Below are 115,343 nucleotides of genomic sequence, written 5' to 3'. Positions count from 1 at the left end.
TGCCTCATAGATCTCCGGTAAAAAAGGAAAAAGAAAAAGGGTAAAATAACGGGGATTCATAAAGAAATTGATGCATCCGACAAAAACAAATGATAAAATTTATGCAAAACGCGCATGACAAAGGCAAAAAGCAGGGAAATCTGAGCACTATTTCCATTGACTTGCACTTGGTTTCGAGCTATCCTGTAACAGCTTAACGGGGGGGTATTTGACCGGACGTCAGCAGGAACCGACGGCAGTCAATATCTGCCCGGATTGATTTTTTTGGGAGGAGTATGTATGGAATCATATGGGATTTTTCGTGATATAGCCATTATCCTGGTCGCGGCAAAGTTCTGCGGATTAGCTGCCCGGAGGCTGAAAATGCCCAGTGTGGTGGGCAATATTGTTGCAGGTCTGCTCATTGGTCCTTGTATGTTCCATCTGGTGGAGCCCTCTGACTTCCTGACCCAGATGGCAGAGATCGGCGTAGTACTATTAATGTTCTCTGCCGGACTGGAATCTGATACCAAGGAGATCATGCGCAGCGGTCCCAAGGCGCTGGCCATTGCGGCCTCCGGTGTGCTGATTCCCCTGCTGGCAGGAACGGGACTGTTCCTGTTTTTCTACGGTGGAGCCAGCACAGAGCGGAATCTGTTCTATGAGGCCCTGTTTATTGGCTGTATCCTGACGGCCACTTCCGTCTCCATCACGGTGGAGGCTCTGCGGGAACTGGGCCATTTGAAGGAGCGAGTAGGGACCACCATCATGTCGGCGGCTATCATCGACGATGTGCTGGGCATCATTGTCCTGACTCTGATCAGCGGCCTGAAGGACCCCAGCACCTCGCTGGTGATGGTGGCCTGGAATACCCTTCTGTTTTTCGTGTTTGCCGGTGTGGTGGGATACATCATTTACCGCACCTTTGCCTGGATTGATCAGAACCATCCCCGTACCCGCCGGGTTCCCATCTTGGCTTTGGCGTTCTGCCTGGCCATGGCCTACATCGCCGAGGAGTACTTCGGCATTGCGGATATCACCGGCGCTTACCTGGCCGGTCTGGTGCTCTCCAATCTGGATGACGCCCCCTACATTGAGCGGAAAATGGATATCAACTCCTACATCATCTTTGGCCCCCTGTTTTTTGCTTCCATCGGACTGAGCACGAATGTGGGTGAAATGGACACCACTCTGCTGCTCTTTACCGTGGCCTTCCTGGTGGTGGCTCTGCTGTCCAAGGTGGTGGGCTGCGGCGGCATGGCCCGCCTGTGCGGCTTTTCCGGCAGCGATTCGCTGAAAATCGGCGTGGGTATGATGAACCGGGGCGAGGTGGCTTTGATCGTGGCCCAGAAGGGCCTTCTGCTGGGCCTTCTGAACTCCATGTTCTTCACCAGCGTGATTATTCTGATTCTGGTCTCTGCAATCGTGACCCCGATTTTGCTCAAGGTGCTCTATCACCGGGACGATATGGTAGCTCAGCCTGAGGAACAATCCGCAGCGCAAGCATAAAAGATGAAAAAAGCGGGAGCTTCTTTGGAAGCCCCCGCTTTTCTTATTCTTGTTTATCCGATACCGCCCTGAACGCAGGCACCCAGAATGAGTACCAGCAGCGTCACGCCGCAGAACAGATACTTGGCCATGGGGAAGAACCAGGCGCCCAAGGGCTTGGAACGGGCCAGGTTGACCTGCTCCAGCACATAGTCCTTGCCGCACACCCAGAAGAACATGACGGCGGCCAGCAAAGCGCCCAGCGGGCAGATGTAGATGGAGCACACGTCCATCCAGTCGGAGACAATGGGGGCGATGAGCAGGCCCACGCCAATGCCCAGAGCGCCGATGATGGCGACCGCCGCAGGCCGCTTCAGGTGGAAGAGCTCCTGGAGGGTAGCGGTGGGGGCCTCAAAGAGGTTGATGAGAGAGGTGAGGGCGGCAAAAATCACCGCCAGGAAGAAGATGATGGAGATGAGCCATCCTCCCGGGATGGAGGTCAGAACGTTGGGCAGGAAGATGAACATCAGGCCCGGACCGCTGTTGTTCAGTTGCTGACCAGCCACAGCCATGGCCGGGATGATAACCAGAGCGGCCAGCATAGCGGCGCAGGTGTCGAAGAGAGCCACCATGCGGGCGTCAGCCGGAATGTTGGAGTCACGGCTGAGGTAGGAGCCGTAAATCAGGGTGCCGTTGCCCGCCACAGACAGGGAGAAGAAGGCCTGACCCAGGGCATAGACCCAGACCATGGGGTCCAGCAGACCCTCAGGCTGCAGCACGAAGATGTACTGGTAGCCGGGAGCGGCAGCAGGCAGGGTGACCAGATAGATGGCCAGTCCGATGAACAGGACGTAGAAGAGAGGGGTCATGATCTTGTTGGCCCGCTCGATGCCCCGGCCGATGCCGAAGGCCATAATGGCGATAGTAACGGCCATGCCCACCACCTGCCATAGGGTGTTGCCCGAGGACACCGCTCCAAAGTGGTTGTTGAAGGCGTCCACACTCTGCAGGGAGGAGAGAGTGCCGGTGAGAGCGTCAGCGGTGTACTTGAAGATCCAGCCGGTGACCACGGAGTAGCCGATGGCCATGGCCAGAGAGCCCAGCACCGGAATGAGACCCAGCAGCCGCCCAGGCTTGGCGGAGCCGAAGCGCATCTTGGTGGCAGCGCCGAAGGCATCCACAGGACCGGAGCGTGTGGCCCGGCCGAAGGCCATCTCACCGATGACGCCGGTAGAGCCGATAATCACGACAAAAATGAGATAAGGGATCAGAAAGGTGGCGCCCCCATACTTGGAGACGCGGGCGGGAAAGAGCCAGATGTTGCCCATTCCCACAGCAGAACCGATGCAGGCCAGGATAAAGCCCCACTTGGAGCCCCAGGAGTCCCGCTTTGTGCTGTGTGTCACAGTAAATCCACTCCTTTACCCCGGCGGACATAGAAGCCGGGTCCTTTAATCATACCATAGCAGCAGCAAAAAGCAAGAATTTGTTTTAAGCAGGCGAAGTGAAGAGTAGGGGGTGGAAAAATCAGTAAAAAAATCCCGGAAAGGGTGGGGAAACAGAGGGGTTTATCTTGCAATAGGGCGTACTCTATTGTAAAATAAAAAGAACGCCTTTGAAGGTGTATTTTGTGTACAGGCGGTGAATCATCCATGAGCATGACGGTCATTCGGGCAGTAGAGCCCAGAAGCCCGGCCCATCGCGCAGGTGTGCGGGTGGGAGAGACACTGACCCAGATCAATGGCCACATGATTGTGGATGTGCTGGACTACAAATTTTATAGTTACGACCCCCGGCTGGAGCTGGTGCTGCGGGACCCGGAGGGGAACACCCGCACGGTGCGGCTGCGGAAGAGCGAAGGGGAGGACCTGGGGCTGGAGTTTGAGACCTACCTCATGGACCGGGCCCGCTCCTGCGCCAACAACTGCATTTTCTGCTTTGTGGACCAGATGCCCCCCGGCATGCGCCCCACCTTATATTTTAAGGATGACGACGCCCGGCTGTCCTTCCTTATGGGCAACTACCTCACCCTGACCAACCTCTCGCCCCGGGAGGTTCAGCGGATCATTGACCTGCGCATTTCGCCCATCAACGTATCCGTCCACACCACCGATCCCCAGCTGCGGGCGGAGATGCTGAAAAATCCCCGGGCGGGGGAGGGCATCGAGATCATGCGCCGCTTTGCCCAGAACCACATCACCATGAACTGCCAGATTGTCTCCTGCCCGGGCATCAACGACGGTCCGGCCCTGGACAAGACCCTGGCGGATCTGGCCGGGATGTATCCGTCGGTGAACAGCATTTCGGTGGTGCCGGTGGGGGTGACCAAGTACCGGGAGGGGCTCTATCCCCTGAAGCCCTATACCCGGGAGCAGGCGGCCGCCCTAGTGGACCAGGTGGAGGCCTTCGCCCAGAAGCATCTGGAGGAGAAGGAAACCCGGCTGGTGTGGTGTTCGGACGAATTTTACCTGCTGGCTGGACGGGAGCTGCCTGAAGAGAGTTACTTTGAGGAGTTTACCCAGCTGGACAACGGCGTGGGCATGCTCCGCCTGCTGATGAGTGAGTTCGGGCGGGGCCTTGACCTCATGGAAGAGGAGGAGATGGCGGGAGCCACCCCCTTCTCCATTGCCACCGGTGTGTCTGCCGCCCCGTTTTTGGAAAAATTAGTAGACATGGCCTGGGCCCGCTGTGGTAAAATAGAAGGGAAGGTATATCCCATTCTGAACCGCTTTTTCGGGGAGACCATCACGGTGGCCGGACTGGTCACCGGCAGGGACCTCATCGACCAGCTGCGGGGACAGCCGCTGGGTGAGCGGCTTCTGATTCCGGCCAATATGCTCCGGGCTGGGGAGCGGGTCTTTTTGGACGACGTGACCCTGGACGACGTGGAGCGGGAACTGGGGGTGCCGGTGATTCCCACCGCCCAGGACGGCTATGAGCTGCTGGACGCCATGTGCGGCATCCAGACGGCACCGCCTCCCTCCATGCCCAATCTGCCTGAGGACGAATATTACCGCTATAACCCCGGCGTACGGGGATAAACTGCCAGAAATGAGTGTGATAGGATGAAGCCATTAGTGGCCATCGTGGGACGGCCCAATGTGGGCAAGTCCATGTTGTTTAATAAGCTGTGCGGCCAGCGTCTCTCCATTGTGGAGGACACCCCCGGTGTGACCCGGGACCGGCTGTACGCCCAGTGTGAGTGGAGAAACCGGGTCTTTGACATTGTGGACACCGGCGGCATTGAGCCGGGTACCGACGATCAGATCCTCTCCTTCATGCGGGAGCAGGCGGAGATCGCCATCCAGACCGCCACCGTCATCGTCTTTGTCTGCGACGTGAAGACGGGCATGACCGCCGCCGACCAGGACGTGGCCAACATGCTCCTGCGCTCCCGGAAGCCTGTGGTGCTGGCGGTGAACAAGGTCGACCAGGTGGGCCGGGAGAACCCGGACATCTATGAGTTTTACAACTTGGGTCTTGGGGACCCCATCGCCGTCTCCGCCGTTCACGGCCACGGCACCGGGGACTTGCTGGATGCCTGCTTTGAATATTTTCCCCCTGAGGACGAGGAGGAGGAAGAGGATGACACCATCAAGGTGGCCATCATCGGCAAGCCCAACGTGGGCAAGTCCTCTCTGCTCAATAAGATCCTGGGGGAGGAGCGGGTGATTGTCTCCGACGTGGCGGGTACCACCCGGGACGCGGTGGACAGCTTCTTTGAAAATGAGAAGGGCAAGTATCGCTTTATTGACACCGCCGGCATGCGGAAAAAGTCCAAGGTGGACGACCGGGTGGAGAAGTTCTCCGTCCTGCGCTCCACCATGGCCATCGAGCGCAGCGACGTGTGTCTTATCCTCATTGACGCCCGGGAGGGGGTCACCGAGCAGGACACCAAGGTGGCCGGTCTGGCCCACGAGGCGGGCAAGGCCTGCATCATCGTGGTCAACAAGTGGGATGCCATCGAGAAGGACGGCAAGACCATGGACAAGATGCGTCAGGATGTCATGCGGGACCTGAGCTACATGACCTACGCCCCCATCGTCTTTATTTCTGCCCTGACCGGTCAGCGTGTGGACCGCCTCTTTGACCTCATCAACTACGTCAACAACCAGGCGGCCACCCGCATCTCCACCGGTATGCTCAACAATGTCCTGGCCGATGCCACCGCCCGGGTCCAGCCTCCCACCGATAAGGGCCGGCGGCTGAAGATCTACTATATGACCCAGACGGGCATCCGTCCGCCCCACTTTGTCTGCTTCTGCAACGACGCGCGGCTGTTCCATTTCTCCTACCAGCGGTATCTGGAAAATCAAATTCGGAGCACCTTTGGCCTGGAGGGCACCCCCGTGCGCATGACCATCCGGCAGAAGGGTGACAAGGAGGGGTAAGCCATGATGAATCTGGCAGCGCTCGAGGTGATAGCACCTTCATTGGTGCTACCAGCTCTGCTGACCGCGGTGATTGCCTATTTCTGCGGCTGCTTCAATGGTGCGGTCATTGTCTCCAAGTATATCCTGCGGGATGATGTGCGCAACCACGGCAGCGGCAACGCGGGCCTGACCAACTTCTTCCGCACCTTTGGCGGCCCCCTGACTTTTGTGGTTATCCTCACGGACGTGCTGAAGGCCGTTGTGGCCATTCTGGTTGGTACTATGCTCTTCCGCAATATGGTCGTGGATGATGCCATCGTGGTCACGTTGGCCAAGTACTGGGCGGGCCTCTTCTGCCTGCTGGGCCACATGTTCCCCTGTATGTTCCACTTCAAGGGCGGCAAGGGCATCCTCTCCGGCGGAGCCATTGCTATTATGATCGACTGGCGCATCGCTCTGGTGGTGTGGGGCGGCTTCCTGGTCCTGGCCATTCTCACCCGGTATGTGTCTCTGGGCTCCTGCTGGGCTGGGGCGTCCTTCCCCTTTATTACCTGGTTTGTCTACCGGAGCTCGGTCATCACCTTCCTGGGTGCCTTTATCGGCCTGTTGATTCTGTATATGCACCGGGGCAACATCCATCGGCTGCTCACCGGAACGGAGAACAAGTTCAGCCTGCATAAAAAGAAATAACTCAGCATTTCAGTAATATGCGGCCCCGTGCCGCCCATTATAAACAACAAGGAGGTCCAGACCATGAAAATCACGGTCGTGGGAAGCGGCGGCTGGGGGACGGCCCTGGCGCTGCTGCTGCTGGAAAACGGCAACGACGTTACCCTGTGGTCCTATCATGAGGCGGAGTCCAAAATTTTGCGGGAGACTCATGAAAATCCCATGCTGAAGGGAGTGCCTCTCCCTGAGGAACTGAAGTTTACCACCGATCTGGCGGCAGTAAAGGGCTGTGGTCTGGTGGTTCTGGCCACCCCCTCCTTCGCGGTGCGCAGCACGGCGGCTCAGCTGAAGAACCTGATGGATCCGGGTACCATCGTGGTCTCCGTGTCCAAGGGCATTGAGAAGGACAGCTCTCTGCGCCTGAGCCAGGTGATCGAGCAGGAGCTGGACGGCAAATGCCCCGTGGTGGTCCTCTCCGGCCCCTCCCATGCCGAGGAGGTGGGACGGCACATTCCCACCGGTGTGGTGGCTGCGGCCGACGATCTGGCGGTGGCCCAGAAGGTGCAGGACACGTTTATGAACAAACGTTTCCGTGTCTATACCAGCGACGACAAAGTGGGCACCGAGATTTGTGCCGCTTTGAAGAATATCATCGCCCTGTGCGCCGGCTGCTGCGACGGCATGGGCTATGGAGACAACACCAAGGCCCTGCTCATGACCCGCGGCCTGGCGGAGATGGCCCGGCTGGGCGTGGCACTGGGCGGCAAGAAGGAGACCTTTACAGGCCTTGCCGGTGTGGGTGATTTGATCGTCACCTGCTGCTCCATGCACTCCCGCAACCGCCGCTGCGGCATCCTCATCGGACAGGGTATGCCGGTGGAGGAGGCTGTGAAGGAGATCGGCGCGGTGGTGGAGGGCTACTATGCCGCTGCCAACGCCCGCACCCTGGCCCAGAAGGCGGGGGTGGAGATGCCTATTGCCCAGGCTGCCTACGAGGTGCTCTACGAGGGCCGGGACGTACATGGTGTGGTGGCCGACCTGATGACCCGTGCCAAGCGCTCCGAGCATGACGAGAGCTGGGAGCCTCTGGCCCAGTAAAATAAAAGAAATGCGAAAGCACCGTCTGCCGAGCGGCAGGCGGTGCTTTTTTGTCTTTGGAGCAAGGAGAGGGGCAGGGGCATAGGATGGGGCGGAAACTAAGGCGGGAACTTCCCGCTTCTCAGGAGGAACGGACTATGACAAGCATAGGAAATCTGAGGGTAAGGGTATATACCTCTCAGGCGGAGCTCCCCTTGGAGGGAGCCACCGTGGTGGTGACGCAGCAGAACCGGGACGGCAAGTATCGGCTGCTCAGCGTGCAGGCCACGGACAGCAGCGGACTCATTGAGCCGGTGGAGATTCCCACGCCGGCGCTGGGGGAGAGCACCCACCCCGTCCCGGAGGGGGAACCAGCCTTTGCAGTGTGCAGTGTGTGGGCGGAGCAGCCGGGTTATGTGATGCTCCAGGTCAACGGAGTTCAGGTGTTCCCGGGGGTGGAGACCCTGCAGGAGATGGAACTGATCCCCCTGGCGGAGGGCGAGAGCAGCCTGCAGCAGCGGGATGTGCGGGACATCACCTCTCAAAGTCTGTGAGGTGAGCCATGCCTGCCATCCTTCCTTATGTGCCCCGGACCATTACCGTACACATGGGTGCGCCGGACCAGTGGGCGGAAAATGTGACGGTCAACTTCCCGGACTATGTGAAAAACGTGGCTTCCAGTGAGATTTACCCCACCTGGGAGCCGGCGGCCATCCGGGCCAACGTCCTGGCCATCATCTCTTTTGCCCTTAACCGGGTCTATACGGAGTTCTATCCCAGCCGGGGCTATGACTTCCAGATCACAGCCTCCACGGCCTACGATCAAAAATTCATCCGGGGCCGCAATATTTTTGAGAATATCAGCCAGATTGTGGATGAGATTTTCAACGACTACATCCGGCGCCAGGGATTCGTGGAGCCTCTGTCCGCCAAGTTCTGCAACGGCACCACCACCACCTGCGACGGCCTGTCCCAGTGGGGCAGCCAGAGTCTGGCCCAGGAGGGCTACGACGACATGGAGATCCTGCGCTACTACTATGGGGACAACATTGAACTGGTGGTGGAGGCCCCCATTCAGGACATTCAGAGCTCCTACCCGGGCACACCCCTTCGGCTGGGCTCGGTGGGGCAGGAGGTGGTCATTGTCCAGACCATGCTCAACCGGATTTCTCAGAATTACCCCGCCATTCCCAAGATCCGTCCGGTCATCGGAGCCTTTGATGAAAATACGGAGGCGGCGGTGAAGGAGTTTCAGCGGATTTTCAATCTCACCCCCGACGGGATTGTGGGCAAGGCCACCTGGTATAAAATGGTTTACCTTTACGTGGGAGTCACCCGGCTCTCCGAGCTGGTAAGCCAGGGACAGACCTTCTTTGCCGTCCAGTTCCAGTTTCCGGGCATCTTGAGGGAGGGCAGCTCCGGGACAGAAGTGGAGGTGCTGCAATATATGCTGGCTCTTCTGGCGGAGTTTGACAATTCCCTGTCTCCCCTTCAGATGGATGGAGTGTTCGGCCCCAACACAACCCGGGCAGTGCGCAGCTACCAGCAGATGGCCGGACTGGCGGTGGACGGCGTGGTAGGACCGGCCACCTGGAACTCCATCTACCGCCACTTCATCCAGGCCGATCTGTACCTGCGCCGGGACATGAGCCAGTTTCCCAGAAATGCCACCCAAGCGGTTCCGGCCTCCGTCTCGGAGGTGGGGTCCGCGGGTGAGGGGTATGAAAACACGCCCCGCCTGGGGCAGTATCCGGGGTATGAGCTCAAGCTGGGGCAGACAGATGGACGGGAGGCGGTGATGGTATGATACGGGAGGATATGGAACGGGAACTGCTGGCCCAGCCGGTGCGGGGCCTTCAGTACATGCTGCGCCGGTTGGCTCAGCGGTATCCGAAGCTGCCGGAACTGGCAGTGGACGGCGTCTTTGGAGAAAAGACCCTGGAGGCGGTGATGCGTCTGCAGCGGGAGCTGAAATTGCCGGTGACCGGTGTGGTGGACCGGGGGACCTGGAACGCCATCCGGGACGGCTGGCTGGCCCTGGAGGGGGAGCAAACGGTGCCCCGTCCCCTTCGAGCCTTTCCGGGGGAGCGAAGCAGCGTAAAACCGGGGGAGGAGCAGGACTTTCTGGGGGTGCCCCAAGCCATGTTCCAGATGCTGGCCCGATACTTTACCGGCATCACGCTCCATACTGTGGACGCAGTCCATGGAACGGAGTCGGTGGACAATGTGCGCTGGCTGCAGCGGGCCTCCGGGCGGCCGGAGACCGGAGTGCTGGACCGACAGACCTGGGATATGCTCAGCCGTCTGTATGAGGCCTTTGTGGTCAAAAGCCTGGCAGAGGCCAGAACAAATTTTTTGGGCGGCTGGGGATGAGTGGGCCCGGAAGAGAGACCGCTGATTTTGCCAGACTCGACAAATAGGAATTTTTTTGATATAATCAGGGCAATACTGAAAAGGTAACAAGGAGGCCTGGTTATGTCCCGAATTAAGGTCAAGCGGAGCGAGGAAATGGATGCACTGTTTCAGGCAATTCTGACTCTGAAGGATCTGGATGAGTGCTATGCATTCTTCAGCGATCTGCTTACCGTGCAGGAAGTGAGCGCCATCGCCCAGCGCATGCAGGTGGCACGGCTGCTGGCGGAGGGGAACACCTACGAGAGTATCCGCCGTCAGGTGCCGGTGAGCAGCTCCACCATTACCCGCATCAACACGGAACTGCGCTATGGCTCCGGTGGGTACCAGATGGTATTGGAACGGATCTACCCGAACCAGACACCTTCCCAGCCTTCAGAATAAGAAACGAGAAACAGAACAGCGGCCCGTTTTTACGGGCCGCTGTTTTTATGCCCGGCCGGGCAGAAGGTCCGGAGGCAGGGCGCGGGACGGAGGGGAGGACTCCTCCTGCTGAAACTCCGTCATGGTCCCCCAATAGCGCTTGGGCATGTGGGTCATGCGGCAGCGGGGGTTATACCGCGCCTCAATGGCGATGGTGTCGTAGAAGGAGCGCCACAGGCGGCGGTAGAGGGCCTCCTCCTCTCCTGGACGGCCCATCTGGAAGTCCTCCAGAGGGACAATGGCCCAGCGCCCGCCCTGGTGGAGCAGACCCTCCCGGTGGGTGCGGTCGTAGAGGAGAAAGGCCTCCTGGGGATAGCGGGAGCAGAAGTGGGGCCGGAGCAGGGGCAGCACCCGGTTCTTGGGCTCAATTTCTCCCACCAGCACCCCGTCCAGCAGGGAGAAGCGGACAAAGCCCTTGAAGAGGTGGGCCTCCTGCTCCAAATGGCGGACGGCCTTCTGTACCTGGTGGACCACTGGGTGGGTGAGATCCCGGGTGACGACGGGCCCCCGGCGGTAGCCCAACAGAATGAGCTGCCATAGCCACACCTCCCGGTTCTCCAGGCAGGTGAGAAAGCCCCGGGTCACCAGCCTCTGCCCCGCCGGGCCGAACTTGGCCGCCAGGGAGCGGTACACCCGTTCTGCCCGGTCCCGCCGGGTGGGAATGACCCGCTCAGGGTAGAGGGACAGGCGCTCGTCCTCCTGGGTGTAGAACTCCACCGGCTCCTCTTTGTTGACATAACACTCGAATACGCAGGAGAGAAAGCCGGCGAAGGTGCCGTCATAGCGGCAGCAGACTTGGGTTTGAACCATGGATGGGTACCTCCTAAGAGCCGGGGACGAACAGGGACAGCTGCTCCGGCACCGCGGTCGCCAGAGCGGGGGCCTCCAGGGCCAGCAGGTGGCGCAGCAGGCCGTCCTCATTGACCCGCAGGCCGGCCATCACCCGCCCGGAGCAGGTGAGGAAGTACTGGGCCCGCTTCAGCACCACTCCCAGCCGCTTGAGCCCCTCAAAGGTGAGAGGACCCACCCGCCGGGCGGTGAGAATCCGCCGGGCGCTTTTCACCCCGATGCCGGGCACCCGCAGCAGGGCCTCGTAGTCCGCACGGTTCACCTCCACCGGGAAGAAGTCCAGATGGCGCAGGGCCCAGGTGCACTTGGGGTCCAGCCGGGGGTCCAGATTGGGCTGGCTCTCGTCCAGAATCTCCTCCGCCCGGAAGTGGTAGTACCGCAGCAGCCAGTCGGCCTGATAGAGCCGGTGCTCCCGCAGCAGGGGCGGCTGAAAGCCATGGGGGGCGGGGAGGAGAGGGCTGGAGGAGACGGGAATGTAGGCGGAGTAAAAGACCCGCTTGAGCTGAAACTTCTGATAGAGGCTCTGGGTCAGGGTGAGAATCTGACGGTCGCTCTCCTGGGTGGCCCCCACAATCATCTGGGTGGACTGCCCCGCGGGGGCAAAGCGGGGGGCGTGGCGGTAGAGCCTCAGTTCCTGCCGGGAGACAGAGATGCCGTCCCGAATCTGAGTCATGGGGGCCAGAATGGCCTCCTTTTTCTTGTCCGGGGCCAGCAGGGAGAGGCTTTTGGAGCTGGGCAGCTCAATGTTGACGCTCATCCGATCGGCCAGAAGCCCCAACCTCTGGGTGAGCAGAGGGTCGGCGCCGGGAATGGCCTTGGCGTGGATGTAGCCGCCGAAGCGGTACTCCTCCCGGAGAATCCGAAGGGTCTCAATCATCTGCTCGGTGGTGTGGTCGGGATTGCCCGCCACGGCGGAGGAGAGAAACAGCCCCTCGATATAATTGCGGCGGTAGAAGCCCATGGTGAGCTCACACAGCTCCCTGGGGGTAAAGGCGGCCCGGGGCACATCGTTGGACCGGCGGTTCACGCAGTACTGACAGTCGTAGACGCACACGTTGGTGAGCAGCACCTTCAAAAGGGAGATGCACCGGCCATCGGCGGAGAAGGAGTGGCAGCAGCCGCACTGCATGGTGCTGCCGATGGTGCCCGGCCGCCCCGCCCGGTCCAGGCCGCTGGAGGTGCAGGCGGCATCGTACTTGGCGGCGTCGGCCAGAATATTCAGCTTGTCCAGCAGCTCCAAGGGACTCCCTCCTTCGATAGAACGTTTGTATCATAATTATAGAACAAATGTTTCTTCTGTCAAGAGAAAATTAATGGGGTAGAGTCCCAAAACAGGGTCGGAGCGCCGAAAAAGGGCGGAGATGGGCCGAATTCCTCTGTGAGAACAGACAAACCTGGAGGGGCCGACAAAATTTGCCTTGACTTTTTGGGAAAAGCCCATATAATAACATCAAGCATTTTAGCTAAAATATTTTAACTAAAATGATTGAATTATTTTGAGAGGAAGATTTAATTTATGGATATCAATTTTGAGAATGTACGTGACATCATTGTCAACACCCTGAGCTGCGACGCCGACCAGGTCACCCTGGAGACCAACCTCTTCGAGGATCTGGACGCCGACTCCCTGGAGGCCGTGGAGCTGTCCCTGGCTCTGGAGGAGGCCTTTGGCGTGGGCATTGCCGACGAGGACATGGGCAAGATCCAGACTGTTCAGGACATCCTGACCTACATCGAGAGCAAGAAGCAGTAAGAAATCCGCAGGGGAGAAGGAGGCATTCCAATGGAACTGCAGGAATTATACAGCCTGATGGAGCGCTTTGCCGCCTCCGGGCTGACGGAGCTGGAGTGGCAGAAGAAGGATGAGCGGGTGGCCCTGCGCCGGGAGAATCCGGCGGTGGTCATGCAGGCGGCCCCGGTGGTCCAGACAACAGCCGCTGCCGCTCCCGCTCAGGCGGAGCCCGCTGCCTCCGCTCCCCAGGTTCGGGATGAGGACCTGGTGAAGGCCCCCCTGGTGGGCGTCTTCTACGCCGCCCCCGCCCCCGGAGAGGCTCCCTTTGCCGCCCCGGGCAAACAGGTGAAGAAGGGGGAGACCCTGTGCCTCATCGAGGCCATGAAGATGATGAGTGAGGTCCCCGCCCCCGCCGACTGCGTGGTGGAGGAGGTTCTGGGCCGGGACGGCGAGGCCGTGGGCTTCGGCCAGCCCCTGTTCCGGATTCGGAGGGTGTAACCATGCTCAAGCGCGTACTTATCGCCAACCGGGGGGAGATTGCCCTGCGGATCATCCGGGCCTGCCGGGAGCTGGACATCGAGACGGTGGCGGTCTACTCTACCGCCGACGAGAGTGCCCTCCACGCCCAGCTGGCCACTCGGTCCCTGTGCATCGGCCCGGCCCGGGCGGCGGACAGCTACTTAAACCAGGACGCCCTGCTGTCGGCGGCTAAGGCCACCGGCTGTGACGCCCTCCACCCGGGCTACGGCTTTCTGTCGGAGAACCCGGACTTCGCCGACCGCTGCATCAAGGCGGGTCTCAAGTACATCGGTCCCTCCGGGGACGTCATCCGCCGCATGGGCAGCAAGGCGGCCGCCCGCACCCTGGCCCAGCAGGCGGGGGTGCCGGTGGTGCCCGGCTCCGACGGCCCTCTGAAGGGGGTCAAGCAGGCCAAGCAGCTGGCTGAGCAGGTGGGCTACCCCGTCCTCCTCAAGGCCTCCGCCGGCGGCGGAGGCCGGGGCATGCGCCAGGTGGACGCCCCCGAGGAGCTGGAGGGGGCCTACAAGGCCGCCCAGGCCGAGGCCATCGCCTGCTTCGGTAACGGGGAGATGTACCTGGAAAAGCTGGTCCTCAACCCCCGGCACATTGAGTTTCAGATTATGGCGGACACCCAGGGCCATGTGGTCCACCTGGGGGAGCGGGACTGCTCCATCCAGCGCCGCCGACAGAAGCTGGTGGAGGAGTCCCCCTCCAAGGCCCTGAACCCCGAGCTGCGGGCGAAGATGGGAGCGGCCGCCGTGGCCGCCGCCCAGGCCGCGGGCTATGTGGGAGCGGGCACGGTGGAGTTTGTGCTCTCTCCCCAGGGAGAGTTCTACTTCATTGAGATGAACACCCGCATCCAGGTGGAGCACCCGGTCACCGAGCTGGTCACCGGAGTGGACCTGGTGAAGGAGCAGCTGCGGGTGGCCGCGGGCCTGCCCCTGTCCTTCACCCAGGAGGACATCCATGTGACCGGCCACGCCATCGAGTGCCGCATCAACGCCGAGGACCCGGAGCAGGACTTCCGGCCCTGCCCCGGCAAGACGGAGTTCCTCCATCTGCCTGGGGGACCCGGCGTCCGGGTGGACACCGCCCTCTACGGAGGCTACGAGGTGCCCCCCTACTACGACTCTCTGGTGGCCAAGGTGCTGGTCCATGCCCCCACCCGGCTGGAGGCCATCCGTCGGATGCGCCGCAGCCTGGAGGAGCTGGTCATTGAGGGCTATCCCACCAACGCCTCTCTGGCCCACCTGATCATGCACGACAGCGAGTTTGTCAAGGGAAGCTACGACACCGGCTTCATGGACAGCAATCTGGAGAAGCTGCTGGAGCTGTCCAAGACCTGTGACAAACTCTCCGGAGGAAAGGAGCAGCTGTGAATCAGTTTTTCACCCAGCGCCGGGATCGGCTGCTGACCTACCAGGCCATGCGGGAGGGGCGGATCACCTCCACCCGCCGCAAGGCCTGCCCCGGCTGCGGGGCGGAGAGCTCCGCCCTGGACTGGAGCCGGAATAAGCAGGTGTGCCCCCGGTGTGGTTATCACAGCCCCATCGGGGCTTATTATCGCCTGTCCATGATTTTGGACCCTGGCTCCTTCCAGGAGCTGGAGGAGAAGCTGGAGCCCGCCGACCCCCTGGACTTCCCCGGCTACGCCGACAAGCTCCAGGGTCTGGAGCGGGACACCGGCCTGAAGGACGCGGCGGTGGCCGCTCTGGGCCAGGTGCAGCGCCACAAGGCGGTGTTCGTGGTGCTGGACGGCCGCTTCCTCATGGGCAGCATGGGCACCGCAGTGGGGGAGAAGGTGACAAGGGCGGCGGAGTACGCCCAGCGTCACAAGCTGCCCCTCATCATCTTTGCCGCCAGCGGCGGCGCCCGGATGCAGGAGGGTATCTTCTCCCTCATGCAGATGGCCAAGACTGCCGCTGCCATCACCCGATTCCAGGAGAAGGGCGGGCTCTACATCTCCTGCCTCACCCACCCCACCACCGGCGGGGTGACGGCCAGCTTTGCCTCCCTGGGAGATATTATGCTCTCGGAGCCCGGGGCCCTCATCGGCTTTGCCGGTCCCCGGGTCATTGAGCAGACCATAGGAGAGAAGCTGCCCGAGGGCTTCCAGCGGGCCGAGTACCTGCTGGACCACGGCTTCCTGGACCAGATTGTGCCCCGGGACCAGTGGCGGCACGTGCTGAGCCAGCTGCTGGCGCTCCATGAGAAGGGGGGACGGGCATGAGCCGATACACACCGGAAGAAAAGGTGAAAATCGCCCGCAATCCCGGCCGCCCCGGGACGGCGGACTTTATCCAGGCCCTGTTCACCGATTTCTTTGAGCAGCGGGGAGACCGGCAGTGCCGGGAGGACGGCAGCATCCTGGGCGGCATCGCCCGGTTCCACGGCCGCCCCGTCACCGTTCTGGGCCACCGGAAGGGCAAGAGCCTGGAGGAAAACCTCCACTGCAACTTCGGCATGCCCGGGCCCGAGGGCTACCGGAAGGCCCAGCGCCTGATGAAACAGGCGGAGAAGTTCGGCCGGCCCATCATCACCTTCGTGGACACCCCCGGGGCCTACCCCGGGAAAGAGGCGGAGGAGCGGGGTCAGGGCGAGGCCATCGCCCAGTGCCTGGCCCTTATGAGTACCCTCACCGTCCCTGTCATCGCCATCGTCACCGGCGAGGGCGGCAGCGGCGGTGCCCTGGCTCTGGCCGTGGGCAACCGGGTGCTGATGCTGGAGCACGCGGTCTACTCCGTTCTGTCTCCCGAGGGCTTTGCCTCCATTTTGTGGAAGGACTCCTCTCGCAGCGGGGAGGCCTGCGGGGTGATGAAGCTCACCGCCCAGGACCTGCGCCGGGGCGGGATTGTCCAGGGTGTCCTGAAAGAGCCCGAGGGCGGCGCCCACACCGACTGGGAGGCCACCTTCCGCACGGTGGACGCCGCGCTGAAGAAGGAGCTGGCCGCCCTTGACAAGCTCAGCGGGCCTGCGCTGGCCCGCCAGCGCTATCAAATGTTCCGCGCCATGGGACAGGGTCTGTCCCAGGCGGGGAAGGAGGAGTCATGAGCGCACCCAAAATCCTGTCCACCGGCCGGTGTCTGCCCCGGCGGATTGTCACCAACCAGGAGCTGAGCCGGCAGGTGGACACCAACGACGAGTGGGTATATAGCCGCACCGGCATCCACCAGCGCCACTTCTGTGAGGGCGAGAGCGGCCTCGACCTGGCCCTGGGCGCCGCCCGGAAGGCCCTGGAGCGGGCGGGGCTGAAGGGGGAGGACATCGGGGTGTGCCTGGTGGCCACCTTCACCCCCGACTACGCCAGCCCCTCCATGGCCTGCATGCTCCAGAAGGAGCTGGGCATGAAGGAGGACACCGTCTGCTTTGACCTGAACGCCGCCTGCGCCGGCTTCCTCTACGGGCTGAAGACGGCCCACGCCCTGCTCTCCGACGCCCCCAGGCCCTACGCCCTGCTGGTGGGCTGCGAGGTCATCAGCCGGGTGCTGGACATGACCGACCGCAACACCTGCGTCCTCTTCGGGGACGGCGCGGGAGCCGCGGTGCTCCGCCGGGACGAGGAGGCCAGCTGGCACACCGTCTTCGGCTCCCGGGGCGACCCGGAGAGCATCTGGGTCCAGGGCCCCGGCCCTGAGCCCTCTGCGGTACATATGGAGGGCAAGGCCGTCTTCCGCTTTGCGGTGGAGGTGGTGGAGCAGTCCATCCGCCAGATGCTGGCGGAGGAGGGCTGTGACATCAACGACCTGGACCTGGTGGTCTGCCATCAGGCCAACGCCCGCATCATCGATCACGTGGCCAAGAAGCTGAAGGCCCGGGAGGGGCTCTTCTATAAGAATATGGACCGCTACGGCAATACCTCGGCGGCCAGCATCCCCATGGCTCTGGACGAGCTGGTGAAGCAGGGCGTTTTGAAGAGCGGCATGCGGGTGCTCACCGTCGGCTTTGGCGGCGGCCTCACCTGGGCCGGAGCTCTGCTGCGTTGGTAAAGAGAGAACGTTCGTCGGCCGGTTGGCCGCTTGCTTGAAGGAGAGAAGTTGCATGAAACTCAATGAATTGCTGGGGACTGAGTTCCCCCTGATCCAGGGCGGCATGGCCAACATCGCCACCGGCGAGTTTGCCGCCGCCGTGTCCAACGCCGGGGCCCTGGGCCTCATTGGTGCGGGCGGCATGAATGCCGACACCCTGCGGGAGAACATCCGCCGCTGTAAGGCCCTCACCGATAAGCCCTTCGGCGTGAACATCATGCTCATGAACCCCGCTGCTCCCGAGATGGCCAAGGTGGTGGTGGAGGAGGGCGTGAAGGTGGTCACCACCGGCGCCGGCGTCCCCAGCCAGTATGTCCCCGTCTGGAAAGAGGCGGGCATCAAGGTGTTCCCCGTGGTGGCCGCCACCGCTCTGGTGCGCCGGCTGGCCCCTCTGGGTGTGGACGGTTTTATCGCGGAGGGCACCGAGTCCGGCGGCCACGTGGGCGAGCTGACCACCATGGCCCTGGTCCCCCAGGTGAAGGCCATGACCGACCTGCCCGTCATTGCCGCCGGCGGTGTGGCCAGCGGACGGCAGCTGGCCGCTGCCTTTGCCCTGGGCGCCTGCGGCGCCCAGATCGGCACTTGCCTGCTGGTGAGCCAGGAGTGCCCCATCCACGAGAACTACAAGCAGGCCCTGCTGAAGGCCAAGGACAGCGACACCACCGTCACCGGCCGCTCCGTGGGCGCCCCGGTGCGCATCCTGAAAAACCAGATGGCCCGGGAGTACCTGGCCAAGGAGCGGGAGGGCGCCGACAAGATGGAGCTGGAGAAGTACACTCTGGGCTCCCTGCGCCGGGCCGTCTTTGACGGAGATACCAAGACCGGCTCCCTCATGGCCGGCCAGGTGGCGGGCATGCTCCACGAGATTCGTCCCCTGCGGATTATTCTGGAGGAGCTGTGGCATGACTGCCAGACCGAGGCCAAGAATCTGGCTGCGGAGGTGGGCGCATGAAGCTGGCCATTGTCTACGCCGGTCAGGGCAGCCAGAAGGTGGGCATGGGCCGGGACTTCTACGAGCAGTACCCCTCCTTCCGCGCCCTGCTGGACGGGGCAGATGCGGGCTTTGATGTGAAGGAGATGTGCTTTGAGGGGCCGGAGGAGCGGCTCTCTCAGACCCGCTACACCCAGCCCTGCATGGTGGCCTTCGCCATGGGTGTCACCGACCTGCTCTTTGAGGCGGGCATCCGCCCCCAGGCGGCGGCCGGCCTCTCCCTGGGCGAGTACTCCGCCCTCTACTGTGCCGGAGTGTTTGATAAGGAAACCGTCCTCCAGACCGTAGCCCTCCGGGGCCGGGCCATGGAGGAGGCCGCTAAGGGACTGGAGTGCGGCATGACCGCCGTGCTGGGCCTGGACCGGGAGAAGCTGCAGCAGGCCTGCCAGGAGGCTTCCCAGCTGGGCACCGTCCAGATCTGCAACTACAACTGCCCCGGTCAGCTGGTCATCAGCGGCGAGAAGGCCGCGGTGGACAAGGCTGGGGAGCTGGCCCGCGAGCTGGGCGCCAAGCGCTGTATGCCCCTGAAGGTGAGCGGCCCCTTCCACACCGGGCTCATGAAGCCCGCCGGGGACGTGCTGGCCGAGCACTTCACAAAAATCTGCTTTGGCAAGATGTCTCTGCCCGTCTACTTCAACTGCAAGGGCGCGCCCATGGGGGAGGGGGACACCATTCCCGCCCTGCTGGAGCGCCAGGTCCAGTCCTCCGTCTACTGGGAGGACACCATCCGCGCCATGGAGGCGGACGGCATTGACACCATCGTGGAGATCGGGCCGGGCAAGACCCTCTCTTCCTTTGTGAAGAAGACCGCCCCCTCCATTAAGACCTACAACATTGATACCGCCGAGAACTTTGTCAAGGTGACGGCGGCGCTGAAAGGAGAAGCCCTATGACCATGAAGGAATCTGTGGCCCTGGTGACCGGCGGAAGCCGGGGCATCGGTCGGGCCATCTGCCTGGAGCTGGCCCGACAGGGAGCCAGCGTGGCCGTGAACTACGCCGGAAACGAGCAGGCCGCTCTGGAGACGGTGGAGGCCTGCCGGGCTCTGGGCGTGGAGGCCGAGGCCTTCCAGGCCGACGTGGCCGATCCCGCCGCCTGTGAGGAGCTAGTTAAGGCGGTGAAGGATCGCTTCGGACACCTGGATATCCTGGTCAACAACGCGGGCATTACCCGGGACGGCCTGCTGATGACCGCCAAGGCGGAGGACTTTGACAAGGTGCTGGACACCAACCTGAAGGGGGCCTACTTCTGCATGAAGGCCGCCTCCAAGGTGATGATGCGCCAGCGCTACGGCCGCATCATCAGCATGAGCAGCGTGGTGGGCCTGCGGGGCAACGCCGGCCAGACCAGCTATTCGGCCAGCAAGGCGGGCATCCTGGGCCTCACCAAGTCGGCCGCCAAGGAGCTGGCCACCCGTGGCGTCACCGTCAATGCGGTGGCCCCCGGCTTCATCGACACGGATATGACCTCCGTGTTGCCCGAGAACGCCAAAAACGCCATGCTCACCACTATCCCCATGGGGAAACCCGGCGCGCCCGAGGATGTGGCCCGGGCGGTGGTTTTCTTTGCCCGGCCCGAATCTGCCTACATCACCGGCCAGGTGCTGTGTGTGGACGGCGGCATGGCGGTTTGAGAGGTGAACGATATGGAAAAACGCAGAGTGGTTATTACCGGCATGGGCACCGTCAACCCCATCGGCAACTCGGTGGCGGAGAGCTGGCAGGCCGCCAAGGACGGCGTGTGCGGCATCGGTCCCATCACCCGCTATGACATCTCCAACATGAAGGTGAAGCTGGCTGGTGAGGTAAAAAATCTGGACGCCGAGGGCATCCTGGGCAAGCGGGAGTGTAAGCGGATGGACCGCTTCAGCCAGCTGGCCCTGGTGGCCGCTGAGGAGGCCATGCAGGACAGCGGACTGGAAAGAGAGAAGCTGGACCTGGATCGCTGCGGCGTCATCTGCTCCAGCGGCATCGGCGGCTTCGAGACGGTGGGCGACGCCTATGAGCGGGGCCTGGCCCGGGGCTTTGACTCCGTGTCTCCCTTTGTCATCCCCATGATCATCTCTAACATGGCGGCAGGCCACATGGCCATCCGCTATGGCTTCAAGGGCATGTGCACCTGCGTGGTCACGGCCTGCGCCGGCGGTACCAATGCGGTGGGCGACGCCTTCCGCCACATCCGGGACGGCTATGCCGAAGTGATGCTCTGCGGCGGCGCCGAGGCTGCCATCGCTCCCCTGGCCATGGGTGGCTTCACCTCCATGAAGGCCCTGTCTGAGAGCCAGGACCCCAAGCGGGCCTCCATCCCCTTTGACGCGGAGCGCTCCGGCTTTGTTATGGGCGAGGGCGCCGGCATCCTGGTGCTGGAGGAGTATGAGCACGCCAAGGCCCGGAACGCCAAGATCTACGCCGAGGTCATCGGCTACGGCGCCAACTGTGACGCCCACCACATCACCGCTCCCGCCCCCGGCGGCGCAGGCGGTGCGGCCTGCATGGCCCTGGCTCTGGCCGACGCCGGCATTGCCCCCGATGCGGTGGACTATATCAACGCCCACGGCACCTCCACCTCCATGAACGACTCCTGTGAGACTGCCGCCATCCACACCACCTTCGGCGATCACGCCGGTAAGATGATGGTCAGCTCTACCAAGTCCATGACCGGCCACCTGCTGGGAGCCGCCGGCGCGGTGGAGGCCATCTTCACCGCCATGACCCTGAAGGACGGCTTTGTCCCCGCCACCATCGGCTATCAGGTGCCCGACCCCGCCTGTGATCTGGACGTGGTGCCCAATGAGGGCCGCAAGGCGGATGTGCGGGTGGCCCTGTCCAACTCTCTGGGCTTTGGTGGCCACAACGCTGCCATTGTGCTGAAGAAGTGGGAGGAGTAAACGATGGAGCTGAATATTGACCAGATTGAGCAGCTGCTGCCCCACCGCTATCCCTTCCTGCTGGTGGATAAGATCGTGGAGTGCACCCCCGGCCAGAGTGCCAAGGGCATTAAGTGCGTCACCGCCAACGAGCCCTTCTTCCAGGGCCACTTTCCCGGCTTCAAGGTGATGCCCGGTGTCCTCATCATCGAGGCTCTGGCCCAGGTGGGTGCGGTGGCTATTCTCACCGAAGAGGAGAACAAGGGCAAGCTGGCCCTCTTCGGGGGCATCAAGAATGCCCGCTTCAAGCAGCAGGTGCGTCCCGGGGACGTGCTGGAACTGGAGTGCGAGCTGACCACCCGCTGGGGCCCGGTGGGCTTCGGGACGGCCACGGCCAAGGTAAACGGAAAGACGGCCTGTAAGGCGGAGCTGACCTTCGCCCTGACCGACAGACCAAGTGCCTCTTGCTGAGCTGGTTCGAGTTTGTTATACTGGAAAGGCGAGAGGAGGAATCGCAATGCTGGAGGAGAGCTTTTCTCAGGTGTACACCAAATTTAAACTGCATTTTTACCAGGAGATCTTTTCTCGGTTCCAGAACCGGGAGGCCAGCCTGACGGCGGTGGAGACCTTCTGTATGGAGATTATTCTGGCCCTGAAGGAGCCGACCATCAATGAATTTGCCTCCTTTGTCCACATCTCCTCGCCCAATGCCGCCTATAAGGTAAACAACCTCATTCAAAAGGGGTATGTGGAGAAGGTACAGTCCTCCCATGACCGGCGGGAATATCACCTGCGTCCTACCAAGAAGTATATGGAATATTACAACATCAGCAGCAACTACCTGAAAGAGGTTATGGATCGGGTCAAGACTCGTTTCACCCAGGAAGAGGCAGTGGAGCTGGACCGTATGCTCCAGGTGGTAGGCCAGGAGCTGATGCCGGAAGTGGAGCTGAAGTAAACCGATTTGAATCCGTGCAGGGCGCGCCGCGAGGATGCAGGCGCGCCCTGTTTCATGCAAGGAATCTTCGGCGAAAAGGATCGGAAAATTGCATTGACCGTTGGGGAAAAAACGAGTACAATAAAGCATTGTGTGCGGCGCGGCGAAAGCGGCGCCGGGAAAGGAAGTGTTTTGTTTTATGGAAAAACGGGAGAGCTTTTCCTCGCGGTTGGGCTTCCTGCTCATCTCTGCGGGGTGTGCCATCGGCTTGGGCAACGTGTGGCGCTTCCCCTATATTACAGGACAGTACGGCGGCGCGGCCTTCGTGCTGATCTATCTGCTGTTTCTGGTGATCATGGGCCTTCCGGTCATGGTCATGGAGTTTTCCGTGGGCCGTGCCAGCCAGAAGAGCATTGCCCTGTCCTTCCATGCTCTTGAGCCCAAGGGGACCAAGTGGCATATTTACAGCTGGTTCGGCATTGCAGGCAATTATCTGCTCATGATGTACTACACCACCATCGCCGGATGGCTGCTGCTGTACTTCTTCAAGATGGCCAAGGGCGACTTTGTGGGTCTGGACACCGCCGGTGTGGGCAATGAGTTCAGCGCTCTTATGGGCCAGCCCGGCCTGATGGCCGTCTTTATGGTCATCGTGGTGGTGCTGTGCATGCTCATCTGCTCCCAGGGCCTGCAGAACGGCGTGGAGAAGGTCACCAAGGTGATGATGCTCTGCCTGCTGGCCCTGATGGTGGTGCTGGCGGTCAACTCCATTTTGCTGGAGGGGGCCGGCGAGGGTCTGAAGTTCTACCTCATGCCCAACTTCCACAACCTGACCTATGATGCCGAGGGCAACTTCATCCTGGGCGAGGCGGTGTATGCCGCCATGGGACAGGCCTTCTTCACCCTGTCTCTGGGCATCGGTGCCTTGGCCATCTTCGGCAGCTACATTGGCAAGGAGCACTCCCTGGCTGGTGAGGCCGTTCGGGTGGGTGTGCTGGACACCTTTGTGGCCTTTACCGCGGGTCTCATTATTTTCCCTGCCTGCTTTGCCTTTGACGTGTCCCCTGACTCCGGCCCCAACCTCATCTTCATCACCCTGCCCAATGTCTTCAACGCCATGCCTATGGGCCGAGTGTGGGGTGCTTTGTTCTTTGTGTTTATGTCCTTTGCCGCCCTGTCCACCGTCATTGCTGTATTCGAGAACATCCTCTCCTTCTGCATTGACAAGTGGGGCTGGAGCCGCAAAAAGGCGGTGGCCATCAACACGGTGGCCATTATTATCCTGTCCTTGCCCTGCCTGCTGGGCTTCAATGTGCTCTCTGGATTCCAGCCCTTCGGTGCGAACAGCGGCGTGATGGACCTGGAGGACTTCATCGTCAGCAACAATCTGTTGCCCCTGGGCTCTCTGGTCTATCTGCTCTTCTGCGTCAGCCGCCGCGGCTGGGGCTGGGAAAGCTTCCTGGCGGAGGCCAACACGGGTTCCGGTCTGAAGTTCCCCCGGTGGGTGCGGTTCTATGTGACCTATATCCTGCCCATCATCATGCTCATCATTTTTGTCTTTGGCTACAACGACAAGTTCAAAATTTGGCAGCAGCTGAGCGCTCTGTTTGGAGCATAAGATTAAGAAGAAAAAAGTCACCGCCGAATCCTTCGACGGTGGCTTTTTTAGTTGACAAACAGAGGCACAGACCGTAAAATGAACCGAACCAGACTGGAAAAGTGGAGGAATGGAAGCAATGGAAGAATTGCTGGACAAGCTGTTGGAGGAGTGCCGTCCCTTTACCACTCAGGGAAAGGTGGCTACTTATATTCCGGAGCTGGCGAAATCGAATCCGGCGGATCTGGGAATCTGTGTGCTCAGCAGTGACGGGCGGTGCTACCAATCGGGGGATGCCCAAAAGCGCTTTACCATTCAGAGCGTGGTAAAGCCTATCCTGCTGCTGCAGGCCCTTATGGACAATGGGGAGGAGTATGTCCACGCCCGGGTAGGGGTGGAGGCCACAGGCAAGCCCTTTGACGCCATCAATGTGACGGACCAGACCCTGCACAGCGACCACCTGAACCCCATGGTGAACATGGGAGCCATCGCTATGTGTACCCTGATCCGGGGAGAGACCTATGAGGAGAAGTTCCGGCGGGTGCTGGAACTGACCCGAAAGCTGGCCGGAGATCCGGAGATCCAGGTGGACGAGGCGGTCTATCACTCGGAGAAGCGTACGGGGAGCAAAAACCGGGCCCTGGCCTACCTGCTCAAGAGCAACGGCATGATCGAGGATGACGTGGAGGAAGTTCTGGACTGCTACTTCAAGGCCTGTTCCATGTCGGTGAACAGCCGGGACCTGGCCCGCATCGCCTTTGTGCTGGCCAATCGGGGCAAGCTGCCTCAGACGGAGGAACGGATATTCTCTGCCCGGTATGCCCACTATGTGAATGCGGTCCTTATGACCTGCGGTATGTACGACGGGTCGGGCAACTTCGCCGTGGATGTGGGGGTTCCCGCTAAAAGCGGAGTGGGCGGAGGCATCATGGCTGTGGTGCCCACCCGGATGGGCATTGGCATTTATGCCCCAGCTTTGGATGAAAAGGGAAACAGTCTGGCTGGTATCCAGCTGCTGAAACAATTGTCTGAACGGATGTATCTGAGCATCTTTTGAGAGAAGGATTTTCTGTTTGGCAGATAAAAAACCGGTCCGTGCATATTTGGCACGGACCGGTTTTTATTCAGCTTACCACAAAGCCGGCAGGCAGCTTCCAGGAGGAATTTGCGTAGTAGAAGGTCACGCTGGGCATCAGATACTCCCCGTCGTAGTACATGCAGGAGGAGCTGCCTCCGTCCAGATTGGCGGCATTCACTGCGCCGAACTGCTGCATCACAGAAATCAGGTCGCCGCTGGAGGCGCCAAGGTGTCCGGACTTGCCCCGGCCGTCGGTGACGAACAGCAGCACGGCGCCGTCTGCCCGCTGGCCGATGGCAGTGCGGGGGTTGAGACCGCTGCCCTGGCCCTTCATATCCCGGGCCTCGTTGTTGATGATGAGCTGGACAAAGTGGTTGTTGGTGTCGCTGGCCTCCTCCTGGAAGGTGACTGCGTCCCGAATCTTTTCCTTCTTGACCAGCTCCTCCACCTGGGCGGCGCTCATGCCGTCGATGTCGATGATCTGCAGCAGGTGGTCCTCCGTAAACCCTACCAGCACCAGTCCGGGGTACTGGTGGGGCTTGTTGAACTGAATCTCCCCGTGGGAGACGATGACGCCCAGAGGCCGTCCCCCGGTGTTGTTGGTGGAGTTATAAAGGCCGCCGTTGATGCCGGCGATGGCCCCGCTGTCCTTTACCAGCTGGTCCAGGGTAACGCCCTCGTCCCGCCAGGGGTATATGGTGGCAAGGCTCACCCGGGAGGGGTCCTTGACGATCATCATGGTGCCGGTATAGGTGGCTCCTGCCACCTCCACCACTTCAATATCCTGCTCCGCTGTCCCGGTACCGCCGGTGTCCACCTGGCCGCTGCCGCCGATGTGGATCAGGGTGGAGTCCACCTGGGCGTCCAGAGCCTGCATGGAGTTCTGGTCCACAATAGCCTGGATCTCCTCCGGGCTTAAAAACCAGGAGGCCAGAAACTTCATCTGGCCGGTTTCCAAAATGGTGGTCACAAACATCTGCTGGGCGGTGGGGAAGGCGTCGGAGCAGATCATGCGCAGGCTGAGCAGTACCGTGATCACCAGCGCGCCTGCCAGAGTCAGCACGCAGGCCAGGGCCCGCAGGGCGATCTTCCCAATTTTACGCCAAAGTTCGCCCCCGGGCTGAACCCGTTTTCCACCACGGGACGGGCTGCCGACGGGTTCTATGTTCTGTTCATTCATCTGCATGATTCAGAATCTCCTTCATGCTCACCAGTTTCCAGGTGGGATTGTCCACGTCATCTGCCGTGTCGTCGTACCGGACAAAGTAGAACCGGTCGTTCATGGGGTCGTCCACCGGGGTGCCGTACCACAGGCGCATGTGCTTCACAAAGCGGATGTCCACCGAGAAGCAGTCCTCGGTAATCCAGTGGAAATTGGTCACCGCGCTGTCGGTAAAGGCGGGATTCATCAGGGTGTGACGGCTGGTAAAGGTGATGTCCTCACCGTTGGCGTACTTCAGTGCCACCTCGTACTGGTAGGAGGAGGAAATGAGATAGCCCTTGATCTTGGAGAAGGCCAAGTCGTTGGTCATAAAAAGACTCCAGTCCTGAGCCACCTTCAGTACATCCACCTGCTTGCTCACCTCTGCGGGCACCTCGTCCAGGCCGCCGCTGGGGGAGGTGAAGTCGTAAGTGGTGGTGCCCTCCTCCAGGGCTACGGGATTGCCCTGCCCGTCCGTCACGGTGACCTGGGCATCCTCCCGGAGGACTGCCACCGAGTAGACGCACACCTGCGGCAGATTGTCCACATAGTCGGCAAAGTGCTGATAGTCCGGGTTGGGGGAAAGGGTGACGGCCTCCTGGGGAACCGGCGTCCCGTCCACCTGGACGGAGTAGCGCTCGTCGGCGGTAATGGTGTAACTGGTGAGGGGAAGCTTGTTTCCGCCCTCGTAGCTCATCTCGTTGCCGTAGCAGTCGGAGATGGTGACCGTGGGCTTGTCCAGCATGGTGATGACATAGCGCACCCGGTCCGTTCCCTGAGATTCTCCGGACCAAGTCTCGCCGTTGACCTGAACGGTGAGGGAGGAGGGGAGGGTGAGGGTATAGTTAAAGTACTCGGCCAGCACTTTCCCGTCCCGGATGGTGTACCGGGCGGGGGTGCCTGCCTCGTCGGTGATGGAGAAATCGGGGGGCAGATACAGACCGGAGGCGGTGTAAGTGCTCTCTCCGTTGTCGCCCTCGGTGCCGGTGAGCGGCGTTCCGTTCAGGGTCACGGAGAAGGAGGTGGGGACGGTGAGGGTGTAGTCGCGGGCCTCCAGCTCGGGGCGGACCCAGTCCACGGCCCAGTCCCGCATGCTGAACACGGCCAGCTTGGTGACGGCGGGCCCCTCCGCTTTCAGCCCTACCCGGGCCAGCACCACGCCGCCGCTCTCAATCTGGTACTCCAAGGTGTCTCCCTGGGAGACGCCGTTGGCCCGGACGACGCTGAGGTGTTCCCGGTCTCCGTAGAGGGCCAGGTACTCCTTCTGCAGGTCGCGGCCCTTCTCAAAGGAGCCGGGAGTGGCCTTAGGCAGGTCGTAGAGACTTAAAAAGGTGCCGTCAGCGGCCTGAACGGCCAGCTGGTCCACCGCCTTCCAGACCTGCTGCTCCGGCTGGGAGGCCTCGTACTGGCGCAGCAGGGTGTACACATAGCCCAGTGCTGCTCCAGCCAGCAGGACCAGCACAGCCAGATAGATGAGGTAGACGCGCTTGAAGGTCAGCTTGCTTTTGTTCATGGTTCGTCCTTTCCCGGCTCCGGGCCGCCCTCATTCCAACGGAACACCCATCTGTGCTGCACGCGGAAGCTGATAAAAAACAGAATGGTGTCCACCACAATTTTGACCAGGGTGACCAGAGCCGGTGATGTAATGGAAAGTGTATGCTCGGCCAGATAGACCAGGCCGGCGGAGGCCGCAATCTGACAGGTGGCCAGAGTGTAATAGCGGGCCAGGGAGCCGGCGTTCACCCGTCCGCCGAAGACCAGACGGGCGTTGACCAGGAAGTTCAGCAGGGAGGAGATGACCCGGGCCAGAAGGGCGGCCGTAAAGGTGGTAGGGATGGGCAGAAAGGAAAAGACGCCGAAGAGTTTTAACAGGAAAAAGGCCAGCTCATCCACCACACAGGCGCCCAGGGAGCTGAACAGATACTTTAAAATCAAGGCGTAAATGCGTAAACTGTCCCGTACCACCCGGAAGTGGGAGGAGCGGTTGTCCTCCAGGTAGACGGAGGCGATGCGCACCTCCCGGAAGGGGAGACGGCACCGGTTCATGAGAAAGAGCATGTTGGTCTCATACTCATACCGATCGCCCTTTGCCTCTGCCAGCAGGGACAGCTGCTGCCTGGGAATGGCCCGCAAGCCGGTCTGAGTATCGCTGATTTTCATGCCCAGAAACAGTCGGAATACCCCGATGGTGATGCGGTTGCCCGCCCGGCTCCGCCAGGGGACGGAGGGGTCGGAGAAATCCCGCACCCCCAGCACCACCTGGCCGCTGTCCAGCATGGCCCGGGCCACAGCAGCAATGTCTCCTGGCAGATGCTGCCCGTCGGCATCGGCCGTGACCACGCCGGCCTGCTCCGGGCGGTGCTCCGAAAAGTAGGCCATAGCGGTTTTCAGAGCCGCTCCCTTGCCCCGGTTGACCGGGTGGCGCAGCAGGGTGCACCCCGGCAGCCCCTGAACCTGCTGAAAGATGGGGGCAAACTCCGGGCCGCTGCCGTCATCCACCACCAGAAGATCGGTAAACCCGGCCTCACGCAGGCCCTCCAGAGTCCCGATCAGCTTTTCATCCGGTCGGTACGCGGGAATAATCACCGTAACCGTATGCATACCAATACGCTCTCCCTTATCCCATCGGTTTCCCTCAGCGCTTTCTGCGCCGGAGAACCTGACGTACAATTAAAATCATCACACACACCCAGACAACCAGCACGCCTGCCTTGACCATCGTCCGCAGCCGTTGCTGGGCTTCCAGCGCCTCCTGGAGCTGCTGCTGGGCCTGGCGCTCGGCCTCGGCCTGTTCCTGGGCCAGTTGTGCCTGGCGTTCCGCCTCGGCCTGTTCCTGAGCCAGCCGCTCCGCCTCCGCCTGGGCCCGCTGGGCGTAGGAGGGCATGTTCTCAAAAAAGTCGCCGCCCACCACATCCGGTCCCACCTTGGTGTCATACAGACCGTAAAGGCAGGGGGAATAGCTGGTGATGTCCGCCGCCTTTTGAATGGGCCTGGAGGAGGTGCCATAAATCCAGCGGTAGAACCAGGTCCAGTGCTGGCTCTTGTGGCAGGCAAAGCCCTCCTGGGTCATTTGAAAGGGTGTTTTCCCGCCCAGACTCTCCAGCGGAGTGTCCCAGTCCATGGTAATCTGCTGCTCCGGGTAGAGGTGCAGATAGGTCTTTTCCACCTGCCAGGGATCATAGGCCTCGTCGGTGGCCAGAAGGTAGGTGGGGTCCGCCGCCCGGGTCAGGGCGGTTCCCAGAGCGTCGGCACACAGTACATGGGTCCCGTGGCCGTACTCCCCGTCCTGGTCGTGGGACACCACAACCAGGGGCTGGAAACGGCGGATGCACCAGGTCAGATAGTTTACAAAGTCCTCGTAGGTGTAGCCCGCCCGCTCATAGACAGACAGGGCCTGGGACAGGGCTGCCTCCCGGTTTGAGGACTCGGCGTAGAGGTCGGGGAATTGGGACATAACCGGGTAGTGGCGCACCCCAACGGTCCACAGGCCGTCCAGCTGCTCGTGGGGGCGAGTGTGGTCGGCGGCGCCGTTGGCCTCGAAGTGCTGCACCACGTAGGCCACCTGTACGTTCAGCTCCCGTTCCAGAGTGTAATAGGGCAGTATTCCGGCAAAAAACAGCTGCTCGTCATCGGAGTGGGAGGAGATGAGCAGCAGATCGGCCTGTTCACAGGGGAGCTCCCACCGCTGCACCCAGTCCGGAAGTTCTCCTTCTGAAAAGACGTAGATCTCTCCAATGGACGCGCCCTGGTCAAATTCCAGGACGACCTGTGTGGGCAGAGCGTCCCCCAAATCTGCCATGTCCACATATTCATGGAGAAAGCCGTTGGTCCCGCAGGACAGGCTCTCGCCTGTTTCAGGGGCGGTGAGAGTCCAGGACTGGGGGATTCGATCAAATTCGACATATAGACCGGCAATGCCGCCTTCCCGGGTAACAGTCACCGTGGCGGGGCCGTCGGCAGAGGCGTAGTTGGTTCGGCTGCCGTCGTACAGATTGCCGGAGCGGGAAAAGCCCTCGGCCTCCATCAACGCATCCCCGTATTGTGCCTCCGCGGCCAGGGCAGGGAGGGTGCAGCAGGCCAGCAGGATGGACAGTATTGCGATCCGTCGGACGATCCAGCGCATACCCGTTGCCTCCTTTTACTTGCTTATCCCGCTTATTTGATAACCGGAAAATTTCCTATCATTATGTTTATGCCACAAACTGTCGAAAAAAACAATAGCTTAAATTAAATTTAAAATGTTCTGCGGTAAAGTATATGGAGCGGCAGGAGTGACTGGTATAAAAAATTCCCTCTGCTTCCATTTGTCGGTTCCAGAAACGGGAGCAGAGGAGAAGGCTGGGAGCCTTATTATAGAAGGGAAGAAAAGGTCCGGAAGCGGCAGATATTCTGAGGCGGGAACATCTGAAATGATGTTCCCGCCTGGTTTGTTGATGCGGCCGACGTTTTCTTTGCGTCAATCCCGCAAACATGTGTGTGCCAATTGAAAAATTTGTTTTTATGCCCCCGTTCAATCAAACATAACCGCATCCGCTAAGTTCTGATTGGCTTTTGATCGTTCAGGGTCTACAACAGACACCGGAGCATTACGCTTCACAATTTCGGCTCCTGTGAAATTCCAGCCGCCGTTTGCAGTGGCTTCATTTGTGTTCACCATTACTTCCATACCATGATATGTAAATCTTAACCAACCTTCTCCACTAATTACCTCTTCTCCTACCAAGTACTCATAGTCGTCTACACCGATCAAAGAGAAGAACTCTTCAAAGGACATTTCCTCTTCCATATCCGGAAAAAGTATGCTTGCTGTGGTAAGAAAACCGGCACATGTCAGCTGGTCTTCCAGCTCGTTCATGGCCTTTTCCGCGTTACCGCTCTGGGTTTCGAAAAAGTAGTGGCTATATTCCGCCTCCGGTTCTCCAAAACAGATCGCAGCACTGCCTGGGAGACCGTCTGGCCTCACAATCAGTTCACCCTCAGGATGCTCCTCTTTTAATTCGCTCAGCGTCTTTCCGATGTCTTCTTCCTGCAAAGAGCCAAGGTCATTTTTCTCCGTTCGGAATTGAGGATTGGAGGACAGGCAGGCCGTCAATCCAACGCATACAACCACTGCCAACACGACCATCATAATGGTTGGTTTTTTGTACTTCATGATGTTCTCAATCCTTTCCTTTGTATCTCCCTCCCCAAAGGCAAGGGGCGTGCCAAGGATCACTCTTTTCCCGGTGGAGAATTGCAGCAAAGAGGAGGAATAGTCCGCTCTGATATCTCGACCCATCTGCTTCATCACTGCCTCGTCGCAGGACATTTCCATATCTTTGCTGGACAGAGCAAAGGCCAGCCAAACAAGCGGATTGAACCAGTGCATGCATACGGCCGCAAAAGCGAGCAGCTTTACAATATGGTCGCATCTGCGAATGTGATGCTTTTCGTGCTGAATGATATAGGATTGCTCGGCATCGGACATTGCGGAAGGCAAATAGATTTTGGGGTGGATCAGGCCCATCACAAAGGGGGTGGGAATGTAATCTGCAAGGTAAATATTGTCCTGTAAAGGGATGGAGACGACTAATTTGCGGCGGAATTGTATCAGTTGAAGGAGGTGAAACGTCACCATTGCCCCGACACCGCAAATCCAGACAATGCTCGCAATCGATACCAGAACATCAACAGAGCCAGCTGCTCGGGCCTCCGACGGTTCCACACGGCTGCCTGCGTTTTGATCAAGATCGGAGGCGGGGACATCCACTTTGCCTGCCGGCCCTTCTGCGTTGGACTCCAGCAAAGAAACATATTCAATTCTGCCTGTGTCTGTGGTTGGTGCTTGAAAGAGCCCCATCAGAGAGAACTCCGCTGTCAGCGATACCGGACAAAGCAAACGGAACAGTACAACGGCCCATAGTGCATAGGAAAAAATTTTAGGTGCCCGTTTCAGCATCATTCTTGCCAACAATATGACAAGAATGGCAATGCTTGCGGTGATTGACATATTGAGTACGGCAGAAAAAACGGTACGCAACGGCATACGCTCACCTCATTTCATCGATCAACTTTTGCAGTTCATTGATTTCGGCATCCGATAGCTTTTTGCGCGTCGAAAAGGCGGCCAAAAACCGCGGTAAAGACCCCTCAAATGTGTCTGCAACAAACTTCTCGCTTTGCATGGCATAAAACTCATCTTTGGAGATCAGCGAAGTGACCGTGCCTTTGTCGTTTGAGAAAATGCCTCGCTCACACAATCTGCGCAGAATTGTATAGGTAGTTGATTTTTTCCAGCTCAGCTTTTCTTCACAGAGTTTCACCAATTCGCCGGAAGATATGGGCTCATTTTCCCATATCAAATCAGCAAAACGGGTTTCTACCGCACCCAATCTCATATCAGCCATATTTATTTCCTCCATCATATACAGCGTGAGTCTACTACGTGTAAACCTTCTGATTAAAGTTTACATTCAGTAAACCAATTTGTCAATTGCTTCTTGAACGATTTTTGCGGCAAAGCGAGAAATGACCTCGAGTTTTAGCCTTATTGATTGCACTTTCCGGAACCAATTGGGGATTTCAACGTGGTTCCCATGGGGGGGCGAGACTTGTTCGTCGTTTCTTCGTTGACTTTTACTATAAAATATAGTATTATATTTTATAGCAAAGGAGGATGATGTTTGTGTCGTCCATTGACCTGGTGATTCTTGGGATGGTATTGGAAAAGCCTCAAAGTGCCTATGACATTCAAAAGGATATTGAATACCACAATTTTTCCCGTTGGACAAAAATCAGCGTTCCATCAGTCTACAAAAAAGTGCTCCAGCTGAAGGAGAAGGGCTATCTTGCGAGCGATATAGTAAAAGGAGAGCGATTTGCGGAAAAGGCAATTTATTCGATTACCGATGCCGGAAAAGCCTACTTTGAAACGTTGATGGACACCATCGCTGGGCAGAACGTGTCGCTTACCTTTGATTTCGATGTGGTGATTACAAACCTCAACAAAATGGATCGGTCCCATGCCCAAGCGCTTGTTCATAAGCTGCGGGACAGTATTCTGACCTCCATGGAGAAAAACGAGGGATATGCGCAGCAATACGCGGACATTCCCCTGGTGGGCCGGACGATCTTTGATCAGCAGCGTCTTCTGTATCAGGCGCTGTTAGAATGGCTGGATTCTTTTTCGGCCCAGTTTTCCGAAGAGGGGAACGCCCAGTAATGATGCGGAGTACCTTAACGGTATTCTTTGAACATCCATTTTGGATTGGGGTCTATGAGCGCATAGACTCCAATCAATATGAGGTTTGTAAAATTACATTTGGGGCGGAGCCTAAGGACTATGAGGTGTGGGATTTTCTGCTCAAAAACTGGAGCAAGTTGAAATTCAGTTCTCCCATAAAAGCGAAAGACGTTGAGGAACCAAAAATCAATCCCAAACGGATGCAGCGGGAGATCCGCAGCAGCCTGCAGGAGCGCGGGATGGGGACAAAGGCGCAACAGGCTCTGAAATTGCAGCACGAACAGAACAAATTGGAGCGGAAAGCCGTAAGCCGTGAACAGCGGGAAGCAGAAAAAGAACGGCAATATGAACTGCGCCAGCAGAAAAAGCGGGACAAGCATCGGGGTCACTGAACGGGAGAACAATGCAGAAAACGACCAGATGCGCAGACACAAAACGCTCTTGCAAAGACACGAACGGATGCACAGTCCGCTGTGCTTCAATCACCGGAGGGGAGGGCAGAGGCCTCTGGGCGGCAGAATCAAAAATAAAAGGACATCCCTTTCGGATGTCCTTTTTTCTCTAAATGATTGGATTTGAAGCTGCAGATGGACTGGTGTTCCGCTTTCCTGTCCAGCGGCGCCAATTTTCGCGCGTCCTCGGCGCCAAGAGGCTGCTGGTTTCCGGCATGCAGGAAAAAGAAAAAGTCCGTACTCCTTGCGGAATACGGACTTTTGGTCCGAGTGACTGGATTCGAACCAGCGGCCTCTTGAACCCCATTCAAGCGCGATACCAAACTTCGCCACACCCGGAAATCTTTTGTTTTTGTCGCTGTATCTCAGACAGCTTTAACATAATAGCATAGGTCAAAAGAAAAAGCAAGGGTTTTTTCAAAAAAATTTTATTTTTTTGTCAGCTGAAAAAATAGTTGGAAAAATCGGAGGAAAAGGACAAAAATACCATTAAAAACAGAATAAATTGGAAGCGTTGTTTCCGGCAATGTTCCGTGTGAGCACATCTGCAGCTCCAGAATTCGGCTTAGAACTTGTTGAGATAGACGGTGGTCCAGTTCAAGTGTCCTGTCAGTATCCCAAAAGCAGCTGCATTTTACGGCCCAACAGAAGTCGGGGGCAATCACACTCCCATCCGACGGTAGGCCGTGCTCCGGCATATAGGTAGCGATGATGAAGCGCGAGCGCGTTGTTTGAATCTCGCCCGCTTGGAGTGGACGCTCCAGATATAACTGCCTGAAGGGATGATGCTAAACTGGGAGAAGGCGATATAAAGGAGTACAGTCGGAGCATGAGAAAAGGGGAGGCCTATTTCTTGGGCAGCAAAATGGTCATGATGCAGCCGCCTTTCATTTAATAGGAGGGTGGGAGAACAAGTACGAATCCATCAGCCTATTATATAGGCCACGCATTGTTTCCTAAGGTCATATACAAAGACACTGTGTAAAATGTCAATGAAATGGTAAAATCCCTCTTGAAATTTTTGCAATTTTTTGAGATGATGGCAAGGAAGGGATTCACAACAGACTGGGCGGTTTTATCCCGCAAGTGGATGGGAGGGTTCGCTTAACGAAATAAAGCTGAGATTTGAAAACGGAAAACAGAAGTCATTTACGAATCCGGGGGGCCGGAGTACAATAATGCCATAGAAAAGCCCAATCGGTCTCCCGACCGAAAGAAGAGCACAATGTTACATCCACATATTTTAGAGGAGGCGTCATTTATGAGTTTCAAGACCGACATTGAGATCGCCCAGGAATCCACTATGCTGCCTATCGTTGAGGTTGCCAAGTCCATCGGCATTTCCGAGGACCAGCTGGAGAACTACGGCAAGTACAAGGCCAAGGTGGACATCCACGCCCTGAAGGACCTGCCCCGCAAGTCCAAGCTGGTGCTGGTGACCGCTATCAGCCCCACTCCCGCCGGCGAGGGCAAGACCACTACCTCCGTGGGTCTGGCCGACGCCCTGAACAAGCTTGGTAAGAAGACCATCGTCTGCCTGCGTGAGCCCTCTCTGGGCCCCGTGTTCGGCGTCAAGGGCGGCGCTGCTGGCGGCGGCTACGCTCAGGTTGTTCCCATGGAGGACATCAACCTGCACTTCACCGGCGACTTCAATGCCATCGGCATCGCCAACAACCTGCTCTCCGCCCTCATTGACAACCACATTCAGCAGGGCAACGCTCTGGACATCGACACCCGCCAGATCACCTGGAAGCGCGTGGTGGACATGAACGACCGTCAGCTGCGTCACATCGTCTGCGGTCTGGGCGGCAAGGCCAGCGGCGTGCCCCGTGAGGACGGCTTCGACATCGTGGTTGCCTCCGAGATCATGGCCGTTCTGTGCCTGTCCACCGGCCTGGCCGACATGAAGCAGCGTCTGGCCAAGATGGTTGTGGCTTACAGCCGCGCCGGCAAGCCCATCACTGCTCATGACCTGAAGGCTGAGGGCGCCATGGCTGCCGTTCTGAAGGACGCCATCAAGCCCAACCTGGTCCAGACTCTGGAGCACACTCCCGCCTTCATCCACGGCGGCCCCTTCGCCAACATCGCTCACGGCTGTAACTCCATCCAGGCCACCGAGACTGCCATGAAGCTGGCCGATTACACCGTCACCGAGGCCGGCTTCGCTGCTGACCTGGGCGCTGAGAAGTTCCTGGACATCAAGTGCCGTGCCGGCGGCTTCCATCCCGATGCCGTGGTTATCGTTGCCACCGTCCGCGCCCTGAAGTATCACGGCGGCGTGCCCAAGGCTGAGCTGAACAACGAGAACCTGGAGGCTCTGGAGAAGGGTCTGCCCAACCTGCTGCAGCACGTGGACAACGTGAAGAACGTCTATGGCCTGCCCTGCGTGGTTGCCATCAACGCCTTCCCCACCGACACCGAGGCCGAGCTGAAGATGGTCGAGGAGAAGTGCAAGGAGCAGGGCGTCAACGTTCGTCTGTCCGAGGTTTGGGCCAAGGGCGGCGAGGGCGGCAAGGCCCTGGCTGAGGAGGTTATCCGCCTGGCTGAGGATACCACCAACGATCACTTCCAGTTCGTCTATGACGCTGAGGACACCATTGAGAACAAGCTCAACGCCATTGCCACCAAGGTTTACCGCGCTGACGGCGTCGTGATCACTGCCGCTGCCAAGAAGCAGATCCAGCAGCTGACCGACCTGGGCTTCGACAAGATGCCCATCTGCATGGCCAAGACTCAGTTCTCCTTCTCCGATGACCAGACCAAGCTGGGCGCTCCCCGCGGCTTCAAGATCACCATCCGTGAGGTCAAGGTCAACGCCGGCGCTGGCTTCCTGGTTGCCAAGACTGGCGACATCATGACCATGCCCGGTCTGCCCAAGGTGCCCGCTTCCGAGCGCATCGACATCGACGAGAACGGCAAGATCACCGGCCTGTTCTAAGAAAACCAATCATATCAGGATTTTACTCTTCGACCCCCTCTAATAGAAAAACCCCGTATGGCCGTTGGCCATACGGGGTTTTCTTGTTTGCCGGTTAGGGAAAGAAGAGGGGCTAGAAAGAAAGGACCCGCCTGCTGGCGGGTCCTTAAAAATCCATTCCATCCAGAAATGCTGCTGCGGAGAAGTTAGTCGGGCAGGGGAATTTCCTTGGTCTCGAAGTAGGTCTTGAGTTCCACCGAGGTCTGGGAATCTCCGTACCGCTTGATGGAGGAGAGAAGCTCATCCAGCTCGCGGGTGCCCCGTACCGCAAAACGCAGCAGGGCGTTAAATACTCCGATCACATGATAGTGGCTGACGATGGCGGGGGTCTTTTGACAGAAGTCGCAGAACGTGCTGTACTTTTCCGGCTCCACCGCCACAAAGATAAAGCCGGTCATGCTGCAGTCCAGGCGTTCCCGGTCTACTTCGATCCGGAAATTCCGGATGACGCCCTTTTCCTCCATCCGGCGCACCCGTTCGGAGACCGCGGGGGCAGTGAGACCCACCTGATCGCCGATGTGCTTCAGGGTGGTCCGGCAATCCATCTGGAGTATATTGAGGATCTGATAATCGGTCCGGTCCATGCCGGTTCCCTCCCTTACTGGGGACGGCGTTAGATCAGCTCGCCCCGCTTAATGACAGTTTTGGCCAGGTTGCTGCCCACACGGTAGCAGATGTAGTCCAGGTCGGGGGCATCCCAGATGACCAGGTCGCCCTGCTTGCCAACCTCCACGGAGCCCACCTTGTCGGCCATATCGATGGCAGCGGCGGCGTTGAGGGTAACAGCGGTCAGCACTTCCTCGGGGGTGAGCTTGTACTTCAGGCAGCCCAGATTGATGACAAACTGCAGGTTCAGGCAGGGGCAGGAGCCGGGGTTGAAGTCAGTGGCCATAGCCACGGGCACACCGGCGTTGACCATGTCACGGGCAGGAGCAAACACAGCGCCCAGATTGAAGCTGGTGGCGGGCAGGAGGCAGGCAATGACGCCGCCCTTGGCCATGCTCTCGATGCCCTCGGGGGGGCAGACGATGAGGTGCTCGGCAGAAATGGCGCCGATCTCACCGGCCAGCTGAGAGCCGCCGATGGCCTCGATCTCGTCGGCGTGGATCTTGGGACGCAGGCCGTACTTGAGGCCGGCCTCCAGCACCTGACGGGACTCCTCCACGGTGAAGGTGTCCGCCTCACAGAACACGTCGCAGAACTTGGCAATGCCCTGCTCCTTCACGGCGGGCATCATCTCTTCGCACACCAGACGGATGTACTCCTCACGGTTCTGCTTGTACTCAGCAGGAACCAGGTGAGCACCCATAAAGGTGGGGACGATGTCCATGGGGTGGCGGTCGTTCAGATTCTTGATGACCTGAAGGGCCTTCAGCTCATGCTCGGTGGCCAGACCGTAGCCGCTCTTGGCCTCACAAGTGGTGACGCCGAAGCCCATCATCTCGTCCAGTGCCTTGGCAGCCTTCTCGGTCAGCTCCTCAGCGGAGGCCTTGCGGGTGGCGTTGGTGGTGGACTGGATGCCGCCGCCGGCGTTCTGAATCTCCAGATAGGTCTTGCCGTGGAGCTTCATGCCCAGCTCGTTCTGGCGCCAGCCGCCGAAAATGAGATGGGTGTGAGCATCCACCAGGCCGGGGGTGACCAGATTGCCGCCGGCATCCACTACCTTGGCGTCAGCCACGGCAGGAGCAGCACCGGTGCCCACCTGGGCAATGACGCCATCTTCCACCAGGACCCAGGCGTCCTTGAGGATCTGGATCGCGCCCTGCTCAGGGCCCTTCTTGGCCGCGCTGCCCTGGGGGGTAGCCAGCATGCCGATGTTGGTCAGCAGTAATTTACTCATGCGATCGTATCCTTTCCAAAGGAGGGGGCGTGATGGCACGCCCCCTCCTTTTTTCGTTATTTGGTTTGGGTGAATTAGCCCTTCATGGTCTTGACAGCAGCCTCAACAACGGCGTCGTCAGCGATGTAGGGCAGGGTGATGTGGTCCTGACCCTCGTAGAGCTTGTTGTACTCAGCAACGGTGGTCAGAGCGTTCTCGTTGCGGGCCCAAGCGCGGCGGGAAACACCGACCATGGTGTCCCAAGGCATGGCCATCTTCAGGATGGTGTCCACGCGCTCGGAGCCGTCCAGCACCATGCCGAAGCCGCCGTTGATGGAGTTGCCGATACCGGTGCCGCCGCCGTTGTGCAGAGCGATGTAGCTCATGCCGCGGGCCGCGTTGCCGGCGTAGCACTGGGTGGCCATCTCAGCCATGATGTTGGAGCCGTCCTTGATGTTGGAGGTCTCACGGAAGGGAGCGTCGGTTCCGCCGGTATCGTGGTGGTCACGGCCAAGGATGACGGGGCCGATCTCGCCGTTGCGGACCATCTCGTTGAACTTCAGAGCCAGGTTCATGCGGCCCAGAGCATCCTGATACAGGATGCGGCACTGGGTGCCAACAACCAGCTTGTTCTTCTTAGCGTCGCGGACCCAGACATAGTTGTCGTAGTCCTGATAACGACGGTTGTGAGCCTTGATGTACTCGGCGGCAGCGGCGTCGGTCTTGTCCAGATCCTCGGGGTTCCGGGACAGGCAGCACCAACGGAAGGGACCGTAGCCGAAGTCGAACAGGCAGGGACCGAGGATGTCTTCCACGTAGGAGGGGAAGATAAAGCCGTCCAGGTCGTTCTCGCCGTTCTTGCAGATGCTCTTGATGCCGGTGTCGTACACGGCCTTCAGGAAGCTGTTGCCGTAGTCGAAGAAGTAGGTGCCCCGGTCATGCAGCTTGCAGATCATCTCATAGTGATGCTGCAGGGTCTTGTTAACCAGCTTGGCGAAGCCCTCGGGATCCTTGTCCAGCATCTCGGTGCGCTGCTCGAAGGTCAGGCCCTGGGGGCAGTAGCCGCCGTCATAAGGCACGTGGCAGGAAGTCTGGTCGGACAGCAGGTCGACATGGATGTTGTTGTCGTACAGGTACTCCAGCAGGTCCACAACGTTGCCGTGGTAGGCGACAGCGCAGGGCTCCTTGGCGTCCATGTGCTCCTTGGCGATCTTCCAGGCCTCTTCCAGGCTGTCGGTGCGGTGGCTGACCCAGCCCTGGGTGTAACGGGTCTCGATACGGGAGTCGTCCACCTCGGCGATGATGGAGGCAGCGCCGGCGATCTCAGCGGCCTTGCCCTGAGCACCAGACATGCCGCCCAGACCGGCGGAGACGAACAGACGACCGGCCAGGTTGCCGTCCTGGGGGATGCCCAGCTTCAGACGGCCGGCGTTCAGCAGGGTGTTGAAGGTGCCGTGCACGATGCCCTGAGGACCGATGTACATCCAGCCGCCGGCGGTCATCTGGCCGTAGTTGGCAACGCCCAGAGCAGCAGCACGGTTGAAGTTCTTCTGATCATCGAAGGTGCCGACCATCAGGCCGTTGGAGATGATGCAGCGGGGGGCCATCTTGTGGCTGTGGAACAGGCCCAGGGGGTGACCGGACATAACCACCAGGGTCTGCTCGTCGGTCATAACCTCCAGGTACTTCTTGATGAGGCGATACTGCATCCAGTTCTGGCACACCTGACCGGTCTCACCGTAGGTAACCAGCTCATAGGGATACAGAGCGACGTCAAAGTCCAGGTTGTTGTCGATCATAACCTGGATGGCGCGGCCCTCAATGCACACGCCCTTGTACTCGTCGATGGGCTTGCCGTACAGCTTGCCGACAGGACGGAAGCGGTAGCCGTAAATACGGCCGTGCTCCTCCAGCTCCTGAGCAAACTCCTTGGCCATCTGCTCGTGATGGTCGGGATGGATGTAACGCAGAGCGTTCTTGATGGCCAGAGCCTTGTCGGCCTCACTCAGGTGAGACTCACGACGGGGAGCGCGGCGGTACTGAGGGTCAAACTCAGGGTACTCGGGCAGCTCGTAGTCCAGCTTGATGGTCATCGCGTCGTTAACGTTGCCAATCATGGTACTTCCCCCTAAAAAATATTTTTTTGTGAGAAACGTGATTTGTGGGGCAAATCCGCTCTCCTTATGATTGTATTTTAACCGAAATATGCTATAATGAAAAGTACTTGTATTATATATTAGATATACTGAAAAGGTATGGCAAAACATGAACTTCAAACAGTTAGAGTATTTTTCCGCAGTGGCTGAGGCCAAAAGCATTTCCCGGGCCGCCCGGATCCTCCATGTGGCCCAGCCGCCCATCAGCCGGCAGATCGCCCTGCTGGAGGACGAGCTGGGGGTGTGCCTGTTTCTGCGCAATAATAAGGGTGTGGAACTGACCGAGGCAGGGCGCAGCCTTTATCAGCAGAGCCAGCACATGTTCCAGAATTTCCAGATGATGATTGACAGCGTCCGGGACGTAAACGAGGGCTTCCGGGGCCTTTTAAAGATCGGAATCATCTATTCCAACATCCCGGTGGTGATGGGCTATCTGCGGGAGTACCACGAAAAATACCCCCATGTGGAGCTGTATGTCCGTCTGGGATCGCCCAAGGACCTGCTGGACGATCTGAACAAAGGAAACCTTCACGTGCTGTTTCTCCGCAATCCCACGGAGGAGATCTCTCAGCTCCACGAAAAGATTCTGGGCGAGGACCCTCTGGAGCTGGTGATGTCCCGGGAGCTGGATCCGGCACCGGAGCTGGACACCATTCCCATCGAGGCGCTGGAGGGAGTGCCCATGTGTCTTCTGCGCAGCGATGATATGTGGGGTTACAGTTCCCACTTAATCAATGAATGTCAGCGCAGGGGGTTTACGCCCAACACGGTCTGCCAGTGCTACGATACCCCCATGGCCATGCAGATGGTTCAGGCCGGTTTCGGCATCAGCTATCTGCCCCGGTCCATCGTGGAGACCCAGCCCAATTCAAATCTCTATACCAAGCAGCTGAAGGGGGTAACGGCCCGTTCCTACCCCATGCTGGTATGGAGCGGCAACATCTATTATGCCAACTGTGTCATGCAGTTCATTTCCATGTTCCAAGACCAAAAAGAGCCCGGAAAGGAGGGGTAGGCGGCAGGAACGAAAAAACTGCCTTTCCTTCGTTAAGTGAAAAACTGGCATCCACTTAACGAAACAAAGCCCGGGAAGAAAAATGGGTAATAGAAGTCATTTACGAAAGGGCAGGCTTGGACTAAAATGGAGCTATAAAGAGCGACTGTGACATTTCGCCTTCGCGGCGAAAGGACAGCAGCTTTTCTGTGAACACCTGGGAGCATCCCAGAAAAAACAATAAATTATGGAGGAATCAGACATGGCTAAGCTCGTAGAGTGCATCCCTAACTTTAGCTGCAGCAAGGAGAAGGACGAGGCTACCTATAACGCCCTGGTGGAGGCTGCCAACAGCGTGCCCGGCTGCACCCTGTTCGATGCCCAGACCGACGGCAACCACAACCGCTGCGTGTTCACCCTCATCGGCGAACTCAGCGCCATTGAGGAAGTGGCTTTCCGCCTGACCAAGGTGGCCACTGAGCGCATCGACATGAACAAGCACAAGGGTGAGCACAAGCGCATGGGCGCCACCGACGTGATCCCCTTCGTTCCCCAGTCCAAGGACGTCACCGTGGAGGAGTGCGTGGAGCTGTCCAAGCGCGTGGCCCAGCGCATCTGGGACGAGCTGAAGGTTCCCTCCTTCCTGTATGAGGATTCCGCTACCCGTCCCGAGCGCCGCAACCTGGCTACTTGCCGCAAGGGCGAGTTCGAGGGCATGCCCGAGAAGCTGCTGCAGCCCGACTGGGCTCCCGACTACGGCGAGCGGAAGATTCACCCCACTGCCGGTATCACTGCCATCGGCGCTCGTATGCCCCTGGTTGCCTTCAACATCAACCTGGCCACTTCCGACGTCGAGGTCGCCAAGAAGATCGCCAAGGTCATCCGTGGTTCCTCCGGCGGCTTCCGCAGCTGCAAGGCCATGGGCTTCATGATGGAGGACCGCGGCATCGCCCAGGTTTCCATGAACATGGTCAACTATGAGGACACCCCCCTGTACGTTGTCTATGAGATGGTCAAGTCCCTGGCTGAGCGCTACGGCACCTACATCATCGACAGCGAGATCGTGGGTCTGACTCCTGCTAAGGCCATGATCGACTGCGCTGAGTTCTATCTGAAGGCCAAGGACTTCGATTGCCACAACCAGATCATGGAGTATCACCTCCTGGACATGAAGTAAGAATAAAACGGAACGAAAAGGAGAAGAACGACATGAAGAAATTAGCCGAGCTGCAGACTGCTGAGTTTGTTGACCTGCTGGCCTCCGACGCTCCCGCCCCTGGCGGCGGCTCCGCCGCTGCTCTGGAGGGTGCCCTGGGCGCCGCCCTCACCGCCATGGTGTGCGGCCTGACCACTGTGGGCAAGAGCAAGGAGAAGTATGCCGAGTATCAGGAGTTCGTCATTGAGAGCCAGAAGAAGGCCACCGACCTGAAGGTCCGCTTTGTGGACGTGATGGACCGCGACACCGAGGCCTTCAACGTGGTTTCCGCCGCCTTCGGTATGCCCAAGGCTACCGACGAGGAGAAGGCTGCCCGCTCCGCCGCCATCCAGAAGGGCCTGGAGGGCTGCACCGCCACTCCCTTTGAGATGATGGAGCTGGCCACCGAGACCCTGGAGCTGACCGCTTCCCTGCTGGGCAAGACCAACGACAGCGCCGCCAGCGACCTGGGCGTGTCCGCTCTGTCCCTGCGCGCCGCCATCCAGGGCGCCTGGCTGAACGTCCTCATCAACATCGGCTCCCTGAAGAACAAGGAGCTGGCCGAGGACTACCGCAAGAAGGGCGAGGCCATGCTGGCCAAGGCTCTGCCCCTGGCTGATCAGATTTATCAGAACGTTCTGGAGCAGATGTAATTTTTCCGGGGTGAGCGCCGGCAGGTCGCCTGCCGGCGCCGCCCCCTTTTTCATTTGAATAAGCATTGACAGAGTAGGTACAGTGCGTTAAGTGCCATCGGATGGGAGGTTGCCGGTGGACGAAGGGACGAGAAGCCCGCGTTGCTGTGTCGCGTCCGCTGCCATGGGGAGCTTGCTCCTTTCATGGCAACACGCCATGAAAGGAGTATTTTTTATGAAAAAACTGAATATCAAGGTCCTGTGTCAGATGGCCATTCTGACCGCTGTGTATGTGCTGCTGAGCATGACGCTGGTCATCCACTTGGCAAACTGGAAGCTGACCTTTGTGGCTCTGCCCGTGGTGGTGGCTGTTTTGCTGCTGGGTACCGAGAGAGCCTTTGTGGTGGCCCTGGTGGGCGAATTTCTCAGCCAGCTGCTCACCATGGGTCTGATGCACACCACCATTATCTGGATCTGGCCCCCCGTGGGCTGGGCCCTGGTGGTGGGGATCGTCGCGGGCCGCGTGAAGCGTCAGGGCGGACATCTGGAGGACAAAATCGGCCTTTGCTATGGCGCGTGCATTGGAGGCGCGCTGGTCAGCGGGTGCATGAATACCCTGGCTCTGTGGCTGGACAGCCTCATCAACCACTACTATACCTTTGCCATGGTCTTCGGGAGTGTGGTGTTCCGCCTGCCCAAGGATATTGTGGTTGCCCTGATTGTAGCCGCCCTCGCCATCCCCCTGATGAAGGTGCTGCGCCGCAATGGATTGGCCGTGAACTAAACGCTGAGGGAAGGAAGTCTTACTATGGAATGGACCCTGCTTACCAAAGAGGACTATGTGACCACAAATTGGTCGGGCGGTACCACCACCCAGCTGGCCATCGCGCCGGAGAGAGCGGTGTATGCCGACCGGGATTTCCTGTGGCGCTTCAGCTCTGCCGGTGTGGAGCTGGAGCACTCGGATTTCACCCCTCTGCCCGACTATAACCGTCTCATCGCCACCCTGAAGGGCGGCCTGGATATGAAGGTGGGGGAGGGAGAGCGCTTCTCTCTGGTCCCCTATCAGGTGTACTCCTTCGACGGGGGCGTGCCCGTGGAGTCCTGGGGACAGTGCACCGATTTTAACCTGATGCTGCGCAAGGGCCAGTGCGAGGGCGCCCTCCAGGCGCTGACGCTGGCGGCGGGAGCGGCCCTCAGCTGGACGGCTCCGGTTTCCGCGCCTCAGAGCTTTCAGAACCGCACCCTTGCCATCTACTGCGGCGAGGGCGAGGTGAACCTGCCCGAGGATGGAAAGACCGTAAAGGCCGGCCAGTTCCTGCTGTGCCGCCAGGCGGAGGACAAGCCCATCCGGCTGGAGAGCGCACAGGGCGCTCAGCTGATGATGGCTGTAATCTATACCCGCTGAAGAAGCGAGACAGGGAAAGGAGCGGAAAGCCCATGGCGAAGCTGCTGTCCGGCGTGCCGGTGAGTGAAGATCTCTGCAGACGGATTGCTCGGGGGGTGGCCCTGCTGCGGGAGCAGGAGGTGACGCCCACCCTGGGGATCGTTCGGGTAGGTGCCCGGCCTGCGGATGTGAGCTATGAGCGGGGCGCCACCAAGCGGGCCCAGTCCCTGGGAGTGGCGGTGTCCAGAACGCTGCTCCCTGAGAATGTAAGCGCCCGGGAGCTGACTGGGGTGTTGGAGGAGATCAACGGAAACAGCCGCATTCACGGCTGCCTTCTCTTCCGTCCGCTGCCTGCCCATTTGAACACTCCGGAGGTACTGGGCGTTCTGGCCACGGAGAAGGACATTGACGCCATGACAGGGACCTCCATGGGCGGCCTGGTCTTTCAGGGTATGGCGGGCTTTCCGCCCTGCACTGCCTCCGCCTGTCTGGAGCTTCTGCGCCATTACCAGGTGAAGCTGAAGGGGAAAAACGTGGTCATTGTGGGCACCGGCGTTACCGTGGGTATGCCCACTGCCATCTTGTTGATGAATCAGGGGGCCACCGTGTCCGCCTGCAACATCTACACCGACCCTGCGCGGCTGCGTGAGCTGTGCCAGGGAGCGGATATTATCATCTCGGCGGCAGGTAAGGCCGGCCTCATCGGCCGTGCCCATGTACATCCCGGCCAGGTAGTGGTGGACGTGGGTGTCAGCCCGGGTGCCGACGGAAAGCTCCACGGAGATGTGGATTTTGAATCGGTGGAGCCCATTGTGGACGCCATTACCCCCGTGCCCGGAGGCGTGGGCGCCGTAACCTCCACGGTGCTCTCTGCCCACACGGTGGAGGCTGCCCTGCGGGCCCAGGGGATTACTGAGACGCTGCTGTAACAGGAGCGCGAAGGAAGGAGTAAATTGTATGACAGGTCAGCAAGCGGTTGATCTTATTCACGAGCGGGCATGGACCGGGCGCAAGCCGGGATTGAGCCGCACCTTTGCGCTGCTGGAACGGCTGGGCAATCCCCAGGAGCGGCTGAAGTTTGTCCACATCACCGGCACCAACGGCAAGGGGTCCACGGCGGCCATGGTGTCCTCCGTCCTCACCCAGGCCGGGCTGCGGACCGGACTTTATACCTCGCCCCACCTCTGGACCTTCCACGAGCGGTTCCAGGTGGACGGCGTGCCCATCTCCGACGAGCTGCTGGGCGAGCTGGGAGAACTAGTCCTGAAGGCCGGCGAGGGCATGGAGGATCCTCCCACCGAGTTTGAGCTGATGACCGCGCTGGGCATGGAGTTTTTCCTGCGGGCGGGCTGTGACATTGTGGTGCTGGAGGTGGGTCTGGGCGGCCGCCTGGACTCCACCAACGTGATTCCCGCCCCTGAGGTGGCTGTGATCACCAACATCGGCCTGGAGCACACCCAGGAGCTGGGCAACACCTGTGCCCTTATTGCCCATGAGAAGTCCGGCATCATCAAGCCGGGCAGCTCTGCGGTTCTCTATCACCAGAGCCGTGAGGTGGAGGAAGTGGTGGAGGGGGCCTGCAAAGCGGCAGGCTGTCCTCTGACCATCACCGCTCCCGACACCCTGGAGGTGCTGGAAACCGGCCGGGACGGCCATACCTTCCGTTACCGCGGAAAGGGCCCCTACCACATCTCTCTGCTGGGCCGTCACCAGCTCTATAACGCCACTGTGGCCCTGGATACGGTGTGGGCCATGGAGGCCCGGGGCTGGAAGATTGACGACCAGGCAGTGACGCTGGGCCTTCAGAAGGCGGTGTGGCCCGCCCGTATGGAGCTTGCCCGCCGAAGCCCGGACGTGCTGCTGGACGGCGGACACAATCCCCAGTGCATGGCGGCCCTGCATACCGCTCTGGAGGAGCTGTATCCCGGGAAGAAGATCATTTTTCTCACCGGCGTGCTGGGGGACAAGGACTATCCGGACATGGTGGGGGAGATGCTGCCCCTGGCCAAGTCCTTTGTCACCATTACCCCGGACAGCCCCCGGGCCCTCACCGCGCAGGAGCTGGCGGACTATCTGAAAAGCCTGGGCGCCCAGGCCCAGCCCTGTGAGACTACGGCCCAGGGTCTGGAACAGGCGCTGGCGCTGGCGGGGCCGGAGGACGTGGTGTGTGCCTGCGGTTCCCTCTATATGATTGGCGAGGTGCGCCATCTGCTGGGCCTCTGCTGAGCCTGAAATATTTGAATTAAAAAATAAAAAAGCCTCCGGCCAACAGGCCGGAGGCTTTTTTCAGGCGTTTTCCATGCGCTGGGAGCGAAACATCAGACCAAAGGCAGTGAGCAAGGGGATGCAGGCCAGCAGTACAGCCCGGCCCTTCAGCCAGGGGGAGATGAGGCCGCAGAGAATTGCGCCGCAGACAAAGGAGAGAATGAGTCCATAATAGAGCATCGCCTTGGGAGCGGACTGGCTCTCCGGTACGGTGAGGTGGCGGAACAGATGCTCTGTGCCGCTGCGCAGGTTGCCGGTGCACATGGTGGTGGCACAGGCGCAGCCGTGGAATTTTCGGAAGCTCTCGATCTGTACCGCGCTGGTGAAGGAAATGAGCATGTTGGCCACAGGATCCAAGCCGCCCTGGGGCAGGAAGGAGACCAGCACCAGAACCGCGCACTCCGTGAGCAGAATTGGCTGCCGCCAATGGAAGTGCCCCGCGTTGGGCCCCAACTGCCGGCGGAGCAGCTCGGTGGCCAGGACACCGGCGGCGAAGGCCAGAATGGGCAGCAGATAGTGGAGTACCTGCTGCCAGTTCCCCTGGGATAGGTTGATGCCCAGCAGCACCAGGTTGCCCGTCTCCGCAGTGGCGAAGACCTGCCCGCGGTTTAGGTAGCTGTAGGAATCCAGAATGCCTCCGGCCAGGGCCAGCAGCAGGCCCACAGGCAGGGACTCCGAGGTCTGATATTTTCTCATGTGGTCTGTCCCCTCTCACGCAAAAATCAGGGCGCCGCGCTGCGGCGCCCTGATTTCGTTTTATACAGGACCGATTACTCGGCCTTGGGGCCGGCGGCGACCAGAGCCTTGCCGGCGTCGTTGGTGGTGTACTTGGCGAAGTTCTTCACGAAGCGGGAAGCCAGATCCTTGGCCTTGGTGTCCCACTCGGTGGGATCGGCATAGGTGTTGCGAGGATCCAGAATGTTGGTGTCCACACCGGGCAGAGCGGTGGGAACCTCGAAGTTGAAGTAGGGGATGGTCTTGGTCTCGGCCTTCAGGATGGAGCCATCCAGAATGGCGTCAATGATGCCGCGGGTGTCCTTGATGGAGATGCGCTTGCCGGTGCCGTTCCAGCCGGTGTTGACCAGGTAAGCCTTTGCGCCGCTCTTCTGCATCTTCTTCACCAGCTCCTCACCGTACTTGGTGGGGTGCAGCTCCAGGAAGGCCTGACCGAAGCAGGCGGAGAAGGTGGGGGTGGGCTCGGTGATGCCGCGCTCGGTGCCGGCCAGCTTGGAGGTGAAGCCGGACAGGAAGTAGTACTGGGTCTGCTCCGGGGTAAGGATGGACACGGGGGGCAGCACGCCGAAGGCGTCGGCGGACAGGAAGATGACGTTCTTGGCGTCGGGGCCGGCAGACACGGGACGGACAATCTTCTCGATGTGGTCGATGGGGTAGGAGACACGGGTGTTCTCGGTGACAGAGCCGTCGTTGAAGTCGCAGTGGCCCTCAGCGTCCACGGTGACGTTCTCCAGCAGGGCGTTGCGCTTGATGGCGTTGTAGATGTCGGGCTCAGACTCCTTGTCCAGGTTGATGACCTTGGCGTAGCAGCCGCCCTCGAAGTTGAAGACGCCGTTGTCGTCCCAGCCGTGCTCGTCATCGCCGATGAGCAGACGCTTGGGATCGGTGGACAGGGTGGTCTTGCCGGTGCCGCTGAGACCGAAGAACAGGGCGGTGTTCTCGCCGTTCATGTCAGTGTTGGCGGAGCAGTGCATGGAGGCCATGCCCTTCAGGGGCAGGTAGTAGTTCATCATGGAGAACATGCCCTTCTTCATCTCGCCGCCGTACCAGGTGTTCAGGATGACCTGCTCACGGGAGGTGAGGTTGAAGACAACGGCAGTCTCGGAGTTGAGGCCCAGCTCCTTGAAGTTCTCCACCTTGGCCTTGGAGGCGTTGTAGGAGATAAAGTCGGGCTCGAAGTTGGCCAGCTCTTCAGCGGTGGGCTCGATGAACATGTTCTTCACGAAGTGGGCCTGCCATGCCACCTCCATGATGAAGCGGATGGCCATGCGGGAATCGTGGTTGGCGCCGCAGAACACGTCCATGACGTACAGCTTCTTGTTGGACAGCTCCTTGATGGCCAGGTCCTTGCAGGCGGCCCAAGCCTCGGGAGAAGCGGGCTTGTTGTCGTTCTTGAACTCGTCGGAGGTCCACCACACAGTATCCTTGGAGGTGTCATCCAGAACGATGAACTTATCCTTGGGGGAGCGGCCGGTATAGATGCCGGTCATAACATTGACGGCGCCCAGGTCGGTGACCTGTCCCTTGTCAAAGCCCTCCAGCTCGGGCTTGGTCTCCTCCTCAAACAGGGTCTCGTAGGAGGGGTTGTAGACAATCTCGGTAGCACCGGTAATACCGTACTTGCTCAAATCGATGGTTGCCATTTTGCATGACCTCTTTTCTAAAAGATAATCTTCCAGCCACAGGCGGCAGCCTGCACAGCAACGGGAAGTCCAAAAACATGACGTAACTATAATACACGGAGGCAGAAATAAAGTCAATTGCTGGAATCACTGGAATTTTGTTATGGAATGTATTGCTTTTTTGCTATTAAACTGAAGTGTTATTCCACGGGAGTGGAGTGTAAACCTTCTGCTCGGCGCAGCTCCCGGGACAGGGCGGCGAAGTCGGACAGGGACAACCGCTCTCCACGGACGCCCTCCGGAAGACCGCAGGCGGCAATGGCTCCGGCCAGCTCCTCCTTGCCAAGAGAGCTACCCAGAGCGGAGCTGAGGCTGTTCACCAGGGTCTTTCGGCGCAGGGCAAAGGCGGCCCGCACCACCCGGAAGAAGTGCTGGGGATCGTCTACCTCCGCCGGAGCGGGACGGAGAGTGAGGCGTACCACAGAGGAGGTCACCTTGGGCGCGGGGATGAAGCACTCCGGTTCCACGTCAAAGAGAAGCTCTGTCTTGGCATAATATTGACACAGAACGGAGAAGGCACCGTAATCTGCCGAGCCCGGCTGGGCGCAGATTCTCCGGGCCACCTCCCGCTGAATCATTACGGTGACGGCGGAGAAACACCCTGCCTCCAGAAAGGCAGTGATCACCGGGGTGGTGATGTTGTAAGGTAGGTTGGCGCACACCATAGGGCGAAGACCGGGCAGCTTCTCCGCCACCAGAGCGGGGAGATCCAGCTTCATCACGTCTCCGGGTACAATTTCTACGTTGTCCCGGTCGGCCAGAGTCTCGGCCAGAATGGGCAGCAGGGAACGGTCCAGCTCGATGGATACGACTTTGTCCGCCAGCAGAGACAGCTCCCGGGTGAGAGGACCGATGCCCGGGCCGATCTCCAGTACCCCAACGCCGGGCCCAGCCCCGGATGCGTGGGCAATTTCCCGGGGCACCCAGGACTGAATCAGAAAATTTTGCCCCATCGACTTGGAAAAATGAAAGCCGTGTCGGGCCAGCAGCGCTTTGATGTCATTGATGTTGCACAGATCCATGGTCGGTCCCCCGTTTGTCAGTGATATCCCATACACTATACAGGGAAAAGGGGAAGTGCGTCAATAGAAGCGGGGAAAATAAGGGGGAACGGAGCAGGAGGGGTGGCGGAACGGAGAGCGCTGTTGCGGGAGACACGGTTGTTGTGATAAAATAAACACAATATCTCCTCATAGAGGAAAAACGGCCCCATAGTATGGGCCCCAGAGAAAGAAAGGACGGCGGCAGAGATGAATGAACAGGAGCGCAGCGTACAGTTTCACATTCAGTGTGCCCAGGGAGAGGTAGGAAAGTACTGTATTCTTCCCGGAGATCCCGGCCGCTGTAAAGCGATTGCCCAGTACTTCAACAATCCGGTTTATGTGCGGACCAACCGGGAGTATGAGATCTGGAACGGTACCCTGCTGGATGAGCCAGTGAGCGTGGTGTCCACGGGCATCGGGGGACCTTCGGCGGCCATCGCCATGGAGGAACTGGCCAACCTGGGCGCCCACACCTTTGTGCGGGTTGGGACCTGCGGGGGCATTGCGTTAAAGGTGTGCAGCGACGATGTGGTGGTGGCCACGGGAGCGGTGCGTATGGAAGGAACCAGCCGGGAGTATGCTCCTCTGGAGTGGCCGGCTGTCCCGGATTTTCAGGTGGCCTGTGCTCTGACACGGGCGGCGGAAAATCTGGGGAAACGGTGGCATGCGGGCGTTGTACAGTGTAAGGATTCCTTCTACGGCCAGCATTCTCCAGGGCGGATGCCCGTCTCCTATGAGCTGGAGCAGAAGTGGGAGGCCTGGAAGCGGCTGGGCGTGCTGGCCTCTGAGATGGAGTCGGCGGCGCTGTTTGCAGTGGCCGCCTCCAGAGGTGTGCGGTGCGGATCGGTGTTCCATGTGATCTGGAATCAGGAGCGGGAAGCCGCCGGTTTAGACCAGAAGGAGTCCCATGACACCAGCGCAGCCATCCAGGTGGGCGTGGAGGCGCTGAAGCTGTTGATTGCAGAGGACCGAAAAGGGTAATAAAAAAACAGCCGCACATGCGGCTGTTTTTTTATTAGAAAATTTGGGCGGAGGCTCACAGAGAATTGGAGGCGGGCAGCGCGTACTTCTCCCGGTCCAGCTGAAACAGGGTGTTGAACTCGGAGGAATTGCCCTGATGCAGACTGTGGAGGTAGGAGTGGATGTCCTCCCGCACCAAGGTATCCCGCTGGGCATATTGGTGGAGAATGCGGACCGCGGCGTTGGAGCAGTGGTCGGAGATCCGTTCCAGGTTAATCAGAAGTTCCAGGAACTGGGTGCCCACCTCCACGGTGCAGGCCCCCGTTTTCAAGCGCTCCACATGGCGGTCCCGCAGAGAGGCGGTGAGCAGATCCACCACTTCCTCCAGGGGCTCCACTTGGAACGCAGCGTGGACGTCGTGGAAGCGGTAGGCAGTCATGGTCAGGTCCAGGGCTTCGCCGATGGCAGAGCACACGGTCTCCAGCTCCTTCTCTGCCACAGGTGAGAATGTAAGGCCCTTTTCCTGTACAATGGTAGCCGATTCCGAGAGATTGACGGCATAATCGCCGATGCGCTCGAAGTCTGACAGGGCGTGGAGCAGGTCAGAGACCAGATCGCTGTCTTTTTCATCCAGAGAGTGGCGGGAGAGCTGCACCAGGTATTGATCCAGCGCTCCCTCCATGTGATCGATCATATTCTCCTGCTCGTTGAGCTTTTCCAGCTGCCGCTCGTCATAGTGGGACAGCAGCCCCACAGCCAGTCGGTAATTGTCCCGGGCCAGCTCCCCCATTTTGATTGCCATAGTCCGGGCGCGCTCCAACGCCACCGAGGGAGTGGACAGAAAGCGGGGGTCCAGAACGGTGGTGACGGAATCCGAGCCAGAGTCGGGAATGGTCAGCTCCACCAGACGCACCAGCTGGCGGTTGAAGGGGAGGAGGAGCAGGGTGCAGACGATGTTGAATAGGGAGTGGAGATTGGCAATGGAGCCGTAGTCCATAGTGGCGTCCCAGAAGGGGAGAGGATAGATGGAATTGACGCCGTACAGAACTACCAGAAAGACCAGGGTACCGATGACATTGAAGTAAAGGTGGACGGCGGCGGTGCGCTTGGCGTTTTTGGTGGCGCCGATGCTGGAGAGAATGGCGGTGACGCAGGTGCCGATGTTCTGGCCCATGATGATGGGCATGGCAGTGGCAAAGGTGACTACACCGGAGGCGGAAAGGGCCTGGAGAATGGCCACTGAGGCGGTGGAACTCTGAATGAGGGCCGTGATAGCAGCTCCCACGGCGATCCCCAGAACGGGGTTGGAGAAGCGCAGGAACAGCTGCTGGAAGGCCTCCAGCTCGGTAAGGGGAGCCAGGGCATTTTCCATGGACTTGATGCCGATAAACAAAAGACCGAGGCCGATGAGAATCTGGCCCACCGTTTTTTTCGTGCCCTTATTGAAGAAGGAGAAGAAGAGAATGCCCAAAAAGGCCAGGATGGGACCCAGCATCTCCGGCTTGAGCAGGGAGAGCAGGAGATTTTCGTCGGACAATCCGCCCAGCCGCAGAATCTGGGCAGTGATGGTGGTGCCGATGTTGGCGCCCATGATCACACCCACGGCCTGGCGCAGCTTTAAAATACCGGCGTTGACGAAGCCGATACACATGACAGTGGTGGCAGCAGAGGAGTGAACCATGCCTGCTACCACCGCACCCAACAGAACTCCTTTTAAAATGTTGTCCGTCAATCGCTCCAGCATGGAGGCCAGCTTTCCGCTGGTCAGCTTTTCCAGACCGGAGGTCATGGTGGACATTCCGAATAAGAAGGTAGCCAGCGCACCCAACAGGGTGATGACGTCCTGAATGTTCAAAACAGCTTCCTCCCTTTGGCACTCACACCAAACGTCTTAACAAAATCTTAATGTGTTAAGTAAATTATATAATGAAATAGGGGGGAGGAAAAGCCCTGGAAACCGGTTTTGTAAAATTTTTTTGAAAAAGGGAGTTTCTTCCTGGAAAAGAGAAAAAGAGGGGGAAAAGAAAGAAATAAAATTTGTGCAGAAAGTGTTGAAATATTGCATATTTGTCACCGGGAGTACAATGCTGCGTGGGAAAATGGGGATAGAGAAGTACAGAGAAGAGAGAGCCTGAAAAGGGAAAGGAATTGACAAATGCCGCCCAATCCGATATACTGTTTCTCGACATGTGATATGAGTTTTGTACAGAGTATCCATGCAAATATTTCTTCTGACCACCCAATCATGGGTTAAGGCCATACGGACAGCCGGGTCAACTGCCGAAGGCAACTGAGATGTTGCCATTATTGATTGAGTTAAAAGCTCAATTTTATAAGTTGGTTCTTTACACTGTGGGCGAAGCGCCTGTAGAACCATGCATCAACTTGTAAAACGGTCAATAAAGAGTAGTAAAAGTAAGTATTTGCTATATAGACTCTGTATAAAAGCGAAAGAGCGCAGAACGGCTGCGGCCCGATTGTGCCGATGGGGGAGAGGTGTCTTCCGCCTGCGGACAAGTGGGACCGGGCGGTTATTGGCGGCTTTCCAAGAGACGGTTTACAGGTAATGTGTGGTTTGCACATTACCTGTTTTTTGTTGGCAGACGGAGGAGACTCCGGGCCGCTGGGAGGAATGGTGGAAATGGGAGACAAACTAAGACTGTACGGCTTCAACAACCTGACCAAGGCACTGAGCTTCAACATTTACGACGTATGCTACGCCAAGTCTGCCCGGGAGCAGAGGGACTACATCGCCTATATTGACGAGCAGTATAACTCCGAGCGTCTGACCAGCATCCTTACCAACCTCACCGACATGATTGGGGCCAAGGTGCTGAACATTGCCAAGCAGGACTACGAGCCCCAGGGGGCCTCTGTGACCATTCTCATCGCCGAGGGCTCTATGATCCCGGCGGGGAAGACCCAGCTGGCTCACCTGGACAAGAGCCATGTGACGGTGCACACCTACCCGGAGTACCATCCGGAGACCAGCCTGGCCACCTTCCGGGTGGACATCGATGTGGCCACCTGCGGGGAGATTACCCCCCTGTCCACCCTGGACTACCTCATCGGGTCCTTTGACTCGGACATCATCACCATGGACTACCGGGTGCGGGGCTTTACCCGGGACCTGAGCGGCAAAAAGCTGTTCATGGACCACACCGTCACCTCTATCCAGGACTATATCAACCCCGAGACCCTGCGCCGCTACGACGCGGTGGACATCAACGTCTATGGGGCCAACCTGTTTCACACCAAGATGATGGTCAAGGACATTGACCTTCAGAACTATCTCTTTAAGACCGACGTGTACGAGCTCCCGCCTCAGACCCGGCTGGAGATCATGAACAACCTGCGCCGGGAGATGATTGAGATTTTCAGCGGCCGCAATATCTACTGAGGAGAGGACCAAACATGAAGGAGCTGGACCAGACCAGGGCGCCCATCTATGAGGCTCTGGAGGAGTTTCGAAGAATGCGGGTGGTGCCCTTTGACGTCCCCGGTCACAAGCGGGGACGGGGCAATCCGGAGCTTGCCCGCCTGCTGGGGGAGACCTGCGTCAGCATGGATGTAAACTCCATGAAGCCGCTGGACAACCTGTGCCACCCGGTGTCGGTCATCCGGGAGGCGGAGGAATTGGCCGCCGAGGCCTTCGGGGCCGCCCACGCCTTCCTCATGGTGGGGGGCACCACCAGCGCCGTGCAGAGCATGGTGCTGTCGGTGGTGAAGCGGGGGGAGAAGATCATCCTGCCCCGCAACGTCCACCGCAGCGTCATGGGAGCACTGGTGCTGTGCGGAGCCATTCCGGTCTATGTAAACCCGGAGTGCGACGACCGGCTGGGCATCCCCCTGGGCATGCGCCTGGAGGAGGTGGAGCGAGCCATCCGGGAGAATCCCGAGGCCAAGGCCGTGCTGGTGAATAACCCCACCTACTACGGCATCTGCTCCGACCTGCGGGGCATTGTGGAGCTGGCCCATCGGCACGGTATGCTGTGTCTGGCCGACGAGGCCCACGGCACCCACTTCTACTTCCACGAGGACCTGCCTGTCTCCGCCATGGAGGCGGGGGCGGATATGGCTGCGGTGTCCATGCACAAGTCAGGGGGCAGCCTCACCCAGAGCAGCCTCTTGCTCACCGGGCCCGGCGTCCATCCGGGTTACGTCCACCAGATCATCAACCTGACCCAGACTACCAGCGCCTCTTATCTGCTGCTCAGCAGCCTGGATATTGCCCGGCGCAACCTGGCCCTCCGGGGCCGGACGGAGTTTGGCCGGGTCATGGACATGGCCCGGTACGCCCGGGCGGAGATCAACGCCATCGGCGGCTATTATGCCTTCGGCCGGGAACTCATCAACGGGGGCAGCGTCTACGACTTTGACGAGACCAAGCTGTCGGTGAACACCCTGGATGTGGGCCTGGCCGGCATCGAGGTCTATGACCTCCTCCGGGACGAGTACGACATTCAGATTGAGTTCGGCGATCTGGGCAATATTCTGGCCTACCTGTCCATCGGAGACCGGCCCCGGGAGATCGAGCGGCTGGTGTCCGCCCTCAGCGAGGTGCGCCGCCGCTTCGGCAAGAGCAAGGCGGGCCTCATGCGCCAGGAGTACATCGAGCCCCAGGTGGATGTCTCCCCCCAGGACGCCTTCTACGCCGACAAGGAGTCCCTGCCCATCGACGAGACGGAGGGCCGGGTGTGCAGTGAGTTTGTCATGTGCTATCCCCCGGGCATCCCCATTCTGGCTCCCGGCGAGCGGATTACCCGGCAGATTCTGGACTACATCCACTACGCCAAGGCCAAGGGCTGTTCCATGACCGGGCCGGAGGACGCAGACATCCTCCGCCTGAACGTATTGAAAGGAGCGATTTGACCCACTATGGATCTCTGGTTTTCCGAGGCCCACTCCCCCGACGTGAAGCTGTCCATCCGGGTGGACAAGCAGCTTTACAGCGGGCAGAGTGAGTTTCAGCGCATTGACGTGTTCCACTCCCCGGAGTTTGGCCGCTTCCTTACCCTGGACGGCTATATGATGCTCACCGAGAAGGACGAGTTCATCTACCACGAGATGATCACCCACCCCGCCATGGCGGTCCACCCCCATGTGCGGGACGTGCTGGTCATCGGAGCGGGAGACGGGGGCGTCATCCGGGAGCTGTGCCGCTATGACGACGTGGAGCACATCGACATGGTGGAGATCGACCCTCAGGTGGTGGAGGTGTGCCGGGAGTACCTGCCCAAGACCACCTGCTCCCTGGACGATCCCCGGGTCTCCATCCACTACGAGGATGGGCTGAAGTTCATCCGCCGGAAGGTGGACTGCTACGACCTCATTATCGTGGACTCCACCGACCCCTTCGGCCCCGGCGAGGGCCTCTTCACCCGGGAATTCTACGGCAACTGCTCCAAGGCCCTGCGGGAGGACGGCATCATGGTCAATCAGCATGAGAGCCCCTTCTACGACGAGGACGCGGTGGCCTGCCAGCGGGCTCACAAGCGGATTGTGGAGTCTTTCCCCATCGCCAAGGTGTACCAGGCTCACATCCCCACCTATCCCTCCGGCCACTGGCTCTTCGGCTTTGCCAGCAAGAAGTACCACCCCCTGCGGGATCTGGATGAGAAGCGGTGGAACGAGCGGAAGCTGCCCTGCTGGTACTACACCACCACCCTGCACAAGGGCGCCTTTTATATTCCCGCCTATGTAGAGGAGTTATTGAGACATGTTGAAGCCGCAGATTGATGTTTATATGGGCTGCGATGCCCCCTGGGAGGAGGCGAAGACGGTGCTCTTCGGAGCGCCCTTTGACTCCACCACCTCCAACCGCCCCGGCACCCGCTTCGGCCCCTCCGCCCTGCGGCGGGAGTCCTACGGACTGGAGCTTTACAGTCCCTACCAGGACAAGGACCTCTCCGACTGCGCCGTGCTGGACAGCGGAGACCTGGAGCTCCCCATGGGCAGCTCGGTCCTGGCTCTGGAGGAGATTGAGGCCCGGGCGGCGGAGATCCTCTCCGCTGGCAAGCGGCCCTTCCTGCTGGGCGGGGAACATCTGGTGACTCTGGGTGCCTTCCGGGCCGTGTTCAAGCAGTACCCCGACGTGCACATCATCCACTTTGACGCCCACGCCGACCTGCGCCAGGAGTACTTGGGGGTGGAGCTCTCCCACGCCTGCGTGCTGCGCCGGTGCTGGGACCTCACCGGGGACGGGCGCATTTTCCAGTTCGGCATCCGCTCCGGGGACCGCTCCGAGTGGCAGTGGGGACGGGACCATGTGACCACCCATCCCTTCGATTTGGAGGGCTTGGAGGAGCGGGTGAACGCCCTTGGTGACAAGTCTGTTTACTTCACGGTGGATTTGGACGTGCTGGACCCCTCGGTCTTCCCGGGCACTGGTACGCCGGAGCCCGGCGGGGTGTCCTTTGAGGCGCTGCGGCGGGCGGTAACCCTGGTTTGCAGCCGCTGTAACGTGGTTGGCTGCGATGTCAACGAGCTTTCGCCCCCCTATGACCCCAGCGGCGTGTCCAACGCCGTGGCGGCCAAGATCGTGCGGGAAATGCTGTTAGCCTTGGATACAAGTAAAAATACTTCACACTAAAATATGGGAGGAATTGGAAAATGGCAAAGGTTTTAATCATTGGCTGCGGCGGTGTGGCCGGGGTGGCCATCCACAAGTGCTGCCAGAACAGCGAGGTTTTTGAGGAAATCTGCATCGCCAGCCGTACGGTGAGCAAGTGCGAGGCTGTGAAGGCTCAGCTGGAGGGCAAGACCAAGACCAAAATCACCACTGCACAGGTGGACGCCGACAAGGTGGAGGAAGTGGTGGCTCTCATCAAGAAGGTGCAGCCCGACCTGGTGATGAACATCGCCCTGCCCTACCAGGACCTGACCATCATGGACGCCTGCCTGGAGTGCGGCGTCAACTATATGGACACTGCCAACTACGAGCCCGAGGACATCGACGACCCGGAGTGGCGCGCCGTCTATGAGAAGCGGTGCAAGGAGGAGGGCTTCTCCGCCTACTTCGACTACTCCTGGCAGTGGGCCTACAAGGAGAAGTTTGAGAAGGCCGGCCTCACTGCCCTCCTGGGCTCCGGCTTCGACCCGGGCGTCACCCAGGCCTACTGCGCCTACGCCCAGAAGCACCTCTTCGACCAGATCGACACCATCGACATTCTGGACTGCAACGGCGGCGACCACGGCTATCCCTTCGCCACCAACTTCAACCCCGAGATTAACCTCCGTGAGGTATCCGCCCCCGGCTCCTATTGGGAGAACGGCCACTGGGTGGAGATCCCCGCCATGTCCATCAAGCGGGAGTACAACTTCGACCAGGTGGGGGAGAAGGACATGTACCTTCTGCACCACGAGGAGATCGAGTCCCTGGCCAAGAATATCCCCGGCGTTCAGCGCATCCGCTTCTTCATGACCTTCGGCCAGAGCTACCTCACCCACATGAAGTGCCTGGAGAATGTGGGCATGCTGTCCACCACTCCCATTGACTACGAGGGTCACCAGATTGTGCCCATCCAGTTCCTGAAGGCCCTGCTGCCCGACCCTGCCTCTCTGGGCCCCCGCACCGTGGGCAAGACCAACATCGGCTGCATCTTCACCGGCAAGAAGGACGGCAAGGAGAAGAAGGCCTATATCTACAACGTCTGTGACCACCAGGAGTGCTACAAGGAAGTGGGTTCCCAGGCCATCAGCTACACCACCGGCGTGCCCGCCATGATCGGCGCCATGATGCTGGTGACCGGCCAGTGGAACAAGCCCGGCGTCTACACTGTGGAGGAGTTTGATCCCGATCCTTACATGGAGGCCCTCAATAAGTGGGGTCTGCCCTGGCAGATCGAGGACAACCCGGTGCTGGTGGACTGAGGCATGGAGCAGCTGCGCACCCCCTATTTTCTGGTGGATGAGGCTCTGCTCCGCCGGAATCTGGAGATTTTGAAGGACGTGCAGGAGCGGGCGGGTTGTAAAATCCTTCTGGCTCAGAAGGCCTTCTCCATGTTCGCCTGCTACCCCCTGATTTCGGAGTATCTCTCCGGCACCACCGCCAGCGGCCTCTACGAGGCCCGGCTGGGGCGGGAGCACTTCCCAGGCGAGGTCCATGTGTACTCCCCCGCCTACCGGGAGGAGGAATTCGGGGAGCTTCTCCAGTACGCCGACCACTTTGTATTCAATTCTCCCCGGCAGTTGGAGAAGTACGCCGCCCGCGCCCGGGCGGCGGGCAAGCAGATGGGCCTGCGGATAAACCCGGAGTGCTCCACTCAGGAGGGCCACGCCATCTACGACCCCTGTGCCCCCGGCTCCCGACTGGGGACCACCCTGGAGAATTTCCGGCCCGAGCAGCTCTGCCTGCTGGATGGCCTTCACTTCCACACCCTGTGTGAGCAGAATTCCGATGACCTGGAGACGACCCTCCGGGCCTTTGAGGAGAAGTTCGGCCCCTACCTCAAGGGGCTTAAATGGCTCAACCTGGGGGGCGGCCACCACATTACCCGGGCGGACTACGACCGGGAGAAGCTCATCTCCCTGGTAAAGGGCCTGCGGGAGCGGTACGGGATGGAGGTCTACCTGGAGCCCGGGGAGGCAGTGGTCCTGAACGCCGGCTTCCTGGTCACCTCCGTGCTGGAGACCCTCCACAACGGCATGGATATCGCCATTCTGGACACCTCCGCCGCCTGCCACATGCCCGACGTGCTGGAGATGCCCTACCGCCCGCCGCTTAAAGACAGCGGGCAGCCGGGGGAGAAGGCCTGTACCTACCGCTTGGGGGGCCCCACCTGCCTGGCGGGGGATATTATTGGGGACTACTCCTTCGACCGTCCCCTTCAGGAGGGAGACACCCTGGTCTTTGAGGATATGGCCCTCTACACCATGGTGAAAACCAATACCTTCAACGGCATGCCTCTGCCCGCCATTGTCTGGCGCAATACGGCAGGGGAACTGAGCGTTGTCCGGCAGTTTGGCTACCAGGACTTTAAGGAACGTCTGTCCTGAACGATTCTTAATAAAGCATAAAACGGTGGATCTTCCATGGGGAAGGTCCACCGTTTTTTACAAAACAGAATTGTGAAGTGAACTTCATATTTTTCTTGAAGTGAGGAAGGCACCGTGATAACATGAAGCTAACTTCATAAGAAGTTTACTTCACATATTGAGAGGTGGTGGGCTATGAAAACCAGGGTAAAAGAATTGCGTACCGCGGCAAAGCTGACCCAGCAGCAGTTGGCGGAGCTGGTTCATGTCTCTGCCCGGACCATTATTTCCATTGAAAAGGAACAGTGCAGTCCCTCCCTGATGCTGGCCTACCGCATAGCCCAGGTCTTCGGCGTGACCGTAGAGGAACTGTGCTGTCTGAAAGAGAACAAGGAACTGGAGGATCAACAGTATGAAAATTTATAATCGCAAAGGATTTGCGTGGGGGCTGTTGTGGACGGCCTTGAGCGGCTGGCTGCTGATCCACTCGGTCCTGGCGCCGGAACCGGAGCCGGAAGAGCAAATCAAGAACATCGTGGTGGGGATTATCCTGCTGCTGGTGGGATTGAACGGGCTAAGCCGGGCGTTCTCTCGAAAGGCGTCCCGGGAGGACTACATTGAAGAGAAGGATGAGCGCAACCAGCTCCTGGCCCTGAAGATAAAGGCCAGAACCCTGGATGTGATGATGGCGGCCATCTGCGTTCTGGCGGCGGCAGGCCTGGGGGGCTATATCCTTACAGGAGAACTGGCGTGGGGGTGTCTGTTCTTTGGCCCTTTTCTGCTGACGGGTGTCTATTGGATTTCAGGGATGATTATCGCCGTGCATTATGAACGTCACAGCTGAACAGAACGCATCCAGTCTTATAACAGATAAATTGCGCCGGGAACCAAGCTGGTTCCCGGCGCAGTTTGTTGTTTATGAATGTACGTTTTGTTCCTCTTGTTCCTCAATACGGGAAGAGGCCTTCCGACGGCGGTAAATCAGCCAAGCAAATGCCAGCAAAACCACAAGTCCTGCCCCGCCCAGCACAAAGACCAGGGGGGAAAGTCCACCCTTATCCAGCAGGACCACCTGCCCCTGAACCGGGGCCTCCAGCACCAGATAGCTTCCGTCCAGTGTGCTCTCGGCCCGGACCCAGGAACCGTCCTGATAGAGGGCGGCCGCAGGATGTTCTGCTCCATCGGTGCGCAGACGGAGGGTAACCGTGTCCGACTGGCTTCCGGTGACGGTGTAGTTCCAGGCGGATACCGGCTGGGCGTCCACAGCGTCCCGGCCGGGGAGCTCAGCCTGGGTGACGGTCAGGGCTGCGTCCGGGGCGAAGGTCCCCTCCACCAGTAGCTGGGCCACGCCTTCCCGGTCGGCCAGGGTGGAAGTTGGGGAGGCAAACTGCGCCTCGATGACCCGGGAGCGACGGAGATTCGTTGTGGAAAACTGGGGCCACTGGCCAAATTCTCCGTTTCGCTCCGGGGCCTGGGGCACCTTTGTGAGGTCCAGGTCGGCCCCATAGGCAAAGGGCACCTCGGCCACGATCCTGCCATCCACTTTGAACTGATAGGAGAAGGTGAGAAAATCCTCCGGAATACCGGACAGCTGGGAGAAGGCATCAAAGTCCAGTCCCTGGGCCAGTCCGGCCCGGTCTACGCTGTCCAGCCCGGCCAAATCCTCGAAGAGATAGAAGTTGTCGCTCAGCTCGCCCTCTGCCTGACCGGCGATGGCGCCCAGGTATTCGCCCTGGCTGTCCGCCTGCACCATGCTTCGGCAGGCACTGATGTCCTGTCCCAATCCGGCGATTCCGCCCAGCCAGCTCTCACCGGTGAGGTCCACCAGAGCGGCGCACCGAAGGATTTTGCCCCGGGTCCGTCCGGCAATGCCGGCGCAGTAGTCGCCGGTTACCTCCACACTACCCCGGGCGGCGCAGTCCAGAATGGCACCTACCTCGCAGCGCCCGGCCACGCCGCCGCCGCACTCGTTCTTGACTGTCACACTGCCGTTAAAGCGGCAGTCCCGGACCACACAGCGCAATGTGGCGTACACATCGCTCAGCAGCTCCAGGTCTCCGAAGTCAAAGGTGGCCTCTGGGTCGTCTCCCAGCTCAGGGGCGGCGGTGCCGATGATGCCGCCCACATTGGTGTCACCGTTGACCTGGGCGGTGCAGGTGCACTCGGCAATGAGGCCGGGCCCCTCCTCCACCTGGTCGGTGAGGTCGGTGATGGTGAGCTCCGGCTCCTTTCCCAGATCGGCGATGGCCTGGCGGACCCCCTCCAGATGGTCCAGCATGGCCTGACTGGAGCTGTGGATGGCTTGGCGGTCCTCCTTGGCCCATTGGGTCATCTGGTTGGCCTGGTTCTGGATGATGGTGAGCTGAGCGTCAATCTCATCCGCGGCATCCTGCACCTGATCCCCCAGTGTATCCGTATAGTCTTTCAGCAGGTCCCGTATTTTAGCGGAGTCCCCGCTGATGGCATCCACATCCTTCTGGATGTCGGAAGAGACGCTGGACCACAGCTCCAGCAGGGAATCCAGTGCATCGTAGAGCTGATCTAAACTCTCATCAATCTCTTTGCCGGTGTCTTTCATGGAACTGGAGAGGCGCTTATAAATATCGGCCCACTGTCCCGGCAGCTTTGCCACCAGCTGAGCGATCTCATGGTTGGCCGAGGAAATGGCGCTGAGGTGTTCTCCCAGCTTCAGGGTGGGGAAGGGGAGCTGAAGGGCTTCTTCAAATCGGCCCTCCGCCACCAGAGCGGCAATCTGGGCAATGTACTCATTCAGCTGGTCAATCTCCTGCCCCATGGCCTGCCTTTGAGTGCGGATGACCTGAAGCTGGGCACGGATGCCGGATACGGTGCGCTCCATCGCGGAGATGGAGTCCCGGATTCCGGCGTCCGCTTGAGAGAGCAGCGTCTGCAAATCGTCCAGCAGTTGGTCGGACTGGTCCAGAACGGTCTGGAGTTCTTTCTCTGCGTCCTGATTGAACCGGTCCAGGTGGTTGCGGAGCTGAGTCAGATTGTCGTGAATGGAGGTCGTATAGCCATAAAGCTCGTCGGACATGGCTTGAAAGTCAGCGTGGCCCTGGCTGCCGGTGGAGTGGGTTTTGTCCTGAATGGCGGAGAGGGCGTCGTGGATGACCTGGGCATCCTCGATGCCCCGGACGGCCATGGCATCCAGTGTCTCAGTGAGAGTGCTCAGTTCATCCAGCAGACCGCCCAGACTGTCACTGAGCGCCTGGACGGGAGAGTCGCTGTAGGTGAGGGTGGTGCTGGGCTCGAACTGTCCCACGATGCCGCCCACATCCTTTCGGCCCTGAATCCGGCCGGTGTTGGAGCAGCGGAGGATTTCCCCTGACTGCATCCCGGCAATGCCTCCCATGTTGTAGCCCAGATGGGGATAGCCCACCGCGCCGGAGTTGGAGCAGCCCTGGATGGTACCTCTGGAAAGCCCGACGATGCCGCCCACGTTGGTGGGGATCTCCTGGTTGGCCTGGGGATTGATGGATCCAGAATTGGAGCAGGTATCTAGGGTGCCCAGGTTCTGCCCGGCAATTCCGCCGGCGTTGGTGACACCAGTGACCTGAGTGTTGCTGGAGCAGGCAGAGAGGAGGCCCTCTTCTCCATTCAGACCCACCAGACCGCCCACATTTTCCTGACCGGACACGGTGCCCTGGGCGGAACAGCGGCGGATGGTGCCGTAGTTCTCGCCGGCCAGAAGACCTACGGAGGAGGCGGTACCCTGGGGCTCCAGAGTGCCCGTCACCGTCAGGTCTTCCACCACGGCGCTCTGGGTGAGGGTGCGGAACAGGCCCACTTTGGAGCCCTTATCGGTGTAGGAAACACCGGAAATGGTGTGCCCGTTGCCGTGGAAGATGCCCTGGAAGATGGGGACCGGAGTGCTGCCGCTCTGCGACAGGTCCAGGTCGGCATTCAGCTCTACGGTCATCCCCTGGGACCACACGTCCCGGGTGCTGAGCCGGACAAATTCAGCCCAGTCCTCCGGGGAATGGATGGTGAATGATGCCTTTTCTGCCGCTGCGGGCAGAGTGAGAGAGGCGAGAAGGGCCAGACAGGTCAGCAGGGCCCAAAGACGCTTGACGCGGTTCATGGTGTGTCGTCCTCCTGTTCTCCAGGGAGTTTCCGCTCCTGATACTTGCTCTCGATGAGGGCGTCCACGCTGCCGTGGAGCACGCCCTTGAATTCGCCGTCCACGAAGCCGGAGACGTGGCCCCGGATGTGGCCATCCAGACGCATGGTGCCCTTGTTGAAGCGCTGGGCACGGTCCCGGTTGAGGGTGATGGCGGTGCGCTCAATGAGTGCATCACCCAGCATCAGCAGCTGGGGCAGCACCGTCATGACCAGCACAATGGAGGTGACAGTGCCCCGACCCAGGGTCTGGCCCACCGAGCCGATGGTGGCGTCGGTGGAGATGCCGCCGATGAGGAAGCCGGCCACTGCCATGATGGTACCCGAGGTGAGGATGGTGGGAAAGCTCTGGCTCAGGGCCTCCACCGCCGCCTGCTTCCGGTCCATGATGGTTTTCAGCTCCAGATAGCGGTTGGTGATGACGATGGCGTAGTCGATGGTGGCGCCCATCTGGATGGAGCTGACCACCAAGTAGCTCAGGAAGAACAGGTTCGTTCCGGTGAGCACAGGCACCGAGAAGTTGATCCAGATGGAACCCTGGATGGTAAGGACCAGCAGAATGGGCAGGCCTGCGGACTTGAAGGTGAAGAGCAGAATCACCATGACAAACAGGGCGGTGAGAATGCTGATCTTCATGTTGTCTCCGGAGAAGGAGCTGGCCAGGTCGAAGGCGTTGGTGGAGTTACCCACCAGGATTACCTGGTCCCCATAGTAGTCCTGGGCAATGGCGCGGATCTCATCCAGCAGGGCGTAGGTGTCATCGCCTTCGGTGGGGACGTCGGCCACAAAGACCAGGCGGGACCAGTTTTCACCCCGCAGCTGCTCCAGACCGATGTCCAGCTGCTCCCGCAGGTCCTCTACCTTGTCCTCCTGCTCTCCGGTGAGGCTGACCACTCCCTTGTCCTTCTGCTCCAGAAGGAACTCGAACACATCAATGAGGGGAACGGAGTAGTCGTCCGGATTCTGGAAAATGGCCCCGTACTCCTCCACGCTGAGGCCGTAGGCCTGGTACAGGAGCCGGGCCAGCTCGATGTCCACTCCGGCCAGCTCCGAGAACTGTCTGGGATTCATCTGGTCGGTGAGCATCCAGCCGTCCTCCACCTCCTGGTTGGCAAGGCCGGTGGCCTGGGAGATCTGGGGCAGCTGGGATACTCGTTCCAGAATAAGCCCTTCCTTCGTATAGTCACCCCGGGGGACCAGCACGGCAAGGGTATTCTTCTGGCCGAAGGTATCGGCCACCTTCTCGTCGGCGATGCGCCAGTCGGGCTTATTGTCAAAGTCGGTGTCGTTGGCGTCAAAGACGTAGTCACAGTGAGAGGACAGTACCGCCCCCACCACCACAACCACCAGGAAGATAGGGGGGAGGATGTAGCGCAGCCGGACCACCGCCTTGCCCCAGAAGTTGATCTTGGGCACCAGATTGCGGTGGCGGGTGCGGTCGATGGGCTTGCTGAAGAGCATCAGCAGGCCGGGCATGAGCAAAAACACGCACAGCATGGAGCACACAATGCCCTTGGACAGGACGATGCCCATGTCAAAGCCGATGCGCAGCTGCATGAGCATCAGGGCCACCAGGCCGGAGATGGTGGTGAGGCTGGAGGAGGAGATCTCCACAATGGCCTTGCTCAGGGCAGCAATGTCAGCCTCCCGGGGACTGAGACCATTGTCCCGCTCCTCCATGTACCGGTGGCAGAAGATGATGGCATAGTCGATGGCTAGGGCCAGCTGCAGCACCACGGCGATGGAGTTGGTGATGAAGGAAATGGTGCCGAAGATGAAATTGGTGCCCATGTTCAAAAGAGCGGCCGCCACGAAGACGATGAGGTAGACGGGCACCTCCATGTAGCTCTTGGAGGTGAACAGCAGCACCACTACAATGACCATTGCGGCGATGGCTAGGATGACAGTCATTTCCTTCTGAAGACTGGCGGACACGTCCCGACCAATCTGGGTGGAGGAGTAGACGTCGTAGCCCTCCAGTACCTGTAGGACCTGGTTGAGAGCAGCCTCGGTCTCCGGATCTGCCTCCTCTTTGTCAAAGGAAACGGTGAAGAGTGCGGAGGAGTCCTTATAGTGGGCATCGGTGTCGTCAAACTCCACCTGGGACACCCCGGGGACCTCGGCAATCTGCTCAGACAGGTCCAGAGCGGTCTCGTAAGAGACGTTGGACACCATGATGTTGGCAGTGCCCAGAGTGATGAACTCCTCCTCCATAATGGTAAGACCCCGGCGGGTCTCGGTTTGGGAGGGGAGGTAGGAGGTGATGTCGTTGTTGATCTGTACCTTGTGGATGGAGGCGGCGGAGAAGAGAACCACCGCAGTGAAAATCAGATAGAAGGCCTTTCGTTTGTCCACAATGAAACGGGCCAGCTTGGTCATGGGACTCTCGGTACGTGTTTCCTGAGTCATGGGTGACACCTCACTGAATGGGGATAAACTGCTCCAGGTTGGTCAGCAGGTGGCTGGCCGGGAGGGGATGGCTGTCGGTCAGCCACCAGCGGATGAGGCCCAGCATGGCACCGGTGTAGAAGTGGGCGGCCACCTGGGGATCCACTTGAGGGGAGAGCGAGCGGAACCGGGGCTCGGAGAGCAGGCGGGCCAGCTCCTGGGCGGCACAGTCCTCCAGAACGTGGACCTGTACGTCGGTTCCACTGGTGATGCAGGCCAGGTACAGCTTCCGGTGGGCGTCAAAGAAGTCAAAGACATTCCGGGCGGCCGTCAGCAAGTACTCCCGGGGGCTTCGCTCCGGGTCACGGGGCAGGCAGGTAGAGATGCACTGCTGCTCCAGCCCCTCCAGCAGATAGCGCAGCAGCTCCTGCTTGTCGGTAAAGTGGGCGTAAAAGGTGGTGCGGTGAACCATGGCCCGGGCGCAGATGTCCACCACGGAGATGTCCGGAAAAGGCTTCTCCTCCATCAAGTGGGCCAGAGCCTCCACCAGCAGCTTCCGGGTTTTGCGCTGGCGCAGATCCAAGTGTTCTTCCATGAGCTCTCCTCCAGAATTAAAGTAGGATCATCTTAGCATCAGAAACTACATGTGTCAAGATAATATACAAATGTAGATTAAACAAAGTGGGAGGAGATGAAATAGCCCCTTTTTGACCTTCGCAGCAAAAACGCCCCAAACACGGGGCGCGGAGCGGAGGAAAATAAAACCCGGGATGGACGCGTGAAGCGGTCCATCCCGGGTTTGGCAGGTAAATTCAGTTATGCCGGCTCTTCGGCGAAGTTTCCGGTGTAGAGGCGGTAATAGGTGCCCTTCTTGGCAATGAGCTCGTCGTGGGTACCCCGCTCGATGATGCGGCCCTGGTCCATGACCATGATGCAGTCGGCGTTGCGAACCGTGCTGAGTCGGTGGGCGATGACAAAGGTGGTCCGCCCGGTCATCAGAGCGTCCATACCGTCCTGGACCAGCTTCTCCGTGCGGGTGTCGATGGAGGAGGTGGCCTCATCCAGAATGAGCACCGGGGGGTCGGCCACGGCGGCCCGGGCGATGGCCAGCAGCTGACGCTGGCCCTGGCTCAGGTTGGCGCCGTCGCCGGTGAGCATGGTGTCGTAGCCGTCAGGCAGGCGGCGGATAAAGCCGTCGGCGTTGGCCAGCTTGGCGGCGGCCATACACTCCTCATCGGAGGCGTTCAGGTTGCCGTAGCGGATGTTTTCCATGACCGTACCGGTAAAAAGATGGGTGTCCTGAAGGACGATGCCCAGGGAACGGCGCAGGTCGGGTTTTTTAATCTTGTTGATGTTGATGCCGTCATAGCGGATTTTGCCGTCGGCAATGTCGTAAAAACGGTTGATGAGGTTGGTGATGGTGGTCTTGCCGGCGCCGGTGGCGCCCACGAAGGCGATCTTCTGGCCGGGCTTGGCCCAGAGGCTGATGTTGTGGAGCACCAGCTTGTTTTCGTCGTAGCCGAAGTCCACGTCGTCAAAGACCACGCCGCCCTCCAGCTTGGTGTAGGTAATGGTGCCCTCCGCCTTGTGGGGGTGCTTCCAGGCCCAGACGTTGGTGCGCTCCGCGCTCTCCACCATCTGGCCGTCAGCATTCTCCTTGGCGTTGACCAGTTCCACGTAGCCGTTGTCCTCCTCAGGCACCTGATCCATGAGGTCGAAGACACGCTGGGCGCCGGCGGCAGCGGTGACCACAAAGTTGACCTGCATGCTGACCTGGGAGATGGGGTTGGTGAAGCTCTTGTTCAGGCCCACGAAGGTGATGACCGTGGCCAGGTCCACGCCGGCCATGTTGTTGTTGATGGCCAGAATGGCACCGACGATGGTGACCAGTGCATAGCTCAGCCAGCCGATGTTGGCGTTGATGGGCATGAGCAGGTTAGAGTAGCGGTTGGCCAGATTGGCGCTCTGGCGCAGTTCCTCATTTACCTTGTGGAAGTCTGCCATGGCGGCTTCCTCATGGCAGAAGATCTTGACCACCTTTTGGCCGTCCAGCATTTCCTCAATGAAGCCGTCTACTTCGCCCAGGGCACGCTGCTGTTTGATAAAGTACCGGCCGGACAGGCGGGTGAAGTTTTTGGTGACGGCCAGCATGACCAGTGCAGTAAGGACCGAGATGACAGTAAGGGCGGGGCTAAGTACGAGCATGGTTACCAGTGTAGCGACCATGGTGATGCCCGAATTAATAATCTGAGGGATGCTCTGGCTGATCAGCTGACGCAGGGTGTCCACGTCGTTGGTGTAAACCGACATGATGTCGCCGTGAGCGTGGGTATCAAAGTACTTGATGGGCAGAGCCTCCATCTTGTGGAACAGGTCGTCACGCAGACGGCGCAGGGTACCTTGGCTGATGTTAACCATGATGCGGTTGTAGGCGTAGGAGGCAATGACGCCTACCACCATGAAACAGCACAGCTGGATAACGTCCTGGAGCAGGCCGGAAAAGTCTTGAGAGCCGCTTTCCAGCATGGGCTCCAGATAATTGCGGATCAGGGTCTGGGGGAAGGTGGCTGATACCACGGTACACACGGCCGAGACCAGGATGCACCCAATCACCAGGGTGAACAGATATTTATAATAATGAAGCATGTAGCGGAGGACCCGATTCAAAACAGCCGGGCCGTCTCCTTGCCTCATACGGGAATTCATGGGTTCAATCCTCCTCTCAAGCGGGCTGATCGAAGTCGCCGCCGCCCTTGACCTGAGACTCGTAGATCTCTTGGTAGATGGGGTTGGACTTCAGCAGATTTTCGTGGGTATCAAAGGCGTTGATGCGGCCGTTGTCCAGAACCAGAATGCGGTCGGCACCCTCCACACTGGAGATCCGCTGGGCGATGATGATTTTGGTGGTTCCAGGAATCTTTTGGGCGAATGCGGCCCGGATTTTTGCGTCTGTGGCGGTGTCTACCGCGCTGGTGGAGTCGTCCAGAATGAGGACCTTGGGCTTTTTCAGCAGAGCGCGGGCGATGCACAGCCGCTGCTTCTGGCCGCCGGAGACGTTGTTTCCGCCCCGCTCGATGCGGGTATGGTAGCCGTCGGGCATGCGGTCGATAAACTCGTCGGCGCAGGCCGCCCGACAGGCCTCGATGCATTCCTCTTCGGTGGCATCGGGGTTGCCCCAGCGCAGGTTTTCCAGGATGCTGCCGGAGAAGAGGGTGTTTTTCTGAAGTACCACAGATACCTGGTTGCGCAGGGACTCCATATCGTACTGCCGCACGTCCACGCCGCCTACGCATACCGAGCCCTCGTCCACGTCGTACAGCCGGCAGATAAGGTTGACCAGACTGCTCTTGCCCGAGCCGGTACCGCCAATGACGCCGATGGTTTCACCGGAGCGGATGTGCAGGTCAATGTCGGACAGGGCATTTTTGCCGCTGCCGTGCTTATAGGAGAAATTCACGTGATTGAAGTCGATGCTGCCATCGGCCACCTCGTGAATGGGCTGCTCAGGATTGTGCAGGTCAGGAGTTTCGGTCAGTACCTCCTGAATTCGACGAATGCTGGCCATGGACATGGAGATCATGACCACTACCATGGAGAGCATCATCAGGCTCATGAGCAGAGACATGATGTAGCTATATAAGCTGGTGAGGTCAGTGGTGGCCAGGGTGTGATCCACTACAATGTAGTGAGCACCCAGCCAGGATACCATGATAATGCAGAAGTAGACAGCCAGCATCATGGCAGGGCCGTTGAAGGCCAGAAGGCCCTCTGCCTTGACGAAAAGACGGTACAGATTCTGGGAGGCGGAAGAGAACTTTTTGTTCTCATAGTCCTCCCGGACGAAGGCCTTGACTACCCGGATAGCGGAAATGTTTTCCTGAACGCTGGCGTTCAGATCGTCGTACTTCTGAAAGACCTGGTTGAAGATTTTCAGTGTCACTACCATGATAGCGCCGATAACCACCAGCAGAAAAGCCAAGGCGATGAGGAAGGTCAGGCTGAGCTTTACGTTAATGATCATGCACATGGCAAAGCTGAAAATCAGGGTCAGGGGGGAGCGCACCGCAATGCGGATGACCATCATGAAAGCCTGCTGCACGTTGGTGATATCGGTGGTCATGCGGGTCACCAGACCGGGGACACTGAACTTGTCAATGTTGGAAAAGGAGAAGGTCTGGATGTTGGCATAGATGGCCTCGCGAAGGTTAGCTGCCAGGCCGGAAGAGGCGCTGGCGGCAAAGCGGCCGGCAACCGCTCCGAAAATCAGACTGAGCAGCGCCATAACCACCAGAATGGCACCGTAGCGGTACACGGCAGGCAGATAGCCGGTTTCCAGGCCTTCCGCCAGCAGACGGGTGGTAATAAAGGGAAGCAGGATTTCCATGATGACTTCCAGCGTCGTCAGGCCGATGCAGAAAAAGGTATCCCGCTTATACTGTTTGAGTTGTTGTAGGACTTTCTTCACAATCTTCACGCCTCCTGGAATCGTTTGGGGAATTGGTGTGTACAGACAGGTTCTGAATCATTTTTTTCTGCAGCCGGTCCAGCTCCTGCAGTTCCGCATCGGAAAAGCCCTCGTAGACCTGATCCCAGGCCTTATGGACGGCCTGGTCCAGAAAGTGTCTTGTCTGAGCTCCCTTTTCCGTGCCGAACAGGAGTTTGCGGCGTTCGTCCGCCGCACAGGGCTCCACCCGGACATAACCTGCCTGGCGCAGCTGCTTGAGAATACGGCACAAGGTTGCCTTGGAAAAGCCGAATTCCCGGTGGATGTCGGTTAGAGAGGTGCCCTTGGCAGAGTGGCTGAGAATGAAGAAAAGCATGTGTGCCTGCGATGCTGTCAGCCCTGCCTGGGACACCAGCTGGTCGGTGAGCAGTTCCGTCCGAATACTGATCCGCCGATTTTCCAGGGCCAGCGTTCGCCGGTCAGTTTTCACGTTGGTTCACCTCTTGTTTCACATTGGTTCGAATGAGAACTGTTTTGTACGTTACGTTTTATAGCACAGATGGGCTTGTATGTGAAATTCAAATATGTTATCATCGATAAAAAGCTTTTATTGATTTATGTTATTGCACAGAATCTGATGCAGTGAAAGGAGGCCTTTCCGTGAACACCACACAATTGGAATGTTTTTTGTCGGTGGCAAATTTTCTGAACTTTTCCCGGGCGGCGGAGCAGCTGCGGATTACCCAGCCGGCGGTGAGCCACCAGATTAACACCCTGGAGGATGAGCTGGGGACCAAGCTGTTTTTCCGCACCAGCAAGAGCGTCCGGCTGACCCCGGCCGGGCATCTGTTTACCCAGTATGCCGGGGAAATTTTAAAGCTGACCGGCCTGTCCAAGGCGCGGGTGAGTGAGTGCCAGGAGACCCTTCCCCAGCGGATGGGAATTGGCTGCCGCAATTTTCTGGAGCTGCGGCTGCTGCGGTCGGTGCTGGAGCCGCTGCGGCTGGAGATGCCCAAGCTGCTGCCGGTGCTGCGGCTCATTCCCTCGACCTCCATGGAAAATCTGCTGGCGGAGGACGACATTCAAGTGTTTTTCTCTCTTCAGGAGGCTGCGCCCAAGCGGGCCGTCTACCGGGAGATCAAACGCTGCCCGGTGGTGTGTGTGTGCAGCCCCGGGCATCCGCTGGCCGCCTATGAACAGCTTACCGTTGAGCAGCTGAGGCAGGGAGGAGTCATTGCCACCTGTCCGCCGCCCATCTATCCCCAGGCGCTCTTCCCGCTGCAAAATCAGATCGTGGGAGAGCGGGGCCCGGATCAAATGCTCTTCTGCGACAGTATAGAGATTGTCTATACCCTGGTGGAGGCGGGATATGGCTTTGCCATTATGACCGACCTGCCTCCGGCCCGGGTGCCGGGCCTTCGCTATATTCCCATTCCCCAGTTTGATCCCCTGTCCTTTGGGGTGGTGTATCGGGGGGATGGCCTCAGCCCGGCACTACGTCTCTTCCTGTCGATTCTGCAGGAGCAGATGGAGGACAAGTGAGAGAATGGGGCTTATGCGGATGGAAGCCAGTGAGCCTCCCTGAAAAAAGAAGAATGCCGGGGGATAAGCTAAGAAGTATTTGTGGAATAGATACAAATCTGCTATAATAAAAAGAACAAATCTACCGAGAGATTGGCCGGACCTGACCCATTTCCACAAGATGGAAATGTGGTTGGATACCGGGGCGCGGGTTGGTTCCAAGAGAGAAAGGATGGATGTCCGAAATGGCCGCAAAGACGCTTTATACGGTGATCGTTGCCGACGACGAGGACGAATTGAGGGAAGCTGTCTGCACCATGATTCCCTGGGAGGATTATGGCTTTCGTTTGGTTGGAAATGCCAGCAACGGGCTGGATGCTCTGCAGCTGGTGGAAAAGCATGAGCCGGATCTGCTGCTGACCGACATCCGCATGCCGTTTATTTCGGGCATCGAGCTGGCCCGGCAGGTGCGGGAGGTGCGTCCGGCCACCAACATTGCGTTTCTCAGCGGCTATGACAGCTTTGAGTACGCCAAGCAGGCCATTCAGTATAACATCATCAGCTATATGCTCAAGCCTCTGACCATGGAGGGACTGGCGGCGGAGCTGCGCAATATCCGGCAGAAGATCGACGATCAGTTTGCCCTCTTCCGGCAGGCGGTACCGGAGATGGAGCGGCCGGACCATCGGGCGGCCATGCTCATGCCCCTGGTGCTGGACGAGTATGCGGAGCCGGAGGAGGAAGCACGGCTGGAGGAATACGGCCGGCAGTGCGGTCTGCTGCGGGACAAGGATGACCGGCCCTGCTACACGGTGATGGTCTCTGCCCTGCTCAGCCAGGAGGGGGATGAGGGGACCACTCCGTCCTTTGTGGCGTCGGTGGATACGCTGGCGGCCAAATACCTCCGGGGCGTCAGCTTCTTTGCCTTCGGCAAGGTGATTACCGTGCTCATGGGAAACCGGTCAGATTTCGAGGAGTATCTGCACATTCTGGCCGACGAAATCCCCCAGATGACCCAGCGCGTGCTGGGGAGAGGCTGCCGCATCGGGGTCAGCCGGCTGACCAACACCCTGACCGGCCTGCACGGGGCCTACCGGGAGGCCATGGAGGCCTTCCGCCAGAGCGACGGAAGCGAGGGCAGCGCCCAGTTTGTCAGTGACCTGGAGCCGGCGGTCAAGGGGGGGAGCCTGCTGTGCAAGCGGGCGCTGGACACCCTGGACCAGCACTATATGGATGCGGACCTGTCCCTGGTTTCCCTCAGCAGCATGCTGGACGTGAGCCCCAACCATCTCAGCGCCTGTATTAAAAAGTATGCCGGTGAGACATTTATCAACATCCTGATCCGCAAGCGAATGGAGGCCGCTCGGGAGCTGCTTTCCGACTCCGCCTTGAAGATTCAGGACATCTCCCAGCGGTGCGGCTATACCGATCAGCACTATTTCAGCTACTGCTTCAAAAAGTACTGCGGCGAGTCACCCAACGCCATGCGCCGCCGTCTGGAGCAGGCAAGGGCAGGTGATAACCGTTGAAGGGCGTAAAGTCCAGAGGCGGTCTGCGCATCACGGCGATTCTGGTGACCATGGTGGTAGGCGTGGTGGCCATTATCCTGTGCTGCTGCATTCTGCTCTTTTTGAACCGCTACCGCAGCGCCATCGTGCAGAACGCCCGGACCAGCAGCGCCCAGGCGGTCTCTCAGGTGTCCAATACGGTCAGCAACTATCTGCGGGATATGAACCAGGCCATGGGGCTGGTGGAGCAGTCCATGCTGGAGAGTGCGGACAGCCGGGACGAGCTGCTGGGCGCATTTTTGAAGTTCCGGCCCGATGTGGTGGCGGTGACCAGCTATTCTCCCAACGGTGCGCTGCTGGATTGCTGGTCCCCCGGCCGGGAGCCCAGAGAGACCATCTATCAGAATCTATCCTTTGATCTGAACAAGGCCCGGGCCAAGGGGGCGCCCTATATGACTGCCCCCCACGTGGAGACCATTTTTGAGAGCTACTACCCCTGGGTGGTGACCATGACTGCGCCACTGGCACCGGGGGGAGAGGCGGCCTGGGTGTCCCTGGACCTCAGCTTTTCCAGTATTTCCAGTTACATCAATAACGTGAGTATCGGCCAGCGGGGCTACTGCTTCTTGATGGACAGCGACGGAAACATCGTCTACCATCCCCAGCAGCAGCTGCTTTATTCCGGCCTGAAATCGGAGAATACCGCCGCCCTGGCGGCCCTGAAGGACGACGTCTATGTGGATGATACAGTCATTTACTGTGTGACCAGCGTGGAGGGGAGCGACTGGCGGGTGGTGGGCGTCAGCTATGTGGACGAGCTGGTGAACCGGAACGTCCAAGATATGATTCGCCTGACCTGCGTGCTGGCGGTGGTGGTGCTGGCGGCGGCTCTGCTGGCCAGCTGGCTGCTCTCCCGACTGCTGGGCCGCCCTCTGCGGGGGCTGGCCTCCGCCATGGAGAGCTTTGAGGCGGATGCCGACCACTTCTCCTATCATCCGGTGGGCGGCACCCGGGAGGTGCAGGAGCTCTCCGACTCCTTTGGGCACATGGTGGTGCAGATTCAGCAGCTCATGTCCACCGTGCGTGAGGAGGAAGTGAACCTGCGGAAAACCGAGCTGAAGGCCCTGCAGGCTCAGATCAATCCCCATTTCCTCTATAATACCCTGGACTCCATCGCCTGGATGTGTGAGCAGGGGCGCAATGCCGACGCGGTAAAGATGGTCCATGCCCTGGCCCGCCTCTTCCGCATCAGCATCAGCAAGGGGCATGAGCTCATTCCCATTGCCAAGGAGATCGAGCACGCCGAGAGCTATCTGCAAATCCAGAAGTACCGCTATAAGAACCAGTTCACCTATGATTTTCAGGTGGACCCGGAATGTCTGGACTACTACTGCAATAAAATCACCCTTCAGCCCATTATTGAAAACGCCATCAACCACGGTTTGGACCTGATGGTGGATGAAGGACACATCCAGGTGACGGTGGGCCAGGACGGGGATGACATTGTGTTCTGTGTTCAGGACAACGGCGTGGGTATGAGCGAGGACCAGATCGTGTCCATCATGCGCCGGGGTCCCAAGGACCGCACCGGCATCGGAATCAAGAACGTCAATGACCGGCTGAAAATCTATTTTGGCAAGGAGTATGGCCTGCATATTACCAGTGAGCTGGATGTGGGGACCAGCGTGGAAATCCGCATGCCGAAAATCCGGGAGGGAAGCTATGAAACGAAATAGAACTGCTGCCCTGTGCTGTGCGGCATTGCTGCTGCTGGGGCTGAGCAGCTGCGGGACGGACACGGCTTCCTCCACCCAGCATGTGGTGACCCTGGTTTCCAAGTCTACCCAGACGGAGTTCTGGCTTTCCGTCTTTGCCGGGGCGGAGGCCGCAGCCACAGAGTATAACGTAAAGCTCAATATCGTCGGTCCGGAGACGGAGGAGGATTACAAGACCCAGAATCAGATGGTGGCCGATGCGGTGGCCCAGGGGACGGAGGCTCTGGTGTTTTCCGCCATTGATTACGAGAACAATGCTGACGCCGTGGACGAGGCGGCGGGCAAGGGCGTGAAAATCGTGGCCATCGACAGCAATGTGGACTCTTCTGCGGTGAGTACCTATATCGGGACAGACAACTATGCTGCCGGACAGATGGCGGCTCGGGCCGCATTGGAGCGGGTGAAGGGCCGTCTGAAGGTGGGCATCATCAATTACGACATCAGCAGTGCTAACGGTCAGGAGCGGCAGCGGGGGGCTGAGGATACCTTCCGGGAAAGCGGACGGGCGGAAGTGACCGCGGTCATCAACACCCTGGCAGAGGCAGGACAGGCCCAGAAGGACACCGAGGCTTTGCTGAACGAGCATCCGGAAATCGACGTGCTTCTGGCTTTCAACGAGCCCACCAGCGTGGGTGCAGCCCAGGCGGTGGAAGTCCTTGGTCTGTCAGAACAGGTTTTTTTGGTGGGCTTTGATTCCAATGTGTTGACCATCGACGGTCTGCAGGAGGGAAGCGTGGACGCCCTTGTGGTGCAGAACCCCTATGCCATGGGCTACCTGGGGGTGGAGAGCGCCTACAAGCTGCTGTCCGGCCAGGGGGGCGGCCTGGAGCAAACAGTGGACACCTCCACCCGGATTGTGGACCGGAGTAATCTGTTTTCCATCGACAGCCAGAAGGCTCTGTTTGCCTTTGAACAGCGGGAGGATTGAGCAATTCGCACAAAAAAGGGAGGGTGTATTTTTACATAACGATAGATTCGCATAATTTTTTGCCCTCCTTTCGGTGAATTTTCACCTTGTATTCCCGCTATATTTCCACTAACATTAAAAGTGCCAGATGGGACTTGCATAGTTTATGAAAGTCCCATTAAATTGTAAGGCAAAGGAGAATAGTTATGAAAAAAGCACTTGCACTTGCCCTGGCAGCTGCCCTGTCCCTGAGCCTGGTGGCCTGCTCCTCCAGCAACGAGGGTAGTTCCGCTTCCGGTTCCGGCGCCGGCAGCACCTCTGGCAGCGGAAATGAAGCCACTGAGGTGGCCAACAAGGACAAGCCCCTTGTTTGGTTTAACCGTCAGCCCTCCAACAGCTCCACCGGCGAGCTGGATATGACCGCTCTGAGCTTCAACGAGGACACCTACTATGTGGGCTTCGATGCCAACCAGGGCGCTGAGCTCCAGGGCACCATGATCGTGGACTACATCACCAAGGCCGTCGAGAGCGGCAAGGAGATCGACCGCAACGGCGACGGCGTCATCGGCTACGTGCTGGCCATCGGCGACATCGGCCACAACGACTCCATCGCCCGTACCCGCGGCGTCCGCTCCGCTCTGGGCACCGCCGTTGAGAAGGACGGCGCCATCGACAGCACTCCTGTTGGCACCAACGTGGACGGCAAGTCCACCTTCGTCAAGGACGGCACCCTGACCATCGGCGATAAGACCTACACCGTCCGTGAGCTGGCCTCTCAGGAGATGAAGAACTCCGCCGGCGCCACTTGGGACGCCTCCACTGCCGGCAACGCCATCAACACCTGGTCCGCCTCCTTCGGCGATCAGATCGACATCGTTGCCTCCAACAACGACGGCATGGGCATGGCCATCTTCAACGCCTGGTCCCAGGCCAACGGGGTTCCCACCTTCGGCTATGACGCCAACTCCGACGCCGTTGCTGCTATCGCCAACGGTTACGGCGGCACCATCAGCCAGCACGCTGACGTTCAGGCTTACCTGACCCTGCGCGTGCTCCGCAACGCTCTGGACGGCGTGGACATCGACACCGGTATCGGCACCGCCGACGAGGCCGGCAACGTCCTGAGCTCCGACGTGTTCAAGTATGACGAGGCCACCCGCTCCTACTACGCCCTGAACGTGGCTGTCACCGCTGAGAACTATAAGGACTTCACCGACTCCACCGTGACCTACGCTCCTGTTTCCAACCAGCTGGATGCCAAGGATCACCCCACCAAGAATGTGTGGCTGAACATCTACAACTCCGCTGATAACTTCCTCAGCGCCACCTATCAGCCCCTGCTGGAGAAGTACGATGACCTGCTGAACCTGAATGTCGAATACATCGGCGGCGACGGCCAGACCGAGGGCAACATCACCAACCGCCTGACCAACCTGGAGAACTATGACGCCTTCGCCATCAACATGGTGAAGACCGACAACGCCGCCTCTTACACCGGCATCCTGGCTCAGTAATCCAGCCGGTGCGCTGAACTGGCGCAAATCCAAATTGATGAACAAGTAAGTAACAGTTTGCCATTGGGGAGAAGGAATTCTCCGTCCGGGAGAATCCACTCTCCGCACGGAAGAAGCACTTCTCCCCAATGACGATTTTCGTAAATCGGGCAGAATTCCAGGTTTTGCCCAAACTGTTTAATGTATGACGGGAGTAACGAGAATGGCAGATGCGAGAGATGATATTGTCCTGTCCATACAGGGTATGAGCAAGTCCTTCGGCCGCAACCGGGTGCTTGACCATATCAATCTGGACGTGAAGCGCGGAACTGTCATGGGACTGATGGGCGAGAATGGCGCCGGTAAGTCCACTATGATGAAGTGTCTGTTCGGCACCTACCAGAAGGACGAGGGAAAAATTTACTTAAACGGAAGAGAAATCAGCTTTTCCGGTCCGAAAGACGCTCTGGAAAACGGAATTGCCATGGTGCACCAGGAGCTGAACCAGTGTCTGGAGCGCAACGTCATCGACAACCTGTTCCTGGGGCGCTATCCCACCAATGCCGCGGGCGTTGTGGATGAGAACTCCATGAAGAAGAAGGCCTCTGAGCTGTTCCGTAAGCTGGGCATGACGGTCAACCTGACGCAGCCCATGCGGAATATGTCCGTGTCTCAGCGGCAGATGTGTGAAATTGCCAAGGCAATTTCTTATAACTCCCAGGTGATCGTCCTGGACGAGCCCACCTCCTCCCTGACTGTGCAGGAGGTTGACAAGCTCTTCGAGATGATGCGGATGCTGAAGAATCAGGGCATTTCCCTGATCTATATCTCCCATAAAATGGACGAGATCTTTGAAATTTGCGACGAAATTTCGGTTCTTCGTGACGGCAATCTGGTTATGACCAAGAACGCCAAGGACACCAACATGAACGAGCTGATTGCAGCCATGGTGGGGCGTTCTCTGGAGAGCCGGTTCCCGCCGGTGGACAACACCCCCGGGGATACCATTTTGTCCGTCCAGCACCTTTCCACCAAATATGCCCCCTACCTCCAGGACGTCTCCTTCGATGTGAAGGAGGGCGAAATCTTTGGCCTGTACGGCCTGGTGGGCGCCGGGCGCACCGAGCTGTTGGAGACCATCTTTGGCGTTCGTACCAGAGCAGCCGGCCGTGTCTATTTCAAGGGCCGTCTGATGAACTTCAACAATGCCAAGGAAGCCATTGAGCATGGCTTCGCCATGATTACAGAGGAACGCAAGGCAAACGGCCTGTTTTTGAAGTGTGACCTTACCTTTAACACCACCATCGCCAACCTGAATCAGTATAAGGCCGGCCCGGCTCTGTCCACGCCCAAGATGGTCAAGGCCACCAACAAGGAGATCAAGATCATGCACACCAAGTGCATGGGCCCGGACGATATGATTTCCAGCCTCTCCGGCGGAAACCAGCAGAAGGTGATCTTCGGCAAGTGGCTGGAGCGTGAGCCCCAGATCTTCATGATGGACGAACCCACCCGAGGCATCGACGTGGGCGCCAAGTACGAGATCTATGAGCTGATCATCAACATGGCAAAGCAGGGGAAGACCGTGATCGTGGTTTCCTCTGAGATGCCGGAAATTCTGGGTATCACCAACCGCATCGGCGTCATGTCCAATGGACACCTGTCCGGAATTGTGAATACCAAAGAGACCAATCAGGAAGAGCTTTTGCGGTTAAGCGCAAAATACCTGTAAGTGTAGTGGGAGAAATTGCTTATGGTGACGGAAAATACAAAAATTCTTACGGCTGAACAGGAAGCGGAGCTTCTTCAGCCCATCGACAAGTATGTCGGCGATATCCAGGCGAAAATCAACGCGCTGCGCGAGGATGGCACCGATCAGGTCATCGAGATCCAGAGCGCTCTGGATAACCTGAAGCGGGACCGCATCTATACCCAGGAGGAAAAGGTAGCCCGCAGCGCCCAGCTCGCCAAGGAGCTGGAGCAGGCCAAGGCAGTGGAGAACCAGAACAAGGACCAGGTCTCCAAGCTGATTTCTGAGGCGGAGCAGTACCTGAAGGAGCACTACAACACCGATTACTACCAGGCAGTGGTAGCCAGCTGCAAGGAAGAGAAGGTTGCCGCCCAGGTGAAGTACCGCCAGTCGGTGGAGCAGCTCCAGAAGGATCACCAGGCTACCCTTGCCAAGCTGACCGACGCCCAGGAGATCAAGGACGAGAAGTACGTCCACAAGAACCGTCTCTTTGACGCCAAGATGCAGCTGGCCAAGGACCTGCAGGCGGTGAAGGACCGTCAGCACGCCGCCTTTGATCACAAGTATCACCTCATCGACCTGCTGCGCATGTCCCGGTTCACCTTCGGTGAATCCATGGCTCAGCGGTGGGAGAACTACAAGTACACCTTTAACCGCCGGGACTTCTTCCTGAAAAACGGTCTGTACCTGGCCATCATCGTGGTGTTTGTGGCCCTTTGTATCATCACTCCCGTGGTGAAGGGCACCCAGCTGCTGACGGTGAACAACGTCCTGAACATCCTGCAGCAGGCCTCTCCCCGTATGTTCCTGGCCCTCGGCGTGGCCGGCCTCATCCTGCTGGCCGGTACCGACCTGTCCATCGGACGTATGGTTGGTATGGGCATGACTACCGCTACCATTATCATGCACCAGGGTATCAATACTGGCGGTGTGTTTGGTCATATCTTTGACTTTACCGGCATGCCGGTGCTGGCCCGTGTGTTCCTGGCTCTGGTGGTTTGTATTGTCCTTTGTACCTTCTTTACCACCATCGCAGGTTTCTTTACGGCCAAGTTCAAGATGCACCCCTTCATTTCCACCATGGCCAACATGCTGGTCATCTTCGGTCTGGTGACTTACTCCACCAAGGGTGTTTCCTTCGGCTCCATTGATTCCACCATTCCCGGTATGATTATCCCCCGCATCGGAAAGTTCCCCACTATCATTCTGTGGGCTGTGGCGGCCATTGTCATTGTGTGGTTCATCTGGAACAAGACCACCTTCGGCAAGAACCTGTACGCTGTGGGCGGCAACCCTGAGGCCGCCGCTGTCTCCGGTATCTCCGTGTTCTGGGTGACTGTGGGCGCCTTCATCCTGGCCGGTATCCTGTACGGCTTCGGCTCCTGGCTGGAGTGTATCCGCATGTTCGGTTCCGGTTCCGCCGCTTATGGCCAGGGCTGGGAGATGGACGCCATCGCGGCCTGCGTGGTGGGCGGTGTCTCCTTCACCGGCGGTATCGGTAAGATCTCCGGCGTTGTGGTGGGCGTGTTTATCTTCACCGCCCTGACCTACTCCCTGACCGTTCTGGGCATTGACGCCAACCTCCAGTTCGTGATTTCCGGTATCATCATTCTGGTGGCCGTGACTCTGGACTGCCTGAAGTACGTCCAGAAGAAGTAAGAACTGGTCGGCCCCTGTGGCCTGATCCCACAGAGAGGTCTTCAAAGTTGTTATCCCGTAAAGCCCCCGCAAGACAGAGCCTCTGCATTTGTCTTGCGGGGGCTTTTTTGTGCCGAAACCCGTGCCTGCAGCGAAGAAAAGCCAGGCGGGGGACCGTGTGGAGTTTAAAAGAAACTTAAGGGAATCTTTCTTGCTTTTGTGTTGGAGCGTTGTTATACTGTCAACCATCAAAGAAAAGACAATGAGGGAACCGATTATGAACTTTACCTGTCAGAGCCTGTACCGCCAGAAAGAACTGACGGCCCTGTCGCGGGCGATGCGAAAAACGGTTCGAAAAAAGTCGGACCGAAACATTCAGGTTTTGGAGTGGGGGAGCATTGCGCTGGGGATCGCTGTGGTGCTCACCACCAAGCAGACTTGGGTGAGGTGGCTGGACAGCGCCGCCATTCTCCTGCTGCTGGTCGTTCTTGTCTGGGGCGATGCCATCAACGGCTTCGCGGCCCGGATGATGGTGCCCAAGGGGGAGGAGACGGTGACGATCTCCTTTTCTCCTGAGGGTTATACGGTGGAAAGCGGAGCATCCGTGACCCAGTGGAGCTATGAGCAGGTTTTAGCGCTGGCGGAGACCCAGGACTACATCCTTCTAGTCCAGGGCCCCAAGGAGGGTGAGATCTGTAAAAAGGCCGCCCTGCAAGGGGGCACGCTGGAGGAGTTTCGAAACTTTCTGCAGGAGAAGACGCAGAAGAATATTCTGAATGTCGGGAGGTAATCACAGATGAAGCAACTGAAAAAAGCCTTGCTCGTTGGGGCGGCCGCCCTGTTCGTAGGGGGAGCGGCCTATAAGCGGACCATCCGCATGCCTTGGAAGGAATATACCGGGTATGCCCGGAAGATGGCGGAGCTGGATGACAACATCGCCCGCAATGAGCTGGAAGGAAACCGGGTTGGCGGCAATGTCATCGTCTTTCCGCCAAAATCGGAGTCAGTGGAGGACCGCTACCACTTTTTCCTGAAGCTGAACCGGCGAAAGAGCCGGACCGCCATCCTCAGCGAGATTGCAGAGCTGGAGCAGCGTCTGAAGGAGTCGCGGCAATATGAGAACGCACCCAAGGAGGACCTGGAGGTGGTCTGGGTAAAGCAGGACCCGGCGGAGTGCGAGCAGTGAGGTGAGAAGGATGAAGCGGAATCTCAGCAGGGGAAAAGTCATCTGTGCTGTTTCGGGGCTGGCCGTGCTGCTCATGGTCATAGCCAGCGGAGCTGCCTATCCAAGCCCTGTGTTCCGGGTCGGCGCCCCTCTGGGGCTGGGGCTGATTGCCTTGGCTCTGGTGCTGATGGCGGCGGACTGGGGGTGGGATCTGCGCAATGCCATCCGACAGCGCCAGGGGACAGAAATCCTGATTCTGCTGATTGGCGCGGCAGTTACGGCGGGAGCCTTTTTCTTCCACCGGTAAAATAGACATAGAAACGCCGGAAGGAGCGTCCTGAATGGATACTCTTCCGGCGTTTTCCTATAGTATTGAGAGAATAAACGTCTGTCTTACAGCCGCAGCCCACGATACCGGTTCAGACAGGCGAGGATCTCCTGCTTTCTGGGGCGGGCCAGGAAGGAGACGGGGGATGAATTCTCGCACAGAGCGGACAGAGTCCGCTCCTGAATCAGGGTGTCCAGAGCGTCTGCAATTTGGCGCAGGTCCCGGGTGCCATCCATCAGATGCCGCTGGGCATAGAGCAGACAGCTGCCCAAGGCGGAGACCTGTTCGCTGTCGGTGAGCTGCTCCACATTCCGAAGGTCAATGGTCTCCCGGTTCAGGGACAGGCCGTCCCGTCCCAGAGTCTTGAGCTTGACCCGCTCGCCGCTTCGAAGCTCCGGCGAGGGCTTGGGACAGCGGTGAAACTCCGGGGCCTTCGCCGGCTCCGGGGACTGGGTGTGGATGGGAAAGGCAGAGGCCTCCTTTTTGGCCAGGGCAGTGATGTCTTGGGGGATGTACCGGTCCATCTGGATGATGTGGTCGGCGATGTGGAAGAACGCGCCTGAACTGCCCGCCACCAGAATGGTGGAGATGCCCCAGGTGTCGTACAGCTCCCGCGCCCGTTCCAGAAAAGGCGTGATGGGCTCCATATCCCGGTGTACCACCCGCTGCATCAGCTCATCCCGGACCATGAAGTTGGTGGCGCTGGTGTCCTCGTCCATGAGCAGCAGGGAGGTACCGGCCTCCATGCTCTCCACCACATTGGCCGCTTGAGAGGTACTGCCGCTGGCATCCTCTGAGGAGAAATGGACGGTGTCCGTTCCGTTGGGCAGGTCGTTAATAAACATGGAGATGTCCGTGCGCCGAATGCTCCGCCCGTCCTCCGCCCGGATTTTTACGGCGGAGGCATCGGTAATCACATATTCCCGGCCGTCCCCGGCAATGTGGTTGTAGACACCCAGCTCCAGGGCCTTGAGCAGGGTGGACTTACCGTGGTAGCCGCCGCCTACAATGAGGGTAACGCCCTTGGGGATGCCCATGCCGGTGACTTTGCCTTGGTGGGGGAGATCCAGTGTCACAGCCAGCTCCCCGGGGGAGCGGAAGGAAACCGCATTCTTCATGGGAAGGGAAGAGATGCCGGAGGCGCGGGGCAGAATGCTGCCGTTCGCCACAAAGGCGCACAGACCCATATCGGGGAGGACAGAGCGGATATAGTCCTGATCCTCGGCCAGATCGGCAATGGCCTGAAGCTGCCGCCCGTCCAGATTTCGGTAAAATAGGGCAGATTCCACGCAACGGGGGAGCAGATCAAAAAGAATCTTTTCCAGTTCTCTGGCGTTGATGGTCCGGCCGTTGGCGGGAAAGCCCACCTCAAGACGGAGAAGGAGGTCGCCGCTCTGGGGATCCAGCTGGCAGGCGGTGCGTTCCAGAATCTCCGGACCGCAGCGGCTGACGGAAATGAGCCCACTGTGCCCGGAGCCTTTAGCCTGGAAGGAGGCCTGACCCGCCACACGCCCGAACCGGCGGGTCAGAGCGTCCTGCAGGGCGATGCGCTGACCGCGTGTCTCATAGAGTGCCTTGGGGAATCCGGCCTCGCTTCCCTTGACGTGGATGCTCACCTTGGAGGGAGCGGCAAAGGGATCGCCCTGGACGTGGTCGATGGACAGAATATAGCCCGGGAATCGGTAGCATCCCCTGGTGTCTTTGTAGACGGGATAGCTTCTGCGGTCAATCCGGGCGAGCAGAGTTTGTAAATCAGATGCAGTCTGCATGGTAATGGCTCCTTCGGCTGCCGAAGATACTCCCTGGTGGTGGGGGAAGACCAACAGCCATATGTTCATAGTTATCTTGAGCATAGTCCATTTTACAGGCGTTGTCAAAAATTTTTGGGCGAGAGCATCTGTGAAGGAATGGGAAGCAGAGGCGCCGTACAGTGAAAGTCCTGCTTGCATTCTGGAATCGTGCGTGCTAGAATAAAGACAAATTTTAATTGTTGTATTTATTTGGGGAGAGGAACATGCCGAAGATTGCCTATTCCGAGGAGGAGCGGGAACAAATCCGGTCAGCCCTTGTGAATACAGGGCTAAAGCTGATGGCCAAGCAGGGCTTTCAGCACACCACCGTGGAGCAGATTTATAAGGCCGTCGGCATTTCCCGCACCTTCTTTTACACCTTCTTTCCCACCAAGGAGGACCTGATTTTAGAAGTAATCTATGTTCAGCAGCCGAAGATTCTGGCCTTTGCCCGTACCCTGATGGAGGACCCGTCTCTGAGTTGGCGGGAAGGAGTCCGGCAGTTTCTTCATGCCTGCTGTTACGGAGAGCGAAACGGCATTGCGGTTTTGTCCATTGAGGAGCAGCAGATGATTTTCCGCCGCTTGTCGGAGGAGAGCAGCCGGGTGTTCCGGGAAAGGCAGGCAAGCCTCTTCGGCCATATTTTGGAGTGCTTTGGAATTGAGGCCAGCCGGGAGCGGATTCAGCTCTTTACCAACCTGAGCCTGGCGGCTATGGTGATCCGGCGTGCTATTCCCCAGACTTTGCCGTTCCTTGTGCCCGAGGCAGCCGATGCCACCGTGGAGATTCAAATCAATACCATTGTGGCCTGTCTGGAAAAAATGAAAGAACAGCCGGTCAACTTAAAATAGTCCATACAAAATCCGCCCGAACAGTGCGGTTTAGTCCTCTGTTCCGGCGGATTTTAACCCGGCAAAATAAAAACAAAATTATAGAAATGTTTTTATTTTGAGAGAGCTAGTCAGACGGACAAGGCTGTGGTCTGGCTTGCAGATAACAAAACATATATTCAGGAGGAAATGACAATGGGATTTTTCAGCAAGCTGTTCAAGGGTCCGGAAGTGGACATGGAAAAGAGCAACGCCAATGCAAAAAAGATGCGCCTGCTGTTCAACCAAGTGGTGGAAAACGGGGATGATTACCGCCTGATTTACGGCTATACCGAGGACGTTTCTCGGTTCAATTATGGTTTTGTCCACGGAAGCAAGACCAAAATCGGAAATCTGATTGTGGGTTGGAATGAGGCCAGCCAGACCATCGTTGTGGTGCCCACCGTCCCCGACCTCTCTGGCTGCGGAGACCCCACCTGGTACCGCCGCAGCGAGATTCTGAAGGCCTACCGGAACAAGTACCCCACCGATGCGTTTGTGATTTATCCTGACAAGAAGGGATATATTGCCATCAACGCCTATGACTGGCTGGAGGATGAGAGCCTCTACGTCTATGTGTCTCAGGAGGAGGAGCTGGCGGCCTTCACCGACTTCTTCCTGAACCACTACGCCACGAAGTGAGAGTGCCATGCCGCTGAGAGAATTGGGGGCGTTTCTGCTCCTGCTGGTGGTGGTATTTATCATTGGAAATCTCTGGTTCCATATGGTGGAAGGGGTGTTGGACCGCATCAAGGGGCTGTTTCTGCGCCGAAAGGAGCCGCCCGCGTGGCATCCCCTTCCGCCGGAGGAAGAAAACCAGGACCACTGACCTGGAACAAGGATTAAAAAGCCCGCAGCATAGGCTGCGGGCTTTTTTGCGCCTTGATGGGTGCAACATCAGACCCACTCGGCAAAAGACTACTCCATGCAGAGACAATCCCGAAAAATTGCCACAGAGGGATGCAGATAGGGGCTGGAGCGATAGGCAAACCCGATGTTTCGGATGCACTCAGGCTTAAGGGGCTTTTTCACCACCTGAAATCGGTTGGTGTCCACCACCAGGTCGTGGAGAAGGCTGACGCCCAGTCCGCTCTCCACCATGGAGAGAATGGCGTAGTCATCGCTGACCTCGTAGGCCAGGTTGGGCTGAACGGAGGAGCTTTGAAAATAGAGGGAGATCTCGTTGTCCGCGTACTCCTTCAGACGGATAAAGGTCTCCTGAGGCAGCTGTTCAATGGGGAAGAAGGGGGCGTCGGCATAGGGGTGCTGGGGAGGAAGGACGGCCATGAGCCGGTCCTGTGTAATCTCCCGGACCACAAAATCGGAGTGTACCGGCAGGCGTACAAATCCGCAGTCAATCTCCCCGGTTTTCAACCACTCCTCAATTTCCTGGTACTCTCCGTTTTTCAAAAAGACCTCCGTGTTTCCGCACTGCGCTTTGAACCGCTTGAGCGCCTTGGGGAGCAGACCGGCGGATACACTGGCAAATACACCGATGCGCAGGGTACGGGGGCGGTCCTGGTGAAAGCCTGCAATTTCGTCGGTGATCAGGTCCTGAAGCTGGCAGATGCGGGCAATCTGCGGGGCAAGCTGGCGGGCCTCCCGGGTGGGCGTCACCCCCTGTTTGCTCCGGATGAACAGTTCCATCTCCCATTCGTGCTCCAGTTCGGCAATCATCTTGCTGACAGCCGATTGGGTATAGTTCAGTGCTTCCGCAGCCTCGGTGATGGAGCCGCACTCCAGACAGAGCAAAAAGGCCCGATACTTCCGTGTGTTCATATATTCCATTCCCTCATGATAATTATAAATATTATTCCATTTTAATGTAGACGGTTTTATGATAGCATGACATTAGGAAAAACACAAGGAGTGAGCGCAATGTATCATCTGTCCAGCCACCATTTTGTAACGGCCATGAGTGCGGAAAATCCCCCTGCCGTGGCAGCGGAGAGCGGCGACGTTTTGTTGGTGGAAACGATGGACTGCTTCGGCAACCGATTTTACCGAACGGAGCAGCAGGAAGGGGAGCCCGCTGCGGACAACCCCGCCACCGGCCCCATTTTGATCCGTCAGGCGGAGCGGGGAGACACCCTCAAGGTGGATATTCTGAAGATCAATATCGCCTCACAGGCGGTGATTGAGCAGATTGCAGGTAAGGGATGTCTGGGAAAGCTGGTGGAGGAGGATGCCTTCAAGATTGTACCCGTGGAGCAGGGCCATGTGCGCCTGGGTGACCTGGATATTGCCGTGCGCCCCATGATCGGGGTCATCGGTACGGCTACGCCGGAGTGTACCTCCACGCTGACACCGGGAGCCCACGGGGGCAATATGGACTGCTCCAACATCACAGAGGGGGCCACGGTGTATCTCCCTGTGCTGGAGGATGGAGGCTATCTGGCGCTGGGCGATCTTCACGCGGTGATGGCCGATGGGGAGATTGGGTACAGCGGGGCGGAGGTCTGCGGTTCTGTACTCCTCCGGGTGACGGTGCTGAAGCACGTCTGCCTGCAGTACCCGGTGGTCAAGGAGGGGGCATACTATTATTTCATTGCCTCGGCGGACAGCCTGGACGAGGCGGCGGAAAAGGCATCCATTCAGCTGGCGGAGTATCTGACGGAGTATGGGGGAATGACATCTTCCGAGGCCGTGATGGCGCTGAATCTGATTGGCAGTCTGGGAATCTGTCAGGCGGTCAACCCCCAGAAGACGGTCAAGCTTCAAATTCACGAAAGCTGGCTGAAGCACCGTTTTCTTGTTGCCTGTTCGGTGTGATGGACGGCATATTCAGACAGAAAAGTATTTCTGAGCGCCGATAGAACCGCAGAACCATTTATATACAGCCTTCATCACGTCTCTGGGCCGGAACGGAAGTGCGGACGGTGCAAGGAAATGAGGCGTGGTGTCTGGCAGAAGCAAAATGCCCTCCGGGGAATTTCCCGGAGGGCATTCTGGTTGGCTTGTAGGTTGGAGAGTTCCAGGCGTTCAGGTCCCAGCCTGCTGGGTTTCGGTCCCGGCAGTCAGATCCAGTCCCCGATCGCCGATTTCCACCGACCCGTCTTTCAGGGACAGGAAGGGGGAGAACTCCACGGTCTCATCCTCCCAGGTCAAGCGGATGGTGGCGTCGGCGAAGATATCACTGGCGTTACACTGGAGCAGGAAGGGCTGGCAGTCCGGATCCTGGTAAATGAGAATGGGCTCGGAAGTGTCAAAGTCGTTGCGGTACAGGGACAGCCCCATGCCGGAGTACCGGGGAATAATCAGGTAGTAATCCCCGGCGGAGAGATAATGGACAGGAAGCTCATCGCTGTCCAGATACTGCTGCACATAGTAGTCCAGATCCTCGATTTGCTGATACCCCAGATAGGCCGCAGCGTAGAGTTGGCCCTCGGTAAAAGGGATGGCTTCCTGACGGTTGGATTGGGACTGGGCGGAGCAGCCGACCAGCAGAGCGGCCAGGACCAACAGAGTTGACGCGAACAAAATGAACTGGTGCCGCTTGCACGGACAGCAGAAATTCTCGGCCATGACACGGCCTCCTCTCTGGAAAGGATGGGTTATCTGATCCCAGTATAGAGAATAGGCGGTGAATATACAATCTTATTTTTGGACAGCGGAGCAGCAGTTTAAAAGAAAGATTATCAAAAGAAATGGGAAAAGCCCTGTATCGCACCAGCGGACGATACAGGGCTTTTATTGGTCACAAATGGGGAGCGGGATGGTTACGCCTCTGTGTGTGCCAGCCAGACAAAGCCGTAGGGGAAGAGCTCCACGTGACTGAGATCCTCAAAATGGCCGCCGTAAACCAGCTCATCGAAGGCACCGGTCTCCGGGCTGGAGACGGTGACAAACTCCTGGCTGAAATTGAACAGGGCAATCAGCTTGCGGCCGTTGTACCAGCGCCCCACACCCAATACGTGGGAGTTTCCGGTGTCGAAGGTCCACACGTCGGCCCGGGGATCGAAGGCGGGCTCTTCCGCCCGCAGCTGCTCCAGACGGCGCAGGCCCATGAACTGCTTGCCCTGGCGGGTGTCCGGGTCGTGGCGCAGCTGGGCCAGGTCCCACTGGAAGGCCCCACGATGAAGGTATCGGCTGTCCGTGCGCTTCTCATCATCCTGGTGGTAGGAGTAGTCGTTGAGCTGCCCCACCTCGTCGCCGCTGTAGAGAACGGGGATTCCGCTCTGGGTGAGCATCCAGGCGTGGAGCATCAGATCGCAGGCGATGGAGCGCTCCAGCTTGAAGGGATCCTTCTCATAATCGGCGGCTTCCACGCCGCACAGGGAGGCGGTGGTGCCGCACAGGCGGGCGTCTCCCAGACGGGGATCGTCGTTGTAAAGCTCGCCGCGGCTCTCACTGCCCGGCCATCTTCCGGTGAACCAGTCGTTGAGGTACTTTTTGTGGGCCACCTCGTTGGTGCCGAAGTGCTCCCCCAGCCAGGGGTAGTCCAGGCCCCAGCCGATGTCGTCGTGGCAGCGCAGGTAATTCAGAAAGAGGAAATCCCGGGGCAGGGCGGAGACAATGTCCATCTGGTGCCGCAGGAGGGAGACGTCTCCCGTGGCCAGTGTGTGCCAGGTGGTGGCCATGGTGGTGACGTTGTAGAGCATGTGGCACTCGGGTTTGTCCTGAGTGCCGAAGTAGGGGACCACCTTGGCCGGCTCCATCACTACCTCGCCCAGCAGCAGGACACTGGGACAGACAATTTCGCAGACCATGCGCATCATCCGCACCAGGGTGTGCACCTGAGGGAGGTTGCGGCAGTTGGTGCCCAGCTCCTTCCAGATGTAGGGGACGGCGTCCAGGCGAATGATGTCAATGCCCCGGTTGGCCAGGTAGAGGAGGTTTTCCGTCATGTCGTTGAAGACCATGGGGTTGGCGTAATTGAGGTCCCACTGATAGGGATAGAAGTTGGTCATCACCACCTGCTGGCAGTCGGGGAGCCAGGTGAAGCTGCCCGGAGCGGTGGTGGGGAACACCTGGGGAACGGTCTTTTCAAATTCCTGGGGAATGTCCCAGTTGTCGTAGAAGAAATAGCGCTCCCGGTAGCCGGGTTCCCCGGCCCGGGCCTTCCGGGCCCACTTGTGATCCTCGCTGGTGTGGTTCATCACGAAGTCCAGACACAGGCTGATGTCCTTTGCCCGGCAGGCGTCGGCCAGGTGCTCCAGGTCCTCCATGGTGCCCAGCTCCGGTTCTACGGTCCGGAAATCAGCCACGGCGTACCCACCGTCGCTGCGGCCCTTGGGGCTTGCAAGAAGGGGCATCAGGTGGAGATAATTGACGCCGCACTCCTCCAGGTAGGGCAGCTTCTCCCGCACTCCATTGAGGGTGCCGGCAAAGGCGTTGGTGTAGAGCATCATGCCCAGCAGGTCCCGGCGGCGGTACCAGTCGGGGTCAGCCTCCCGGCGGGCGTCCTGGGCCCGCAGGTCTTCCTTTCGCTCTGCCCAGCTCCGGCGGAGCATGTTCACAAAGTAATCAAAGGCATTCAGATCGCCGTGGTAGAGCTCACAGTAGAGCCACTTGAGCTCGTCATAGTGCCGGGCCAGCCGCCGGTCAAAGACCGGATCGGCGGCCACGGTCGCCTTGGATACTACGGCGGTTTCCTCTGCTTTGGCGGCGCGGCTCTTAGTCTGCGCCGGCTTTTTATTTGCTCTGGAAGCGGTCTGCTCCCCGGTGGATTTTTTGGTTCTCATTGGGTCTCCTCCTTTAGTCCTCCAGCTCGGCCAGGGTAGGCATGGCGGGAATGGCGCCGCTGCGGGAACAGGTTTTGGCCGCCGCCCGGTTGGCAAAGGCCAGAATCGTCTCCAGCTCAGATGCGGTGAGCTGGTCCAGCGGCGCGTCGCCCCGACGGGTCAGGCGGCTGAGCACGGCACCCAGGAAGGTGTCCCCGGCGCCGTTGGTGTCGGCCACCGTGGTGGTCACGCCGGGGACCAGCCCGGTTTTGCCCTGCCAGCGGTAGAAAGCCCCGCCGGCGCCCAGGGTGATGAGTACCAGGCGCACGCCCTGTTCCTCCATGCGGCGGCTGCCCTCTTCGGGGTCCGCCGTGCCGGTGAGGAGGGGCAGCTCCTCGTCGGAGAGCTTGAGAATGTCCACCAGGGGCAGGGGAATGCGCATCCACTCCACGGCCTCCTCCTGGCTGCTCCACAGGGCGTCCCGGTAGTTGGGGTCATAGCTTACCAACACACCGTGGGCCTGGGCTTCCCGAGCGGCGAACAAGGTGGCGGAGCGGGCGAGACCAGCGGTGAGGCTCACCGAGCCGAAGTGGAGGATCTTGGCATGCTCCACCAGGCGGATGTCCACCTCCTCGGGGGTCAGCGCGCAGTCCGCGCCCCGGACAAAGCGGAAGGACCGCTCTCCGGTGGCAGAGACGGTGACCACCGCCATGGTGGTGGGGGCCGAGTCGGTGCGGACACCGGATACATCCACGCCGTTTTCCGCCAGCACGCCGGTGAGGTAGCTGCCGAAGCCGTCCCGGCCTACCTTGCCCAGAAAGGCCGTTTTGGCCCCCAGGCGGGCGGCAGCCACCGCCACGTTGGCGGGCGCGCCGCCGGGGTTGGCAGCGAGAAGGGGAACGTTCTGCGGGGTGGCGCCGGTCTGGGTCAGGTCGATGAGCACCTCGCCGATGGTAGTAATATCCGTCATGGCAAAGCCGCTTCCTTTCTGAAAAGAAAATAAGAATCAGAGGGTGTGGATGGCATTAAAACGGCCCTCCAGCTGGGAGCCGAGATCATACACCACGTGACTGAGTACGTATTGTCCCTCGTTGATAAAAATTTCAATCAAATTTTGGTCCACAAAGATGTCCAGGCGGCAGCTGCCCTCGGGCAGCCGGGGGCTCCGGGCGGTGAGTCGGACCTGGGAGAGCCCGGCAAATACGTCGCTTCGGTCGCCCTCCACCTGGCCGTCCCGCATGCGAATGCGGTAGCCGCCCAGGTTCAGACTGTCCCCTTCCCGGAGCGTGGTCTGGAGCCGGACGGGCCGGTGGTCCGCCAGGGAAGAGAGGTCGGAAACCAATTTTGTAAAGCAGGCGGACACGTTGGGATGTACCGGGAAGCAGACCCGGCCCTCCCGCACTTCCACCACCCGGGGCAGGCTCATCGTGCCGTTCCAGGGGCCGCGGCCATCTCCAAAGTCGGGGGCGGGCTGAGGCATCCGCATCCAGCCCACCACCACCCGGCGGCCCGCCTCGTCCAGGGTGCTCTGGGGGGCGTAGAGGTCCAGGCCGTAATCCAGGAAGGAGAGAGGTTCCGTCAGGGTCATCCGGCAGGATTCGGACTCAAACTCTGCCCGGGCGTACATGGCCTGATCGGAATAGGCCAGGCCGTCCGCCGTAATGCCCATGGGGGATCCGAAGAACAGGTAGCCCTCCTCCAGCTTTGCCAGGTCGGGGCACTCCAGGATCCGGCCCAGCTCCGGGGCGGCGTACTGGTTGGCGTAGGTCCAGGTGAGTCCGTCCTCGCTGCGGTAAAAGAGAACGCGCCCCATGGTGCCCCCACAGGTGCTGCCCAGCACCATTCGGTAGGAGCTGCCCTCCTTCCACACCTTGGGGTCCCGGGTGTCCTTCCGGTCGCCCTGCTCCGGGTCTGTAATCACCGGGATAATCTGCCGCTTGTCAGTCCAGTTGTCAAAGTGCCGCCCGTCGGGGGAGACCACCATAGCCTGGCTGGTTTCAAACCGGTCACCCTCGGCTATGTGGATGTCCTCCGGCTTGGGCTGGGTATAGCGTACCGCCGAATAGTAGAGGTGCATCCGGCCGTCCAGCTCCAGAGCGCTGCCGGAGAACACGCCATCCTGGTCGTAGTCCTTGGTGGGGAAGAGGGCGACACCCAGGTGCTTCCAGTGGACCAGGTCCCGGCTGACCGCATGGCCCCAGTGCATGGTGCCCCAGCGGGGGGCGTAGGGAAAGTGTTGGTAAAAGAGGTGGTATTCCCCTTTATAGTAGATAAAACCGTTGGGGTCGTTGATCCAGTTTCCCGGTGCCCGCAGGTGCAGAATATCTTCGGTCAATGTGGTTCACTCCATATCTTGCTGGTCTTTGCATAGGCTGTGTTCCGCCGCTCCATAAAAATCGGGAGCCCCTCAGCAGAGGCTCCCGATGAATAGGCTGCATTGCCGGCCCCGTGCCGACAGGGTGGATGGCCTCCATGCAAACATGAATTGTATCACACCGGGAGCGGTTTTGACAGTCCTTATTTTACCGCGCCGGATACCACACCGCCGATGATCTGCTTTTGGAGGATGACATACAGAATCAGGATGGGGATGACGCACAGCAGCAGGCCCGCCATGATGGTGCCGTAGTCGGCCGAATAGGTGCCGTAGAAGCTGTAAGTGGACAGGGGCAGGGTGAGCAGCTCCTTATCGGTGAGCACCAGGGAGGGCAACAGGTAGTCGTTCCAGAAGGCCAGGGAGTTCAGAATGACCATGGTGGAGATGATGGGCTTGAGGAGGGGCAGCACGATTTTGAAGAAGGTCTGGAAGTGGGTGCAGCCGTCGATGTAGGCGGCCTCCTCCAGTGCGATGGGGATGTTGCCCTTGATAAAGCCGTGGAACATAAAGACCGACATGGCCATGGAGAAGCCGACGTGCATGAAGATCAGGGTGATGCGGTGGTTCAGCACGTTGAGGGTGCCGCCGTAGATGCTCACCAGGGGAATCATGATGGCCTGGAAGGGGATGATCATGGAGGCCACCATGAGGGCGAAGGTGAGTTTGGAGAACTTGTTGTTGTGGCGGACGATGTAATAGGCCAGCATAGCGGCCAGCAGGGTCACCAGCACGGTGGCAGAGACGGTGACGATGAGGGAGTTTTTAAAGGCGTTGAGGAAGTCCATCTGGGTAAATGCCTTGACGAAGTTGTCGAAGGACAGACCCTTGATGGTGAAGAGCCAGGAGAAGGGGCTCTTGATGATGTCCCGCTTTTCCTTCATGGAGTTGATGACCACCATGATGAAGGGGAACATATAGGCGATGAAGATGATGATGAGGCCGGCCATAGCCAGGGCGTTGGTTACCTTGCGCTTGGTGCCGCCGATGGTAGAGTTGTTCATTATGCCTCGACCTCCTGTCTCTTGGTGATGTACACCTGGATGCCGCTGATGATGGCCACGATGACGAACAGAATGAGAGCTTCTGCCTGGCCTACGCCGAACTGACGGGAGGTGAAGGCCTTCTCATACACGTGCATGGCGGCCATTTCCGTGGTGCCATAGGGAGCGCCGGCGGTCAGGGAGAGGTTGACGTCGTACACCATGAAGGCTCTGGACAGGGTGAGGAAGAGGCAGATGGTGATGGAGGACATCATGAGGGGGAGGATGATGCTCTTCAGCTTCACCCAGCCGGTGGCGCCGTCAATGCTGGCGGCCTCCATCACGTCCTGGTTGAGGCCCATAAAGCCGGCCACGTAGATGAGAATCATGTAGCCGGACAGCTGCCACACGGAGACCAGCACCAGAGCGGCAAAGGCCAGACTGGGGTCGGACAGCCAGGAGATCTCAAAGAGGCTCCAGCCGGTGGCCTCGCCCACGCCCACGAACACCCGGGAGAACACGAACTGCCAGATGTAGCCCAGAACCAGGCCGCCGATGAGGTTGGGGGTGAAGAAGCCGGCCCGGAAAAAGTTCTGACCCTTGATGCCCCGGGTCAGCAGGTAGGCGATGCCAAAGGCCAGCACGTTGACGATAACCACCACGAAGATAACATATTTAAAGGTCAGCAGCAGGGAGGACCAGAACTGGGTGTCCTTCAGTACGCTGGCAAAGTTATCAAACCACACGAAGTTTTTGACGGAAGACACGCCGTTCCAGTCCGTCAAAGTGAGATACACGCCGTAAAGAAACGGGATGATAACCACGGCAAAGAAGCAGAACATACCGGGCAGTGCGAAGCCGCAGAAATCCTTTCCTCCGCTTTTTCCTTTCATTTCAAATCCTCCTCCTTATTGCTGCTGAGCCCAGTAGGCCTCGATGGAGGCAATGAGCTCATCTCGGTCGCTGCGCTGGGCCAGGTACTTCTGCATGGCGGCGCCCAGGATGGACCAGTGGTCGTTGGGCACGATGGCAGAAGCGTTGAAGGCAGTGTCTTCGTGCACGTGATTGTAGATGTCACGGCTGAGGGGGTCGGAGGGCTCGTAGGGGTTGTTCTGGAAGGGGGGGATGATGTTGCAGGTCTTGACCAGCATTTGCTGGCCGATTTCGCTGTAAACGATCCAGTTCAAGAACTCCTTGGCGGCGGCCAGCTGCTTCTCCGTGGCCACCACGCCATCCAGCATCACCTGCTTGGAGGGGGAGGCCTGAATCTGATAATTGACGAAGTCGTCGGGATCGTTGTTCATGAAGTAGGGCAGGAAGCCATAGGCATCATCCTTCTCTGCATCAGCCTCCTCCAGGTTGGGCCAGGCCCAGTTGCCGTTGAACCAGAAGGCGGTCTTGCCGTCAGCCAGGTCGATGGCCATCTCGTCGTAGTCGGCGCCCAGGGGGTCGCTGGCGGCCACGTTGTACTTTCTCAGCACGTCAAACATGTCCAGGAACTGGGACATGCGGTCATAGGTGTTGAGATCCAGCTCGCCGTCCTTGATCTGTTCGATGACCTCGGCCGCTCCGGCGGAGGTGCCGTCGTAGGTCTCATAGACGTACTGCAGGTGGTGGGCACCCAGGGACCAGTCCTCCATGGCCAGGGAGACGGGATGCTCCATGCCGGCGGCCACCAGGCGGTCCAGCAGGGCCACAAAGTCGTCCAGAGTCTGGAGAGAGGCGGGGTCAAAGGGCTCGCCCAGAGTGTCCTCAATGACCTGCTGGTTGTAGATGATGCCGCGGCCCTCAATGCACAGGGGGAAGCTGTACACCTTGCCGTTGACCTCGGTGAGGTAACCCTCGGCCTCCTTCAGCCAGGCCTCGTTGGACAGGTCGGCGGCCTTCTCTTCGGCCAGGGCGATGACGTCGGTGGTGTCCAGAATGGACATGGTGGGCGGATTGCCCGAGTTATAGAGGCTGACGACCTTGGTGTAGGGAGAGTCGCCGTCGGTGACCGGCATGACCTCCACGTGAACGCCGGACTTCTTTTCAAACTCCGCGCTCATCTCCACCAGGGCGTTCTGGATCTCCGCCTTGGAGTTGAGCAGCGTGATGCTGGTCCCCTCCAGAGAGGGATCGTACTGGAAGGTGTCTACCGAGGTATCAATGGGTTCTGCTTTGCTTTCCTGATTGGGGTCGTCCGGGTTGCTGGCAAACCCAAACCGGACCCCGCTGACAGCTGCTGCGGTCAGGGCACCCAGCACCACAACCACAATCAGCACGGATGCGATTGCTTTTTTCATGATCAATCCTCCTGCTCCTGAAAATTCAACAAAACACAACATGGAACCGGTTACTTTGGCCATATATTAGCACTTTGAAAGAGGATACGTCAATCATTTGAATGAAAATAACCCAACTTTGTAAATAATAGCTGATTTGATTCCGGCCCAATTATACACATTTCACAAGGGGGCGTCGGAGCCCTTCCAGTTGTGCAACTCCGGCCTTTCTGGTATAATGACAAAAGCATGCCGGGTCAGGAAACAGACCGGCGGGACGGGGAGCGCTGTTATGGAAGCAAAGAAAAAAATCACCTTTGACGACATTGCAAGGTACACCAATTTTTCAAAGACCACCATTTCCAGATACTTCAATAACCCGGACTCCCTGGCGCCGGAGAGCCAGCGGATTATTTCCGAGGCGCTGGCCAAGCTGGACTACAAGGAGAACAAGGTGGCCCGCATCCTGGCCAACGGCCAGACGGAGTTTATCGGCATCATCCTGCCGGAGTTCTATCACCGGTTCTTCTCTGAGGTGCTCAACCAGATTCTCTCCACCTACGAGACCTATGGCTATAAGTTCCTGGTGTTTGTGGGCAACCGGAATGAGGAGAGCGAGCGGCGGTATATCCAGGAGCTCATGTCCTATCAGATTGAGGGGATGCTGGTCCTCAGCCACACCATCTCCTCGGAGGAGCTGGCCCAGCTGCAGATTCCCATTGTGACCATGGAGCGAGAGGACCGCCAGGTGTGCAGCGTCAACACGGACAACTACTCCGGCGGATACCAGGCCGCGGCCCTGCTGGATGAGCACGGCTGCGACGTATTGATCCACATCAATTCGCCCACCGACCCGCAAATCCCGGCCTATGGGCGAATTACCGGATTCCAGGACTACTGCAAGGAGCATGGGCTCCGGCATGAGGTGATGTTCCGGCCGGTGGACCGCTCCCATGAGGAGGACCAGGCTATTCTGGAGGACATCATCGCCACCCTGGAGGAGCAGTACCAGGGCCAGAAGAAGGGAGTTTTCCTCTCCAATGACACTCTGGCCAGCACCCTTCTGAATCTGCTGTTCCGGAAATACGGGCATCTGCCCGAAGACTACCGCATTGTGGGCTTCGATAACTCCCCGGCCTCCCGGGAGGCCATCATTCCCATCAGCACCGTGGGACAGCAGGTGGACAAGCTGGCCCAGGAGGCGGTGGGCCTGGTGGTGGAGCAGATCAACGCCCGGAAGGAGGGCCGACCCCTCCACAGCCGCAAGCCGGTGCATAAAATCATTGAGCCGGTGCTGGTGCGCCGGGCCTCCACCGAAGGGTGGACGGAGGAGCGCTGAGAAGGCGGTCCCATCGTCAGAAAGCTTCCTCTACCTGAATTAAGTGCGCCAATCAAATGAAAATGCCCCGGGATCTACAGAGATCCCGGGGCGTTTTTTGGCGTCTTAAGCCTCCAGGGCCCAGACAGCGGCCTGCCAGGGCTCCAGAGTCATGGGGCCGGGAGCGGCGGGGGCCTCCGCCCAGTTGGCGATGAGGAGACGAGCCTTCTGGCCGGCCAGCTCCTCCGGCGGCACAAAGGAGGCCGTTCGTCCGGAGAGGTTGCACACCACCAGGAGAGTCTTGCCCTCCAGGGTACGGGTGTAGGCAAAAAGCTGGGGGTCATCGGGCAGAATCAGCTGATAGCTGCCGTAGACGATGAGGTCCCGGTCGGGGGAAGTGCGGCGCAGGGCAATGAGCTTCTGGTAGTAGTGGAAGACGGAATCCGCCCGACCCAGCTGCTCCTTGGCGTTAATCTGGGTATAGTTGGGGTTGACCATGATCCAGGGGGTGCCGGTGGTGAAGCCGGCGTTGGAAGAGTCATCCCACTGGAAGGGGGTGCGGGCGTTGTCCCGGCTCTTGTAGGCGATGGCCTCCAGCAGCTCTCCGGCGGGGAGTACGCCCCGGGCGGTCAGGTCCCGGTAGGCGTTGATGGACTCCAGGTCCCGGTAGTTTTCAATGGGGCCGAAGGGCACGTTGGTCATGCCCAGCTCCTCCCCCTGGTAGACATAGGGGGTGCCCTGCATCATGTGCAGGCAGGTGGCGATGCACTTGGCCGAAGACTCCCGCCACTGGGGAGAGTCGTCCCCTAGCCGGGAGACGATACGGGGCTGGTCGTGGTTGCAGAAGTAGAGACTGTTCCAGGCCACCCCGTCCAGCTCGTTTTGCCACCGGGAGAGCAGCTTTTTCAGGGCCACCAGATCGATTTTCCGGGTGCTCCACTTACCCAAAATGGCGTCGCCGCCGTCCAAATCCACGTGCTCAAACTGGAACACCATGTTGAGCTCGGTGCCCTGGGCATTGGCGTACTGCTTGGCCTGGTCGATGGTCACCCCGGCACACTCGCCCACGGTGAGCAGGTCGTAGTGGGAGAGTACCTTCTGGCGCATCTCCTGGAGGTATTCATGAACGTGGGGCCCGTTGCAGCAGCCCAGATTGCAGGAGGCGTAGGGGGCGCCTCCGGTGGGCATATCGGGCAGGCCATCCTGCTTGGAAATCATGGAGATGACGTCCATGCGGAAGCCGTCGATGCCCTTGTCGCACCACCAGGTCATCATGTCAAACACCGCCTGGCGGACCTGGGGGTTGTCCCAGTTCAGGTCGGGCTGCTTGGGGGAGAAGCAGTGGAGGTAATACATCCCGGTAGCTTCGTCCTTTGTCCAGGCCGGGCCGGAGAAGGCGGAGCCCCAGTTGTTGGGCTCCTTTCCGTCTTTGCCCTCCCGCCAGATGTAGAAGTCCCGCTTGGGGTTGTCTTTGGATTGACGGCTCTCCACAAACCAGGAGTGCTCGTCGGAGGTGTGGTTGACCACCAGGTCCATGACGATTTTCAGACCCCGGGCGTGGGCCTCGGCCAGTAGACGGTCGAAGTCCTCCATGGTGCCGAACTCGTCCATGATGGCCTGGTAGTCGCTGATGTCATAGCCGTTATCGTCGTTGGGGGAGCGGTACACCGGGGAGAGCCAGATGACGTTGACGCCCAGCTCCTTGATGTAGTCCAGCTTGCTGGTGATGCCGGGCAGGTCGCCGATGCCGTCCCCGTTGGAGTCACAGAAGCTGCGGGGGTAAATCTGGTAGATGACGTTCTCCTTCCACCATGCCTTGTTCATGTTCGTGACCTCCCTTACACTGCTTCAATGTGATACTGGAGGGCCTGGCACTCATCCAGGAAGGGGAGGGCCAGTCCGGCGTACATGAGCTCATCGCCGCCGTAAATGCGGCCGTCAATGCGGTAGTCTCGCTCCGGGTCCAGACCCTTGAGCCGAAGCAGGGGCCGCACCGGGTTGGCGTGGCGCTGGGTCTGCACCAGACCCACCAGGGCCCGGCTCCGGTCCTGGGAGACGTGCATCCAGGCGCAGAAGCTGTCCTCCGGACGGAAAGGGTTGCTGAGGCGGTAGTAGTCTCCCCGCATGACCAGCTCCCAGTCGGTGCGGAAGGCGGCAATCTGCTCCCGCACCTGGGCAAGCTCCTCCTGAGACAGCTCGTTGAGATCCAGCTCATAGCCGAAAGTGCCTGCGGCGGCCACCACACCCCGGGTGTGGAAGGGGGTGGAGCGGTGGGTGAGGCCGTTGGGTACTGCAGAGACGTGGGCGCCCATGGAGGCGCAGGGATAGCAGAAGGAGGTGCCGTACTGGATGCGCAGACGGTCCATGGCGTCGGTGTTGTCGGAGCACCAGATCTGGGGGGTGTAGTAGAGCATGCCGCAGTCGAACCGTCCGCCGCCGCCGCTGCACCCCTCGATGAGCAGGTCGGGGAACTCCTGGTGGAGGGCCTCCAGAATCTCGTAGACCGCCAGCACAAAGCGGTGGTACACCTCACCCTGGCGCTGGGAGGGCAGCCCGGCGCTCCACACGTCGGTGAGGCTGCGGTTCATGTCCCACTTGACATAGGAGATGGGGGCGCTTCTGAGCATGGCGCGCAGGTTGTCCAGCACGTACTGCTTTACCTCCTCCCGGGTGAGGTCCAGCACCAGCTGGTACCGGCCTCGGGTGACGGGACGGCCGGGCACCTGGAAGGCCCAGTCGAGGTGAGCGCGGTAGAGGTCGGAATTTTCATTCACCATCTCCGGCTCCACCCAGATGCCGAACTTCATGCCCAGGCCCTGGATCCGCTCCGCCAGAGGGGCCAGGCCGCCGGGGAGCTTCTTCTCGTTCACGTTCCAGTCGCCCAGTCCGCCGAAGTCGTCGTTGCGCTCGCCGAACCAGCCGTCGTCCATCACCATCATCTCCACGCCCACCTGGCTGGCGGCCTTGGCGATGGAGTAAATCTTGTCCGCGTCAAAGTGGAAGAGGGTGGCCTCCCAGTTGTTGATGAGAATGGGGCGGCGCTGGTCCTTCCAGGGTCCCCGGCACAGGTTGAGGCGGATGGCCCGGTGGAACAGGCGGCTCATGTGCCCCAGACCCTGGGCGGAGAAGACCATGGCCGCCTCCGGAGCGGTAAAGGTCTCGCCGGGCTGGAGCAGCCAGGAGAAGTGGAAGGGGTGAATGCCCAGGGTCATCCGGGTCTCGTGGAACTGGGTGTGCTCCATAGAGGCCAGGAAGTTGCCGGAGTAGACCAGGGCCATGCCCCAGCAGCGGCCGGCATCCTCGGTGGTATCCTTGTCACAGAGGACGAAGAAGGGGTTCTGCTGGTGGCTGGAGGAGCCCCGCACACTGCCCGCGGTGTGGACGCCCTGGGAGAGAGCGGCCCGCACCGGCTCGCGCTCCCGGGCGTAGGCCCCGCCCAGGGTGATGAAGTCGTGCTCCCCCACCGGGAAGTCCAGGCAGGCGGAGGCCACCCGGGTGAGCCGCACCGGGGCGGCACCGTCGTTGCGCACCCGGACAGCACGGGTGATGAGGTCATATTCCTCCAGCACGCCGTAAAGAAGCTCCACCGTCAGGCCGCTGCAGCAGTCCTTCAGCTCCACCGTGAGGGTCTGAGCGGTGACGCCCTCGCCGTAGAAGGCAGGCAGACCCTCCAGGGCGTACTTGCCCTCCTCAACGGTGTGGCGGACGTAGCGGAAATCCGCAGTGTGGCTGCCGTCGTCCAGATCCGCCTCCAGGGAGGGGAGCCGGAAATCTCCCACGCCGCTGGAGGAGTACTCCTGGGGCTGGGTGTCCAGGGACCAGGTACGGTCCAGGCCCACCTCGTCGGGGTTGGGGGAGAAGCCCCGGTCCTCTGGGCAGATGAGCCGGGAGAGGTCGCCGCCCCGGAGGCGGGGGCCGTAGTAGGTATGCAGCAGCACTCCAGTGGAATGAATCTTCATCTGGTAGCTGGTGCGGTGGGTGTTCAGGGTAATGGTACGCTGAGATGCGTCATATTGGATCATGGGAGGGTCATCCTTCCGGCGTAAAATCTAGGCCGCCCATGGCGGTTGTCGAGCCTATTGTATCACATCAAAACCATTTTTCCAGACCAAATCCGGGCTGCGGCAAAGCTTTGTTTATAATCGCCAAAAAAATGGAACCGGTTTCATCATTCCTACAAAAAAGTTTTCAAAGGCAAGATTTCTCTTGATTATTTCAAAAAACCGTTGTTAAATCATAAGCAAGATGACCTGGACGGCGGCTGGAGCGGCCCGGCGGCGGGACTGCGCACGGCCAGGTTAACAAAGTACGGCTTCCCCTGGCTACTCCATTTCCAATAGCCATGCGGGGCCCAGAGAAGGAGGAAAAGGACCGCCGGCCGGCGGTGCGGCAGTGTGGAGACCTGCCGTAAACCTGTTCGGGTTCTGCTCCCGGGCGGGAAGGCCTTTTTGCGGAGGCGGGAAGGTCACGGCCAAGGTGTATGGCAACTGTAAGCCTGAAGCACATCTTCAAAATCTACGATGGAAATGTAACCGCAGTGAGCGACTTCAATCTGGAGATCGCCGATAAGGAGTTTATCGTGCTGGTAGGCCCCTCCGGCTGCGGCAAGTCCACCACTCTGCGGATGGTGGCCGGCCTGGAGGACATCAGCAAGGGTGAGCTGCGCATTGATGACAAGCTGGTCAACGATGTGGAGCCCAAGGACCGGGACATTGCCATGGTGTTCCAGAGCTACGCCCTCTACCCCCACATGACGGTGCGGGAGAATATGGCCTTCCCCCTGAAGCTGCGGAAGATGGACAAGGCGGAAATTGCCCGGCGGGTCAATCAGGCCGCTGAGATTCTGGACATCACCCAGTACCTGGACCGCAAGCCCAAGGCTCTGTCCGGCGGCCAGCGGCAGCGTGTGGCCATCGGCCGCGCCATTGTCCGTGAGCCCAAGGTGCTGCTGATGGATGAGCCCCTCAGCAACCTGGACGCCAAGCTGCGCAACCAGATGCGGGCGGAGATCATCAAGCTGCGCCAGCGAATCAACACCACCTTTATTTATGTTACCCACGACCAGACCGAGGCTATGACCCTGGGTGACCGGATCGTGATCATGAAGGACGGCTTTGTCCAGCAGATCGGTACTCCCCAGCAGGTCTTTGACAGCCCGGTGAACCTGTTTGTAGCCGGCTTCATCGGCACTCCCCAGATGAACTTCTTCCGGGCCAAGCTGGAGAAGAACGCGGACAGCTATGTGATCCGCTGCATGGGCGCTGCCATCCCTGTGACGGCTGATATGGCGGCCAGGCTGGCGGCCAAGGGCCAGGAGAGCGCCGAGATCATTCTGGGCGTGCGTCCCGAGCACATCACTCTCCAGGCCAGCCCCGAGCAGGCCATCCCCTGCACGGTGGAGGTGTCCGAGCTGATGGGCAGCGAGTTCTACCTCCATGGCACCGTGGGCGAAGGGGCTGAGCAGCAGAACCTGGTCATGCGGGTGCAGACCAGCGAACTGTCTGAGGCCTACCGCTCCGGCGTGCCCTACGGCACCAAGCTGAACTTCACCTTCCACAGCAACCTCATCCACCTCTTCGATCCCGCCACTGAGAAGAACCTGCTGGCGGACTGAGCGGTCGCGTTTGAATATATAAAATGGCCCGGAGCACATGCTCCGGGCCATTTTTTATGGAGGTTCCAACACATAGTGGCGGTAGGCGTTGATGATGCTGGTGGAGCCTCGTTCCGTCCGCCGGGGAAGTCCCGAGCCGTAATTAAGGTGGACGTGTCCGTGGATAAAGTACCGGGGGCGGTACCGATCCAGCAGGTCCACAAAGCACTGAAATCCCTGGTGGGGAAGGCTCTCCAGGTCGTTGATATGCCGGGCGGGGGCGTGGGTGAGGAGAATGTCAAAGCCCTGATGCCGCCACAGCTGAAGGCGCAGGCGGGCAATCCGGCGGCGCATCTGCTCTTCGGTGTACATGTTTCCACCGGGGCGATACCGCAGGGAACCGCCCAGCCCCAGAATCCGCAGTCCCTGGCAAACCACGATCTGGTCCTCGGCGCAGATGCAGCCCTCCGGGGGAACGGCCTCCAGATGGTCGTCGTGGTTTCCCCGCACATAGACCACCGGGCAGTGGGCCAGGGTGCCCAAAAATTCCAGGTATTCCCGGTGCAGGTCGCCGCAGGAGAGGATCAGGTCAAATCCGTCCAGTCTGCCCGGCACATAGTGCTCGTAGTAGAGAGAGGATTCCTCGTCCGATACTGCCAGAATGCGCAAAATTGTTTCCTCCTCCGGAGCGTGCCGGGCACCCTCCCCGGGGAGGTGCGTCAGCTCTGCTTTTCTTTTGTGGCGTCCACGCCCACGATGCCCACCGTGGCCTTTCCGGTGGGGCTTAGTTCGTCATAGGCGGGCAGGGAGCCCACCACATTTTCCACCAGCCAGTCCATGGTGATAATCCGCTCCACGTCCAGGGTGTCCCCCTCCGCAACCTGTTTGGTGCCGCCTTGGTCATAGATGGGGCCGCGGAAGGGGTGACAGCTGCCGCTGCGGATGCCGTCCCGCAGCAGATCGGCCAGCTTTCGGGTGCTGTCCGGCAAACGGAAGGAGCAGTGAAGGTCCACCACGCCGGAGGCCAGCCCCCAGTAGTAGTTCAGGGCCTTGTGGCTCTCTTGATATTCCATCTGGAAGGAGCGGTCCCGGATGCGGCGGAGAATGGCCTCATAATAAGTCCCCCAGCGCCAGACCGGCATGGCCAGATTGACCTGGTGGTCGCCCTCAATGAGGGAGAGGCCGAAGTTGTGGCCGGGGGCGCCACGGCGGGCCAGGTCCTGGGCGGAAATAAGGCGGATCCCCTTTTCTGTCAGACGCTGGACAGCGGTTTTGGCGTCCTCCACCGAGGACCACTCCAGGTAGACCCGGGCCAGAGGATTGGTGAGCTGTACGCCCAGTGCAAAGGCGTTGATGCCGGCCACCTGGCCGAAAATGGGGTAATCGCAGATATAGCCCACCGGATTGTCTCCGGCTAGGGCCCCGGCGATGGCGCCGGTGATGAACTTCACCTCGTACATCCGGGCGTAGTAGGTGCGGATGTAGCGGTGGGAGGTGTTGAGGGAGCAATTGAGGATGGTGACCTCGGGGTGGTCCACCGCCGCCCGCAGGCTGGCGGGCAGCAGAAGGGGGGAGGTGGTGAAAATCACGTTGCTGCCCTCGTGAATGACCTTCTGAAGGGCCTCCAGCGGGTCTCCGTCCATGGCGTTGAATTGGGCAGTGGTCTCCAGTCCGTCCTTGAACACCCGGTCCAGATGCTTGCGGCCCCGCTCGTGGCCGTAGGTCCAGTCGGAGCGCTCCGGGTCCTTATCGTGGAGAAAGGCAACCTTCAGGAGCTTCTGCTCCCCCTTGGGCAAAAACCAGGAGAAGAGACTGGGGCTCTTTTTCTCGGCCTCCTCGGGGAAGAGCTTGACGTCAATGGGCTCCTCCTCCTGCTGGAGGGTAATTTCCTCCCACACGTGGGCCACCGCAGTCTGAATTTCCTCGGCGCTCTTGCCCATCAGCGCTTCATAGCCGTAAATTTTCAAAAAGGCCAGCATGGCGTCGCCCACCGTGGAAGTGAGGCGGTCGCCTCCCTGGGCCTCGTAGGCCTGATGAAAGCGGTAGTAGGCCGTGGAGAAATCCCGCCGGTCGTTTTCGCTCCAGGCCTGGCCCGGCTGTTTGCCCAGCTGCTTTTGCAGCTCGGCGTAGCTGCCCGGCTTGGAGAACTCCAGAAAGTTGATCCGGCTGCACTGATAGAAATCCACAAACTCATAGTACAGCTCAATTTCCCGGCTTCCGTCCCGCTGGGGCAGAATCCGGGTGACCTGAGCACTGATGCTGTTGGCGTCAAAGAATTTCAGAACACTGACCCGCTTGTGGCCTTCCTCTACATAAAAGCGGTTGCGGTACTCCCACACCTTGATGGGATCCCAGATGCCCTCCTCCAGGTGGGCCTGGCACAGCCGCTGCCACTTTCCGGCAAATTCCGTGTTGGCGCCCATCAGAGGCATGAAGCTGCGGGAGAAGGACTGGGTACGCCCCAGAGACTTGGTGCCTACCACAAACTCCAGCGGAATCAGAATGGTTCCCAGGTTGGTGGTGTGCCCCAGCTGCTCCTCGCCCACAAATTCGCTGAGAACAGGCAGATAGGGGGACTCGCCCCGGGCGGTACAGGAACGGAATTCCTTTTGCCCCCGTTTGAGGGCTTCGTAATAATACAGATTTGGCACAGAAGGGCCTCCTCTCAAAAAGTCCTGCCCATAGGGTATGCGCCGGACAGACCGCTATGCTTTGGGCGTCTGCGTTCTATCCATAGCATACCACAAATACGAAAGAATTCCAGATAAAATCCATTTTTTTGAAGCTGAGTTTTTGAAACGGCGGACGGGGCCTGGGGAGACAAAAAAGGCCCCTGCCGTGAGACAGGGACCTTCTCGGATTATGAAGGGGAGCGTTACAGATGGCTGTATGCTTCGTCGGTGACCGCTTCCAGCCACTCGTTGGAGCAGTCCTCGCCAGGTACCTCCAAGGCCAGATTGGAGAACCAGCTGTCCGGAGCCGCGCCGTGCCAGTGCTTTACTTCCGGCGGGATGTTGACCACGTCTCCGGGGTGCAGCTCCCGGGCCTCCTGGCCCCACTCCTGGTAATAGCCCCGGCCGGCCACGCAGATCAGAATCTGGCCGCCGCCCTTGGAGGCGTGGTGGATGTGCCAGTTGTTGCGGCAGCCCGGCTCAAAGGTGACATTGTACACTCCAACTTGGCTGGTGGAGAGGGGCTGCAGATAGCTCCGGCCCACAAAATACTGGGCAAAGGCGTCATTGGGTGCGCCGATGGGGAAGACCATCTCATTCTGGTGCTGGCTTCTGCCGTCCTCGTCGGCGTTCTCTTCCGCCCAGACCTCCTTGGCCATGCGGAAGGCGGCCCAGGCCTTGGGCCAGCCTGCGTAAAAGGCGGCGTGGGTGAGAATCTCGGCAATCTCCTGCCGGGTTATGCCGTTCTGTTTTGCGGTAGCCAGGTGGTACTGGAAGGAGCTGTCCACCAGCCCCTGGGCCATGAGGGCCACCACCGTCACCAGGGAGCGGTCTCGCAGGGAGAGCTGATCCTCCCGGCTCCAGACCTCACCGAACAATACGTCGTCATTGAGCTGTGCAAATTTGGGGGCAAACTCCCCCAGGGCATCTCTGCCCGCCGTCTGCTTGACTGCCATATGAATGTTGCCTCCTATGCAAGTGAAAAGGTGACCTGGACCGTTCCCTCGCCCAGCTTGGCCTGTAAATCGGTGGGGTCATCGATTTTGGCCAGCCGGGTAAAGGTCCAGGAGTTGGTGCCGTAATAAATGGTGATCTGATTGCCCTGATAGAGAATCACATCGCCGGGCTGGGTGGTTATGGATGTATCGCTGCGCGTCAGTGTGGTGCCCAGGGGGCCTACTTTTTCAAAGCCGCCGTAGTCCTCCATGGAGACGGTCAGCGGTCCCTGAGCGAGAAGCTCCTGAAACGCACGAGCGGAGGGGTTGTCCTCAAAGGTGGCCAGCAGCTCGTAATCGCCTACGGTGATTTTCAAAGCGGACACCTCCTGTTCCGGCTGTGTGGGTTCCGGCGATGGAGCGGAAATGGATGGCTCGGAGTTGGGAGCCTCTGGGGAGGTGCTCCCGGCAGAGGACGACGTCCCCTGCTGAACCGGCGGGGCCTCCGTCTTCTGAGCGGGGGGTTCTTCCGCCGGTCCCGTTTCCCCGGTCAGTTGGTCCCCGTCCGGTTCCGGAGAGACAGGTGATTGGGATTGGCCATCCGCAGAGGAAGAGGTCTCTTGCTGCTCCGGTTCCCATGAGGCGTTGGGTGAGCTCTGCTCCCACTGGTCAGGGAGCTGCACACTGTCTGCTGCCGACGAGGCTGAACCGGCGACCAAACTTCCGGCCTCCGGAGCAGCTGAGCAGGACGAGAGCGCCAGGATGAGAAACAGGATACACAGTCGTCTTGCCATAAAAGATCCTCCCTGCCTGTTGTTTTACAGATATTTTCGGAAAAAGGCCTCAATATCGGAAAAGGGAATGATGTCCTTCCGGTCATAGAGGTCGGTGTGGACAGCGCCAGGGATAATGAGCAGCTCCTTGTTGTCGGTGTAGGGGTTGTCCTTGACCATATCGGCAAAGGCGTCCCGGCTGAAGTAGCAGGAGTGGGCCTTCTCCCCGTGGATGACCAGCACAGCACTGCGGATTTCATTACTGTATTGGAGAATGGGCATGTTGAGGAAGGACAGGGAGGAGGTGGTGTTCCAGCCGTCGTTGGAGTTGAGGGAGCGCTCGGTATAGCCCCGCTCCGTCTTATAGTAGTCGTAGTAGTCCTTCACAAAGAAGGGGGCGTCCTCGGGCAGGGGGTCCACCACACCGCCGGCCCGGGCGTAGGTGCCTGCTTTGTAGTCCTCGGTCCGCTGGGCGTTGAGAGCCTTTCTTGTCTCATACCGGGCGTCGGCGCTGTCGGCGGAATCAAAGTAGCCCTTGGCATTCACCCGGGTTATGTCATACATGGTGGAGGTGACGGTGGCCTTGATGCGGGTGTCCATGGCGGCCGCGTTGAGAGCCATGCCGCCCCAGCCACAGATGCCCAGAATGCCGATCTTCTCCGGGTCCACAAAGTCCCGGGTGGAGAGATAGTCCACAGCGGCAGAGAAGTCCTCGGTGTTGATATCGGGGGAGGCCACATTCCGTACCTCGCCGCCGCTCTCTCCAGTGAAGGAGGGGTCAAAGGCCAGGGCGGCAAAACCGCGGGAGGCCAGTTCCTCGGCATAGAGCCCGGAGCACTGCTCCTTCACGGCGCCGAAGGGGCCGGACACAGCCACGGCGGCCAGTCTGCCGGAGGCTTCCTTGGGCAGGTACAGGTCGCCGGCCAGCTGGATGCCATAGCGGTTGTGGAAGCGCACCTTCTCCCGGGTGACCGTGTCCCGCAGAGGAAAGGAATAGCCGTTGTATCTTGATTTCATGGGGAATCCTCCTTACATCTGTTTGCCCATTTCGTAGGCCTGCTTCAAAGCGGGATGTCCCTGGATTTCGCCCACGGAGGTCACGCCGCCGGCAAATACCGTTCCGGCCAGACGGGCCTTTTCAAAGCAGTCAATCCAGCCCTGCAGGCCGGTGACGGCGCCGTCCGGGGTGTGTTCGTCCTCCTCGGCCGCTGCGGTGAGCAGGTAGATGTCCCGGAACCGGTAGTCGGCGGAGTAGAGGGGATTGGCGCGGTCCAGCATGGTTTTCATCTGGCCGCTCATGCCGTAGTAGTAGATGGGGGTGGCAAAGACGAGAACGTCGGCGTTCAGCATCTTTTGGGCAATGGTGTCGGCGTCGTCGTGGATGACGCAGCGCTGGGTGCTCTGACAGATGAGGCACCCCTTGCAGAACCCGATGGTTTTATCGTAAAGTGTGACCTTTTCCACGTCGTTCCCGGCTTCGCGGGCGCCTCGGATCAGTTCCTCTGCCAGCATGTCCGAATTGCCGCCCTTCCGGGGGCTGGTGGAGATGACCAGAATCTGTTTACTCATTGCAGTTCCTCCTTGCTTAAGTGTCGGATGACCTTTGCGGGCATACCGCCCACAATCGTGTTTTCCGGGACGTCCCGGGTCACAACTGCCCCAGCGGCCACAATGGCGCCATCGCCGATGGTCACGCCGGGCAGTACCGTGGCGTTGGAACCAATCCAGACGTTTTTGCCGATGCGGATGGGAGCGGGAATCATGCTGCTGCGATCCCGGGGAGACCGGGCGTGATTTAAGGTAGCCAGCACCACGTTGTGGCCGATGAGAGCGCCGTCGTCAATGTAAATACCGCCCTGATCCTGGAACTTACAGCCCATGTTGATGAAAACGTGCTTCCCAATGTGGATGTTTTTTCCGCAGTCGGAATAAAAGGGCGGGAACAGCCCAAAGCTCTCGTCCACCGGCTGGCCGATGAGTTGGGAAAAGAGGGCGCGCAGCTCGGACGGTTCGTGGTAGCTGCCGTTGATCTCTGCCGTAATACGCAGGGCCTCCTGGCTCACACCGTGCATGAACAAGTGGGGTTCGCTGCCGCCCTGTACCACCTTTCCACTGTTCAGATGCTCCAAAAATGTTTCTAACTCCATTGCTTACTCCTGATCCATAAAATGTTCACGCTTATTTTATCACCTGCAAAATCGAATAACAAATACCTATATAGAATAGTTTACTATGCTTGAAAACTATATTAGAGATGTGCTATCATTACCCTGACCGGAGGTGGCAGAATGGAATTGAGAGTGCTTCAGTATTTCCTGGCGGTGGCGCGGGAGCAGAATATTTCCGCGGCAGCCCAGTCCCTGCATCTGACCCAGCCCACCCTCTCCCGGCAGCTCAAGGAGCTGGAGGAGGAGCTGGGCAAGCAGCTGATGATCCGTGGAAACCGAAAGGTGACACTGACGGAGGACGGTATGCTGCTGCGCAAGCGGGCGGAGGAGATTCTGGAGCTGGTAGATCGGACGGAAAAAGAGGTTATGCAGTCCGATGAGGCCGTCAGTGGAGATATCTACATTGGGACCGGGGAGACCGATGGAGTGCGTCAGTTGGCCAGGGCCGCAACCCGGCTTCAGGCCCGCTATCCTGCCATCCGCTTTCATATTGCCAGCGGAGATGCCGCAGACGTGTGCGAGCGTCTGGACAAAGGACTGCTGGATTTCGGTGTCCTGCTGGGTGACATTGATAAGACCAAATATCACTACTTGGAGCTGCCCATGAAGGACACCTGGGGTGTGCTCATGCGGCGGGACAGTCCCCTGGCCCAGCAGGAATCTGTCGGTCCTCAGGACCTCTGGGACAAGCCGCTCATTCTCTCCCGGCAGGTGAATAACAAAAGTGGACTGTATCGCTGGCTGCAGAAGGAGCCTTCCCAGCTTCACACCGCGGCCACCTACAACCTCATCTATAACGCTTCCCTGATGGTGGAAGAGGGGATGGGATATGCCTTCGGACTGGACAAGCTGGTGAATACCACCGGCAGTGCCCTCTGTTTCCGGCCTTTAGAGCCGAAGCTGGAGGCGGAGATGTACCTAGTGTGGAAAAAATCCCGAATCTTTTCCCGGGCGGCGGAACTGTTTCTGGAGTGCCTGCAGGAGCACTTGACCCTTCTCCGGGCGGAGCAGAAGGGAAACGCGGAGCAGGCCTGAGATTGTTTTGTTCGCAGGCGCAGCTTCGTGTGACCGTTGGGCCGTCACCGCCCATGTGTGGGCCCATGTTTCGAGAAAAAAGACCGGATGGACATTCCTGATTGAAAGAATGTCCATCCGGTTTTTACGCATATGGAGAGTATTGCGCCAGCTTGGCTCCGACCTGACCAGCATTTCCAACGCTGTTATCCAACCTGCGGCTGGCAGGGTGAATGGGGCAAGGACGCTGGGCCGGAGCAAATCCGGGTCATAGCAGAACAGACGGCATGCTGTGGCCTTGGACCTCGTCTGATGCTCCCTGTATCCAGCCTGGACTGTATTCAAGGCAAGTGCCTTCCATCAGACGGGGCAAAGAAAAGGGACGTTTGGACTTGCAGGATATGTATGGAGTCCCCTTGTGTTATGCTGCTGTCTTTATTTGCACTCCTGCTTCATGGCGGAATAGCCAATCCACACGGTCCAGACGTAGGCGCAGGTCTTGGGAATCATCAGCATCCCGATCATGGATACGGCGTCCGCCCACAGCACCACCGGAATATAGAAGCCAAAGCTCAGCACGATGGTCAGCCACATCCAGCGGAAAGCCTGATCCCCGTGCTCTCTGGCGCTGCGGTAAAAGAGCACGATCACTACGAGCCCCAGCAGTGCGAAGGGGATGTTGCGGTAGACGCCCCAGGAGAGGGGGGCGTCGGCGCTGAGCCACTGATTCTGGGGCATCATGCACAGCAGGATCCGCAGACCGGCCAGGAGGTAGACCGCAGCAGTCAGGGTGCCTTGTCCCGTGACGCGGTACCGCTGCCGCCACACATAGTAGAGCAGCACATAGAAAATGGTCATGGTGACCGAGGTAATCCATTTCCCCAGCCCCAGGGCAGCGGTGTAGTGCTCCAGACCTGTGGTACAAAGGGCAACTGCCCGGGGGAACAGGTGAAACGCATCGCCCGAGCCCAGTACCACCGCCATAAGGCCGAACAAACGGAATTGGGGATTGCCCTTGCTGCCACGAATCATCCGGATTCCAATGGTAATGACGGTAATCAGATAGACCGCATCAAACAGAGTTTCCATAATTGCCTGCATGATTTACACTCCTTTTTGCTCCGTGTTTGATTGAATTGTGGCTGCGGCGATAGCCGCCTTGCCGTAATTTCGGCCAAACAGCAGTCCGGCCAGTAGAAGCGAAGCGCCCAGCCCTGTATAAAAGACGGCAATAAACTGCTCCGGCGCAAGTCCGCTTGCCCGCAGGCCGATACCGCCCGTCATCATAACGGCCATAATGGCAAATGCCTTTTGGTCAAAGAATTTCAGAAAAAAGTGCCGCTCTTCCAAATAGGCGTGGATTCTGGCGGTGTGCTTTTTCACCAGCTTTCCAAAAATAAACTTCTGGAATATGGCAAAAACCAAGATCGACAGCAAGGTGTTCAGCACCGTGAGATAGGCCGGGTAGGCCATCAAACCGATGCGAAGAAAGTTGAACCCCGCCGCGCTCCACACCAGACAGGCCAAAAGCAGAAGGGTATTCCGTTTTACTTTCATTGTTTTGCTCCGTTAAGTGAACGATGTTCAATTTCTTGGGTATAAAATTCCCACAGTTTTGTGGGAATTTTAATAGAGGGTCCTTCGGACAATCTCCAGCACAGCCGAAGGGTCGTAATCCTGCCGCAGCAGCGCGGACAGCATCAGAGAGAACAAGAGATTCGCAAATTTTTCCGCTGTAAATTGTTGGGTAAAGGCGTCCGGTCGGACTTTGACATCCCGCTGCAAAACAGAGCACAGCCCATCTAAAATATGCTGCCAGGTCTGCTGCATCTTCTGTCTCCCGTCCGATTTATCCTCTCCCAGAAAGCCCAGGGAGTGGAGAGAAAAAAATCCGGGATACTGCTTGCAGCCGTATTCCATCCGTTCGTACAGCCAGGCAATGCAGGCCTGAGTGTCCTGAAACACGGAGCCGTCCTCCGGCCGATGGAAAATCTCACACCAGACGCTTTCCACCGTGGCACTCATCAGAGCAGCTTTGGAATCAAAATAGTTGTAGATGGAGCCCACCGATACCCCGCAGGCTGCCGCCACAGAGCGGATATTGACGGCCGACCAGCCCTCCCGCTGAATCAGTTCCCGGCTGGTCTTCAAAATTTCCTCTTTGGATGTGACAATGGTATTCATCCGATCACCTCAATATGAACGATGTTCATTATAAAGAGTTCTGGTTTCTTGTCAAGGCTTTTTTATGGGACGGTATGCCGAGGGACCGTATCGGAAATCTTGACGCTTTGTCGGGTACAGGTATAAAATGAGAAAAAAGCAAGGAGGGATTCCCGTGGAAGAAGTATATCAATTTCTGAAAACCTGCGGCACCTATTATCTGGCCACCATGGACCAGGATCAGCCCCGGGTGCGCCCCTTTGGCACCATTGACCTCTATAACGGGCAGCTTACCATTCAAACCGGTCGGAAGAAGGACGTGGCCCAGCAGATGCTGGCAAATCCCAAGGTGGAGGTCTGTGCCTTTGACGGCCAGCACTGGCTGCGGGTGACGGCCAAGGCCGTGGAGGTGCCTGAAGTGGAGGCGCAGGAGCATATGCTCAGCCAATATCCCACCCTCCGGGCCGCCTACACCCCTGGTGACGGCAACACCATGATTTTTGCACTGGTGGAGGCCGCCGCCACATTCTCCTCCTTTACAGAGCCCAGCCGTACCGTAACCTTCTGAACGGTGGATCGCATGGAAACGGCATTGCCAAAGGCAATGCCGTTTTGTTATGCCCGCAGGGCGCTGTGATTGTCAGAACGCGGGGGGTGTGGTATGATGAGGTGAATCAAGTGAGGAGGTGTTTCCATGCCCCTGCACATCGTGCGAAGCGACATCACCACAATGCGTGTGGACGCCATTGTCAACGCCGCCAATGAGAGCCTGCTGGGGGGCGGAGGGGTGGACGGCGCCATTCACCGCGCCGCCGGTCCGGATTTGTTAAAGGAGTGCCGCACTCTGGGCGGCTGCAAAACGGGCCAGGCCAAGCTGACCCGGGGCTACCGCCTGCCTGCCCGGTATGTGATCCACACCGTGGGACCCATCTGGCGGGGCGGAACCCACGGGGAGCGGGAGCTGTTGGTCTCCGCCTACCGAACCTCCCTGAAGCTGGC

105 protein-coding genes, 1 tRNA gene and 1 riboswitch (1 of these 107 only partly in view) are annotated in these 115,343 nt (G+C 59.1%); of the genes, 62 read left to right on the top strand and 44 right to left on the bottom strand.

The features are described from left to right. Positions 1–279: 279 nt before the first annotated feature. The gene (locus DWX58_RS06945; RefSeq protein WP_118642329.1) at positions 280–1,488 is read left to right on the top strand and encodes a cation:proton antiporter; all 1,209 of its coding nucleotides are present in this window, start codon (positions 280–282) and stop codon (positions 1,486–1,488) included. 53 nt (positions 1,489–1,541) lie between these two features. On the opposite strand, the gene DWX58_RS06940 is transcribed toward DWX58_RS06945, so the two are convergent. Further along, positions 1,542–2,873 carry a sodium-dependent transporter gene (locus tag DWX58_RS06940; protein ID WP_118642327.1) on the bottom strand — a complete coding sequence of 444 codons (1,332 nt, stop codon included), beginning with the start codon at positions 2,871–2,873 and terminating at the stop codon, positions 1,542–1,544. A gap of 246 nt (positions 2,874–3,119) precedes the next feature. Here DWX58_RS06940 and DWX58_RS06935 point away from each other — a divergent pair, with 246 nt between their 5' ends. The 8 genes from DWX58_RS06935 to DWX58_RS06900 all read left to right on the top strand — a co-directional run bounded on the left by DWX58_RS06935 (position 3,120) and on the right by DWX58_RS06900 (position 10,382). Beyond that, positions 3,120–4,508 carry a DUF512 domain-containing protein gene (locus tag DWX58_RS06935; RefSeq protein WP_118642325.1) on the top strand — a complete coding sequence of 463 codons (1,389 nt, stop codon included), beginning with the start codon at positions 3,120–3,122 and terminating at the stop codon, positions 4,506–4,508. A 24-nt stretch (positions 4,509–4,532) separates the two neighbouring features. Beyond that, the gene (der, locus tag DWX58_RS06930; RefSeq protein WP_118642323.1) at positions 4,533–5,858 is read left to right on the top strand and encodes a ribosome biogenesis GTPase Der; all 1,326 of its coding nucleotides are present in this window, start codon (positions 4,533–4,535) and stop codon (positions 5,856–5,858) included. 3 nt (positions 5,859–5,861) lie between these two features. Further along, positions 5,862–6,530 (top strand): glycerol-3-phosphate acyltransferase, encoded by a 669-nt coding sequence (locus tag DWX58_RS06925; protein WP_118642321.1) that lies wholly within the window; start codon positions 5,862–5,864, stop codon positions 6,528–6,530. A 63-nt stretch (positions 6,531–6,593) separates the two neighbouring features. After that, a complete protein-coding gene (locus tag DWX58_RS06920; RefSeq protein WP_118642319.1) occupies positions 6,594–7,607 on the top strand; it encodes an NAD(P)H-dependent glycerol-3-phosphate dehydrogenase in 1,014 nt (337 codons plus the stop codon). 137 nt (positions 7,608–7,744) lie between these two features. Further along, on the top strand, positions 7,745–8,140 hold the full coding sequence (locus tag DWX58_RS06915) for a spore cortex-lytic protein (RefSeq protein ID WP_118642317.1): 396 nt from the start codon (positions 7,745–7,747) through the stop codon (positions 8,138–8,140). Positions 8,141–8,148: 8 nt separating this feature from the next. Beyond that, entirely contained in the window at positions 8,149–9,393 is a 1,245-nt protein-coding gene (locus DWX58_RS06910; RefSeq protein ID WP_118642315.1) for a peptidoglycan-binding protein, read from the top strand. After that, entirely contained in the window at positions 9,390–9,959 is a 570-nt protein-coding gene (locus DWX58_RS06905; RefSeq protein ID WP_118642313.1) for a peptidoglycan-binding protein, read from the top strand. Before DWX58_RS06910 ends, DWX58_RS06905 begins: the two co-directional genes overlap by 4 nt. A 102-nt stretch (positions 9,960–10,061) precedes the next feature. Continuing rightward, entirely contained in the window at positions 10,062–10,382 is a 321-nt protein-coding gene (locus DWX58_RS06900) for a YerC/YecD family TrpR-related protein (RefSeq protein ID WP_118642311.1), read from the top strand. Positions 10,383–10,427: 45 nt separating this feature from the next. Here DWX58_RS06900 and DWX58_RS06895 read toward each other — a convergent pair whose 3' ends face one another. Together DWX58_RS06895 and DWX58_RS06890 are read right to left on the bottom strand one after the other, a co-directional pair. Further along, positions 10,428–11,231 (bottom strand): TIGR03915 family putative DNA repair protein, encoded by an 804-nt coding sequence (locus DWX58_RS06895; protein ID WP_118642309.1) that lies wholly within the window; start codon positions 11,229–11,231, stop codon positions 10,428–10,430. A 13-nt stretch (positions 11,232–11,244) separates the two neighbouring features. Beyond that, complete coding sequence (locus DWX58_RS06890; protein WP_118642307.1) at positions 11,245–12,510, bottom strand: putative DNA modification/repair radical SAM protein; 1,266 nt, start codon at positions 12,508–12,510, stop codon at positions 11,245–11,247. Between the two features lie 276 nt (positions 12,511–12,786). Here DWX58_RS06890 and acpP point away from each other — a divergent pair, with 276 nt between their 5' ends. The 14 genes from acpP to glsA all read left to right on the top strand — a co-directional run bounded on the left by acpP (position 12,787) and on the right by glsA (position 24,994). Continuing rightward, complete coding sequence (acpP, locus tag DWX58_RS06885) at positions 12,787–13,023, top strand: acyl carrier protein (protein WP_147382246.1); 237 nt, start codon at positions 12,787–12,789, stop codon at positions 13,021–13,023. Between the two features lie 30 nt (positions 13,024–13,053). Further along, positions 13,054–13,500 (top strand): acetyl-CoA carboxylase biotin carboxyl carrier protein, encoded by a 447-nt coding sequence (gene accB, locus DWX58_RS06880; protein WP_118642305.1) that lies wholly within the window; start codon positions 13,054–13,056, stop codon positions 13,498–13,500. 2 nt (positions 13,501–13,502) lie between these two features. Next, entirely contained in the window at positions 13,503–14,900 is a 1,398-nt protein-coding gene (gene accC, locus DWX58_RS06875) for an acetyl-CoA carboxylase biotin carboxylase subunit (RefSeq protein ID WP_118642303.1), read from the top strand. After that, on the top strand, positions 14,897–15,751 hold the full coding sequence (gene accD / locus DWX58_RS06870; RefSeq protein ID WP_243093295.1) for an acetyl-CoA carboxylase, carboxyltransferase subunit beta: 855 nt from the start codon (positions 14,897–14,899) through the stop codon (positions 15,749–15,751). Before accC ends, accD begins: the two co-directional genes overlap by 4 nt. Beyond that, entirely contained in the window at positions 15,748–16,572 is an 825-nt protein-coding gene (locus DWX58_RS06865; protein ID WP_118642301.1) for an acetyl-CoA carboxylase carboxyltransferase subunit alpha, read from the top strand. Before accD ends, DWX58_RS06865 begins: the two co-directional genes overlap by 4 nt. Beyond that, positions 16,569–17,507, top strand: coding sequence for a beta-ketoacyl-ACP synthase III (locus tag DWX58_RS06860; RefSeq protein ID WP_118642299.1), 939 nt, complete (start codon positions 16,569–16,571; stop codon positions 17,505–17,507). Before DWX58_RS06865 ends, DWX58_RS06860 begins: the two co-directional genes overlap by 4 nt. A 52-nt stretch (positions 17,508–17,559) precedes the next feature. Then, positions 17,560–18,498, top strand: a complete 939-nt coding sequence (locus tag DWX58_RS06855) for a nitronate monooxygenase (protein WP_118642297.1) — start codon at positions 17,560–17,562, stop codon at positions 18,496–18,498. Then, on the top strand, positions 18,495–19,430 hold the full coding sequence (gene fabD, locus DWX58_RS06850; protein WP_118642295.1) for an ACP S-malonyltransferase: 936 nt from the start codon (positions 18,495–18,497) through the stop codon (positions 19,428–19,430). The genes DWX58_RS06855 and fabD overlap by 4 nt, the downstream gene beginning before the upstream one ends. Further along, positions 19,427–20,170 carry a 3-oxoacyl-[acyl-carrier-protein] reductase gene (fabG, locus tag DWX58_RS06845; RefSeq protein WP_118642293.1) on the top strand — a complete coding sequence of 248 codons (744 nt, stop codon included), beginning with the start codon at positions 19,427–19,429 and terminating at the stop codon, positions 20,168–20,170. The genes fabD and fabG overlap by 4 nt, the downstream gene beginning before the upstream one ends. A gap of 12 nt (positions 20,171–20,182) precedes the next feature. Beyond that, the gene (gene fabF, locus DWX58_RS06840) at positions 20,183–21,424 is read left to right on the top strand and encodes a beta-ketoacyl-ACP synthase II (protein WP_118642291.1); all 1,242 of its coding nucleotides are present in this window, start codon (positions 20,183–20,185) and stop codon (positions 21,422–21,424) included. Positions 21,425–21,427: 3 nt separating this feature from the next. After that, positions 21,428–21,874, top strand: coding sequence for a 3-hydroxyacyl-ACP dehydratase FabZ (gene fabZ, locus DWX58_RS06835; RefSeq protein ID WP_118642289.1), 447 nt, complete (start codon positions 21,428–21,430; stop codon positions 21,872–21,874). A gap of 46 nt (positions 21,875–21,920) precedes the next feature. Then, positions 21,921–22,361, top strand: a complete 441-nt coding sequence (locus tag DWX58_RS06830) for a MarR family winged helix-turn-helix transcriptional regulator (protein WP_118642287.1) — start codon at positions 21,921–21,923, stop codon at positions 22,359–22,361. A gap of 178 nt (positions 22,362–22,539) precedes the next feature. Further along, positions 22,540–23,958, top strand: coding sequence for a sodium-dependent transporter (locus DWX58_RS06825; protein WP_118642285.1), 1,419 nt, complete (start codon positions 22,540–22,542; stop codon positions 23,956–23,958). A gap of 118 nt (positions 23,959–24,076) precedes the next feature. Next, positions 24,077–24,994: a glutaminase A gene (gene glsA / locus DWX58_RS06820; RefSeq protein WP_118642283.1), complete on the top strand. Its 918-nt coding sequence runs from the start codon at positions 24,077–24,079 to the stop codon at positions 24,992–24,994. A gap of 67 nt (positions 24,995–25,061) precedes the next feature. Here the strand turns inward: glsA and DWX58_RS06815 are convergent, their stop codons facing one another. From DWX58_RS06815 to DWX58_RS06790, 6 genes are all read right to left on the bottom strand, one after another. Further along, positions 25,062–26,201, bottom strand: coding sequence for a phosphodiester glycosidase family protein (locus DWX58_RS06815; protein WP_243093294.1), 1,140 nt, complete (start codon positions 26,199–26,201; stop codon positions 25,062–25,064). Next, the gene (locus DWX58_RS06810) at positions 26,188–27,729 is read right to left on the bottom strand and encodes a hypothetical protein (protein ID WP_118642281.1); all 1,542 of its coding nucleotides are present in this window, start codon (positions 27,727–27,729) and stop codon (positions 26,188–26,190) included. Before DWX58_RS06810 ends, DWX58_RS06815 begins: the two co-directional genes overlap by 14 nt. Further along, positions 27,726–28,817, bottom strand: coding sequence for a glycosyltransferase (locus DWX58_RS06805; RefSeq protein WP_118642279.1), 1,092 nt, complete (start codon positions 28,815–28,817; stop codon positions 27,726–27,728). The genes DWX58_RS06810 and DWX58_RS06805 overlap by 4 nt, the downstream gene beginning before the upstream one ends. A gap of 34 nt (positions 28,818–28,851) precedes the next feature. After that, a complete protein-coding gene (locus DWX58_RS06800; protein WP_118642277.1) occupies positions 28,852–30,339 on the bottom strand; it encodes a PIG-L family deacetylase in 1,488 nt (495 codons plus the stop codon). A gap of 387 nt (positions 30,340–30,726) precedes the next feature. Beyond that, positions 30,727–32,241: a M56 family metallopeptidase gene (locus DWX58_RS06795; protein ID WP_118642275.1), complete on the bottom strand. Its 1,515-nt coding sequence runs from the start codon at positions 32,239–32,241 to the stop codon at positions 30,727–30,729. 4 nt (positions 32,242–32,245) lie between these two features. Continuing rightward, a complete protein-coding gene (locus DWX58_RS06790; protein WP_118642273.1) occupies positions 32,246–32,602 on the bottom strand; it encodes a BlaI/MecI/CopY family transcriptional regulator in 357 nt (118 codons plus the stop codon). A 278-nt stretch (positions 32,603–32,880) separates the two neighbouring features. Between DWX58_RS06790 and DWX58_RS06785 the strand changes: the two genes are divergently transcribed. Together DWX58_RS06785 and DWX58_RS06780 are read left to right on the top strand one after the other, a co-directional pair. Continuing rightward, positions 32,881–33,417, top strand: coding sequence for a PadR family transcriptional regulator (locus tag DWX58_RS06785; RefSeq protein ID WP_118642596.1), 537 nt, complete (start codon positions 32,881–32,883; stop codon positions 33,415–33,417). Then, the gene (locus DWX58_RS06780) at positions 33,417–33,830 is read left to right on the top strand and encodes a YjdF family protein (RefSeq protein ID WP_118642271.1); all 414 of its coding nucleotides are present in this window, start codon (positions 33,417–33,419) and stop codon (positions 33,828–33,830) included. The genes DWX58_RS06785 and DWX58_RS06780 overlap by 1 nt, the downstream gene beginning before the upstream one ends. Positions 33,831–34,152: 322 nt before the next feature. On the opposite strand, the gene DWX58_RS06775 is transcribed toward DWX58_RS06780, so the two are convergent. After that, positions 34,153–34,229, bottom strand: a tRNA-Pro gene (locus DWX58_RS06775). Positions 34,230–35,151: 922 nt separating this feature from the next. Here DWX58_RS06775 and DWX58_RS06770 point away from each other — a divergent pair. Continuing rightward, complete coding sequence (locus DWX58_RS06770; protein ID WP_118642269.1) at positions 35,152–36,828, top strand: formate--tetrahydrofolate ligase; 1,677 nt, start codon at positions 35,152–35,154, stop codon at positions 36,826–36,828. A 185-nt stretch (positions 36,829–37,013) separates the two neighbouring features. Here DWX58_RS06770 and DWX58_RS06765 read toward each other — a convergent pair whose 3' ends face one another. The 3 genes from DWX58_RS06765 to DWX58_RS06755 form a co-directional block, all read right to left on the bottom strand. Then, positions 37,014–37,451 carry an Lrp/AsnC family transcriptional regulator gene (locus DWX58_RS06765; protein WP_118642267.1) on the bottom strand — a complete coding sequence of 146 codons (438 nt, stop codon included), beginning with the start codon at positions 37,449–37,451 and terminating at the stop codon, positions 37,014–37,016. 29 nt (positions 37,452–37,480) lie between these two features. Beyond that, positions 37,481–38,707, bottom strand: coding sequence for an imidazolonepropionase (hutI, locus tag DWX58_RS06760; protein ID WP_118642265.1), 1,227 nt, complete (start codon positions 38,705–38,707; stop codon positions 37,481–37,483). Positions 38,708–38,781: 74 nt separating this feature from the next. Beyond that, complete coding sequence (locus tag DWX58_RS06755; protein ID WP_118642263.1) at positions 38,782–40,803, bottom strand: urocanate hydratase; 2,022 nt, start codon at positions 40,801–40,803, stop codon at positions 38,782–38,784. A gap of 148 nt (positions 40,804–40,951) precedes the next feature. On the opposite strand from DWX58_RS06755, the gene DWX58_RS06750 reads away from it, so the two are divergent. The 7 genes from DWX58_RS06750 to DWX58_RS06720 all read left to right on the top strand — a co-directional run bounded on the left by DWX58_RS06750 (position 40,952) and on the right by DWX58_RS06720 (position 47,276). Continuing rightward, entirely contained in the window at positions 40,952–41,857 is a 906-nt protein-coding gene (locus DWX58_RS06750; RefSeq protein ID WP_118642261.1) for a LysR family transcriptional regulator, read from the top strand. A gap of 241 nt (positions 41,858–42,098) precedes the next feature. After that, entirely contained in the window at positions 42,099–43,013 is a 915-nt protein-coding gene (ftcD, locus tag DWX58_RS06745; protein ID WP_118642259.1) for a glutamate formimidoyltransferase, read from the top strand. Positions 43,014–43,045: 32 nt separating this feature from the next. Beyond that, on the top strand, positions 43,046–43,684 hold the full coding sequence (locus DWX58_RS06740) for a cyclodeaminase/cyclohydrolase family protein (RefSeq protein WP_118642257.1): 639 nt from the start codon (positions 43,046–43,048) through the stop codon (positions 43,682–43,684). A gap of 67 nt (positions 43,685–43,751) precedes the next feature. After that, a riboswitch (THF riboswitch) is annotated at positions 43,752–43,847 on the top strand. Positions 43,848–43,898: 51 nt separating this feature from the next. Continuing rightward, the gene (locus tag DWX58_RS06735) at positions 43,899–44,447 is read left to right on the top strand and encodes a folate family ECF transporter S component (RefSeq protein ID WP_118642255.1); all 549 of its coding nucleotides are present in this window, start codon (positions 43,899–43,901) and stop codon (positions 44,445–44,447) included. Positions 44,448–44,471: 24 nt separating this feature from the next. Then, on the top strand, positions 44,472–45,071 hold the full coding sequence (locus DWX58_RS06730; RefSeq protein ID WP_118642253.1) for a HutD family protein: 600 nt from the start codon (positions 44,472–44,474) through the stop codon (positions 45,069–45,071). A 32-nt stretch (positions 45,072–45,103) separates the two neighbouring features. Next, positions 45,104–45,979: a bifunctional 5,10-methylenetetrahydrofolate dehydrogenase/5,10-methenyltetrahydrofolate cyclohydrolase gene (locus DWX58_RS06725; protein WP_118642251.1), complete on the top strand. Its 876-nt coding sequence runs from the start codon at positions 45,104–45,106 to the stop codon at positions 45,977–45,979. A 28-nt stretch (positions 45,980–46,007) separates the two neighbouring features. Next, positions 46,008–47,276: a folylpolyglutamate synthase/dihydrofolate synthase family protein gene (locus DWX58_RS06720; protein WP_118642249.1), complete on the top strand. Its 1,269-nt coding sequence runs from the start codon at positions 46,008–46,010 to the stop codon at positions 47,274–47,276. A gap of 60 nt (positions 47,277–47,336) precedes the next feature. On the opposite strand, the gene DWX58_RS06715 is transcribed toward DWX58_RS06720, so the two are convergent. The 3 genes from DWX58_RS06715 to rsmA all read right to left on the bottom strand — a co-directional run bounded on the left by DWX58_RS06715 (position 47,337) and on the right by rsmA (position 50,754). Continuing rightward, positions 47,337–48,011, bottom strand: a complete 675-nt coding sequence (locus DWX58_RS06715) for a YoaK family protein (RefSeq protein ID WP_118642247.1) — start codon at positions 48,009–48,011, stop codon at positions 47,337–47,339. A 74-nt stretch (positions 48,012–48,085) separates the two neighbouring features. Continuing rightward, positions 48,086–49,693, bottom strand: coding sequence for a phosphoenolpyruvate carboxykinase (ATP) (gene pckA, locus DWX58_RS06710; protein WP_118642245.1), 1,608 nt, complete (start codon positions 49,691–49,693; stop codon positions 48,086–48,088). A 179-nt stretch (positions 49,694–49,872) separates the two neighbouring features. Further along, positions 49,873–50,754, bottom strand: coding sequence for a 16S rRNA (adenine(1518)-N(6)/adenine(1519)-N(6))-dimethyltransferase RsmA (gene rsmA / locus DWX58_RS06705; RefSeq protein WP_118642243.1), 882 nt, complete (start codon positions 50,752–50,754; stop codon positions 49,873–49,875). Positions 50,755–50,982: 228 nt separating this feature from the next. Between rsmA and udp the strand changes: the two genes are divergently transcribed. Beyond that, complete coding sequence (gene udp, locus DWX58_RS06700; protein WP_118642241.1) at positions 50,983–51,756, top strand: uridine phosphorylase; 774 nt, start codon at positions 50,983–50,985, stop codon at positions 51,754–51,756. Positions 51,757–51,811: 55 nt separating this feature from the next. On the opposite strand, the gene DWX58_RS06695 is transcribed toward udp, so the two are convergent. Continuing rightward, positions 51,812–53,590: a Na/Pi cotransporter family protein gene (locus DWX58_RS06695; RefSeq protein WP_118642239.1), complete on the bottom strand. Its 1,779-nt coding sequence runs from the start codon at positions 53,588–53,590 to the stop codon at positions 51,812–51,814. 52 nt (positions 53,591–53,642) lie between these two features. On the opposite strand from DWX58_RS06695, the gene DWX58_RS15345 reads away from it, so the two are divergent. The 9 genes from DWX58_RS15345 (at position 53,643) to DWX58_RS06655 (ending at position 61,555) form a co-directional block, all read left to right on the top strand. After that, the gene (locus tag DWX58_RS15345) at positions 53,643–53,870 is read left to right on the top strand and encodes a hypothetical protein (protein WP_147382245.1); all 228 of its coding nucleotides are present in this window, start codon (positions 53,643–53,645) and stop codon (positions 53,868–53,870) included. A 497-nt stretch (positions 53,871–54,367) separates the two neighbouring features. Then, entirely contained in the window at positions 54,368–55,135 is a 768-nt protein-coding gene (speD, locus tag DWX58_RS06690) for an adenosylmethionine decarboxylase (protein ID WP_347559158.1), read from the top strand. A 14-nt stretch (positions 55,136–55,149) separates the two neighbouring features. Continuing rightward, a complete protein-coding gene (locus DWX58_RS06685; protein WP_118642237.1) occupies positions 55,150–56,607 on the top strand; it encodes an aminotransferase class I/II-fold pyridoxal phosphate-dependent enzyme in 1,458 nt (485 codons plus the stop codon). Between the two features lie 6 nt (positions 56,608–56,613). Beyond that, the gene (gene speE / locus DWX58_RS06680; protein WP_118642235.1) at positions 56,614–57,474 is read left to right on the top strand and encodes a polyamine aminopropyltransferase; all 861 of its coding nucleotides are present in this window, start codon (positions 56,614–56,616) and stop codon (positions 57,472–57,474) included. After that, positions 57,455–58,327 (top strand): agmatinase, encoded by an 873-nt coding sequence (gene speB, locus DWX58_RS06675; RefSeq protein WP_118642232.1) that lies wholly within the window; start codon positions 57,455–57,457, stop codon positions 58,325–58,327. The genes speE and speB overlap by 20 nt, the downstream gene beginning before the upstream one ends. A 20-nt stretch (positions 58,328–58,347) precedes the next feature. Next, positions 58,348–59,607 (top strand): saccharopine dehydrogenase family protein, encoded by a 1,260-nt coding sequence (locus tag DWX58_RS06670; protein ID WP_118642230.1) that lies wholly within the window; start codon positions 58,348–58,350, stop codon positions 59,605–59,607. A gap of 3 nt (positions 59,608–59,610) precedes the next feature. After that, positions 59,611–60,732, top strand: coding sequence for a carboxynorspermidine decarboxylase (gene nspC, locus DWX58_RS06665; protein ID WP_118642228.1), 1,122 nt, complete (start codon positions 59,611–59,613; stop codon positions 60,730–60,732). A gap of 174 nt (positions 60,733–60,906) precedes the next feature. Continuing rightward, complete coding sequence (locus DWX58_RS06660) at positions 60,907–61,137, top strand: helix-turn-helix transcriptional regulator (protein WP_118642226.1); 231 nt, start codon at positions 60,907–60,909, stop codon at positions 61,135–61,137. Continuing rightward, a complete protein-coding gene (locus tag DWX58_RS06655; RefSeq protein WP_118642224.1) occupies positions 61,124–61,555 on the top strand; it encodes a hypothetical protein in 432 nt (143 codons plus the stop codon). Before DWX58_RS06660 ends, DWX58_RS06655 begins: the two co-directional genes overlap by 14 nt. A 72-nt stretch (positions 61,556–61,627) precedes the next feature. Here DWX58_RS06655 and DWX58_RS06650 read toward each other — a convergent pair whose 3' ends face one another. The 6 genes from DWX58_RS06650 to DWX58_RS06625 form a co-directional block, all read right to left on the bottom strand. After that, positions 61,628–64,810, bottom strand: a complete 3,183-nt coding sequence (locus tag DWX58_RS06650; protein ID WP_118642222.1) for a GLUG motif-containing protein — start codon at positions 64,808–64,810, stop codon at positions 61,628–61,630. Beyond that, on the bottom strand, positions 64,807–67,257 hold the full coding sequence (locus tag DWX58_RS06645) for an MMPL family transporter (protein ID WP_118642220.1): 2,451 nt from the start codon (positions 67,255–67,257) through the stop codon (positions 64,807–64,809). The genes DWX58_RS06650 and DWX58_RS06645 overlap by 4 nt, the downstream gene beginning before the upstream one ends. Before the next feature lie 10 nt (positions 67,258–67,267). After that, positions 67,268–67,831 carry a TetR/AcrR family transcriptional regulator gene (locus DWX58_RS06640; RefSeq protein ID WP_118642218.1) on the bottom strand — a complete coding sequence of 188 codons (564 nt, stop codon included), beginning with the start codon at positions 67,829–67,831 and terminating at the stop codon, positions 67,268–67,270. A 221-nt stretch (positions 67,832–68,052) separates the two neighbouring features. After that, the gene (locus DWX58_RS06635) at positions 68,053–69,942 is read right to left on the bottom strand and encodes an ABC transporter ATP-binding protein (protein WP_118642216.1); all 1,890 of its coding nucleotides are present in this window, start codon (positions 69,940–69,942) and stop codon (positions 68,053–68,055) included. Positions 69,943–69,958: 16 nt separating this feature from the next. After that, positions 69,959–71,701, bottom strand: a complete 1,743-nt coding sequence (locus DWX58_RS06630; protein ID WP_118642214.1) for an ABC transporter ATP-binding protein — start codon at positions 71,699–71,701, stop codon at positions 69,959–69,961. Then, positions 71,667–72,170 carry a MarR family transcriptional regulator gene (locus DWX58_RS06625; RefSeq protein ID WP_243093293.1) on the bottom strand — a complete coding sequence of 168 codons (504 nt, stop codon included), beginning with the start codon at positions 72,168–72,170 and terminating at the stop codon, positions 71,667–71,669. The genes DWX58_RS06630 and DWX58_RS06625 overlap by 35 nt, the downstream gene beginning before the upstream one ends. A gap of 170 nt (positions 72,171–72,340) precedes the next feature. Here DWX58_RS06625 and DWX58_RS06620 point away from each other — a divergent pair, with 170 nt between their 5' ends. From DWX58_RS06620 to DWX58_RS06575, 10 genes are all read left to right on the top strand, one after another. Next, the gene (locus DWX58_RS06620) at positions 72,341–73,222 is read left to right on the top strand and encodes a LysR family transcriptional regulator (protein ID WP_118642212.1); all 882 of its coding nucleotides are present in this window, start codon (positions 72,341–72,343) and stop codon (positions 73,220–73,222) included. A 224-nt stretch (positions 73,223–73,446) separates the two neighbouring features. Further along, positions 73,447–74,730, top strand: a complete 1,284-nt coding sequence (locus tag DWX58_RS06615; protein ID WP_118642590.1) for a response regulator — start codon at positions 73,447–73,449, stop codon at positions 74,728–74,730. Then, positions 74,727–76,445: a sensor histidine kinase gene (locus DWX58_RS06610; RefSeq protein WP_347559157.1), complete on the top strand. Its 1,719-nt coding sequence runs from the start codon at positions 74,727–74,729 to the stop codon at positions 76,443–76,445. Before DWX58_RS06615 ends, DWX58_RS06610 begins: the two co-directional genes overlap by 4 nt. After that, complete coding sequence (locus tag DWX58_RS06605; RefSeq protein ID WP_118642210.1) at positions 76,432–77,412, top strand: substrate-binding domain-containing protein; 981 nt, start codon at positions 76,432–76,434, stop codon at positions 77,410–77,412. Before DWX58_RS06610 ends, DWX58_RS06605 begins: the two co-directional genes overlap by 14 nt. Positions 77,413–77,597: 185 nt before the next feature. After that, a complete protein-coding gene (locus DWX58_RS06600) occupies positions 77,598–78,905 on the top strand; it encodes a substrate-binding domain-containing protein (protein ID WP_118642208.1) in 1,308 nt (435 codons plus the stop codon). Positions 78,906–79,107: 202 nt separating this feature from the next. Further along, entirely contained in the window at positions 79,108–80,616 is a 1,509-nt protein-coding gene (locus DWX58_RS06595; RefSeq protein WP_118642206.1) for a sugar ABC transporter ATP-binding protein, read from the top strand. A gap of 21 nt (positions 80,617–80,637) precedes the next feature. After that, complete coding sequence (locus tag DWX58_RS06590) at positions 80,638–82,293, top strand: galactoside ABC transporter permease (protein ID WP_118642204.1); 1,656 nt, start codon at positions 80,638–80,640, stop codon at positions 82,291–82,293. Positions 82,294–82,549: 256 nt separating this feature from the next. After that, the gene (locus DWX58_RS06585; protein WP_158579228.1) at positions 82,550–83,062 is read left to right on the top strand and encodes a YcxB family protein; all 513 of its coding nucleotides are present in this window, start codon (positions 82,550–82,552) and stop codon (positions 83,060–83,062) included. A gap of 6 nt (positions 83,063–83,068) precedes the next feature. Then, the gene (locus DWX58_RS06580; protein WP_118642200.1) at positions 83,069–83,458 is read left to right on the top strand and encodes a hypothetical protein; all 390 of its coding nucleotides are present in this window, start codon (positions 83,069–83,071) and stop codon (positions 83,456–83,458) included. Between the two features lie 10 nt (positions 83,459–83,468). Beyond that, a complete protein-coding gene (locus DWX58_RS06575; RefSeq protein WP_118642198.1) occupies positions 83,469–83,744 on the top strand; it encodes a hypothetical protein in 276 nt (91 codons plus the stop codon). Positions 83,745–83,830: 86 nt separating this feature from the next. On the opposite strand, the gene DWX58_RS06570 is transcribed toward DWX58_RS06575, so the two are convergent. After that, entirely contained in the window at positions 83,831–85,534 is a 1,704-nt protein-coding gene (locus DWX58_RS06570; protein ID WP_118642196.1) for an ABC-ATPase domain-containing protein, read from the bottom strand. Positions 85,535–85,779: 245 nt separating this feature from the next. On the opposite strand from DWX58_RS06570, the gene DWX58_RS06565 reads away from it, so the two are divergent. The 3 genes from DWX58_RS06565 to DWX58_RS06555 all read left to right on the top strand — a co-directional run bounded on the left by DWX58_RS06565 (position 85,780) and on the right by DWX58_RS06555 (position 87,253). Further along, entirely contained in the window at positions 85,780–86,406 is a 627-nt protein-coding gene (locus DWX58_RS06565) for a TetR/AcrR family transcriptional regulator (RefSeq protein ID WP_118642194.1), read from the top strand. 174 nt (positions 86,407–86,580) lie between these two features. Then, the gene (locus tag DWX58_RS06560; protein WP_118642192.1) at positions 86,581–87,066 is read left to right on the top strand and encodes a hypothetical protein; all 486 of its coding nucleotides are present in this window, start codon (positions 86,581–86,583) and stop codon (positions 87,064–87,066) included. Positions 87,067–87,073: 7 nt separating this feature from the next. Beyond that, positions 87,074–87,253 carry a hypothetical protein gene (locus tag DWX58_RS06555; RefSeq protein ID WP_118642190.1) on the top strand — a complete coding sequence of 60 codons (180 nt, stop codon included), beginning with the start codon at positions 87,074–87,076 and terminating at the stop codon, positions 87,251–87,253. An 89-nt stretch (positions 87,254–87,342) separates the two neighbouring features. On the opposite strand, the gene DWX58_RS06550 is transcribed toward DWX58_RS06555, so the two are convergent. Continuing rightward, positions 87,343–88,203, bottom strand: coding sequence for a LysR family transcriptional regulator (locus DWX58_RS06550; protein ID WP_158579227.1), 861 nt, complete (start codon positions 88,201–88,203; stop codon positions 87,343–87,345). Between the two features lie 99 nt (positions 88,204–88,302). On the opposite strand from DWX58_RS06550, the gene DWX58_RS06545 reads away from it, so the two are divergent. Continuing rightward, positions 88,303–89,196 carry an acetamidase/formamidase family protein gene (locus tag DWX58_RS06545; RefSeq protein ID WP_158579226.1) on the top strand — a complete coding sequence of 298 codons (894 nt, stop codon included), beginning with the start codon at positions 88,303–88,305 and terminating at the stop codon, positions 89,194–89,196. A 210-nt stretch (positions 89,197–89,406) separates the two neighbouring features. Here the strand turns inward: DWX58_RS06545 and DWX58_RS06540 are convergent, their stop codons facing one another. The 7 genes from DWX58_RS06540 to DWX58_RS06510 all read right to left on the bottom strand — a co-directional run bounded on the left by DWX58_RS06540 (position 89,407) and on the right by DWX58_RS06510 (position 97,729). Then, positions 89,407–89,949: a hypothetical protein gene (locus DWX58_RS06540; protein ID WP_118642184.1), complete on the bottom strand. Its 543-nt coding sequence runs from the start codon at positions 89,947–89,949 to the stop codon at positions 89,407–89,409. Between the two features lie 194 nt (positions 89,950–90,143). Further along, positions 90,144–92,108 carry an alpha-amylase family protein gene (locus tag DWX58_RS06535; protein WP_118642182.1) on the bottom strand — a complete coding sequence of 655 codons (1,965 nt, stop codon included), beginning with the start codon at positions 92,106–92,108 and terminating at the stop codon, positions 90,144–90,146. Positions 92,109–92,121: 13 nt separating this feature from the next. After that, positions 92,122–93,057: a carbohydrate kinase gene (locus tag DWX58_RS06530; protein ID WP_118642180.1), complete on the bottom strand. Its 936-nt coding sequence runs from the start codon at positions 93,055–93,057 to the stop codon at positions 92,122–92,124. A 36-nt stretch (positions 93,058–93,093) separates the two neighbouring features. Continuing rightward, on the bottom strand, positions 93,094–94,422 hold the full coding sequence (locus DWX58_RS06525; protein ID WP_118642178.1) for a glycoside hydrolase family 32 protein: 1,329 nt from the start codon (positions 94,420–94,422) through the stop codon (positions 93,094–93,096). A gap of 182 nt (positions 94,423–94,604) precedes the next feature. After that, entirely contained in the window at positions 94,605–95,465 is an 861-nt protein-coding gene (locus tag DWX58_RS06520) for a carbohydrate ABC transporter permease (protein WP_118642176.1), read from the bottom strand. Further along, positions 95,465–96,337: a sugar ABC transporter permease gene (locus DWX58_RS06515; protein ID WP_118642174.1), complete on the bottom strand. Its 873-nt coding sequence runs from the start codon at positions 96,335–96,337 to the stop codon at positions 95,465–95,467. Before DWX58_RS06515 ends, DWX58_RS06520 begins: the two co-directional genes overlap by 1 nt. 15 nt (positions 96,338–96,352) lie before the next feature. After that, complete coding sequence (locus DWX58_RS06510) at positions 96,353–97,729, bottom strand: ABC transporter substrate-binding protein (protein ID WP_118642172.1); 1,377 nt, start codon at positions 97,727–97,729, stop codon at positions 96,353–96,355. A gap of 271 nt (positions 97,730–98,000) precedes the next feature. On the opposite strand from DWX58_RS06510, the gene DWX58_RS06505 reads away from it, so the two are divergent. Then, positions 98,001–99,047: a substrate-binding domain-containing protein gene (locus DWX58_RS06505; protein WP_118642170.1), complete on the top strand. Its 1,047-nt coding sequence runs from the start codon at positions 98,001–98,003 to the stop codon at positions 99,045–99,047. A gap of 105 nt (positions 99,048–99,152) precedes the next feature. On the opposite strand, the gene DWX58_RS06500 is transcribed toward DWX58_RS06505, so the two are convergent. Beyond that, on the bottom strand, positions 99,153–100,850 hold the full coding sequence (locus DWX58_RS06500; RefSeq protein WP_118642168.1) for an alpha-glucosidase: 1,698 nt from the start codon (positions 100,848–100,850) through the stop codon (positions 99,153–99,155). 14 nt (positions 100,851–100,864) lie between these two features. After that, positions 100,865–103,048: an alpha-galactosidase gene (locus tag DWX58_RS06495; protein ID WP_118642166.1), complete on the bottom strand. Its 2,184-nt coding sequence runs from the start codon at positions 103,046–103,048 to the stop codon at positions 100,865–100,867. Positions 103,049–103,506: 458 nt separating this feature from the next. Between DWX58_RS06495 and ugpC the strand changes: the two genes are divergently transcribed. Further along, the gene (gene ugpC / locus DWX58_RS06490; protein ID WP_118642164.1) at positions 103,507–104,640 is read left to right on the top strand and encodes a sn-glycerol-3-phosphate ABC transporter ATP-binding protein UgpC; all 1,134 of its coding nucleotides are present in this window, start codon (positions 103,507–103,509) and stop codon (positions 104,638–104,640) included. 54 nt (positions 104,641–104,694) lie between these two features. Here ugpC and DWX58_RS06485 read toward each other — a convergent pair whose 3' ends face one another. From DWX58_RS06485 to DWX58_RS06455, 7 genes are all read right to left on the bottom strand, one after another. Continuing rightward, a complete protein-coding gene (locus DWX58_RS06485; protein ID WP_118642162.1) occupies positions 104,695–105,288 on the bottom strand; it encodes a metallophosphoesterase in 594 nt (197 codons plus the stop codon). Between the two features lie 50 nt (positions 105,289–105,338). Further along, positions 105,339–107,270 carry a BMP family ABC transporter substrate-binding protein gene (locus DWX58_RS06480; RefSeq protein ID WP_118642160.1) on the bottom strand — a complete coding sequence of 644 codons (1,932 nt, stop codon included), beginning with the start codon at positions 107,268–107,270 and terminating at the stop codon, positions 105,339–105,341. Between the two features lie 224 nt (positions 107,271–107,494). Continuing rightward, positions 107,495–108,247: a carboxymuconolactone decarboxylase family protein gene (locus DWX58_RS06475; protein WP_118642158.1), complete on the bottom strand. Its 753-nt coding sequence runs from the start codon at positions 108,245–108,247 to the stop codon at positions 107,495–107,497. 14 nt (positions 108,248–108,261) lie between these two features. After that, a complete protein-coding gene (locus DWX58_RS15640) occupies positions 108,262–109,020 on the bottom strand; it encodes a cyclophilin-like fold protein (RefSeq protein WP_243093292.1) in 759 nt (252 codons plus the stop codon). A 24-nt stretch (positions 109,021–109,044) separates the two neighbouring features. Then, positions 109,045–110,016, bottom strand: a complete 972-nt coding sequence (locus tag DWX58_RS06465) for an alpha/beta hydrolase (RefSeq protein ID WP_118642155.1) — start codon at positions 110,014–110,016, stop codon at positions 109,045–109,047. Between the two features lie 12 nt (positions 110,017–110,028). Beyond that, positions 110,029–110,568, bottom strand: coding sequence for a flavodoxin family protein (locus tag DWX58_RS06460; RefSeq protein ID WP_118642154.1), 540 nt, complete (start codon positions 110,566–110,568; stop codon positions 110,029–110,031). Beyond that, positions 110,565–111,146, bottom strand: a complete 582-nt coding sequence (locus tag DWX58_RS06455) for a sugar O-acetyltransferase (protein WP_118642153.1) — start codon at positions 111,144–111,146, stop codon at positions 110,565–110,567. The genes DWX58_RS06460 and DWX58_RS06455 overlap by 4 nt, the downstream gene beginning before the upstream one ends. Positions 111,147–111,287: 141 nt before the next feature. Between DWX58_RS06455 and DWX58_RS06450 the strand changes: the two genes are divergently transcribed. Next, complete coding sequence (locus DWX58_RS06450) at positions 111,288–112,202, top strand: LysR family transcriptional regulator (protein WP_118642152.1); 915 nt, start codon at positions 111,288–111,290, stop codon at positions 112,200–112,202. 414 nt (positions 112,203–112,616) lie between these two features. On the opposite strand, the gene DWX58_RS06445 is transcribed toward DWX58_RS06450, so the two are convergent. The 3 genes from DWX58_RS06445 to DWX58_RS06435 all read right to left on the bottom strand — a co-directional run bounded on the left by DWX58_RS06445 (position 112,617) and on the right by DWX58_RS06435 (position 114,365). Next, positions 112,617–113,282, bottom strand: coding sequence for a hypothetical protein (locus tag DWX58_RS06445; protein ID WP_118642151.1), 666 nt, complete (start codon positions 113,280–113,282; stop codon positions 112,617–112,619). A gap of 3 nt (positions 113,283–113,285) precedes the next feature. Continuing rightward, positions 113,286–113,738, bottom strand: coding sequence for a hypothetical protein (locus DWX58_RS06440; protein ID WP_118642150.1), 453 nt, complete (start codon positions 113,736–113,738; stop codon positions 113,286–113,288). Between the two features lie 69 nt (positions 113,739–113,807). Continuing rightward, a complete protein-coding gene (locus tag DWX58_RS06435; protein WP_118642149.1) occupies positions 113,808–114,365 on the bottom strand; it encodes a TetR/AcrR family transcriptional regulator in 558 nt (185 codons plus the stop codon). Between the two features lie 154 nt (positions 114,366–114,519). Here DWX58_RS06435 and DWX58_RS06430 point away from each other — a divergent pair, with 154 nt between their 5' ends. After that, positions 114,520–114,912: a pyridoxamine 5'-phosphate oxidase family protein gene (locus tag DWX58_RS06430; RefSeq protein WP_118642148.1), complete on the top strand. Its 393-nt coding sequence runs from the start codon at positions 114,520–114,522 to the stop codon at positions 114,910–114,912. A 126-nt stretch (positions 114,913–115,038) separates the two neighbouring features. Next, positions 115,039–115,343, top strand: the start of a protein-coding gene (locus tag DWX58_RS06425) for an O-acetyl-ADP-ribose deacetylase (RefSeq protein ID WP_118642147.1). It continues 694 nt past the right edge of the window; only the first 305 of its 999 coding nucleotides appear in the window; its start codon is at positions 115,039–115,041; the stop codon falls past the right edge of the window.

It is taken from the genome of Pseudoflavonifractor sp. AF19-9AC, from assembly GCF_003478995.1.
In the GTDB taxonomy this organism is placed as follows: domain Bacteria; phylum Bacillota; class Clostridia; order Oscillospirales; family Oscillospiraceae; genus Lawsonibacter.
Note: the sequence above shows the minus strand (reverse complement) of the source record. Positions and strands in the feature narration are given on the sequence as shown.

Coding starts and splice junctions, on each gene's coding strand:
- DWX58_RS06945 (WP_118642329.1), top strand. CDS start 280: ATGGAATCATATGGGATTTTTCGTGATATAGCCATTATCCTGGTCGCG.
- DWX58_RS06935 (WP_118642325.1), top strand. CDS start 3,120: ATGAGCATGACGGTCATTCGGGCAGTAGAGCCCAGAAGCCCGGCCCAT.
- der (WP_118642323.1), top strand. CDS start 4,533: ATGAAGCCATTAGTGGCCATCGTGGGACGGCCCAATGTGGGCAAGTCC.
- DWX58_RS06925 (WP_118642321.1), top strand. CDS start 5,862: ATGATGAATCTGGCAGCGCTCGAGGTGATAGCACCTTCATTGGTGCTA.
- DWX58_RS06920 (WP_118642319.1), top strand. CDS start 6,594: ATGAAAATCACGGTCGTGGGAAGCGGCGGCTGGGGGACGGCCCTGGCG.
- DWX58_RS06915 (WP_118642317.1), top strand. CDS start 7,745: ATGACAAGCATAGGAAATCTGAGGGTAAGGGTATATACCTCTCAGGCG.
- DWX58_RS06910 (WP_118642315.1), top strand. CDS start 8,149: ATGCCTGCCATCCTTCCTTATGTGCCCCGGACCATTACCGTACACATG.
- DWX58_RS06905 (WP_118642313.1), top strand. CDS start 9,390: ATGATACGGGAGGATATGGAACGGGAACTGCTGGCCCAGCCGGTGCGG.
- DWX58_RS06900 (WP_118642311.1), top strand. CDS start 10,062: ATGTCCCGAATTAAGGTCAAGCGGAGCGAGGAAATGGATGCACTGTTT.
- DWX58_RS06895 (WP_118642309.1), bottom strand. CDS start 11,231: ATGGTTCAAACCCAAGTCTGCTGCCGCTATGACGGCACCTTCGCCGGC.
- acpP (WP_147382246.1), top strand. CDS start 12,787: ATGGATATCAATTTTGAGAATGTACGTGACATCATTGTCAACACCCTG.
- accB (WP_118642305.1), top strand. CDS start 13,054: ATGGAACTGCAGGAATTATACAGCCTGATGGAGCGCTTTGCCGCCTCC.
- accC (WP_118642303.1), top strand. CDS start 13,503: ATGCTCAAGCGCGTACTTATCGCCAACCGGGGGGAGATTGCCCTGCGG.
- DWX58_RS06865 (WP_118642301.1), top strand. CDS start 15,748: ATGAGCCGATACACACCGGAAGAAAAGGTGAAAATCGCCCGCAATCCC.
- DWX58_RS06860 (WP_118642299.1), top strand. CDS start 16,569: ATGAGCGCACCCAAAATCCTGTCCACCGGCCGGTGTCTGCCCCGGCGG.
- DWX58_RS06855 (WP_118642297.1), top strand. CDS start 17,560: ATGAAACTCAATGAATTGCTGGGGACTGAGTTCCCCCTGATCCAGGGC.
- fabD (WP_118642295.1), top strand. CDS start 18,495: ATGAAGCTGGCCATTGTCTACGCCGGTCAGGGCAGCCAGAAGGTGGGC.
- fabG (WP_118642293.1), top strand. CDS start 19,427: ATGACCATGAAGGAATCTGTGGCCCTGGTGACCGGCGGAAGCCGGGGC.
- fabF (WP_118642291.1), top strand. CDS start 20,183: ATGGAAAAACGCAGAGTGGTTATTACCGGCATGGGCACCGTCAACCCC.
- fabZ (WP_118642289.1), top strand. CDS start 21,428: ATGGAGCTGAATATTGACCAGATTGAGCAGCTGCTGCCCCACCGCTAT.
- DWX58_RS06830 (WP_118642287.1), top strand. CDS start 21,921: ATGCTGGAGGAGAGCTTTTCTCAGGTGTACACCAAATTTAAACTGCAT.
- DWX58_RS06825 (WP_118642285.1), top strand. CDS start 22,540: ATGGAAAAACGGGAGAGCTTTTCCTCGCGGTTGGGCTTCCTGCTCATC.
- glsA (WP_118642283.1), top strand. CDS start 24,077: ATGGAAGAATTGCTGGACAAGCTGTTGGAGGAGTGCCGTCCCTTTACC.
- DWX58_RS06815 (WP_243093294.1), bottom strand. CDS start 26,201: ATGCAGATGAATGAACAGAACATAGAACCCGTCGGCAGCCCGTCCCGT.
- DWX58_RS06810 (WP_118642281.1), bottom strand. CDS start 27,729: ATGAACAAAAGCAAGCTGACCTTCAAGCGCGTCTACCTCATCTATCTG.
- DWX58_RS06805 (WP_118642279.1), bottom strand. CDS start 28,817: ATGCATACGGTTACGGTGATTATTCCCGCGTACCGACCGGATGAAAAG.
- DWX58_RS06800 (WP_118642277.1), bottom strand. CDS start 30,339: ATGCGCTGGATCGTCCGACGGATCGCAATACTGTCCATCCTGCTGGCC.
- DWX58_RS06795 (WP_118642275.1), bottom strand. CDS start 32,241: ATGCCGTTGCGTACCGTTTTTTCTGCCGTACTCAATATGTCAATCACC.
- DWX58_RS06790 (WP_118642273.1), bottom strand. CDS start 32,602: ATGGCTGATATGAGATTGGGTGCGGTAGAAACCCGTTTTGCTGATTTG.
- DWX58_RS06780 (WP_118642271.1), top strand. CDS start 33,417: ATGATGCGGAGTACCTTAACGGTATTCTTTGAACATCCATTTTGGATT.
- DWX58_RS06770 (WP_118642269.1), top strand. CDS start 35,152: ATGAGTTTCAAGACCGACATTGAGATCGCCCAGGAATCCACTATGCTG.
- DWX58_RS06765 (WP_118642267.1), bottom strand. CDS start 37,451: ATGGACCGGACCGATTATCAGATCCTCAATATACTCCAGATGGATTGC.
- hutI (WP_118642265.1), bottom strand. CDS start 38,707: ATGAGTAAATTACTGCTGACCAACATCGGCATGCTGGCTACCCCCCAG.
- DWX58_RS06755 (WP_118642263.1), bottom strand. CDS start 40,803: ATGATTGGCAACGTTAACGACGCGATGACCATCAAGCTGGACTACGAG.
- DWX58_RS06750 (WP_118642261.1), top strand. CDS start 40,952: ATGAACTTCAAACAGTTAGAGTATTTTTCCGCAGTGGCTGAGGCCAAA.
- ftcD (WP_118642259.1), top strand. CDS start 42,099: ATGGCTAAGCTCGTAGAGTGCATCCCTAACTTTAGCTGCAGCAAGGAG.
- DWX58_RS06740 (WP_118642257.1), top strand. CDS start 43,046: ATGAAGAAATTAGCCGAGCTGCAGACTGCTGAGTTTGTTGACCTGCTG.
- DWX58_RS06735 (WP_118642255.1), top strand. CDS start 43,899: ATGAAAAAACTGAATATCAAGGTCCTGTGTCAGATGGCCATTCTGACC.
- DWX58_RS06730 (WP_118642253.1), top strand. CDS start 44,472: ATGGAATGGACCCTGCTTACCAAAGAGGACTATGTGACCACAAATTGG.
- DWX58_RS06725 (WP_118642251.1), top strand. CDS start 45,104: ATGGCGAAGCTGCTGTCCGGCGTGCCGGTGAGTGAAGATCTCTGCAGA.
- DWX58_RS06720 (WP_118642249.1), top strand. CDS start 46,008: ATGACAGGTCAGCAAGCGGTTGATCTTATTCACGAGCGGGCATGGACC.
- DWX58_RS06715 (WP_118642247.1), bottom strand. CDS start 48,011: ATGAGAAAATATCAGACCTCGGAGTCCCTGCCTGTGGGCCTGCTGCTG.
- pckA (WP_118642245.1), bottom strand. CDS start 49,693: ATGGCAACCATCGATTTGAGCAAGTACGGTATTACCGGTGCTACCGAG.
- rsmA (WP_118642243.1), bottom strand. CDS start 50,754: ATGGATCTGTGCAACATCAATGACATCAAAGCGCTGCTGGCCCGACAC.
- udp (WP_118642241.1), top strand. CDS start 50,983: ATGAATGAACAGGAGCGCAGCGTACAGTTTCACATTCAGTGTGCCCAG.
- speD (WP_347559158.1), top strand. CDS start 54,368: ATGGTGGAAATGGGAGACAAACTAAGACTGTACGGCTTCAACAACCTG.
- DWX58_RS06685 (WP_118642237.1), top strand. CDS start 55,150: ATGAAGGAGCTGGACCAGACCAGGGCGCCCATCTATGAGGCTCTGGAG.
- speE (WP_118642235.1), top strand. CDS start 56,614: ATGGATCTCTGGTTTTCCGAGGCCCACTCCCCCGACGTGAAGCTGTCC.
- speB (WP_118642232.1), top strand. CDS start 57,455: ATGTTGAAGCCGCAGATTGATGTTTATATGGGCTGCGATGCCCCCTGG.
- DWX58_RS06670 (WP_118642230.1), top strand. CDS start 58,348: ATGGCAAAGGTTTTAATCATTGGCTGCGGCGGTGTGGCCGGGGTGGCC.
- nspC (WP_118642228.1), top strand. CDS start 59,611: ATGGAGCAGCTGCGCACCCCCTATTTTCTGGTGGATGAGGCTCTGCTC.
- DWX58_RS06660 (WP_118642226.1), top strand. CDS start 60,907: ATGAAAACCAGGGTAAAAGAATTGCGTACCGCGGCAAAGCTGACCCAG.
- DWX58_RS06655 (WP_118642224.1), top strand. CDS start 61,124: ATGAAAATTTATAATCGCAAAGGATTTGCGTGGGGGCTGTTGTGGACG.
- DWX58_RS06650 (WP_118642222.1), bottom strand. CDS start 64,810: ATGAACCGCGTCAAGCGTCTTTGGGCCCTGCTGACCTGTCTGGCCCTT.
- DWX58_RS06645 (WP_118642220.1), bottom strand. CDS start 67,257: ATGACTCAGGAAACACGTACCGAGAGTCCCATGACCAAGCTGGCCCGT.
- DWX58_RS06640 (WP_118642218.1), bottom strand. CDS start 67,831: ATGGAAGAACACTTGGATCTGCGCCAGCGCAAAACCCGGAAGCTGCTG.
- DWX58_RS06635 (WP_118642216.1), bottom strand. CDS start 69,942: ATGAATTCCCGTATGAGGCAAGGAGACGGCCCGGCTGTTTTGAATCGG.
- DWX58_RS06615 (WP_118642590.1), top strand. CDS start 73,447: ATGGCCGCAAAGACGCTTTATACGGTGATCGTTGCCGACGACGAGGAC.
- DWX58_RS06605 (WP_118642210.1), top strand. CDS start 76,432: ATGAAACGAAATAGAACTGCTGCCCTGTGCTGTGCGGCATTGCTGCTG.
- DWX58_RS06600 (WP_118642208.1), top strand. CDS start 77,598: ATGAAAAAAGCACTTGCACTTGCCCTGGCAGCTGCCCTGTCCCTGAGC.
- DWX58_RS06595 (WP_118642206.1), top strand. CDS start 79,108: ATGGCAGATGCGAGAGATGATATTGTCCTGTCCATACAGGGTATGAGC.
- DWX58_RS06590 (WP_118642204.1), top strand. CDS start 80,638: ATGGTGACGGAAAATACAAAAATTCTTACGGCTGAACAGGAAGCGGAG.
- DWX58_RS06585 (WP_158579228.1), top strand. CDS start 82,550: ATGAACTTTACCTGTCAGAGCCTGTACCGCCAGAAAGAACTGACGGCC.
- DWX58_RS06580 (WP_118642200.1), top strand. CDS start 83,069: ATGAAGCAACTGAAAAAAGCCTTGCTCGTTGGGGCGGCCGCCCTGTTC.
- DWX58_RS06575 (WP_118642198.1), top strand. CDS start 83,469: ATGAAGCGGAATCTCAGCAGGGGAAAAGTCATCTGTGCTGTTTCGGGG.
- DWX58_RS06570 (WP_118642196.1), bottom strand. CDS start 85,534: ATGCAGACTGCATCTGATTTACAAACTCTGCTCGCCCGGATTGACCGC.
- DWX58_RS06565 (WP_118642194.1), top strand. CDS start 85,780: ATGCCGAAGATTGCCTATTCCGAGGAGGAGCGGGAACAAATCCGGTCA.
- DWX58_RS06560 (WP_118642192.1), top strand. CDS start 86,581: ATGGGATTTTTCAGCAAGCTGTTCAAGGGTCCGGAAGTGGACATGGAA.
- DWX58_RS06555 (WP_118642190.1), top strand. CDS start 87,074: ATGCCGCTGAGAGAATTGGGGGCGTTTCTGCTCCTGCTGGTGGTGGTA.
- DWX58_RS06550 (WP_158579227.1), bottom strand. CDS start 88,203: ATGAACACACGGAAGTATCGGGCCTTTTTGCTCTGTCTGGAGTGCGGC.
- DWX58_RS06545 (WP_158579226.1), top strand. CDS start 88,303: ATGTATCATCTGTCCAGCCACCATTTTGTAACGGCCATGAGTGCGGAA.
- DWX58_RS06540 (WP_118642184.1), bottom strand. CDS start 89,949: ATGGCCGAGAATTTCTGCTGTCCGTGCAAGCGGCACCAGTTCATTTTG.
- DWX58_RS06535 (WP_118642182.1), bottom strand. CDS start 92,108: ATGAGAACCAAAAAATCCACCGGGGAGCAGACCGCTTCCAGAGCAAAT.
- DWX58_RS06530 (WP_118642180.1), bottom strand. CDS start 93,057: ATGACGGATATTACTACCATCGGCGAGGTGCTCATCGACCTGACCCAG.
- DWX58_RS06520 (WP_118642176.1), bottom strand. CDS start 95,465: ATGAACAACTCTACCATCGGCGGCACCAAGCGCAAGGTAACCAACGCC.
- DWX58_RS06515 (WP_118642174.1), bottom strand. CDS start 96,337: ATGAAAGGAAAAAGCGGAGGAAAGGATTTCTGCGGCTTCGCACTGCCC.
- DWX58_RS06510 (WP_118642172.1), bottom strand. CDS start 97,729: ATGAAAAAAGCAATCGCATCCGTGCTGATTGTGGTTGTGGTGCTGGGT.
- DWX58_RS06505 (WP_118642170.1), top strand. CDS start 98,001: ATGGAAGCAAAGAAAAAAATCACCTTTGACGACATTGCAAGGTACACC.
- DWX58_RS06500 (WP_118642168.1), bottom strand. CDS start 100,850: ATGAACAAGGCATGGTGGAAGGAGAACGTCATCTACCAGATTTACCCC.
- DWX58_RS06495 (WP_118642166.1), bottom strand. CDS start 103,048: ATGATCCAATATGACGCATCTCAGCGTACCATTACCCTGAACACCCAC.
- ugpC (WP_118642164.1), top strand. CDS start 103,507: ATGGCAACTGTAAGCCTGAAGCACATCTTCAAAATCTACGATGGAAAT.
- DWX58_RS06475 (WP_118642158.1), bottom strand. CDS start 108,247: ATGGCAGTCAAGCAGACGGCGGGCAGAGATGCCCTGGGGGAGTTTGCC.
- DWX58_RS15640 (WP_243093292.1), bottom strand. CDS start 109,020: ATGGCAAGACGACTGTGTATCCTGTTTCTCATCCTGGCGCTCTCGTCC.
- DWX58_RS06465 (WP_118642155.1), bottom strand. CDS start 110,016: ATGAAATCAAGATACAACGGCTATTCCTTTCCTCTGCGGGACACGGTC.
- DWX58_RS06460 (WP_118642154.1), bottom strand. CDS start 110,568: ATGAGTAAACAGATTCTGGTCATCTCCACCAGCCCCCGGAAGGGCGGC.
- DWX58_RS06455 (WP_118642153.1), bottom strand. CDS start 111,146: ATGGAGTTAGAAACATTTTTGGAGCATCTGAACAGTGGAAAGGTGGTA.
- DWX58_RS06450 (WP_118642152.1), top strand. CDS start 111,288: ATGGAATTGAGAGTGCTTCAGTATTTCCTGGCGGTGGCGCGGGAGCAG.
- DWX58_RS06445 (WP_118642151.1), bottom strand. CDS start 113,282: ATGCAGGCAATTATGGAAACTCTGTTTGATGCGGTCTATCTGATTACC.
- DWX58_RS06440 (WP_118642150.1), bottom strand. CDS start 113,738: ATGAAAGTAAAACGGAATACCCTTCTGCTTTTGGCCTGTCTGGTGTGG.
- DWX58_RS06435 (WP_118642149.1), bottom strand. CDS start 114,365: ATGAATACCATTGTCACATCCAAAGAGGAAATTTTGAAGACCAGCCGG.